Below are 114,485 nucleotides of genomic sequence, written 5' to 3'. Positions count from 1 at the left end.
GCGCAATCAAAGAGGCCAGGGTGCTGCCCCCCAGGTGCTCGCTCAGACGCGCACCACGCACAATGTCGCCCCGCAGAATGTCGAACGTTGCGATCTTGCCCACGGCTTTTTCGCTGGCATCGAAGGCATCATCCGGGATCGTATCCATGGGCATGCGTACGGTCGTGACCTGCTGGGCCTCGACCATCTGCCCGAATGGAATCTCTACCGTGGCGACCACCACGTTTCGAAGGTGGTCATCCGGGCTGGCATTGAGCCGTGCGCTCAGCCAGGAGTCAGCCATCCATGCAGCCCCAAGGCCCATGACCAGAGACACACCTATCAGGGTAAGCGTACGAGAGCTCATGTCAGTATCTCCGTATCAAAGAAAGTCGAGCTGGACGAAGTAGTTGTGCCAGGCCCATTCCAACTCTTTCGGTGACAGTGGTCCGGAACCGCCCATATAACGCTGGCGATCGAGTGCCATGTTCAGGAGATCGCGGGGATGGCAAGGCACCAGGGGCATGCCTTCACTTGCATAAAGCCTTTGCAGCACATAACGCACCAGCAGCGGGTCGTAATAAATGCCCAGACGCTCGCTTTCCTGACGCCAGATTTTTTCGTACTCCTCGGGCTTCAGGTAACCGAAGTGCAGCTTGTAGCCAATCCGGCGAAGGAAGGCCTCATCAGCCAGTTCCAGGGGATTGAGGTTGGTGGAAAACACCAGAATCAGATCGAACGGCAACTCGCAATGCCGACCGCCGCCCAGGTTGAGGAAATCGCGTTTCTCTTCCATCGGGACGATCCAGCGATTAAACAGCTCGGCGGGTGCCATGCGCTGGCGCCCCATGTCATCAATGATGAACAGGCCATTGCTGGCCTTGAGCTGCAAGGCGGCCTGGTATTGACGGGTGAACGGGTCATAGCGAACGTCCAGCTGTTCCATGCTCAACTCACCGCCCGTGATGACGATTGGGCGTTTGCAGCACAGCAGTCGACGATCGATCCCTTCGTTGAGCATCAGATTGTTCTGCTGAGCGTTGTCATCGAGCCGCTGATGCACCTGCGGGTCATAGATCTCGATCACCGCCTCGTTGATGACAATGGCATGAGGAACCCAGATGGCCTCGGCGAACAGACGGATCAGCCGACTGCTGACATAGGTCTTGCCGGTACCCGCGGGGCCATAAATCATGATCGCGCGCCCGGAGTTCAGCGCCACACCCAGCTGATCGAGCATCCCCTCCGTGAGCACTACGCCAGCGAGGGCGTTGCGCATATCGTCGGCGTTGATGCGACCATGGTGAATGGTCTGCAGTTTGATCAGGGACCGGTAGGTACTCACCGGAAACGGTGCTGCGCCTATATAACCGCTACGCGACAGGGCATCTCGGGCGGCACTGCGTCCGCGTTCGGTCAGGCCATAACGCAGCGACTGCCCGCCCATTTGACTCACCTGGCCGAGCACTTCGACACGGCCATCCTTGCGCAGAAACGCCAGGACCTCTTCAAGTACAGCGCCGGTCAGCGCCAAGCGTTCCACCAGCCGCGACATGTCCAGCACACCGGCGTCATGCAAATGCTTGCACACCAACTCGCCGAGAAAACTGTCGCTCAGACCCGTTTCGCGGATGGTGCATGGCTGGGGTGCCAGCCGTTGCACCGCTTCCCGAGCGCTGGGGTAGGCATGACTATCGACGATGACGTGCATGTCTAACCTCCGAATCCACCGGCAACGAGTTGCCAGTAGACGCTGTTCAAAGTGCCAATCAATATTGCAATCGAATAAGGAAAAGGCTTGCCGGCTACTTCATCCGAAGTTGGTACCAGATAAGTCCGTGCCCTTAAAATCAGCCAATAGCGCCCCAGGGTCTGAAACAATTGACCGCGAAACAGCACGATCAACAAGCCGCACACGCCGCCGGCAATCAGGCTGAACATTGCAGCCCACAAAGCGAAATGAAACAGAAGAAAACTGCCGACCATGGCCATCAACTTGACGTCGCCAGCGGCCATGCCACCCACGGCATACATGGGCAGAAACAGCGCAAAACAGATCAGGATGCCCAGCAAGCTATCACCCAATCCGCTGACACCGCCTGAATAAGTCTGACCGGCCAAGCCCAGGGCAAGGCCCAATAGAACCAGCATGTTGGGAATACGGTGGCGAAGCAGATCGCTCACCACCGCGACGCCCAGCAGTCCTAGCAGTACAACTGTCGACACCAGCAATTCCATGGACATGGCGCGTCTCCCCTGGCGGGAATCATCGTTATTAGCAAGCTGTACCGCCATTAGCGGTAACGGCATTGCACAGCGCCTTGATTTGGAGATTCACATTTGATCCAAGGGTAGTGAACGCCACGACAACACCTACCGTAATCAGCCCACCCGCCACCGCGTACTCCACAATGGTCAGGCCATCCTCATCTTTGATGAACTTCAGTACCGAAGCCTGGATTGTTTGCATGATCATTTTGCTCACCTCTCTAGCGGCCATACTGCTCAAAATGTTCATCGGCAGAGACGATGCGAAGCCCATTTAGAAGAATGTCCGGCAGCCCTAACAGCAAAATAGAGGCACGAACTACTCGATGGACATCGCCCCGTCCCCTGGCGGGAGTCATCGTTATTAGCAAGCTGTACCGCCATTAGCTTTAACGGCATTGCACAGCCCCTTGATTTGGAGATTCACATTTGATCCAAGGGTAGTGAACGCCACGACAACACCTACCGTAATCAACCCACCCGCCACCGCGTATTCCACAATGGTCAGACCATCTTCGTCTTTGATGAACTTCAGTACCGAAGCCTTGATTGTTTGCATGATCATTTTGCCCACCTCACTCGAATGTTGTTTTTCCGGAGGCAGTACTTTCTGCGCTGCCTGATGCAACCCTAGTCAGGGTGCAGGCATAGGCGTTAGGAGGATTTTGCACATCGTTAGGATTTTTTTGCGGGACGGCCAAAGACGGGGCGCGGGCCTTTGCAGAGGTAACGGGAGGAGGTAAACAAGGCATTGAAACGCAAAGGCAATTGTCATTGATTCACAAGCGACAAGCGGTAAAACCCGGGTTCGTCGACAACACACCAACAAACACTCGCCCAGCGCAGCCTTCCAGGCAACACATAGAACTAATAGAACGAATAGAACGAATAATAGTTTTTCTTATCGCGATTAAATCTGCAAAGTAATGGCACATTGGTAATACTGCGTAGCGAAGAGAGGCATTAAGAACTCTAGAGTAAAAACATGACGTCCAATTTCAACAGAAGGCCATCGCTCCTATGGTTCGATCTGACTCATGATCGGTCCACCAAGGAACTCATCGCGCAGTTTGAGGATACCTGCGACTGCAAATTGGCGAAAAACACCGTGTTGCCCATCAGGGAACAGGCAGACATGATCTGCATCCATTTTGATCGCCCTGACACTTCGGGTTTAAGGCTACTGCTGGAGATCAAACGCACCACCCCCACCATCCCGATCACCATGTTCACCGTGCAGCACTCAGAGGAACTGGCTGTATGGGCCATGCGCTCCAGCGTCTGGGAATACATGGTGCTTGCGCTCTCGGCCGCTGAGAGGAAGCGTTACTTGACGGCGGTGATGCAGCTCTGCGAACTGCGCCGAAATGCCAACGGCCAGGGCAAGTCATCGCAGATCGACCACTCCCCGACCCTGCCGGACAGCATCCGGTTGACCTCAGGACACCAAAAACACCAGGCGCTGAACAGCATCATGCTGTACATCGAACAGCACTTTCGAGACAGCATCGATCAGAGGGTTTTGGCGCAGCGCTGCGGCATGACGGCATTTCGCTTCAGCCGCCTGTTCAAGGAAGCCAATGGACTTGGCTTCACGGATTACATCTTGAACAAGCGCATGAACTTCGCCAAAGAACTGCTCGACAACAGCCAGATGCCTATTACCAGTATCGGCTATGAGGCCGGCTTCAAGGATCCGTCCTACTTCGCTCGTGCCTTCAAGCAGTTTGCAAACTGCACGCCCAGCGAATACCGCTTGGCACGCCAACTCAGAGCGGCTGCAACTGCGCAACTGGTGCTGGACGAGAAAACCACTGACGCGCTTGAAAGCCTGGTACAAAGCCTCGGCGCTTGATTTGGTTTTATACGCGCAAACAAAAACGCCGCTCATTGCCGAGCGGCGTTTTCGTTAAATATGGAACGGAAAACGAGACTCCAATCCAAGCTTTAATTCTTTTAAATTATTAGACTTTTATCGAACACTACACTTTCAACGGGTAGAAACATGGACTTCACCTGCGAGTGAGTGCGCCCTGCCGGGCGCACAAAAAAGGTGTGTGGCAACCGCCACACACCTCAAATTGCTTTGAGCTCAACTTGGTCGAGAAGGCCTCCTTATCCCACCATATTAAAGTCCGTCTGATCAACGGTCGCACTGCTGACACCCACAAGGTGGATGGTGTCCGCCCCGATCGCAACCACCGTGTCCGCCCCGTCAGCCGTTATGGTCACGTTGGCAGTGAACGTCGCGCTGCTGATACCCATCCCCGTGATATCGATCAAGTCCTGCGCGCCGCCCGGATTGGCTCCGAAGTTCAGGATCGTATCGTTGCCGAAACCTGCGGCAGCAAACACGAAAGTATCGTTGCCGGCGAAGCCGCCAATCATCAGGTCGTTACCGCCACCGCCGATGAGAACGTCATTACCCGCACCGCCCACGATCGTGTTGTTGAGCTCGTTGCCGCTGCCCGCAAAGTTGCCGCTGCCGCCGAAAAACAGATTTTCGACGTTGGCACCCAAGGTGTAGCTCGCGAGCGAGGTCCAGACCGTATCCGTGTCTGCGCCGGCGAGCTCGTTCACCACGTCCCCAAGGTCGGTAACTTCATAGGTATCGTTGCCGACGCCACCGACCATCGTGTCGGCACCTGCGCCACCGAGGATGACGTCGTTACCTGCGCCGCCGAGGAGGAAGTCGTTACCCGCACCGCCCACGATCGTGTTGTCGAGCTCGTTGCCGGTGCCCGCAAAGTTGCCGCTGCCACCGAAAAACAGATTTTCGACGTTGGCACCCAGCGTGTAGTTCGCGAGCGAGGTCCAGACAGTGTCAGTGCCGGCACCGGCGAGTTCGCTCACCACGTCTCCAAGGTCGGTGACTTCATAGACATCGCTGCCGACACCGCCGACCATCGTGTCGACACCTGCGCCACCGAGGATGACGTCGTTACCTGCGCCGCCGACCAGGAAGTCGTTACCCGCACCGCCCACGATCGTGTTGTCGAGCTCGTTGCCGCTGCCCGCAAAGTTGCCGCTGCCGCCGAAAAACAGATTTTCGACGTTGGCACCCAAGGTGTAGCTCGCGAGCGAGGTCCAGACCGTGTCAGTGCCAGCACCGGCGAGCTCGTTCACCCCGTCCCCAAGGTCGGTGACTTCATAGACATCGTTGCCGACACCGCCGGCCATCGTGTCGGCACCTGCGCCACCGATGAGGACGTCGTTACCCGCACCGCCTACGAGCGTGTTGTCGAGCTCGTTGCCGATGCCCACAAAGTTGCCGCTGCCGCCGAAAAACAGATTCTCGACGTTGGCACTCAGGGTGTAGCTCCCGAGCGAGGTCCAGACCGTGTCGTTGCCTGCTCCGGCGAGCTCGGTCACCACGTCCCCAAGGTCGGTGACTTCGTAGACATCGTCGCCAACACCGCCGGCCATGGTATCGGCACCCGTACCCCCGAGGAGAATGTCATTGCCCGCGTCACCATTGAGGATGTCGTTGCCGCCCAAGCCGCTCAGGATGTCGTTGCCATCACCTCCGCTGGCCGAGTCGTCGCCTGGCGTGCCGGTCCATATGTCGACACCGGCGGTACCGACAAACAGTTCACCGACCACTGTCGTTGCGGCAGAAGTGACTCGCTCAAGTGTGCCGAGGTCATCGACGTAACTCGCGACGACACGCAGTTGCTGACTGGTCTGCGTCGGGTCGGGCGTGAAGGTCGTGCCCGTCGCGCCGGCGATGTCGGCAAAGATAGCACCGCTCCCCACCTGCCACTGATGGGTAATCACCGAGGTCGTGGTCCCGTTGGCGTCGGTGAACGCATCCGTGGCGGTCAAGGCCGAGCCTGGCGTCGGGGTTGTATCGCTGATCAGCACCGTTCCAACCGGCAGGACATTGACGGTGCCGGTACCGGCCGCCGTGATCGGTGCGGTCGGCGCCGAGAACACCTCCTCCAGCACGCCATTGGCGTCCTTGTAGACCGCCCTGACGCGCAGAGCCAGCCCGGCTGCCACGACGAGTTGCGGGATAGCCGGCACGGCGCCAATGAGGGTCGCCGGTGGTGGGACCCTGAGTTCCGAGCCCACCGTGACGGTCGTGCCCTCCGCGCGCGCGACCTCTCCGGCGGCAAAGAAGGTGATGTCTTCGAAGACGCCCGAGCCCGGGCGCGCTTCGAACTGCCAGAAGATACTGATGGGCCCGGTGATCGCGCCGCCGGTCGCGGTATTGTCGGCATCGGTGATGTCTGCCGCCGATACCGTCAGCGTCTGGCCGACGGCGGGCGTAGGATCGTCGATCCTCAGCGAACCGACTGGCGCCGAGTTCAAACCGCCAAGCACGATCGCCTGATCGGAGAACTGCAACCGCTCGATATTGCTGAGGGTGTCGATCCCGTCCCTGCCAGCGACACTGTCGGTGACCGTAACGGTGCCATTGACGTTTTCGACCACGGTGTAATCCGCAAAATTGCCGGAGTACAGCGCCGTATCGAAGTCGGGACCGGCCGCCGTCAGGATCTCGCGGACGACCTGGAGCTGGCCGGGGTTATAGGTACCGTTCAACATCAGCGGGACCAGCGGTGTCATGCTGTCGAAGCTGGCGATTTCCGGCCCGGTGCCATCGATGTTCTGCCGCACGCTGATGCGCACGTTGAGCCACTTGTCGCCATCGATGAGGTCATCGCCGGCACGGCCTTCGATGACGTCGCTGCCGGCACCACCCAGGATAATGTTGCCCCCGTCGAACTTATCGTCTGCGGTACCCACGATGCCGTCGGCGCCAGCAGCAGCGGCACCAACGAACGCCCGCAGACCACTGATGAGGTCAAGGTTGGTGAGCACACTACCCGTGGCGCCAGCGATAGCGAGCGTTACCGCGGTGGAATCATCGCCGCTGAGGAAATCGGCATGTGCCGATCCCGACAGCCCTTCCACCAGGTCCAGGCGGGCAAGGATCGATGCGGTGGAACCGGGCACCGCCGGCTGATCGAAGAAGCGCTGACTGGAGTTGAGGCCAATGGTCACGCCGACCGGATCGTCCTTGTAGGTCGCCCAGTCGTAACCGGAGAACCCGATGAAACGGTCCGCCTCGCTGGGGCTGCCGACCATGATGTCATCGCCGCCCTCCCCGTCGAAGTTATCCGGTCCGCCATCACCCATGAAGACATCGTTGCCAATGATCGGATCGTTGCCGAATGGGTCGAAGTTGTCGCCGGCAACGCCATCGGCGGATCCGCCCTGGATCCAGTCGTCGCCTTCACCGCCGCGCGCGAACTCGTTCGCCTTGCTGCCGAGGATGAAGTCGTTGCCCAGGCCGCCACTGCTATCGGCCGCGTCCTCGCCGGTGATGATGAAGTCCTGACCGGCCTGCCCGAGGATCAGGTTGAGGCCGTTGCCGCCCTGGATGACGTCGTTGCCGTCCTCGCCGTGGATGACGTCGTCGCCGCCGATGTCGGTGATGATGTCGTCACCGGTACCGCCAAAGAGTTGGTCGTTGCCGTAGCCGCCATCGATCCGGTCGTTGCCGGCGTCGCCATAGACCGTGTCATCGTCCGAGTCGCCGGCAATGAGGATATCGTTGCCGGGCGTGCCGCCGAGCACGACCGTATCAGCGCCGGTGTAGTGCAGGTAGTTGGTATCCAGACCCGGCGTGGCGGGGTTGTCGCGGATCACCAGCGGCGTGAGGAAGTCAGTGCGCGGTGAGCCAATCGGGTGGACCGACGGACCAAACGGATCGGCATTGGCCGGCAGATCGTCGAGGGTGCCGACAATACCGTCGGGACCGGCAATCACACTCGGGTTGTACTGGCGCGTCTGGTCAGTCTCCAGGATGTAGGCCGGCGTCAGGAAAACCCTGCCCGAGAGGTGTGTTGCGTCGGTATTGGCCATGACCAGCGCGGAGAACGTGTTGTTCTCAAGCTCGGCGCCAAAGTCCATCGAGGCGGTGCGTTCCAGATAGTAGAAGCGGTCTCCGTCCTGGAGTTTCTCCATCTGGTTCTCGAAGACGAAGTTGAAGGTCGAGCCGAGCATGCCACCAAAGGGCATTTTCTCCTCGGCCAGCCCGCCAACCCAGAAATCGACATTGTCCAGGCCGGTGATGGTCACGTCGTCTGCGGTGTTCAGAATACCGTCCGCACCGGCGTTGCTGGCCCAGGCACCTGTGCTGTTCAGGAAGTCGACACGATCGGCCGGTGCGGTCGCGCCGCCTAACACCAGGTCCGCAGCCGCGGCGCGCTTGTCCGCCAGCGTGATGGCGCTGGTGATGGTCGCGTGCGTGCCGTAGGCGGCGATGAAGTTGATCAGCGATTCCGGATGCTTCATGTGCTGCACGAAATCGGCCCAACTGGTGTAGGGCTTGAGCTCTGCGTCGCCAGTAGGCAGATAGAACTCCCGCCGCGCCGCGTTCAGCGACGGAATGCCGGTATCGCGGCCGCGCGCCAGGTTGATGGCGGGCAGATCGAGCGGCAGTCCGAGCAGGTTGTTGCGCAGGGCTTCAGTGACGAACTCGTCGATCTCGTTGCCCACCTGGCGGGTCACGCCGCGCACGATGGCACCGGCCGCCTGTTCCGGAGTGGGGCCGCTGCCCGCGAACTCGAGCGGGTTGAGGAAGGCCTGAATCAGCCCGATATCGCTCGAGGCGAAGTTCGGATCCAGCCGGTCGACCTGCTCCAGCAGCATCGAGTGCCCGAAGCGATAGACGGTGTGCGCGAACTCGGCAACGATGCTCGGATCGATCGCGGTGTCGTACACCTGGCCCGGGGCGAAGAAGGGATCGACCATCGGCTGGATCGTACGCGCGAACTCCTCGAACACCAGGTGCTGGTACTGCATCTCGGTGCCGAACTTCGCCGTCTGGAACAGGCGCTCGCCGTTCCAGTCAAGGGTCGAGGTATCGGCGGGAACAGCAGTGACGGGCGTCAGCAGCCACTCGTTCAGGAACGACACATCGCCACTTGCCGCTGTCGCCAGGACCACCGCCATGGTGTGATCGACCAAGCGGTTGTGCTCATGGTGGAAGATCGAATGGACGGTGGTCAGACCGATGTTCTCGTTGACCCGGCCGTCGCCGGCAATGTAGTGCGCGTCCAACAGTTCGTTGTCGTAGAAGCCCGGCGCAGGCGTACCGCCAACAACAGTGTCCACATCGGGCAGGAGTGCTGCGCCGGTCACGTCGTCGATCGGAACGGCGGTGTGCGCGATGTCGTTGAGGAAGGCATGACCGGTGCGTACGGCATCGACCAGGCTGATGGGCGCCGCCGGATTACCTTCAACGAGCACATCGTCGGCCGTGCCGGCAATGCCGTCCGGGCCCACCATCACCACCTGAGGAAAACCGTTCGGACCCTTGATGAAATTGCCGTAGGCGTCGGTCGCAAGCAGTGGCACGTTGTTGAAATCGGCATCGGTGAGATTGATGCCGAGCAGATCATGGGCTTGCGCCTTGACCACCTTCCAGGTGGCCATGCCACCGATCCCGACGTCGTCGGCCGTACCGAACACGCCATCGGCGCCCAGATCACGATTTTCGATCAACTTGCCGGTGGCCACCGGGTCGCCCGCTGCGTTGAGCTCATAGGCACGCAGGAACACCTGGTGCGAAGGATGCGAGCTGTAGGTCTGGTTCTGGTCGACAAACGGCGAGGTGGTGTTGGTGTTCTCGTGGATGTCGTCGGCCGTGCCGAGGATGCCGTCCGGGCCGGGCAGGTTGGTGGCGCGCGTCAGCACCATGAAGTTGGTCGGGCTACCGGGCACGAACAACGGATCATCCGGCTGCAGCGGAATGAACACGGTGCCCGAGCCGCCCTTGGTGACGAGGTCAAGGCCATGGTCGAAAAACTGGCCGAAGAAGGTCATCCATTGGTTGAAGGGCGCGGTCAGGCCCGCGTCGGGGCTCACGTTCGAGTTGAAGAAGGTCTGGAACGTCGTGCCGTCGGTGCGGGTTCCGGTAATCACCTGTGAGCCGACTTTCAAGACATCGTCAGCCGTGCCAAGGATGCCATCCAGACCCGGATCGAAGGTAGCCGCGACCGCTGCCGGGTTGCTGGCGGTCTGGTCGACGATCAGGTTGCTGATGGTGCGCGGCTGCGAGTCGTTCACCAGGCCGCTGGTCTGGGTGTAGCTCGTGCCGGCGTCGGCCGTGCGGAAGTCCGGCGTGGTCAGGCGCGGGAATACATTATCGGCGGCACCGAACTCGGGATGGAGCAGGTTGTTTTCCGTCCCTTCGACCGTGCGCAATCCGAACGGCATCCGTATGTTCGGCAGCAGAGAAACCAGGTTCTCACCCGCCGCGTTGTGTTCCGCTATCTTGATCTGGTCAAGGATGAACGCCAGGTCCGATTGCGTGTAACGCACACCATTGCTGGGGGCAGTGGTCTGCGGATCGATCAGCGAAGGCGTCGGCGCGGGCGCCGGCGCGCCGGCCACTACTGTCGTGGTCGGCGCGGAGAACACCTGCTCGGTCACGCCATTATCGTCCGCATAGATGCCTTTGACGCGCACTGCCAGGCCGGCAAGATCCGCCGTCACCGTGAGAGTGGGCGCGTCCGCTCTTGTAAATCCGAGACCGATGCGGCCTGGCCCGAGGATGATGTCCTCGAAGACGCCTGAGCCCGGTGCCAATTCAACCTGCCATATGTAACTGATGGAATTGTTGATCCCCCCACCCGCGTTGTCGCCATCGGTGATGCCTGCCGCCGACACGGTCAGCGTCTGGCCTACGGTCGGTGCGGTGTTATCGACCGTCAGTGCGCCCACAGGCTCGGCGTTGACCCCCTGCACGAGGACCACTGCCTGATCGGAGAACTGCAGCCGCTCGATGTGGGTGAGACGGTCGGTTTCTTCCTTGCCGACATTGTCGGTCACGGTGACGATGTCGGTGCCGACGATATCGAGGGCAACGGTGGGATCGACGACGATGCCGTTGACGGCGATCGTGTAGTTCGCCAGAGGGCCCAGGAAGTTGACGGTGTCGAACGCAGCCCCGCCTGCGGATGTACCGGGCAGGATTTCGCGCACGGCGACGAGCTGGCCGGGATTGAAGGTGCCGTTCAGCATGAGCGGGATCATCGGCGTCATACTGTCGAAGCTGGCGATCTCCGGCCCGGTGCCATCCACGTTCTGACGCACGCTGATGCGCACGTTGAGCCAACTGTCGCCGTCGATGAGGTCGCTGCCGCCACGGCCTTCGATGATGTCGCTGCCATCGCCGCCGAGGATGATGTTGCCCGCGCCGAACTGATCGTCGGCCGTCCCGCCAATACCGTCGGCACCGAAACCGGCGCTACCGACGAAGGCCCGCAGGCCGCTGACGAGATCGAAGTTGGTGAGGATGCTGCCCCTGGCCGTGATGTTGGCGATGATGGCTGCGTTTTGTTCATCGCCGCGCAGGAAGTCGGCGAAGGCCGACCCCGACAGGCCCTCCACTTCCGCGAACCGGTCATAGACCGCATCGGGCGATTGCCCCACCGCGCCCACGATATTGCCCGCGGCATCGGGCACCGGGTGATAGGGACTGAAGAACGGGGTGACCATGTCGACGGTCACGCCGTACTTGTCATTCTTGTAGGTGGTCCAGTCGAACCCGGACATGCCGTCCATCTTGTCCTGAGCGTCGCTGGCGACGAAGGTGTCGTCGCCGCCCTCGCCGATCATTTCATCGAATCCGCCGGTGCCGATGAAGATGTCGTTGCCGGGCACATCGTCGGACAATGTTGGGCTCGCGTTGTCGCCGGGTGCACCGTCCTGGGTGCCGCCCTCGATCCAGTCGTCGCCTTCGTTGCCGGTCGGCGCGAGGTTGACCTTGGCGCCGAGGATGAAATCGTCGCCCGCGCCGGCGAAGGTCATCGTGATGTCTTCGGTGGTGATGATGAAGTCTTTGCCAGCGCCGCCGAAGACCAGGTTGTTGAGGCCGAGGGTCGAGTTGCCGGCCTGGATGACGTCGTTGCCGTCCTCGCCGCGCAGGGTGTCGCTGCCGCCGATGTCGGTGATGATGTCGTCGCCGGCACCGCCAAAGACGTTGTCGTTGCCGTAGCCGCCGTCGAGGCGGTCGTTGCCGGCGTCGCCATAGACGGTGTCGTCGTCCGAGTCGCCGGCAATGAGGATGTCGTCGCCGGCCGTACCACCCAGCACGACCGTATCGCCGCCGGTGTAATGCAGGTAGTTGGTATCCGGGCCCGCTGTGGCGGGGTTGTCGCGGATCACCAGCGGCGTGAAATGGTCAATACGTGGTGAGCCGATCGGGTGCACCGACGGGCCAAAGGGGTCGGCGTTGGCTGGCAGGTTGTCGGCGGCCTCATTGACTGGTGTCAATGGATTGTCGACCAGTATGCCATCCGGCCCGGCCACCACGCTTGCGTTGAACTGGCGCGTCGGGTCGGTCTCCAGGGTGAAGGCCGGCGTCAGGAATATGTTAGCCGACAGGTGTGTTGCGTCGCTGTTGAGCATCACCAGATTGGCGAACGAATTGTTCTCAAGCTCAGTGCCGAAGTTGAGTCCCGCGGTGCGTGCCAGGTAGTAGAAGCGGTCACCATTTTGCAGGTTTTCCAACTGGGTTTCGAAGACGAAGTTGAAGCTCGAACCCAGCAGGCCGCCAAAGGGCATTTTCTCCTCGGCCAGGCCACCGATCCAGTAGTCGACGTTGTCCAGGCCGGTGATGGTCACGTCGTCTGCGGTGTTCAGAATTCCGTCCGCACCGGCGTTGCTGGCCCAGGCACCGGTACTGTGCAGGAAGTCCAGGCGATCAGCCGGCGCCGTGGCGCTGCCGAGCACGAGATCCGCAGCCGCGGCGCGCTTTTCCGCCATCGTCGTAGCGCCAGTGATGGTCGAGTGCGTGCCGTAGGCGGCGATAAAATTGATCAGCGATTCCGGGTGTTTCATGTGCTGCACGAAATCGGCCCAGCTCGTGTAGGGGGTCAACTGGCTGTCGCCGGTCATGTGGTAGAACTCGCGCCGCGCCGCATTCAGCGACGGGATGCCGGTGTCGCGGCCGCGCGCCAGGTTGAGGGCGGCCAGGTCCAGCGGCAGACCGACCAGGTTGTTGCGCACCGCGTCGGTCACGAACTCGTCGATCTCGTTGCCGACCTGGCGGGTCAGGCCGCGTACGATGGCGCCTGCCGCCTGCTCAGGGGTAGGGCCGCTCCCAGCGAATGACAACGGGTTGAGGAAGGCCGCGATCAGGCCGGTTTGTTGATTGCCCGGCTCAGTCGGATTGCCGTCGCCGACGACGTTGAAGTTGGGGTCGAAGCGATCGACCGTCTCCACCAGCATCGAGTGGCCGAAGCGAAAGACCGTGTGCGCGAACTCGGCGACGATCGACGGATCGATGGTGGTGTCGTTACCCATAGGCGCCAGGAAGACGTCCACTTGCGGCTGGATGGTGCGCGCGAACTCCTCGAACACCAGGTGCTGGTACTGCATCTCGGTGCCGAATTTGGCCGCCTGGAACAACCGCTCGCCGTTCCAGTGCAAGGCCGCGATGTCGGTCGGCGTCACTGGAAGCGCTGTCAGTTGGGCATCGGGCATCAACCACTTGTTCAGGAAATCGAGGTCGGCGGAGGCCAGCACCGTCGCCTTGGTATCGTCAACCAGCCGGTTGTGCTCGCTGTGGAAGATGGAATGCACCGTGGTCAGGCCGATGTTCTCGTTGACCCGGCCATCGCCGGCGATGTAGTGCGCATCCAACAACTCGTTGTCGTAAGTGCCGGGCGCACCCAGGCCGCCAATGACGGTGTCCGCGTCAGGCGTCAGGCCTCCGGTCGGATCGGCGCTGTGTGCAATGTCGATGAGGAACTGGTGGCCGGTGCGCACGGCGTTCGTCAGGCTGATGGGTGCAGCCAGATTACCCTCGACGAGCACGTCATCGGCCGTGCCGGCAATGCCATCCGCGCCCATCATCACGACTTGGGGGAGGCCATTAGGCCCTTTGATGAAGTTGCCGTAATCATCGGTCGCCAGCAATGGCACGTTGTCGAAATCGGCATCAGTGAGATTGATGCCGAGCAGATCATGGGCTTGTGCCTTGACCACTTTCCAGGTGGCCATGCCGCCGATTTCGACGTCATCAGCGGTACCGAAATGCCCATCGGCGCCCAGGTCACGATTGGTGATCAACTTGCCGGTGGCGACAGGATCGCCAGCGGCGTTGAGCTCATAGGCGCGCAGGAACACCTGATGCGAGGGATGCGAGCTGTAGGTCTGGTTCTGGTCGACAAACGGCGAGGTGGTGTTTTGCTGTTCGTGGATGTCGTCGGCCGTGCCGAGAATGCCGTCGGCGCCGGGCAGATTGGTGGCCCGCGTCAACACCATGAAGTTGGTCGGGCTACCAGGCACGAACAGTGGATCGTCGGGCTGCAGCGGAATGAACACCGTGCCCGAGCCGCCCTTGGTGACCAGGTCGAGGCCGTGGTCGAAGAACTGGCCGAAGAAGGTCATCCAGGCGTTGAAGGGCGCGGTCAGGCCCGCGTCCGGCGTGATATTAGGGATCTGGAAGACGGAAACGTCGTCGGCGGTGCCGAACAGGCCATCCAGACCGGGGCTGGTGACGACTTGTGAATCTGGATTGGCCGCTGCAGCCGCGACTGCCGCCGGATTGTTGGCGGTCTGGTCCACGATCAGGTTGCTGATGGTGCGCGGCTGAGAGTCGAAGACGGCACCGCTGGTCTGGAGGTAGGAGGTCGGCGTGGTTCCGCCAGGATCGGCGGGGCCGAAGAAGCCGGCCGGCTGGACCTGCGCGGTATTGAACACCGGCGTCGTCATGCGCGGAAAGAAATTGTCGGCGGCACCGAACTGGGGATTGGCCAGGTTGTTGTCGAAGCCGGAGACGGTGCGCAGGCCGAAGGGTACTTCTACGTTCGGCAGCATGTCAGCCAGACTCGCGCCTGCCGCATGCCGTTCGGCGATGAAAATTTGTTCGAGAATGAACTCAAGATCGGACTTGATGAAGCTGGCCATGGCTGTTTCCTCGATGCTTAGCTAGTCAGGAAACCACATGCATAAAGCACGGCTCTAAACGCGTGGTTTAGTGCTGAAACCCATCAATAAAAATTGCAAATTGAACGACGGGACCTGGTACCACGGCCGCACCGAGCCCCTGCTGAATTGCGTGCAATCAGCAGTGCTCAACTGAGGATCAATTCCCCATGACAACCGTACTTACAGGCTGGTATTGCCCCTCAAGGAGGCGACGGCCCATGAACGCAGATTGAATAGAAGGTGCAACTTACTAAAGGCCCCGTCACGTATCGGGGCTCTATGCATTTGTCCATAACGCTCTCTCAGGCATAGGGGGCTTGTCACAGATGCCAGACATCCAGCGATCAGAGTCATTGGCCGGAATAGGCTCGCGAAGATCGCCATAGTCCGGGACTTCCTGAGGGGTGATGGCACGGTTCTGCGTCCATGCGGCTTCGTCAACAAGCCTTTTATCCATGAGCAACTGGGCATCGACTACGAATTGACTAGTATGTATTGGAGAGTGGTTCCACACGTTTGGTGGCGGAGTCAGGAAATCATTAGAACCATAGGTTTGGTTGTGATTGAGTGGTACACCCGCACTGTTGTACTGAAAATGGTGCTGGAACGTTTTCTCAACAGAGATTTCAAGTGAACTGAGTTCGACTTGAATGCCCAGCGTGCAGACATCCTGGCCTGTATGGCAGTAAGGTGACAGTTCAGGGCGCGAATGGCCGACCACATTATTGGCAATAACCCCCGGCCGTTGTTGCCGGAAATAGCGATGATCCAGATTGATCGAGAATCTTTTTAAACTATTCATCGCGCCTCCCGCCTTCGACCTCAAACGCTAGCTCTACACTCCATTAAAAATGAGTATTGAAGGGCTACCCGGATGTGTACAGAGACGAAAGCCCAATCAAATTCTGAGACCTTGGTCAATGATTCGGATCAGACCTTGGTCGAATCAGATACTGGCCAAACGTCCAGTGGTGGAATGCCCGGGAGCCAGGGCACCCGTGCGAAATTGCGCCATTTAAGCCGCTCAACCCAGTTCGTGATCTGCGCCACAATAATTCTGGGTTTGACCATGACGTTCGTTGGAAACCTCGTAAGCCAGAGTATCGAAGAAGCAACGGTTCAAACGGCGGCAGAGACGGGGGCGCGTTATATGCAGAACTTCCTCGAACCTTTCGTCCAAGGATTAACCACTGCCAAAGAACTCCCCGATGGCACTATTCAGACCATTGATCACCTGCTGTCCAGCACCTCGTTCAGTACACATGTTGTCTCGGTGAAGATCTGGCTTCCAGACGGCACGATTGTCTACAGCACCGACAAATCCGCGGTTAAAAAACATTTTCCGACAGAGGAGATCTCAAAGGCGCTGACAGGCAAGATCTATACAGAGCTGGACAATGATCTTGAAGATGATACTGCGGATGCTACTGAGGATGCTACTGAGGATGCTTTTGAGCGAAGCCTGAATATTCCGCTCTATGAAATTTTTGCTCCACTGCGCGAAGCGGGTACTGGAAAGATTGTTGCGGTGGGTGAGTTCTACGAAACCGCGGAAGCGTTACAGCGCGAAATCAATAACGTTCGCAAGAAAGTATGGGTGATTGTTGGTACAGCAACGATAGCCATGCTTTTATTGTTATTTTTTATCGTTCGGCGTGACGACAAGATAATAAAGAAGCAAGAAACAGCACTTAAATGGCGAATGCATGAGCAAGCCAAGTTGCACTCAAATAATGCCGCCCTTCAGCGCAAAGTCACTACAGCTAATCGCGAATTCTCCAGAATCAATGAACTCACTCTTCGTCGGATCGGGGCAGATCTTCATGATGGTCCTGCTCAGCTGTTGTCTCTTATTCTCCTTCGCCTTGAAGAGCTCGAAGATTCGCAAGGCGCCTCAGATGGGGAAGTCCTCGAAATGATCAGGCGTGCCGGCAAGGATGCTTTAAACGAAGTGCGGGAAATATCACTCGGCCTGGCACTTCCGGAAGTCAATGATCTGACCCTGCACGATGCGCTGGTATTGCTTGCTCAGCGGCACGAAGAGCGAACCGAGACGCGAGTCGATCTGGAGCTTGATACGCTTCCAGACGATGTACCGATAGCGCATAAAATTTGTATTTACCGCTTCGCCCAGGAAGCATTGAACAATGCCTATCTACACGCCGGAGGAAAAGGCCAAAAGCTCAGCGCCTCTCACTGCGAAGGGCTACTGGAAGTGCAAGTCGAGGATGCGGGAGTGGGTATTTCAACCGAGAAACCGAGTGTGCCAGCTCGAGGTAGAACTCATCTGGGCCTCGTCGGCATGCGCTATCGCGTCGAATCCCTCGGCGGAATATTCATCATTGAATCGGCGCCCCATGCCGGTACCAAAGCCAGGGCGCAGTTCAAAATCTGATCACCTGTGCCAAAACGATCGTTGCCCCCAAGTAACCGCAAGCGCTTATCGCCCGTTACTTGTCTTACCGTTGTCATTCAAGTCGCGGCGTTGAAGAACACCACATAAGCCAGGGATATGGTCACTCTCCCAATGCCGTCTCACAGCTGCGACTGCCTGCGTGCGGTTACGAACCCGTAGCTTGTACATGACATTCGTCATGTAGTGCTTGATGGTCTTCTCGCAGAGCTCAAGCTTGATAGCGACCTCGCGGTTAGTCAGGCCCTTCGATACCTCCCGGATAACTTGTTCTTCGCGATGGGTCAGCTCGACCTTTTGCTTATCACCCGCGTGCTTTCTGAAATTGCCTAACAGCTTGCTGGCAAGCTTGGGTGTAATGAAGGTTTCACCACCGGCAATATTTCTGATGGCTTGTACAAGCTCACGACCGCTTATGCCTTTCAACGCATATCCCTGCGCGCCCGCTTCGAGGGCAGAATAGGCGTCCTCGATGGACTCGGATACCGTCAGCATCAAAATTTTAACTGCCGGCGAAGAAGCTGAGATCGCTCGCACGGCGGCAAAGCTATCGCCCGGCATGTTTACATCCATCAGCAAAACATCCGGAGCAAAACGAGCGGCAATTTCCAGGGCATCATCAGCAGACCCGCCCTGCCCGACCACCTGAAAGTCAGCTATTTTCTTCAGCGCCATTGTGACCCCATCCCTTAACAGTGGGTGATCATCAACGATGCCAATCTTGATCATGGAACTCATAAGAAGCTCCTCATGTGTCATTTTTCACCCCTCGCATCATGCCGAATCTGGCAAACCCCGCCGTCTCCATGATGTCCGGGACGACAGCTGTTGCGGGTGCCAGGGGGTGGTGCAACTAATGAGCCATTTCAATAGGGCGAAGAAAAAGTTCAAATTAATTAACAAGCTGTTTCTGAGTGTTTCAAGCGACAGAAAGGGTGAGAGGGGGGAATATTCCTCAAATCAGGTGGTAAACGCCCGGTTGGGTGGGTGAAATGCCCCACTTATGGAGATACCGACCGCTTTTGGTAGGGGCTGCTTGCCCTGAGGCGACGTGGATTGAACGGGTCGAGAAGGGTCGCTTCTGGCAAACAGCCACTCGGACCAGTCGCGCAATGACAGCGCTCGGCTAGCAGTGGATCCCCCTAGGGGCGTAGACACTGGCTGGAGGTGGCTTCCAGTGGATCTCACTGGATGAAAAAATGGGCTAAAAGCCCATTTTTTCAATTTGGTTTTGTACACGCAAACAAAAACGCCGCTCATTGCTGAGCGGCGTTTTCGTTAAATATGGAGCGGGAAACGAGACTCGAACTCGCGACCCCGACCTTGGCAAGGTCGTGCTCTACCAACTGAGCTATTCCCGCAAATGGCGTCCCCTAGGGGACTCGAACCCCTGTTACCGCCGTGAAAGGGCGGTGTCCTAGGCCACTAGACGAAGGGGACACGCTAACTGAAACACATGGTGTGTATTTCAGTGCCCAAATCCGCATCCGAAGATGTCGGTTCTGGTTTCACTCAACGCCGCCCGAAAGCAACGCTGCTTAAAAATGGAGCGGGAAACGAGACTCGAACTCGCGACCCCGACCTTGGCAAGGTCGTGCTCTACCAACTGAGCTATTCCCGCATTGGCGTCCCCTAGGGGACTCGAACCCCTGTTACCGCCGTGAAAGGGCGGTGTCCTAGGCCACTAGACGAAGGGGACACACGTACAACATTCACTCCCTACCGCGTTTCGCTGTGTGCTTTCCGCTGTAAGTGGCGCGCATTCTATGGATGGATTGAGGGGTCGTCAACCCCCAGTTATAAATTTATTTAAATCAATGACTTCGCCCTGCTTTCAGACACGTTTCAGGCTTTTCCGCAGCCAGACCTTTGACGCCTATTTTCCGACATCCATCAAGGCGCTATAGTCCATGAGGTCAAGATGATGGCAACCCGAAACCTATTCGCCACCATTTATCTAAGCAGAACAACGGCCGATACATAGATGGGCCATAGCTGATTCAAGTGATCGAACGGCCTATGCGCCCCAATGCCATGCCAATACTCTCGATCGCGAACCCTATAAGAGGTCTTACCGGTGACACCACTCATGATCACCCTGCTCGTCGTAGCCGGCATCGCACTATTGATCGCCATTGGCTACATGAACCATGTGGTGGAAAACAACAAGCTGGAAAAGGCCCGCACCAAGGTTGAGCTCAACGACCGCCTGCGCCGCTGCGGCGAAATCACCGAGACCTTTCCCGGTCAGTTGATGACACCGGCACTCAAGCTGTTGTTGACCCGCCTGGAACTCAACGTCTGCCTGCGCCTGCTTAACCTGGAAAAAACCAGCGCCAACCTTAAGACGCGGATTACCGAACTGGAGGCCCTTGCTGCTCAGGGCGAATCGATCCCGGTCAACAACCCGCCGGCACCGATCCAGACCGAAGCCAAGGCCAAGGATGTACGCTTCCTGCTCGAAGCCTTGCATGGCCAAATCACCCGCGCCGCCCAGGACGGTTTCCTGCCGACCAACGAAGCCAAGCGCTGGATCCGCGAAGTCCGCCATATCCTGGTGCTGCTGCACATCGAATTCTTCAACAACCTCGGCCAACATTGCTTGCAACAGAACCAGCCAGGTCAGGCGCGTCTGGCGTTCGAACGCGGCGTGCAGTACCTGCGCAAACAACAGGAGCCACAAGTCTACGCCGAGCAGCTGGAGTACCTGGAGAAACTCCTGGCTCGCGCCAACGCGATGGTGATGGACAACGTCGCTGCGGTTGAGGGTGAGGCAAACCAGTTGAACGTAGGCCTCAAAGACGTCGAAGCCGATGCCGACTGGAAAAAGAAAGTGATTTACGACTGATCAGCGCAAACAGAAAAGCCACCGCAACGGTTAATGCCAGTGAGTTGAGAAGTTTTAGGCTCAATACATTTCTGGTAGCAGCTGGCGAAGCCTGCGTTCGGCCGCGCAGCGGTCGCAAATCCTGTAACCACGGTAAATCTGTGACACCACAGCGCCTGAATTTACGACCGCTGCGCGGCCGAACGCAGGCTTCGCCAGCTGCTACGGACCGCGTGACGGCATAACTGACTGGCATTAGGATTTTCAGAGCCGGAAGTGCCCCACCATCCCTTTGAGTTCGAGCCCTAGCTGAGCCAGCTCAATGCTGGACGCCGCGTTGCCCTGCATCGCCAGCGATGACTGATCCGCACTTGCACGAATACTGGTAACGCTGCGATTAATCTCCTCAGCCACCGAACTCTGTTCCTCGGCTGCTGCGGCAATCTGCTGGTTCATCTGCTGAATCAACGACACCGCCGCCGCAATACTCCCCAACGCACTCTCGGTCTGCAACGCATCACTGACCGCCAGCTTCACCAGTTCGCCACTGTTCTGAATCTGCTTTACCGACGACTGAGCAGCCGAGCGCAAGGCGCTGACCAGGCGTTCGATCTCCTCGGTCGATTGCTGGGTACGCTTGGCCAGCGCCCGAACCTCATCGGCCACCACGGCAAAGCCCCTGCCCTGCTCGCCCGCCCGCGCGGCCTCGATCGCTGCGTTAAGCGCCAACAGGTTGGTCTGCTCGGCAACACTTTTGATCACGCTGAGCACCGTGCCGATGTTCTGGATCTCTGCGCTCAGACTTTCGATGCTGGAACTGGCCGACGTCGCCGAATCCGCCAGCTGCTCGATGCGCGCCATGCTCTGGCGCACCACTTGCTGACCACTTTCAACCTTGCCATCCGCCGTCTGCGCAGCCTGGGCGGCCTCCTCGGCGTTACGCGCCACGTCGTGCACCGTCGCGGTCATCTGGTTCATCGCCGTGGCGACCTGCTCGGTTTCTTCTTTCTGGCTGCTGACTTCCAGGTTGGTCTGCTCGGTCACTGCCGACAGCGAATGCGCAGAATTCGCCAATTGCTCGATACCGGCCTGCAAGCCACTGACGATACGGCTGAGCCCGGCGCCCATCTGTTGCATCGCCAGCATCAATTGGCCGATCTCGTCACGGCGAGTCACTTCAACCGTCGCACTCAAATCACCCGCCGCGATCTGCTGCGCCACACGGATCACACTGCGCAGCGGCGCCACGATCAACCGGGTAATCACCCACGCCGCCACCAACCCGACCAGCAACGCCAAGACCGAGGAACCGAGGATCAGCAACGAATTCTTTTTCAGCTCGGCCTGCATCGACCGGTCTTCGGCGACATAGGCCTGATCCACCCGCTCTACCACTTGCGCGGCGCGCTGGTGCAGTTGTTCGTAGACGATTTTCTCCTGGGCCAACAGCCCGGTGTACTCCGTGAGTTTTTCGCTGAAACTGCCGATGTGGCCAGTGACTTCATTGAGGACCGTCTGATAGCCCTCGTCCTTGACCGTGGTTTTCAGCTGTTCGGCCTGAGTCAGCGCCTGATCCGCCTGCTCGATCTTGCCTTGGCCCGCGCTGTCGTCGCCCTTGCGACTCTGGTCCAGACGCACGCGCGCTTCGTTCATGGCCTGCAACATCAACCGCGAGACCTGGCTGACCTGGCTGGCCTGCTCGAGAAACTGCCCACCGTCCTTGCCCTCGGATTGCTTAAAGGTATAGGCGCCGTCATCGGCCAGCCCGGCTTGCAGTACATCAAGGTTATTGGCCACGCTGGACACCGACCAACTGGCCATTTCGAGCGCCAGGTCCTTGGCCTGACTCAGCGAGACGAACTCATCGAACGCCTTGCGATAGGCGCCCAGCGACTGCTCGACGTCATTCATCACTGGCACGTTAGCCATCGATGCCGCCTTGAGTCGCGTCGCCAGAGCAATCAGGCCGTCAACGCCCTCGTGCAGGGCATCGGCGGTTTTCGGGTTGCCGTGCAAGGCGTACTCCTGTTCAAGCAGTCGCACCTTGAGCAAACCGCTATTGAGCGATGACATCTGCTTGAGCCCATCAAAGCGCTGACTGATGGTTTGCAGGGACCATACGCCGATAGCGGCGACCAGCGCTGTCAACAGCAGCACCAGGACGAACCCGACGCCCATTTTTTTTGCCATACCGAGGTTGGCAAAACGTCCTTGCACGGCCGAAATCATTGCACTTAGTCCCCTGACATAGTCTGTTGATGCAGATTCGCAACGGGCCTGAGCCAGCACAAGTCTCTGGCGCCACAATAATGGCAAAAAGCTACGCCCGCGTCGTTTTCAGAACGCTTGAGGTCGATTCAGAGCGGTGGCCTGAAAAAATACCCGTGCCCGAGGATCACAGGCATACGCCACATTGATGCGCTGCCAGTCCGTGGCCTCACCGCCGGGGCTGAATGCTGTAACAGAAGACAACAGCACCCCGAAGCGTCGGGCCTGCGTGCACACCTGAGCAAAGTCGCAACTGCGTGATCGCGCCCAGATGAACAGCCCCCCCACCGGCTTGCCGAAAACCTCCCAGTCGGCGTCTTCGAGCACTTGCAGAGCGGCTTCTCTGTCAGTGTTCAAGCGCTGGCGCTGACGCTGAACCAGTTTGCGATACGCGCCGCTGGCCAACAGACAAGCCAGCACTGCCTCGCAGAACCTTGAGGCGCCCATGCTGCTGGTCATCTTGACCTCGGCCAGTCGCGAAACTATCGCGTCACTGGCCACGACAAAGCCGACGCGCAATGAACTGCTGAGGGTCTTGGAGTAACTGCCGACATAAATCACATTGTCGTCGATCCCCATTGCCGCGAGGCGAGTGCCGGGGCCGCTGTGCAAATCGGCATAGACGTCATCTTCAATTACCAGCACGCCATGGGCTTTGGTCAGTTGCAGCACCTGCTGCGCTATCACGGGTGTCAGGCTGCTGCCCGTCGGGTTGTGGTAGAAGCTATTGATGAACAGCGCACGGGGCCGGTACTTCACCAGCAGCGCTTCAAGCGTCTGCGTGTCAGGCCCACACGGGGTGCGCGGCACTTCGATCATCGTCACGCCATTTAGCCTGAGCAGATCGAACAACATCGAATACCCCGGACTTTCCACCACCACACAATCTCCCGGTTTGAGCAACGTGCGCACGATCAGATCGAGCCCGTGAGTAGCCCCGGAAGTGGTCACAATCCGTCGCTCGTCAACTTCGATGTCGAGTTGCAGGAGACGCTTGAGGATTTGCTCGCGCAAGGCAGGTAAACCCAGTGGCGTGCTGTAGTTGAACAACCCGGCCATGTCGGTGCGGCTCACCTGACGGATCGCGTAGGTCAAATCGTCAGTTTCACGCCAGCTTTCGGGTAGGCCGCCACAACCCAGTTTGAGTTCGCCCGAGGCGCCGCCGAGCGTCATTTCAGCCCCTTCGAACCAAGGGCCATCCTGTCGCCCATCAGCGACCAGCACCGGCACGGCAACCATGAAACCCGCACCCTGACGCGGCGCCAGCACGCCTTGCGCTACCAGACGTTCACAGGCTTCGACGACGCTGGATTGACTGAGCAAATTGGCCCGTGCGATTTGCCGCGCAGAAGGCAAACGCGTCCCCGGCAGTACCCCGTCCTGACGGAGCCAGCCGGCCAATGCGTCGACGATTTGCTGCACGACCGGCACCAATGCCTGTCGATCGATTCTCAATTCCATGAGCAAGCACACTCCTGTCCGTTTTGCGGGAAACAGTTAATCACAGGAGCGCTGGATCGGATGTGCGACAACGCCGCTAAATCCCTCGAATCTAACCCTTTGAAACACATTGCCCAGTCCCGTCACGGAACCGTAAAAAAACCCGCAGAAATGCGGGTTTTTTCCTACGTTGCAGCACCTGATTTCAAAACGCCGTAACGCCACCATCCACCGCCAGCGAATGGCCAGTGGTGAACGCTGCGCCGTCGCTGCACAGGTACAGCACGGCGCTGGCAATTTCCTCGACCTTGCCTATGCGACCCACCGGGTGCATGGCGTTGGCAAACTCGCCCTTCTTCGGATCCGCTTCATAGGCACGGCGGAACATGTCGGTGTCGATCACTGCCGGGCATACCGCATTCACGCGAATTTTCTTCTTGGCGTATTCGATCGCTGCCGACTTGGTCAGCCCGATCACCGCATGTTTGGACGCGGCATAAATACTCATCTTTGGTGCGGCCCCCAGGCCGGCTACCGAAGCGGTGTTGACGATCGCACCGCCGCCCTGGGCCAACAACAAGGGCAATTGATACTTCATGCACAGCCAGACGCCTTTGACGTTGACGCCCATGATCGCGTCGAACTCATCCAGCGTGCCTTCGGCGAGTTTGCCTTTCTCGATCTCGATGCCAGCGTTGTTGAAGGCATAATCCAGACGGCCGTAGGTATTCACCACTTCGTCCATCAGATTTTTTACATCGCTTTCCAGCGTGACGTTGCAACGCACGAAGGTCGCTTCGCCACCCGCCGTACGAATCAGCGCCACGGTGCCTTCGCCGCCGGCGGTGTCCAGATCGGCGACCACCACCTTCAACCCTTCGGCAGCGAATGCCTGGGCGGTCGCGCGGCCAATACCGTTGGCAGCGCCAGTCACCACGGCGACTTGGCCGGAAAACGTCATGCTCATTGTTATGTCCTCGAAGAGAAGAATACGGGGGGATTGACTGGTTTCAGTCTAGGCATGGAGGGCTTCAGCACGGCAGCACTATCAGAAGGCCGGTTGGGCGGCCATGAGTGGCAGTGATAGAACGCCGACCCCGATTATCACTGCACTGGATCGCAGTGCATTCGCCGCATCAGCCAAACTTGCGGCATTGATCATGAAGGGCTATCAACAAGGCTTCATTCATCTTGAGTGCCTGTCATGACTACCCAGACCAATCGCCAGTTCCTGCTCGCCAAACGTCCGGTGGGCGCGGCGACCCGCGAGACCTTTACCTATCAAGAAGTACCGGTCGGCGAGCCGGCGGCGGGTCAGATTCTGGTCAAAAACGAATACCTGTCCCTGGACCCGGCCATGCGCGGCTGGATGAACGAGGGCAAGTCCTACATTCCGCCGGTCGGTCTGGGTGAAGTGATGCGCGCATTGGGCGTAGGCAAAGTCGTCGCCTCGAATAATCCAGGATTTGCCGTCGGGGACTACGTCAACGGTGCCCTCGGCGTGCAGGATTACTTCCTCGGCGAACCACGAGGTTTCTACAAGGTTGATCCGACACTGGCGCCACTGCCGCGCTACTTGTCCGCCCTTGGCATGACCGGGATGACCGCCTACTTCGCCCTGCTCGATGTCGGTGCGCCGAAAGCCGGGGACACCGTGGTGCTGTCGGGCGCTGCCGGCGCGGTGGGCAGCATTGCCGGGCAGATCGCCAAAATCAAAGGTTGCCGCGTGGTCGGGATTGCCGGCGGCGCAGACAAGTGTCAATTCCTGATCGACGAATTGGGTTTTGACGGCGCCATCGACTACAAAAACGAAGACGTCATCGCCGGTCTTAAACGCGAATGCCCGAAAGGGGTCGACGTGTATTTCGATAACGTCGGCGGCGACATCCTCGACGCAGTGCTGAGCCGACTGAACATGAAGGCGCGCGTGGTGATTTGCGGCGCAATCAGCCAGTACAACAACAAGGAAGCGGTCAAGGGCCCGGCCAATTACCTGTCGCTACTGGTCAACCGCGCGCGGATGGAAGGTTTTGTCGTGATGGACTACGCAGCCCAATTCGCTGCCGCCGGGCAGGAAATGGCCGGCTGGATGGCCAAGGGGCAGCTCAAAAGCAAGGAAGACATTGTTGACGGACTGGAGACGTTCCCGGAAACGCTGATGAAATTGTTCAGCGGCGAGAATTTCGGGAAGTTGGTGTTGAAGGTTTAACCAGTCCTTCGAGCCACAACAAAACAACTGTAGGAGTGACGGTGCGACGATTCGACCTGCTCGCGATAGCGGTATGTCAGCCAGCATTATTGTCGACTGACACGCCCTCATCGCGAGCAGGCTCGCTCCTACATTTTGATCTTCGGTGTCTGGTTAGGCGAGTTCGGCCACTACGGCGGCGAGTGCCTTGGCCGGATCCGCCGCCTGGCTGATCGGACGACCAATCACCAAGTAATCGGAACCGGCGTCCAGTGCCTGGCGCGGGGTCAGGATGCGGCGTTGATCGTCTTGCGCACTGCCCGCCGGACGAATGCCAGGGGTCACCAGTTGCAGCGACGGGTGCGCCGACTTCAAGGCCTGGGCCTCCAGCGCCGAACACACCAGACCGTCCATCCCGGCTTTTTCCGCCAGCGCGGCCAGGCGCAGCACCTGCTCCTGCGGCTCGATGTCCAGACCGATACCCGCCAGGTCTTCACGTTCCATGCTGGTCAGCACGGTCACACCGATCAGCAGCGGTTTAGGCCCGGTACGCTGGTCCAGCACTTCACGGCAGGCCGCCATCATGCGCAGGCCGCCGGAGCAATGGACGTTGACCATCCACACGCCCATTTCCGCTGCGGCTTTGACGGCCATGGCGGTGGTGTTCGGGATGTCGTGGAATTTCAGGTCCAGGAACACTTCGAAGCCCTTGTCACGCAAGGTGCCGACGATTTCCGAAGCGCAGCTGGTGAACAGTTCCTTGCCGACTTTTACCCGGCACAGTTTTGGGTCCAACTGATCGGCCAGCTTCAGTGCGGCGTCACGGGTGGGGAAATCCAGGGCGACGATGATAGGAGTCTGGCAGACGGACATGTGCGGGCTCTCAGGCAGGACGAAATCGGCGCGCATTGTAGCGGAACCAGCGGCGCTGCGGGACCCGATGATCGGTAATTCGTCATCGGTGCTCAAGCAAGACTAGTCTTTTGGAACCGCAACAAACACTTTAAGGCCGATGATCTTCCACCCGCGCCTGACTCTTGCTCCAGTCAGTCAGCAAGCTGTAAGCCACGGCCAACAATGTCGGGCCGATAAACAACCCGATAAAGCCAAACGCAATCAACCCGCCAAACACCCCCAGCAGCACAATCACCAACGGCAGATTCCCGCCCCGACTGATCAGGTACGGCTTCAGCACGTTGTCGACGCCGCTGATGATGAACGTGCCCCAGATTCCCAGAAATATCGCCATTCCGTACTCCCCCTTCCAGGCCAACCAGGCCGTGGCCGGGATCCACACCAGCGGCGGCCCCATCGGAATCAGACTGAGCAAGAAGGTCACGATGCCCAGCACCAATGCACCAGGCACCCCGGCAATCAGGAACCCGATCAACGCCAGCACCGCTTGCGCCGCTGCCGTCCCGATTACGCCGTTCACCACCCGCTGTACCGTGCCCGCCACCAAATCGATGTAATACTCGGCGCGCTGACCGATCAGGCGCTCCAGTAACCCATGAACAAACACTGCCAACCGTGGGCCGTCGCGATAGAAAAAGAACACAAACACGATACTCAGTGTCAGTTCGAGAATACCGCCGCCAATCTGCGCACTGCGCGCCAGCAGCCAGTTACCGACCTGTCCCAGATAAGGTTTGAGCGACACCATCATTGCGGCGCCTTGCTGATCGATGCTGTTCCAGATCACCACCAGCCGTGCGCCAACCAAAGGAATGCTGTCCAGCCAGGCCGGCGCTTCTGGCAGGCCATCGACCTGTACATCCTTGATAAACACCGTTGCGTCACGCACATGGTCAGCCAGGTTGAAACCCAGCCACACCAGCGGCACCGCCACCAGCACCATCCAGCCAAGGGTCAGCAATGCTGCCGCCAGGGATTCACGGCCATTGAGCCAACGGGTCAACAAGCGCATCAACGGCCAACTGGCAAACGCCAGCACCGCGCCCCAGAACAGCGCAGACCAGAAGGGTGCCATCACCCAGAAGCTCGCGCCAAACAGCACCAGGAGCAGAATCTGCACCAACAGGCGATCGTTATTGGGCATGTAAAGTCTCAAAAAAGTCAGTCAAAAAAAGGGTAGACGAACGCGCGATCCGCGTTCGCCTGTACAGCTTATCGCAACAGCTCGATGTGCAGGCCAGAGCCTTCGACGTTACCGGCTTCCATTCTCGCCGCACGCACGCCCTGGGTGATCAGTGCCTCGCGCCAGGCTTCAGCCTTGGCTCCGGAAACACTGACTCGCAAGGTGGTGTCCAGGTTCAGCCCACGAGAAATCAGACGCAGCCACGTGTCGTCGGGATCAGCGACCAGTTTGGGAAAATCGAGTTCACCGGTGCTTTTGAGCTGGCGCAGCAAGGTGGCGGAAGTCGGCAACAGGTCGCCCAACGGTGCCGACGCATCGAATTGCTCGACGTGCAGATAGGCTTTGCGATTACCGCGAGTGATGCTGTAAAGCGCCACCAGCGAATTGTCCTGCGGCGCCGCCAGTCGCATGAGCAAATACGCCTGTTGATCGTCGGCACCGTAGAGCTTGGCATTGCCGAAGACTCCGTTGGCCCACAGGCTGCTTTCGCCGCAATCGCGGGCCTGGCACCAGAACAGCAACTCGGCGCCCTGCTTTTGCAAGGCTTCGCGCGCGGCCGTAAAGGCTTCGGTGGAGGAGTGTTCCGGTGGCAACTCGTAGGTGACCGACGTGGTTTGCCCACGAGCCGTGACCTGACCGTCAAAGCGCAATTGGCCGCTGATCTTGCGGATGGACCCCAGCGGGTAGATCCGTTCAAGTTCGACGGCCGGACGATAATCGACGATCTGCGCATCTTCCATACGCGGCAGGATCGGCAGGTCCTGACTGCCGGGGACATCGGCAGCAAACGATAAAGGACTGAAACAACACAGCGCCAGCAGACTGAGTGAACGCATGGATAGGCTCATCGGATCAGCATGGCCTGGGCACCCTTGATGACACTGGCTTCATCGGAGCGCTGGGGCACCTGCAAACCACGCTGCACCGCCGGACGCGCCTCCATGGTCGCCATCCAGCGCTGCAACGCCATCAGGCCGTCCACGGAAACACCCGACCACTCGTAGCCACGCACCCACGGGAAGGTCGCGATATCAGCAATGCTGTACTCGCCGGCCAGAAATTCTTCGGTTTGCAGACGGGTATCGAGCACTTCATAGAGGCGCCGGGTTTCATGTTGATAGCGGTCGATGGCGCCCTGGAGTTTTTCCGGGAAGTAGCGGAAAAACACGTTGGCCTGCCCTTGCATCGGACCGATGCCTCCCATCTGGAACATCAGCCATTGCAACACCACTGAGCGCCCTTTCGGGTCCAGGGGCATCAGCTTGCCGGTCATTTCAGCGAGGTAAATCAGGATAGCGCCGGATTCAAACACGGCGAAATCGCCATTGGCGCGGTCGACAATCGCCGGAATCCGCCCATTGGGATTGATCTTGAGGAAGTCCTCGGACTTCTGTTCCTTTTTGTCGAAACTCAGGGTATGCACCGTGTAGGGCAGGCCGAGTTCCTCGAGCACGATAGAGACCTTGTGGCCATTCGGGGTCGCAGCGGTGTAGAGATCTATCATGGTTGTCTCCCATTTCAACCCGCCCAGCCTCGACAGTTGCCCGGCGCAAGTCAAGGAACGGCGAAGAACCGATTGAAACAGTCTGCGACAAGGTCGGCGCCGGATTCGTCATTCAGATGTAAATGATGACCGCCTGGCAGCTGTTCACGGCTAAAGGGTAGACGCTCCAGCAACTCGGGATGTTTGGCGAGCATGCCGTCCGCCGCGACCACCAGTTTGGCAGGACAACTGACCCGCTGGACGAACGCCATGGCCTGTTCGGTGGTCAGGCGCAACGGCGAAGGCAGCGTCAGCCGGCTGTCGGTACGCCAGGTGTACCCCCCCGGCACCGGCATCAAGCCCCGCTGGGCCAGCAGCTCGGCCGCTTCGCGACTGACGGCCACCAACCCTTTCATGCGCGCTTCAATAGCGCGATCAAGGGTGTTGTAGACCGGTTTTTGTTTCTCCCGCAAATCCAGTTGCGCTTGCAGGGCCATGCCCATGCGCTCGGCAGCATTTTCGCCTTTGTCTGTAGGAGGAATGATGCCGTCGATCAGGGCCAGGTGGGTGACGCGCTCCGGCATCGACCCGGCAATGATCAGAGAAGCGATCGCCCCCATGGAGTGCCCCATCAGCGCAAATTTCTTCAGACCAAGCTGTTCGGCAACTTGCAGCACGTCATGAGCGTAATCCCACATCGCGTATCCGGCACCGGGCGGGCGATGCCCGGAATGACCGTGACCGGCCATGTCCAGGGCGATGATGCGCAGGCCCTTGAGCTTGGGCGCCAACCGGGCAAAGCTGTTGGCATTGTCCAGCCAGCCATGCAGCGCAATCACCGGCAGGCCGTCTTCAGGACCGAACAAATGCGCCGCCAACTCGATGTGCGGCAGGCTCAGGCGAACTTCTTCGACGGCATTGCTCATGCGCAATCCTGTTGGCTGCGACCGTCCCAACGGCTGAACAGGTTTTTCAGCAGCGCGGCCGTGTCGTGTGGACGTTCAAGAGGAAACATGTGGCCACCCGGCACGGTCAGGGATTCGCCCAGCGGCATGCGCCCGACGGAGCTTGCATGATGACGCATCACCACGCGGCTCTTGTGCCCGCGCACCACCGCCAGCGGCACTTTCAGCTGACGCGTGCGACCGGGGCTGGTGTGGGGCACGCCACGGTAGATGCTGATTTCCGTGGCGGGATTGAAACGCAGGCGCAGTTTGTCCCCGACCCTTTGCAAACCATGTTGCAGGTAGGCATCAAAGCATTCCGGATCAAAACTGCGGAACAGGGTTTTGCCCGCGAAATAGCGGCGGGCGCTTTCGATGTCGGCGAACTCTTCCCGGCGTCCCAGGGTGCGACCGGCCGGGGTTAAACGATCGATAAAGCCGAAACGCTTGGCGGCGCGGATGACCCATCGATCGGTCAGGGTCAAGACCGGAGAGTCGAGCATCACCACGCCGCGATACAACTCGGGGCAACGCAGCGCCGCGTGCAAATGCAGCAAGCCGCCAAAGGAATGGCCGACGCCCCACACCGGTTCCGCTTGTTGCTTGAGGTGATGGATCAGCTCATCCACCAGGTTGTACCAATTGTCGTCCGCCGGAAAACGCGGATCATGAGCGTGCTGCTCCAGATGCGTCACCTGATATTCAGGCGCCAGCGCCGCAAACAATTTGCCGTAGGTCCCTGAAGGAAAACCATTGGCGTGGGCGAAAAATATCTGTTGCGACATACCGGCAAATCCATGAGCGAGAACAGGCGTTGATTGTCCGTAAGACGACGGCTGACAGCAATGACTGTAAGTGACAGGAATGATGACAGTCCGGTCAGGGCAATGTCCGAAACGGTGATGCAGAGCCCTGTAGCAGCTGTCGAGCAGCGCGAGGCTGCGTCCGGCTCTGTAGCAGCTGTCGAGCAACGCGAGGCTGCGTCTGGCCGCAACGCAGTCGTCAATCCGATCAACTCGGTTTACCGGGACCATCGCGTTGACTGATTTTACGACTGCTGCGCAGCCGGACGCAGCCTCGCGTTGCTCGACAGCTGCTACAGAGCCAGACGCAGCCTCGCGTTGCTCGACAGCTGCTACACGAGCCGATGCAGGTTTGGACAGCTGGGTTTACCGGGTTGGCGGGTTCTCGCCCAACGGCACAACCGCCATGGTCAACCGCGACACACAACTGGCCTTTCCTTCATCGCTGGTCAAACGGATATCCCAGACGTGCGTCGTGCGACCAATGTGGATCGGCGTGGCCACAGCGGACACTCGCCCACTGCGCAGGCCGCGCAAATGGTTGGCGTTGATTTCCAGGCCCACGCAGTAAAACTTGCTGGTGTCGATGCACAGGTAACTGGCCATTGAACCGACCGTCTCGGCCAGCACCACCGAGGCACCGCCATGCAGCAGGCCGTAAGGCTGGTGAGTGCGGTGATCAACGACCATGCTTGCGGTCAGGGACCCTTCGTCGAATGCTTCGAAGCGAACATCCAGCACTTCGCCGATGGTGTTTTTCTGGATTGCGTTCAACTGCTCGATGTTGGGAGTGGTACGCCACAGACTCATCGCTGCTTTCCTTTGTAGGTGTTGTTCGTCGCTCAATCCTGCCACAGCACCGCCTCGCTGCGCTCGCTCCATTCTTCGAAGCAGGCTCCGTAAGCCGCTTCGATCACGTTGCGCTTGATTTTCAGGGTCGGCGTCAGGAAACCGTTTTCCACGGCCCAGCTGTCCTTGACCACCACCAGACGCCGCAAACGCTCATGTTTGTCGAGGACGCCATTGACCTCATCCAGCAGTTTTTCGAGGCTTGAATGCAGCCCCGCCCTCGCCGTTCCGCTGGCGTCTTGTTGCCCGACCGCCGACAACACACACAGCCCCAGCGGCGCGCTCAAACCATCACCGACCACGCACACTTGCTCGATTCGCGAATGCACCGCCAGACGATTTTCGATCGGTGCCGGCGCCACGTATTTGCCCTTGCTGGTCTTGAAGATTTCCTTCAACCGTCCGGTCAGGCGCAGGTTGCCTTCAGCGTCTTGCTCGCCCTTGTCGCCGGTGCGCAAGAAGCCGTCGTCAGTGATGGTTTCAGCGGTTTTCTGCGGTTCCTTGTAATAGCCGAGCATGGTCGCGCCACTGCGCACCATGACCTCTCCCGACTCGGCGATCCGCACTTCAACCTCCGGGCAAGGCTTGCCGATCCAGCCGGGTTTGTTTTCGCCGGGTCGGCAAATGTGGGAGTAGCCGCAGCTCTCGGTCATGCCGTAAACCTCAAGCACATCCAGCCCCAGCTTGCGGTACCACAGCAGCAAGGTGTGTGGCACGGGCGCCGCGCCGGACAAGGCAATGCGCAACGCGTCCAGCCCCAGCCCGGCGAGAACTTTATGCCCGACCCGCTTGCCAACGAAGGGCAAGCCAAGCAGAAAGTCGAGGCGTTTTGCCGGGATCTTGCCGTACACGCCCATCTGGAATTTGGTCCAGATCCGTGGCACCCCGAACAAGGCGGTGGGCCGCGCACGCTGCAAGTCAGTCAGGAAGGTGTCGAGGCTCTCGGCAAAGAACACGGTTTGCCCGGTGTAAATCGAGGCCAGCTCGACGAACATCCGCTCAGCCACGTGGCACAGCGGCAAATAGGACAGCAGTCGGTCCGACTCGTTGAGGCCAAACAACTGCGTACCCCGCGTGCTGGCGAAACCCAGATTGCCGAAGCTGTGCATCACGCCTTTGGGCAGGCCGGTGGTGCCGGAGGTATAAATGATGGTCGCCAACTGATCGGCGGCGGGTTTGGGGTCATCCTGGATGGGCGAGCTGCGCTGCAAATCGGCCCAATTGAAATCGAAGCGGCCCGGCGGATGCAGCGGCAGACTGATCGTCGGCAAATCGGGGCTGACTCCACGGGACATGTTCGGCCAGTCATCGAGTTTGCCGATAAACGCCAGCGCCGCTTCAGAGTGGTCGAGCACCTGAGCCACCGACTCAGCGGTCAGGTTGGGGTACAACGGTACAGAGACATGCCCGGCCATCCAGATCGCCAGGTCGGCGATGATCCAGTGGGCACAGTTCTTCGAAACAAGAGCGATATGGCTGCCTTGTGGCAGATCGCGAGCCCTCAGCCAATGCGCGGCGCAGCGAGCCTGATGGCCGACGTCGGCCCAGGTCAGAGTCTCGACCTGCCCGCCGCCCGTGGGCTGGACCAGAAAACGCTGACGTGGATGACGGGCCTCGCGTTCGTAGAAGACATCCAGCGGCAAACGAAAAGCAGCAGACATGCGACTCGCTCCTGATTTTTTGTTCTGGAGCAAGCGTAGTCAACCAAGCAAGTGCTTGGTTGACTATTTCGTACAAAATTTTTCCCTGTGGGAGCGTGGCTTGCCCGCGATGATGGCACCTCGGTGTTCCTGAAAGACCGAGGTGTCTGCATCGCAGGCAAGCCAGCTCCCACAAAAGCCAAAGCAAAGCGGTTACGGGTGTTTGATGCCCTTGAGCTTCATCGAGCCGATCAGCAACTCATCACCTTTGAGCTCGGCCAACCCGGCAGTGGAGACTTTTTCCGGCGGATGCCCGGCGCCATGTTGCAGGTAGCTCAGCAGGTTTCCCACCAGCGGGTTGTGACTGACCAACAGGACATTACTCACTGATACGAGTTGTTCGGCCACCTTGTCCGGATCGGTTCCCGGGGTCAGCCACTCGACCGTGCGGATCTCCGGCTCGAAACCGAGGGCTTCACGCACCAACTGCGCGGTTTGCTGCGCACGCAGGTAAGGGCTGGCGTAAATCGCGGTAATCGGCTGACCGATCAAATGCGCGGCGCTGTTCAACACTTCCTTGCGACCGTGATCGGTCAGTGCCCGTTCCGAATCGGGACGCGAGCCATACGGTTCAGCTTCACCATGACGCAATACCCAGAGTTTCATAGCTTGGGTTCCTCATCTCGGGCCGGATGCGGTGCGGGCGCCACGACGTGCGGAGCTTCACCTTCCGGTGTACGCGGCGTCGGCCAATCGGCGAACGGCCAAGGCTTTTGGTCGCTGTGGAACGTGCCGAACCGGCCGATCTGGGCCAAAAACTGGCTCAGGCTGTCGCCGAAGTTCATCAGGCTGGCGCTCGGGGCGCCATAAAACAAACGATAGATCAGTTGAACCAGCACCACCGCCCCAAGGATGAACTGCGCCACTTGCCAGACCAACAGGAAGACGATCATCCACAGCACCCGCAGCAGGATGGATTCGTACTTGGTTTCTAATTTCGGATCGTTCATGTCGCGCTCCCCTGATTTTTTGCAAAGCGTGCTTAGTTGAAACCGCTGGTTGAGATAAAGTCGACGTCGGTTTTCGGTTCACCGCGCATCAACAATTCAATCACTTGATTAAGCGTGCGCCCCTCAAACAGGATTGCGTGCAACCCGGCGACCAGCGGCATATAGACGCCAACCTCCTGAGCCTTGGCCTTGAGCACTTTCAGCGTGTTCACGCCTTCAGCCACTTCACCCAGACGCGTGACCGCGTCCTCCAGACTCAAGCCCTGACCCAGGGCAAACCCGACCTGGTAGTTACGGCTTTTCGGTGACGAGCAGGTGACGATCAAATCGCCCACACCGGCAAGACCGAGAAAGGTCATCGGGTTGGCGCCCTGATTCACCGCAAAACGGGTCATTTCCGCCAGCGCCCGGGTGATCAGCATGCTCTTGGTGTTTTCGCCCATGCCCAGCGCCACGGCCATGCCGGCAATGATTGCGTAAACGTTTTTCAGCGCCCCGCCCAACTCGACGCCAAACCGGTCGGCACTGGCGTACACGCGAAAGGTCCGGCCATGCAGCGCTTCCTGAACCCGTTGGCACAGTTCTTCGTCTTCGCTGGCGACCACGGTGGCGGTCAGCGCGTGCTCGGCGATTTCACGGGCCAGGTTCGGTCCGGACAGCACGCCGATGCGCGCTTTCGGGGCGATCTCCTCGAGGATCTCGCTCATCAACTTGAACGTGTGGGCTTCGATGCCTTTGGTCAGGCTGACCAGCAGTTTGCCGCTCAACAGTTCGGTGTGCGGGACCAATACCGAGCGCAATGCACTGGAGGGCAGCGCGACGAAACACAGGTCGCAGGCTGCCAGCGTGGCTTGCAGGTCGGTCACCGGTTCTACTGCCGGAAGAATCTTGATGCCTTTGAGGTAACGCGGGTTCTCGCGATTGACCCGAATGGCCTCGGCCTGTTCGGGGTCACGCATCCACTGCCGGACCTGATGCCCGTTCTCGGCCAGCAAATTAGCCACGGCGGTACCAAAACTTCCGCCTCCCAGGACCGCAATTGGGCGCTGTTCAGTCATATGCAATCCGTTAATCCATACCAGTGGCGATGTCCGCATTATACGGAGCGGCCCCGTGGCGGCCAGCCCCCGCTTCATTTACCAACACTTATAGGAAGAAGACCAATGAATCCTGGGAAAATGCCGGCATCGTGAATGGAAAAGTCAACGGGCTCGGTTAACATGCGCGCCAACTCATCACGATCAAGGGTATGACGTGTCGTTTGGTTCTCCTTCACCCCGCTCGCCGCTGGTGATGGCGCTGATCTTCAGCCCGTCCTTGCTGGCCGACGACATGTTTCTCGACAATGAATCGCGCGCCACATCAGCAACCTGTGTGGCGACATCGATCAGAGGCCCCTGGAATCGTGCTATGACATGGAAGTGCAAGACACCCTCAGCCTGTCCGACAGTCTGCGACTGGTCAGCGGCATGAACTATCGTTACGACCGGGCAGCTTCCGAGACCTGTTTCAACGGCACGCTCGACGACACCCCCTGTACTCGGAGGCGATCCGTTCGCCAGACATGTTCGAGAACAACGTCAACTGGAGTTACCGGGTGACCCATTTGCAGCCCACGGCTTACGGCCAGACCAGTGCCTGTTACCTCGTCAAGACCCGGGGTCCAGGCGATCTCGACAACGAACGCATGTGCTCGCGAGAGCTTGGCTACATGGGCAAGGCCAATCTGGAATTGGCCGGCATCCTTCAACAACGCCTGGATAACCAACCCACCACGTTCGTCGACAACAACTACGACGAGCGTCGGGTGCTTTACTTCAGCGCGGAGCTGATGTTTTAAATGGGGCATCGCCTGTCATGGAAATCTCCGCCACTGGGCCGCCTGCTGGCCAAGTTGTGCCTGGTGGCTGGCTGTTTGCTCGGCGTCCTGCCGACACAGGCCGCCGACATCCTGTTGACCGGCGCCGAAGACAATCCCGGCGTGCAATCCTTCGTCCGCGCGCTGAGCGACATGCGCCCTGCCGACAGTGTGCGTTTCCAGCCACTGGCGAGCCTTCCATCACCTGGTAAACTGCCCGCCGCCGCCCGCCTGATCCTGCTTGATCTGCCGAGCCTCGACTGGCGCCAGCAAGAGGTTCAGGGCCCGGCGACGTTGGTGCTGCGCATCAGCCGCCTGCAAGCCCAGCAACGTTTCGGCGTTGACGTTCCACTCCACCTCAGTCTGCTCTGGAGCGATGCGCCGCTGGATCGGCAATTGCGCCTGACCCGACTCATCTTGCCGCAGGCGCAGCGCATCGGTGTGCTGTACGACAATCACAGCGAATTCCTGTTGAAAGAATTGCGCCTGGCCGCACTTGGACTGGAGCTTGAAGTGGTCGCCGAGCGCTGGAATAACATCCATGACAGCCGCCCCTTGCAGACCTTGCTGAATAACTGTGACGTGCTGCTGGGCCTCGACGATCCCGACCTCTACAACCCGAAAACCGCAAAAAACCTGCTGTTGAGCAGCTATTCCCGGCAATTGGCATTGATCGGCCCCAACGCCGCTTTCGTCAAGGCGGGCAGCCTGGCCAGCACTTACAGCGATCAGAGCGACTGGCTGCAGATGCTCGACGAATTGCTCGATCTACCTGCGGCGAGTTGGCCGCGGTCGCTATATCCGCAACACTTCAAAGTATCAAGTAATCCGCAAGTGGCTCGTTCATTAGGTATCGAACCGATCAATGAAGCAGCTATTGCCACCCAATTGGCTGAAGGAAAAAGCCTGCCATGACCCTCCGACGCCCCTGGGACATCAGCACTCGCACCCAGATGATCAGCCTTGGCCCTGCCCTGCTGCTGACGTTGTTGCTGATCAGCTTCTTCACCTTCGTGCGGATCCAGGACCTGCGTCAGGAGCTCAACCACACCGGGCAATTGATCGCCAACCAATTGGCACCCGCCGCCGAATACGGGGTGATTTCGGGTAACAACGAGGTGCTTGAAAGTTTGCTCAAGGCGACACTCGCCACGCCGAACGTGCGCTTTCTGGAGGTCCAGGACAACGCCAACCGGATTTTGGTGTACGTCGAGCACCCGTCGGAAACCTACAGGCGCTCACAACAGGTCGAAGTGTTCCAGGCACCGGTGCGGCTGCAACGGATAGCGCTCAACAATGATTTCTTCCAGGGCCCCAAAGCCGCCAGCATTGGCCCCACCGAGGACTATCTGGGGCGGGTAATCGTCGGTCTTTCAAATGATGCGTTCAGCCAGCGTCAGCAGGAAATCCTGTTCAAAGCCGCCATCCTTGCGCTGTTCGCCCTGCTGTTTACCTTTTTGGTGGCCCGGCGTCTGGCGGGCAGCCTGTCGCAACCGATCCGCGATATTGGCAACGCAGTGAAGGCGATCCAGCACGGCGATTACAAAACACCCTTGCCGATTGTCGACGACACCGAGCTGGGTGCGCTGTCGCAGCACATCAACAACCTCGCCGCCGGCCTCGAACAAGCCAGTCGCGAACAGCATCAGGCGATGGCGCAATTGATCCAGACGCGCGAGGAGGCGGAAAAGGCCAACAATGCCAAGTCTGACTTCCTGGCGATGATGAGCCATGAACTGCGTACACCGATGAATGGCGTGCTCGGTATGCTGCAATTGTTGGAAACCACCGACATGACCGAGGAGCAGATTGAATACGCGGCGCTGGCCTCGGAGTCCACCGAACACCTGCTCAAGGTCATCAACGATATTCTCGACTTCTCGCGTATCGAGCGTTCGGAGCTGGAACTGGAACACATCCCGTTCAACCTGGCGGACCTGATCAGCAGTTGCGCCCAATCGTTCCAGCACAGCGCGTTACAGCGCGAGCTTGATCTGCAGTTGTTGATCCCCGAGGACATGCGTGCCCTTCAGGTTCAGGGCGATCCGACACGGATCCGGCAGATTCTGGTCAACCTGGTCGGCAATGCATTGAAGTTCACCGAGCAGGGCCGCGTCAGCATTGAACCGCAGTGGCAATCGCTGGATCACGAACTGCTGTGGTTTACCTGCACCGTGCGCGACAGCGGCATCGGCATTTCGGCTGAAAGCCTGGAGTTGATGTTCAATGCCTTCCAGCAGGCCGACAGCTCCATTTCACGGCGCTACGGTGGCACCGGTCTGGGCCTGCCGATTGCCCGCACGCTGGCGGAACGCATGGGCGGCACCTTACGTGCGCAGAGCGAGGAAGGCCAAGGTTCGGTGTTTACCCTGGAAATCCCACTGGCGCTCTATAAGCAGTCGCTGCCGGTACTGACACCCCGGGCACAGACCGGCAACGATGATGGCGCAGGTCGCAATGTGCTGCTGGTCGAGGACAACCCGGTCAATCAGACCGTCATCGAAGCAATGTTACGCAGCCTGGGTTTTACTGTCAGCGTCGCGACCGATGGCGCGCAAGCCGTGCGCAGTGCCGAGAGCCTGATTTTTGAAGCGATTCTGATGGACTGCCGGCTGCCGATCGTCGACGGCTACGAGGCGACCCGACAGATTCGCCAGTTGCCCGGCTGCGCGAACTTGCCGATCATCGCTTTGACCGCCAATGCGTTACAGGGCGACCGCGAAGCCTGTTTGTCGGTGGGCATGAACGATTATCTGGCCAAGCCCTTCAAACGTACTGATTTGCAGCAAATTCTGCAGCGCTGGGTGCAGTAGTACAGGCCTTTCGAGCATCTGCGACTGGCGTGAAAGGCGAAAGTGCGGCAGTCTTAGGCACCCGAACAGGCCCGAAAAGGGGCTTGAATAATAATTTCAGTGCACAAGTGTACATTCATGTCCTTGGTGCTGTGACTTTCACCACAACGCAATAGTCTATGAGTAGGCTGCTGACTCGAGGCATGAACGCTTCGATCGGCCGGGATATTTGCCCCACCCTGCCGCATGGGACTATTGAGGAGCTCGCATGACCCAACAAAACGCCTTTACTCGGGAAGACCTGCTGCGCTGCAGTCGCGGTGAGCTGTTCGGCCCAGGTAACGCACAACTGCCCGCCCCGAACATGCTGATGGTGGATCGCATCACCCATATCAGTGCCGAGGGTGGCAAGTACGGCAAAGGTGAATTGGTCGCCGAGCTGGATATCACTCCGGACCTGTGGTTTTTCGCCTGCCACTTCGAAGGTGATCCGGTGATGCCAGGCTGCCTGGGCCTTGACGCCATGTGGCAACTGGTCGGTTTCTTCCTTGGCTGGCAAGGTCTGCCGGGCCGTGGCCGTGCGCTGGGTTCGGGCGAAGTGAAATTCTTCGGCCAGGTACTGCCAACCGCCCAGAAAGTCACCTATAACATTCAGATCAAGCGTGTGTTGAAAGGCAAACTGAACCTGGCCATTGCCGACGGTTCGGTCAGCGTCGACGGCCGCGAGATCTACACCGCCGAAGGCCTTCGGGTCGGCGTTTTCACCTCCACTGACAACTTCTAAGGGTTATCCGCATGCGCCGCGTCGTTATCACTGGTCTGGGCATCGTTTCGTGCCTGGGCAATGACAAAGAGACCGTCTCCGCTAACCTGCGTGCAAGCCGCCCTGGCATCCGGTTCAACCCGGAATATGCCGAAATGGGTCTGCGTAGCCAGGTTTCCGGCTCCATTGACCTTCCCCTCGAAGAGCTGATCGATCGCAAGATCTTTCGCTTCGTCGGCCACGCGGCGGCTTACGCCTACCTGGCCATGAAAGACGCCATCGCTGACTCCGGCCTGAGCGATGAGCAAGTCTCCAACCCGCGTACCGGTCTGATTGCCGGTTCCGGTGGCGCCTCCACGCTGAACCAGATGGAAGCGCTGGACATCCTGCGCGAGAAAGGCGTGAAGCGCGTTGGCCCATACCGTGTCACGCGGACCATGAGCAGCACCGTTTCCGCTTGCCTGGCCACCCCGTTCAAGATCAAGGGCCTGAACTACTCCATCGCTTCTGCCTGCGCTACCAGTGCTCACTGCATCGGTACTGCCATGGAACAGATCCAGATGGGCAAGCAGGACATCGTATTTGCCGGCGGCGGTGAAGAAGAGCATTGGAGCCAGTCGTTCCTGTTCGACGCCATGGGTGCACTGTCCAGCCAGTACAACGAAACCCCGGAAAAAGCTTCCCGTGCCTACGATGCCAAGCGTGACGGTTTCGTCATTGCCGGCGGTGGCGGCATGGTCGTGGTCGAAGAGCTGGAACACGCTTTGGCGCGCGGCGCGAAGATCTACGCGGAAATCGTTGGCTACGGCGCGACCTCCGACGGCTACGACATGGTCGCCCCAAGCGGCGAAGGCGCTATCCGCTGCATGCAGATGGCAATGTCCACCGTTGACGCTCCGATCGACTACCTGAACACCCACGGCACCTCGACTCCGGTCGGCGACGTCATGGAAATGAAAGGTGTGCGCGAATTGTTCGGCGACAAGGCTCCGGCCATCAGCTCCACCAAGAGCCTGTCGGGTCACTCCCTGGGCGCCGCCGGCGTTCACGAAGCGATCTACTGCATGCTGATGATGGAAGGCAACTTCATGGCGGGTTCCGCCAACATCGACGAACTGGACCCGGAAGTGGCAGACATGCCGATCCTGACCAAGACTCGCGAAAACGCCACCATCGACACCGTGATGAGCAACAGCTTCGGTTTCGGTGGCACCAACGCCACGCTGGTACTGAAGCGCTGGGCGGGTAAGTAATACCTCGCCGTTTCGCTGCACAAAAAAAACGCCCCGACTGGTTTGGGGCGTTTTTTTTTGTGCGATCGAAAAACTGCGGGCAAACACAAATCCTGTGGGAGCTGGCTTGCCTGCGATGACGTCGGCACTCCAAACATTCATGTTGCCTGACACTCCACTATCGCTGGCAAGCCAGCTCCTACAGGTTGTGCAGTGCTCCATCCATCGGACTCGAATCGCGTGACTTTCTTCAATGGAAACATGAAGCTTTTGTCATAAAACCCAACACCCTGCGACCGAATGTCGCGCGTTTCGCGGGCTGCAGGACTTTTGCAGAATTGGCAATTATTCGTTACCGATCCCAGGCATTTACTTAGCAAGCTACCAAAACATATAACAGAGGCCTGCACATGCCTTGGTGCAGGTAACTGAGATTGGAGCAAGCAGATGACTGTCAAAGTAACTGAACGCGACGATTCACATAAATCCCATGAGGGTGTAGCGGCCGGTATCCGCATTTGGGATGTCCATCAACAAGACCTGTTGGTGGGGATGTTCCACTCCGAAACCGACGCCCACAACTACAAAGCCGAACTGGAAACCCTGGAGCAGAAAAGAGCGTCGCTCTGCGCCTGAGCAACTACAGCATTGAAAACGACAAACCCCGCCGTGAGCGGGGTTTGTCGTTGTTGAAGCCTTTAACGGCTTACCACATCAGATCATCCGGAATCTGATAGGCCGCGTACGGATCGTCCTCGGCGGCCACTTCTTCAGTCTTCACGTTCATCTGCACGATACGCTGTGGATCGCGCTCCTGGATCTTCAGCGCCGCTTCACGGGGGATCACTTCGTAGCCGCCGGCGTGGTGCACGATGGCCAGCGAACCGTTGCTGAGCTTGTTGCGCATCAGCGTGTTGACGCAGAGGCGCTTGACCTTCTTGTCGTCAACGAAGTTGTAGTAATCCTCGGTGGTCAGCTTCGGCAGACGCGAGACTTCGATCAATTGCTTGACCTGAGCGGCGCGGGCCTTGGCCTCGACCTTTTCCTGCTGCTGACGGTTCAGCTCCTGGTCGCGCTTGACCTTCTCGGCCATGGCTTCCTGGGCTGCACGCTGCTGCGAGTCATCCAGTTCGATCTGACCCTTATGGGCCAGGCGCTGCTGTTTCTGCTTCTCTTTGCCGACCTGTTTGGCCTGCTTCTGGTTGACCAGCCCTGCTTTGAGCAACTGGTCGCGAAGGGAAATGCTCATGGTGCTTGTTTCTCACTTAGGCAACTGCTCAACCGCAGCTGGTCAAATTCTTTTCCTGACGTTTGGCTTCGCCCCACAAGGCGTCCAACTCTTCGAGGGTGCAATCTTCTATGGGACGGTGGGTGTCGCGCAATGCCTGTTCGATAAAACGGAAGCGTCTTTCGAACTTGCTATTGGCGCCACGCAGCGCGGTTTCCGGATCAACCTTGAGATGACGCGCCAGATTGACCACCGAAAACAGCAGGTCACCCACCTCATCGGCAATCGCTGCCGAGTCATTGTCGGCCATGGCTTCGAGCACTTCATCGAGCTCTTCGCGGACCTTGTCCAGCACCGGCAAGGCGTCCGGCCAGTCGAAACCGACCTGCCCGGCGCGCTTTTGCAGTTTCGCCGAACGGGACAAGGCAGGCAGCGCAGCCGGTACATCGTCGAGCAACGACAACTGCAACGGTGCCGCTGACTTCTCGGCGCGCTCCTCGGCCTTGATCTCTTCCCAGCGCTGCTTGACCTGTTCTTCACTCAGGCGCGGGATGTCCACGGGCGCATACAGATCACCGGTAGGAAACACGTGAGGATGCCGACGGATCAACTTGCGGGTGATGCTGTCGACCACACCGTCGAATTCGAAGCGCCCTTCTTCCCGCGCCAGTTGGCTGTAATAAACCACCTGAAACAGCAAATCGCCCAACTCACCCTGCAAGTGATCGAAGTCACCGCGCTCGATGGCGTCAGCGACTTCGTAGGCTTCCTCAAGGGTGTGCGGGACGATGGTGGCATACGTTTGCTTGATGTCCCATGGGCAACCGAACTGCGGGTCGCGCAGCCGGTTCATCAAGTGCAGCAGGTCTTCAAGTGAATACATCTATCAATCTCTACACGATCCTTGTAGGAGCTGGCTTGCCAGCGAAGATGTCACCTCGGTGTTCCTGAAAGACCGAGGTGTCTGCATCGCTGGCAAGCCAGGCTCCCACAAAAGCACAGCCTGCAATAAGGTGACCCGTCAAGGCGTCCGGTTACGACGGGTTTCGATGATGTTCGGCAACTGGGAAATCCGCCCCAGCAACCGCCCCAGTGCATCCAGCCCCGGAATCTCGATGGTCAGGGACATCAACGCCGTGTTGTCCTCTTTGTTCGAGCGGGTGTTGACCGCCAGCACATTAATCCGCTCATTGAGCAGCACCTGCGACACGTCACGCAGCAAACCGGAGCGGTCGTAGGCGCGGATGATGATGTCCACCGGGTAGGTGAGCACCGGCACCGGGCCCCAGCTGACCTGAATGATCCGCTCTGGCTCGCGACCGCCCAGTTGCAGCACCGAGGCGCAGTCCTGGCGGTGAATGCTTACGCCACGGCCCTGGGTGATGTAACCAACGATTGCATCGCCCGGCAATGGCTGGCAGCAGCCAGCCATTTGCGTCATCAGGTTGCCGACGCCCTGGATCTGGATGTCGCCGCGCTTGCCCGGTTTGTAGCCGGTGGCCTTGCGTGGGATCAGCTCCAGCTGTTCGTTGCCGCGTTCCGGTTCGACCAGTTGCTGAGCCAGGTTCACCAGTTGTGCCAGGCGCAAATCTCCGGCACCCAACGCCGCGAACATGTCCTCGGACGTCTTCATGTTGGCCTTGTCAGCCAGCTTGTCGAAGTCCACTGCTGGCAGGCCGAGGCGACTGAGTTCGCGCTCAAGCAGGGTCTTACCGGCCGCGACGTTCTGATCGCGCGCCTGCAATTTGAACCAGTGGACAATCTTTGCCCGCGCCCGGGAGGTGGTGATGTAACCCAGGTTCGGGTTCAGCCAGTCGCGGCTCGGGGTGCCGTGCTTGCTGGTGATGATCTCGACCTGTTCACCGGTTTGCAGGCTGTAGTTGAGCGGCACAATACGCCCGTTGATCTTCGCGCCACGGCAGTTGTGACCGATTTCGGTATGCACGCGGTAAGCAAAGTCCAGCGGCGTCGCGCCTTTGGGCAAGTCGATGGCGTGACCGTCCGGGGTAAAGATGTAGACCCGGTCCGGCTCGATATCGACCCGCAGCTGTTCCGCCAGGCCGCCAATATCGCCCAACTCTTCGTGCCACTCGAGGACCTGACGCAGCCAGGAGATTTTCTCTTCGTAGTGATTGGAGCCGGATTTGACGTCGGTGCCTTTGTAGCGCCAGTGCGCGCACACGCCCAGCTCGGCTTCCTCGTGCATGGCGTGGGTGCGGATCTGCACTTCCAGCACCTTGCCTTCAGGACCAATCACCGCCGTGTGCAACGAGCGGTAGCCGTTCTCTTTCGGGTTGGCGATGTAGTCGTCGAATTCTTTCGGGATGTGCCGCCACAAGGTGTGGACGATGCCGAGCGCGGTGTAGCAATCGCGCATCTCCGGCACCAGCACGCGAACGGCGCGCACGTCATAGATCTGGCTGAACTCCAGACCCTTGCGCTGCATTTTGCGCCAGATCGAATAGATGTGTTTGGCCCGGCCACTGATGTCGGCATCGACGCCGGTGGCGTGCAATTCGTTCTTCAGCTGGCTCATCACGTCGGCGATGAAACGCTCGCGATCCAGACGCCGTTCATGCAGCAACTTGGCGATCTGCTTGTACTGGTCAGGCTCAAGGTAACGGAAGGACAAGTCCTCCAATTCCCACTTGATGTGACCGATACCGAGACGGTGCGCGAGTGGCGCATAGATGTCGAAGACTTCACGGGCGACGCGATTGCGTTTCTCGTCGTCGGCGGTTTTCACCGCTCGAATCGCGCAGGTGCGTTCAGCCAGTTTGATCAGCGCGACGCGAACGTCGTCGACCATGGCGACCAGCATTTTGCGCAGGTTTTCGACCTGGCCCTGAGTGCCCAGCACCAAGGATTTACGCGGGCTCAGACTGTCGCTGATCGCCGCCATGCGCTGCACGCCGTCGATGAGCTTGGCCACCAACGGACCGAAGCGCTGGCTGACGGCAGGCAACAGGATCTGGCCTTCGCGCACACCACGGTACAAGATCGCGGCAACCAGTGAATCCTGATCGAGTTTGAGGTCGGCCAGAATCTCGGCGATCTCAAGGCCCGTGCGGAAACTCGAGGTCCCTTCGGACCAGAGATTCTTCGCCGCATTGGCCTGTTGTTCAGACGTACGAGCGAACTCGCACGCTTCCTTCAAGGCTTCGCGATCCAGTGCCGGATCGACACTGACCGCATGATCGAGCCAAGCCTCGAGATTGATACTGCCGTCTGTATTGATCGGCTGGTGTGCTCTCACCTGTACCATCTTGCTTACCTTCCCTATGACGCAGATTCAATGCGTCAAATCGCTGACCTTCGTTGCCCGATTGCCCTCACGGGACTCATGCGAGAGCTGCACGGGCGGGCCAGTCGGACCAGACGAGCAGTCCTAGCTCGCTTCAAATAACGCCATGGCCTCGACATGTGCCGTTTGAGGAAACATATCGAGAATCCCGGCACGTTTTAACCGGTAGCCCTGCTTGATCAACTCAACTGTATCGCGCGCCAACGTTGCCGGGTTGCACGACACATACACCAACCGTTTGGCGCCCAGGGACGCCAGCTTGCGCACCACCTCGAAAGCACCGTCACGCGGTGGGTCCAAGAGTACCGCACAAAAGCCTTCGCGCGCCCATTCGGCATTAGTCAAAGGCTGGGATAAATCGGCCTGAAAAAATTGCGCGTTATGCAGATTATTGCTAGCCGCGTTGACAGCGGCGCGCTCGACCATGGCCTGCACACCTTCCACCGCCACCACTTCACGAACGGCCTTGGCCAGCGGCAGGGCGAAATTACCCAGACCACAAAACAAATCCAGAACCCGCTCATCCGCCTGAGGTTTGAGCCAGTCCAGCGCCTGGGCGACCATGGCTTCGTTGACCCCTGCATTGACCTGAATAAAATCCCCGGGCCGGTAGGCCAGGTCCAGGTCCCAACGCTCCAGGCGATAACCCAGCGACTGGCCGGCTTCGACCGGTTGCGGGTCACCCTCTCCGTGCAGCCACAATTGGGCTTCATGGAAAGCGCAGAATTCCTTGAGGATCGTCAGGTCGGCGTCAGACAACGGTGCCATGTGCCGCAGCAACACGGCCAACGACGAACCGCTGAACAATTCCACATGCCCCAGCGCCTGAGGTTTGCTCAAGCGACGCAGCATCTCCGGCAAGCGGGTCATGATCGGTTGCAAGGGCTGTACCAGCACCGTGCATTCATTGATCGCGACGATGTCCTGACTGCCCGCGGCACGGAATCCGACTTCGAGTTTTTTCGCCTTCATGTCCCAGCGCACCGCCACCCGGGCGCGACGGCGGTAACCGAATTCCGGACCGCTCAACGGCGCGGCCCACTCTTGTGGTTCGACACCGGCGACCTTCGATAATTGTTCGGCGAGCATGCGCTGTTTCAGGGCAAGTTGTTCGGTATGGGGCAGATGCTGCACGCTGCAGCCGCCACAGCGACCGGCATGCGGACACGGTGCCGGACGACGCAATTCACTGGCCTGGAACACGCGTTCGGTGCGTGCCTCGACCACTTTGCCATGGGCGCCCAACACCCGCGCTTCGACTTCTTCACCGGCCAAGGCGCCGATGACGAACCAGGTGCGACCTTCGAAAAAGGCGATACCGCGACCGTCATTGGCCAGGCGCTCGATGCTCAAGCGCTGCTTTTTGCCGGTCGGGATTTGTGGGGCCTTGCTGCCGCCCGTGGGTTGGAAGCGCAGGCCTCTCTCGTGCTTGGCCATCAGTTAGGCGCGTCGAAAATGCCGGTCGACAAGTAACGGTCGCCACGGTCACAGATGATCGCGACGATCACCGCGTTTTCAACTTCCTTCGACAGGCGCAGCATCGCTGCCACCGCACCGCCCGAGGACACGCCACAGAAGATGCCTTCTTCGCGGGCCAGACGACGGGTCACGTCTTCGGCTTCGCTTTGCGCCATGTCGACGATGCGGTCTACGCGATCCGCCTGATAAATCTTCGGCAGATATTCCTGCGGCCAGCGACGGATGCCCGGAATTGCCGAGCCTTCCATCGGTTGCAGGCCGATGATTTGCACACCTTCGTTCTGCTCTTTCAAGTAGCGCGAGACGCCCATGATGGTGCCGGTGGTGCCCATCGAACTGACGAAATGGGTGATGGTGCCTTCGGTCTGACGCCAGATTTCCGGGCCGGTGGTGGTGTAGTGCGCTTGCGGGTTATCACCGTTGGCGAACTGGTCCAGCACCGTGCCACGGCCTTCGGCTTCCATTCGCTGAGCGAGGTCGCGGGCGCCTTCCATGCCTTCTTCCTGGGAGACCAGGATCAACTCGGCGCCATACGCCGTCATGGCGGCTTTACGCTCGGCGCTGGAGTTGTCCGGCATGATCAGGATCATCTTGTAACCCTTGATCGCGGCCGCCATCGCCAAAGCAATCCCGGTGTTACCGGACGTTGCTTCGATCAGCGTATCGCCGGCGTGGATCTGCCCGCGCAACTCGGCGCGAGTGATCATCGACAGCGCCGGCCGGTCCTTGACCGAACCCGCCGGGTTATTCCCTTCGAGCTTGAGCAAAAGGGTATTGCTGGTGGCGCCGGGCAGGCGCTGCAAACGAACCAGCGGAGTGTTGCCGACGCAATCGGCGATGGTTGGGTACTGCAAGGTCATGGCGTATTCGCAATCCAGACTGCGGGGGCGACTATCATACCGACAAACGTTCGCAGGCCATATCACGCAAAGTGTGGTGCTTATGGCTTATGGGAATAAGCGACTGGATCAGGACTCTCTGCCTGCGCAATATTCAAGGCGTAGAACTCGTGAAGCTTGGCCTGCAACAACTGCTTGTCCGGAAGTTGGACTTGATATTCAGCTATCAACGCCGGCGACAGGCTGCGGTTGAGGGAGTATTCGACCACTTCGTCATCCTTGCTGGCACAAAGCAATACACCGATGGCCGGGTTTTCGTGGGACTTGCATTCATTGCGATCCAGCGCTTCCAAATAGAAGTTCAGCTTGCCCAAATACTCCGGCTTAAAACGACCGACCTTTAGCTCAATGGCTACAAGGCAATTAAGGCCACGGTGGAAGAACAGCAGATCCAGGGCAAAATCACACCCCCCCACTTGCAGCGGATACTCGGAACCGACAAAGCAGAAGTCACGACCCAGCTCGATCAGAAATTCCTTGAGGCGCGCCAGCAACCCTTTATGCAGATCGCTTTCGGCATGGCCACCGGGCAGGTCGAGGAACTCGAGCATGTAGGCATCACGGAATATCTCAAGCGCGGTCGGGTGAGATTGTCTCAGTACCGGTGATATTTTTGCTGGCTGGGTCACGCTTCGCTCGAACAGTGCAGCCTTGAATTGACGTTCTAACTCACGCGTCGACCATTTTTCCTGGATGGCCAGGCGCAAATAGAACTCACGTTCTTGCGGGAGTTTGCTCTGACTTAGAATGAGTAGGTTCTGGGTCCAGGGTAATTGTGTCAGCAGTGCTGACACTTTTTCATCTCCCCGGTAAGCCTCGTAGAACTGGCGCATACGGAACAGATTACGCCGGGTAAAACCGCGCAACCCTGGTTGAGTCTTGGCCAGATGCTCGGCCAGTTGACTGACCACAGAATCGCCCCATTCGGCTTTTTCCAGCTTGCGACTGATGTAAGCACCCACCTGCCAATACAGCTCAATTAGCTGGGTATTAACCGCCTGCATGGCCTGCTGTTTGGCACTTTGAATCAGCGCAAGCACTTCATTGAAGCGGTCGTCGGTTGCATTGTCGGGGAAGCTGGATGCATTCATGCCGGACTCCTGAGGACGAGGAAAAACGCGAGTCTATTCCGTCGAGTCAGGTTGAAGGTGTCGGTAATACCCTTTAGGAAACGTCGTACAAATAAACGGGAACGCTCCGGCAAAACCAACTTCTTGGTGGCTGGGAAGGCCTCATCGCGAGCAGGCTCACTCCTACAGGGGGATCGGGGTGATCACACCATTTGTGGGCGACTCATCTCCTCTGTGGGAGCGAGCCTGCTCGCGAAGGCCTCATCGCTGACACCATCAATATCAGCCAGCAACCGCATATTAAGCCGCAACCCCGTCCCAGTGTTCTGAGCCCAAAGCTGTCCACCCTGCCGCCGCACCGCATTCCTCGCAATGCTCAACCCCAACCCAAACCCGCCATCCCCCGGACGCGAGCCGTCGAGTCGAATGAACGGACAGAAGATCCGCTCAAGATCGGCCTCAGCCACCCCGCTGCCCTCATCCTCCAGCCACAAATGCCAGAAGTCGCCATCGCGCCGCCCACCGAGACTCACCACACCGCCCTTCGGCGAATGACGAACGGCGTTGCGCAGAATGTTTTCCAACGCCTGCGCCAGGGTGTTGAGATTGCCGCGAACCCAACACGATGAATCCACCGTGCAGTGCAATTGACTGCCCGGCCAGCCACTTTCATAGCAAGCATTTTCCGTGAGCATTTCCCACAGTGCCTGAATCTGGATCGCTTCATCGGGCAACGGTGAACGCTCGGTGTCGAGCCAGGCCAGTTGCAGCGTGTCTTCCACCAGACGCTGCATGCCATCGACCTCCCGACCGATACGCTCGCGCAACGCCGACAGCTCCTGCTCGCTTTCGCTGGCCACCCGCAAGCGGCTCAGCGGTGTCCGCAGTTCGTGTGACAGGTCGCGCAGTAATTGTTGCTGCAAGGCCACGGTGCTTTGCAGGCGCTCGGACATGTGATCGAAGGCCCTGCCCAACTCACCCAATTCATCCGAACGATTGGTGGTGCTGCTCGACAAGCGCACGTTCAACTGGTCAGCGCGCCAGGCGTTGGCCTGTTCGCGCAGACTGTTCAACGGCACGACCAGCAGTCGATACAGACCGACGCATAACAACAGCGTGAACAATCCCGGAATGATGCCGTTGGTGATCACCCGCCAGAAAAGCCGGTATTGCCCCGGAACAAAGCGCTGGGGTAGCTCGATCACCAGGCTGCCGGCCGCCGGGTCGTTTGGAAAGGGGATTCTCAACCATGGCAAGCCTCTGGTGTGGCGACTCGTTGGCCAATCAAGTCCGCGCAAAAAGGTCAGGCGCTGAACTTCTTTTTCCGTCAGCGGATAGCTGCTCAACGACTGCAAGTCAGCGCCGATGACACCGACCCACGATGTCTCGCGCTTGCCGATACCCTGCAGCCAGACATCGACGCCTGCACTCTGGCGTTGATTCCAGGCTTGCTCGGCTTCGGCGGCGTAGCGGGTGAGCGTGATCCGGGCCTCTTCGGACAAGAACAGGTTTTTCTGTTCCATGTACCGGCCCCAGGACCAACTCAGCCAGATCATCAGCAGACAAAACGCTACCAGCAAACAGGCGAGTTTCCAGAACAGCGAGTGCCGGCCTGGCAGGTCAGACCATTTCATCGGCCGCACTCAATACGTAACCCTTGCCCCAGACCGTGCGCACTTCCCGCTCGGTATAGCCGATGCCTTTGAGTTTGCGGCGGATCTGACTGATGTGCATATCGAGACTGCGGTCATGGGCGGCGTAACCGCGTTGCAGCACGTGCTGATAAAGGAAGGCTTTGCTCAACACCTCATCGTCATTGCGATTGAGTGTTTCCAGCAATCGATATTCGCTGCGGGTCAGGCCGGCGGCGTGTGCGCCATAGAAAACCTCACACAGTTCATCGTCGAAATGCAGACTGTCCGCCTCACTGGCCAGCGGTGCCGGCTCTGGCCTCCGGTCGAGCGCCACCCGACGCAGGATCGCTTCGATGCGTACGCGCAATTCGGCCATGCTGAACGGTTTTGGCAAGTAATCATCGGCCCCCAGGCGAAAGCCGCTGATGCGATCCTCTTCGGCGCCCAGAGCGGACATCAACACCACAGGGGTGGAATGGCTCTGGCGCAACTGAGTCAACACATTGAGGCCGTCCAGACCCGGTAACAGAATATCCATCAACACTACATCGAAGGCTTGCTGACGCGCGATGGCCAGGCCTTCCTGACCGTTCTGACACCAGGTCACCTGAAAACCACAACGTCCCAAATGTTCGTGCACATACGCACCAAGCACGAGGTCGTCTTCGATGGAAAGGATTCGGGGATGGCCAATAGAGATGGGAGTCATGAGTATCTGCAAATAATTCTCAGTTGACTGATTATTCAAGATTGCCTGCCGATGGGCAACCCAAGGTTTGCCCAAGACGCAAAAGCAGCACGGCATCCGACGAATGACGACATCAATTTTACGAAGATTGCCTGCCTGCAACTCGCTACACTGCCCGGGTGGCGCGTACCGGACGTACACGCCGGTCAATCAATCGCTGGATGCAGGAGAGATGCGTGCTCAAGAAACTGGGAATTGAAGGCCGCGTGCTGTTGCTGACCTTGTTGCCGACGACTCTGATGGCATTGGTCCTGGGCGGCTATTTCACTTGGATGCAGCAATCCGACCTGCAATCCCAGCTGTTGCAGCGCGGCGAGATGATTGCCGAACAGCTTGCGCCCTTGGTGGCCCCGGCCATGGGTCGCAAGGACAATGACCTGCTGGAGCGTATCGCCACCCAGTCGCTGGAAGCAGCGGACGTGCGCGCAGTGACCTTCCTCGCCCCCGACCGCACGCTGCTGGCCCACGCCGGCCCGACCATGCTCAATCAGGCACCGGTGGGCAACGGTTCGCAGATGCTGCGCCGCAGCGGCAACGATGCGACGCGTTATCTGCTGCCGGTGTTTGGCAAACACCGCAACCTGGCCGGCGACTTGATTCCCGATGAAGCCAACCGCCTGCTTGGCTGGGTCGAAATCGAACTGTCCCACAGCGGCATGTTGCTGCGCGGTTACCGCAGCCTGTTTGCCAGCCTGCTGATGATCGCCACAGGTCTGGCCGGCGCGGCGCTGCTGGCACTGCGGATGGGGCGGACCATCAACCGACCGATCAGCCAGATCAAACTGGCGGTAGCGCAACTCAAGGACGGTCATCTGGAAACCCGCTTGCCGCCCCTCGGCAGTCAGGAACTGGATGACCTGGCGTCCGGCATCAACCGCATGGCCGGCACCCTGCAAAATGCGCGGGAAGAATTGCAGCACAGCGTTGACCAAGCCACTGAAGACGTGCGGCAGAATCTGGAAACCATCGAGATTCAGAACATCGAGCTGGACCTGGCGCGCAAGGAAGCCCTGGAAGCGAGCCGGATCAAATCCGAGTTCCTGGCTAACATGAGCCATGAAATCCGCACGCCGCTCAACGGCATTCTCGGCTTCACACACCTGCTGCAAAAAAGCGAACTGACGCCGCGCCAGCTCGACTACCTGGGCACCATCGAGAAATCCGCCGACAGCCTGTTGGGGATCATCAACGAAATTCTCGACTTCTCGAAAATCGAGGCCGGCAAACTGGTACTCGACAATATTCCGTTCAACTTGCGCGACCTGCTGCAGGACACGCTGACCATCCTCGCCCCGGCGGCCCACGCCAAACAGCTGGAACTGGTGAGTCTGGTGTATCGCGACACGCCCTTATCGCTGGTGGGCGACCCGTTGCGGCTCAAGCAGATCCTCACCAACCTTGTCAGCAACGCGATCAAGTTCACCCGCGAAGGCACCATCGTTGCCCGCGCCATGCTTGAAGAGGAGCATGAAGACAGCGTGCAACTGCGCATCAGCATTCAGGACACCGGCATCGGCCTGTCGAACCAGGACGTGCGCGCGCTGTTCCAGGCCTTCAGCCAGGCCGATAACTCGTTGTCCCGGCAACCCGGCGGCACGGGGCTGGGGTTGGTGATTTCCAAACGACTGATTGAGCAGATGGGCGGCGAAATTGGCGTCGACAGTACACCGGGCGAAGGTTCGGAGTTCTGGATCAGCCTGAGTCTGCCCAAGACCCGCGATGACGCCGAAGACCTGCCAGGCCCTCCCCTGCTCGGGCGTCGCGTGGCGGTGCTGGAAAACCATGAACTGGCGCGGCAGGCGTTGCAGCATCAACTGGAAGACTGCGGCCTGAGCGTAACGCCGTTCAATACCCTGGAAAGCCTGACCAATGGCGTGACCGGCGCGCATCAGACCGATCAGGCCATCGATCTGGCGGTGCTGGGCATCACCAGCAACGACATGCCGCCGGAGCGTCTCAACCAGCACATCTGGGACCTCGAACACCTGGGTTGCAAAGTCCTTGTGCTGTGTCCAACCACCGAGCAAACACTGTTCCATCTCTCGGTGCCTAACCCGCACAGTCAGCTTCAGGCCAAACCGGCCTGCACCCGCAAACTGCGTCGGGCCTTGTCCGATCTGGTCAACCCGCGTCAGCAGCGCAGCGAACCGGGCGAACCGCTGTCCAGTCGTGCGCCGAAGGTGCTTTGCGTCGACGACAACCCGGCCAACCTGTTGCTGGTACAAACCCTGCTCGAAGACATGGGCGCCAAGGTGCTGGCCGTTGAAAGTGGTTACGCGGCGGTCAAGGCAGTGCACAACGAAACCTTCGATCTGGTGTTGATGGACGTGCAAATGCCCGGCATGGATGGGCGTCAAAGTACCGAAGCGATTCGACAGTGGGAAAGTGAACGGCATTGCACACCGCTGCCGATCGTGGCCCTCACCGCCCACGCCATGGCCAATGAAAAACGTGCGCTGCTGCAAAGCGGCATGGACGATTACCTGACCAAACCCATCAGTGAGCGGCAATTGGCGCAGGTGGTGTTGAAGTGGACAGGCCTGGCCCTGCGCAATCATGGACCGGAACGTTCCAGCGACAGCCACGGCGGCGGGCATGACTTGCAGGTGCTCGACCCCGAAGAAGGTTTGCGTCTGGCCGCTGGCAAAGCGGATCTGGCTGCGGACATGCTGGCGATGTTGCTGGCCTCGCTTGAGGCCGACCGCGAGGCCATTCGCACGGCCCGGGAAAGCAATGACCGCAATGCATTGATCGAGCGCGTCCATCGCTTGCACGGGGCAACCCGTTATTGCGGCGTCCCGCAACTGCGCGCCGCCTGCCAACGCAGTGAAACGCTGCTCAAGCAACAGGATCCGAAAGCGCCCGGCGCACTGGAAGAGCTCGAACGGGCGATCAATCGCCTGGCCGCTCATGCCCGTATCAACGCTTGATGCAGCGCAACCGCGCCGATCACCATAAGCGCTAAGCTGGCCTTTGTAGCAGCTGCCGAAGGCTGCGTCCGGCGGCGAAGCCGTCGTAAACCCGGCAAACGCGGTTTACCTGAAAAGACCGCAGCGTCTGATTTTACGACGGCTTCGCCGCCGGACGCAGGCTTCGCCAGCTGCTACATGAAGCGGGACCGAGTTAAATGGAGGATTCATGCGCACGATTCTTTTCAGCAGCCAGACCTACGACCGCGACAGTTTTCTGAGCGCAGTCCTGTCCGCCGGTATCGAACTGCACTTTCAGTCCGCGCGGCTGAGCCTCGATACCGTGGCGCTGGCGCAATCTCACGAGGTGGTCTGCGCCTTTATCAATGACGACCTCAGCGCCCCGGTGCTGGAACGTCTGGCAGCTGGGGGCACACGCCTGATCGCCCTGCGCTCGGCCGGTTACAACCACGTTGATCTGGCGGCGGCGAAATTGCTGGGATTGTCGATCGTGCGCGTCCCGGCCTACTCGCCACACGCCGTGGCCGAACATGCGGTGGCGCTGATCCTGGCACTCAACCGCCGCTTGCACCGTGCCTATAACCGCACCCGTGAAGGCGACTTCAGCCTGCACGGGCTGACCGGCTTCGACTTGGTGGGCAAGACCGTCGGCGTGGTCGGCACCGGGCAGATCGGCGCAACGTTCGCCAAGATCATGAACGGTTTCGGCTGTCAGTTGCTGGCGTATGACCCCTACCCTAATCCGCAAGTCGAAGCCCTTGGCGCTCGCTACTTGAGCCTGCCGGAACTGCTCGCCGAGTCGCAGATCATCAGCCTGCATTGCCCGCTCAACGAGCAGAGCAAACACCTGATCAACCGCGATTCACTGGCGCACATGCAACCCGGCGCGATGCTGATCAACACCGGGCGCGGCGGTCTGGTGGACACGCCGGCGCTGATCGACGCATTAAAGGACGGCCAATTGGGCTATCTGGGGCTCGATGTGTACGAAGAAGAGGCGCAGCTGTTTTTCGAAGACCGCTCCGACCTGCCGCTGCAAGACGATGTGCTGGCGCGGCTGCTGACCTTTCCGAATGTGATCATCACCGCGCACCAGGCCTTCCTGACCCGCGAAGCGCTGGGCGCGATTGCCGCGACGACCTTGCAAAACATCGTGGCCTGGGCCGCCGGTACGCCGCAGAATCAGGTCGAGGGCTGATTGACTCAGACTTTGGAAGATCGTTTGAACCTGATCGAAGGTCATCCACCCGCGCCATGCTGCACGCAGGCCCGTGATAGCATACCGCGCATATTTGGAGGACCCATGGTCGAACACGATTTCCGCTACACCCTGATGAACCCGCAACACACCCTTACCGAATGCCGCGCCCTTGTGCCGGGGCGTTATCAAGTCACCGGTAACGGTGGCTCGATCCGGATTGGCGACGTGCTGGTAGTGACCCTTAAAGGCAGCAAGGACTTGTCCATGCGCCTGACCGTCGAAACGGTTCGCCACTTGATCAACCCGCCAGGTCAATGGGTCGCAGTGAGCAGTGGCCCGGTGTTCGGCGAACTGGCGATCCACACCTGGGAAGTCAATTGCGACAGCTGTGCCAAAGCGCTGAGCTTTGAGTTCGCGGTCGACGCCAAGCTTGGCAACAAGGCTGAAAAGCCCGCTGCCACGGCGCGGATTACCGAGTTGGGCTGGACCTCGGTTGGCGAGAAACACCTGTGCCCGAAATGCCAGGAGCCTGCGTGATGAAACGCCTCGCTCTGGCCGCCATGGTCGGTGCCAGCCTGCTGGGCTGCGCCGCCGAGCCGGTGCAACTCGAAAAAAATCGTAGCTACATTCTGGAATGGATCGGCGAAAATCCATTGATGGACTACAGCCACTTGACCATCACCCTCGGTGAAGACGGTCGGGCCTATGGCAATGGCGGCTGCAACCATTGGTTCGCGCCGTACACCCTGGAAGGCGACAAATTGAGCTTCGGCAAGATCGGCAGCACCCGCAAGCTCTGTGCGCCAGCAATCATGGAGCAGGAAATGCGCTTCTTGCAGGCGCTGGAAGGCGTACAGCGCTGGGACGTTTCACCGATCGAGCAGATGCGCTTCTGGCCAACGGCAGGCAAGCCATTGCGATGGTGGCTTGAAGAGGGTTGATCACCTCTGTGGCGAGGGGGCTTGCCCCCGTTCGGCTGCGCAGCAGTCGCAAGTCCGGTATGCATGGTGTGCCTGATGAAACGAGGTGGCTGTTTTCAGGGCTGCTTCGCAGCCCAACGGGGCGGTGCGGCGGTCCGACAAGCCCCCTCGCCACAACAGCTCCCTCGCCACAAAGTCACGTCAGCCACAGGCCCGCGTCCGATCAGTTGACTGCCTGCAACGCCTCAAGCTTCGCCATCACCCCCGCCGCCGTCTGCTCGCCCATCAGCTGTTCGCGAACCTTGCCGTTGTTATCGATGATGTACGTCACCGGCAGGGCCTCATTGCGCGGCAGTTCAAAAAGATCGGCCGGGTCTGAAGCCAGTACCGTGAACTTGATCCCCAGTTTTTCACTGGCGCTTTTCAGCTCTTCACCCTGCACATTGTCGTAGTTGACCCCGAACACGCCAATCTTCTTGTCCTTCAATTGATCAGCCAACGCATTCAACTGCGGGATCTCGGTCCGGCATGGGCCACACCATTCGGCCCAGTAATTGAGCACCACCCATTGTTTGTCCAGCCGTTCGGACGCAACTTTCTGGCCGTTCTGGTCGACGCCATAGTCATTGCCGCAGCCCCCCAGCATCAACGTCCCGAAAATCGCCAATGCCGCTGCCAGTCGCCTTGTCATGTCGTGTTCCTTGTTCAAAATTGAATGCGCCTGCGACCCATCGCCTCGCAAGGTTCAGGATTACGCGCTGCACAGTTAGAATAGCTGCCACTTTACGCAAGAAGCGACCCGCCCATGACCGATCTGACGCTTTATCACAACCCGCGCTGCTCGAAATCCCGCGGTGCGCTCGAACTGCTCGAAGCCCGCGGCCTGACTCCGACTGTCGTCCGCTACCTCGAAACCCCGCTGGACGCCGTGCAAATCCAGAGCTTGCTGACCAAGCTTGGCCTCAGCGCCCGGCAACTGCTGCGCACTGGCGAGGACGAATACAAAACCCTCAACCTGGCCGACAGCAGCCTGAGCGAAGCGCAATTGATCGCGGCCATCGCTGCTCACCCGAAACTCATGGAGCGACCGATTCTCGAAGTCGGCGACAAAGCCGTCATCGGCCGTCCGCCAGAGAGCGTGCTGGAGTTGCTGCCGTGAGCGCACCCTACATTCTGGTTCTGTATTACAGCCGCAGTGGCTCGACCAATGAAATGGCCCGACAGATTGCCCGTGGCGTCGAGCAGTCCGGGATGGAAGCGCGCCTGCGCACCGTGCCGGCGATCTCCACCGAATGCGAAGCCGTTGCGCCTGACATTCCGGACGCTGGCGCGCTGTACGCCAGCCTCGATGACCTGAAGAACTGCGCGGGCCTGGCCTTGGGCAGCCCGACCCGATTCGGCAACATGGCGGCGCCGCTCAAATACTTTCTGGACGGCACCAGCAACCTCTGGCTGACCGGCGCGCTGGTGGGCAAGCCGGCCGGCGTGTTCACCTCCACCGCGAGCCTGCACGGCGGTCAGGAAACCACGCTGCTGTCGATGATGCTGCCGCTGCTGCACCACGGCATGCTGATCACCGGTCTGCCTTACAGCGAATCCGCCCTGCTGGAAACCCGTGGTGGCGGCACGCCGTATGGCGCCAGCCATCACGCCGGGGCCGATGGCAAAAGCGGCTTGAATGAACATGAAGTGGCGCTGTGCCGGGCCCTGGGCCTGCGGTTGGCGAAGACTGCGCAAAAGCTGGGGAACTGACGTGGCCAAGAAGCCGAAGATTCTGCCCTCCATTGAATGGCTCGAACCACGGGTGCGGGCGATGCGCGTCGTCAGCCTGCTGTGCTTTTTCGGTCTGGTTGGGCTGTTGTGCGCCAACTACCTGGTGTTTGCCGACCTGCATGGCGCGCGGCCGTGGGTGATTTTGCTGATCGAACTGGTGCCGCTGCTGTTGCTCGCACCGGGGATGATTATCGGCAGCGCCCGTGGGCATTCGTGGATGTGTTTTGTGGTGAACCTGTATTTCATCAAGGGCGCACTGGCGGCGTATGACCCGAACCGGCAGCTGTTTGGGTTGCTGGAGATGGGCGCGAGCCTGGCGGTATTCTGCTCGGCGCTGTTGTATGTGCGGTGGCGGTTTCAGCTCAATCGCAAGTTGGCTGGCGAGGGCGAGATCTCCGCTGCCTGATAGACCGCTATCGCTGGCAAGCCAGCTCCTACAAGGGATGTGTGAACGACACAAATCCCCTGTAGGAGCTGGCTTGCCAGCGATTCGGGCGACTCGGTCTTAATGATTCACTGTGTAAGCCAGCATCATCGAAATCTGGCTCATCGGCCGCCCGCCACTCTGTTCATGCCACTGGTTGAACACATCCTGCACCAAGGCAAGATCCCGCAAACTGCTCGGCACCTTGTCGACGATCTTCTGTGCATTCAACGCCGCGACCACGTCGTAGCTCGGCACAAAGGTGTCCTTGCCGACCATGCGCAAGAAACGCGGCGCCGACAACCCGCCCAATTGATGGCCGCGCTTTTTCAGGTATGTCCACAGCCCGACGATATCCGTTACCGGCCAATCGGCGATCAACGCGCCAAAGCTGCCGTGCTCATGCGCCACGTCCAGAATGAACTGTGCATTACGCGGCACGCTCTTGAGCTTGCCCAGGTGACGGATGATTCGCGCGTCCTGCATCAGGCGCTCGAGGTGTTCGGCGCTCATCAGCACGACTTTTTCAGGGTCGAATTTGAAGAACACTTCTTCAAAGGCCGGCCACTTGGCGTCCACCAGGCTGTGCTTGAGCCCGGCACGGAACACGCGCAGCGCCATGGTCGAGAGGTAGCGGTCGTCGCTGATCTTGCGCAATTGCGCCGGGGTTTTCGGAACGGGCAGATGGGCTTCCAGTTCAGCTGCTGAACCAAAGCGGTTCAGACAGTATTCGTGCAGCCACTTGTAATCGCGCATGCCCTCTCCTGAGGATTGAAAATGATCTGTGGGAGCGAGCCTGTGGCGAGGGGGCTTGTCGGACCGCCGCACCGCCCCGTTGGGCTGCGAAGCGGCCCCAAAATCTCTGATGTACCAAAGAATCTTGTGAGTGCTATGCACTCAAACGGGGGCAAGCCCCCTCACCACAGGCTCGCGCCCACACAATTTGTGTCAGAGGTTGACCACGTTGACGAAGCGCGAAGCCGCCGTTTCGTCGATTTTCAGGCTGGTGAAGTCAAACAGGTTGCGATCTGCCAGTTGCGACGGGATCACGTTCTGCAAGCTGCGGAAAATGCTTTCGGTACGGCCCGGGGTCTTGCGCTCCCAGTCTTGCAGCATGTCCTTGACCACCTGACGTTGCAGGTTTTCCTGAGAACCGCAGAGGTTGCACGGGATGATCGGGAATTGCTTGAAGTCCGAGTAAGCCTGAATGTCTTTTTCGTTGCAGTAGGCCAGCGGACGGATGACGACGTTGCGGCCATCGTCGGCGCGCAATTTTGGCGGCATAGCCTTGAGCGAGCCGTTGAAGAACATGTTCAGGAAGAACGTCTCGACGATGTCGTCACGGTGATGACCCAGGGCCATTTTGGTCGCACCGATTTCATCGGCAAAGGTGTACAGCGTGCCGCGACGCAGACGCGAGCATAGCGAGCAGGTGGTCTTTCCCTCAGGAATAAGTTCTTTGACCACCGAGTAGGTGTCTTTCTCGACGATGTGGTACTCGATGCCCAGCTCTTTGAGATAGGCCGGTAGCACATGCTCCGGGAAACCTGGCTGCTTCTGGTCCATGTTCACGGCCACGATCTCGAACTTGATCGGTGCGACCTTCTGCAAGTGCATCAGCACGTCGAGCATGGTGTAACTGTCCTTGCCACCGGACAGGCAGACCATGACCTTGTCGCCGTCTTCAATCATGTTGAAATCGGCAACCGCCTCACCGGCCTGACGGCGAAGGCGCTTTTGCAGTTTGTTCTGGTTGACCGTAAGAGTGCCCATGTCGCGAAATCCGTGAGGTGTGACGAAAGGCCGGCATTTTACGCAAAAAACCTCCCAGGGGCGAAGTGCCCCCAGCGGGATTGTGGGTGACAGACCCTGCGGCGATTAACAGGTGTGTTTTCAGCGCGATATGCTCTAAGCCCCTATTACCTGTGCGGTTAAGACCTTTCTATACTGCGACATAAGGTCGCATATAAATCCAGACCTTTACTTACTTGGCCACTTTGGCCCGTAGGCGCTCCGCTGGGGGGCGATGGGAAAACAAGAGGAGTGACTGGCATGATCCATCACGTAGTGGGGCTTTTCACCCACCCCGACCAGGAATGGAAAGAAATCCGTGGCGACCACGAGGAAAGCATTAGCCACATGTACCTGACCCACACGCTGATTCTGGCGGCGATCCCCGCCGTGTCAGCGTTTATCGGCACCACAAAGGTCGGCTGGGTGATTGGCAGCCGTGCACCGGTGATGCTGACGCAGGAAAGCGCGCTATGGATGACGATCATGTCGTACGTGGCGATGCTCGGCGGTGTTGCAGTGATGGCCGCTTTCATCCACTGGATGGCTCGCACCTATGACGCCACCCCGAGCCTGGCCCGTTGCGTTGCGTTTGCGACCTATACCGCCACCCCGTTGTTTATCGGCGGACTGGCGGCGCTGTACCCACACCTGTGGCTGGGAATGATCGTCGGGACGGCGGCCATCTGCTACACGGTGTACCTGCTGTATGTGGGGCTACCCACTTTCATGAACATTCCATCAGACGAGGGGTTCCTGTTTTCAAGTTCGGTGCTTGCAGTAGGCCTGGTGGTGCTGGTGGCCATCATGGCGTTCACAGTCATTGTCTGGGGACTCGGCGTGGGGCCGGTCTATACTAATTAGTGGTTCTTTCCACCCAAAAACAAGATCTGCCAACACAGGCCGCCGCAAGGCGGCCTTCTAATGTTCAAGAATCGAAAGCGCGGTCGACCATTCGGCACCTCGGCGATTCGCAAGATCCCAGGGTTGCGGCATACTCGACGTCTCTGGAGATCCATCAAGCATGCCCGAGCCACTCAATAACCGCGTCGAAGACTGCTACCAACTCGCTGAATCCTTTTTCAAACGCACTTTCAAACGCCCCGTGGTGAGCCTCAAGCTGCGTGGTCAAAAAGCCGGTGTCGCGCATTTGCACGAGAACCTGCTGCGTTTCAACCCGCAGCTGTACCGGGAAAACACCGAAGACTTTCTCAAGCAAACCGTGGCCCACGAGGTCGCCCACTTGATCGCTCATCAACTGTTTGGTGACCGCATCCAGCCTCATGGCGAAGAGTGGCAACTGATCATGCGCGGCGTGTACGAACTACCGCCCAATCGTTGCCACACCTACGACGTCAAACGCCGCAGCGTGACGCGCTACATCTACAAATGCCCGTGCGTGGACAGCGATTTCCCGTTTTCGGCGCAGCGCCATAACCTGGTGCGGCAGGGTCGGCGGTACTTGTGCCGACGGTGCCGGAGTACGTTGGTGTTTAGCGGGGAGATGCGGGTCGAGTAGTCGGATTTGTGGTGTTTCAGCTGGCCTCTTCGCGGGCCAGTAAAGCCGCTAGAGAATCACCTTGGCACGCCGCAACTCTTCGATCCGCTGCGCACTAAACCCCAACTCCCCCAACACCTGATCCGTGTGCTGCCCCAGCGCCGCGCCAATATGCCGTGGTTCAGGCAACCCATCTGAAAACTTTAACGGACAGGCCATTTGCGCCTGTGTAGACCCATCCCCTCGCGGCACCTCAGTCACCAGCTCCCGCGCCTTCAGCTGTGGATGCTCAATCGCTTCGCTCAAACTCAACACCGGCTCGACACACGCATCGAGTTCGGCAAACAAGGCGCATAAATCGGTAAAGTCGTGTTTCTCGAATTCAGTCATCAGCGCGTCCTTGAGCTTTTTCTGGTTCGCAGGCTGTGGCGATAAGCCCAGGGACGCCAACTCCTCCAGACCCAACGCCGTACACAGTTGCCTCATAAACGCCGGCTCCAGACTGCCCACCGACAACCAGCGACCATCGCGAGTACGGTAATAGTCATAGAAGCTACCGCCATTGAGCATCTGGTCTTCCCTGCCCGGCTCCGCGCCGCAGGCCAGATACCCGGCGCCCGCCATGGCGTTCAGGCTGAACACGCAATCGGTCATGCTCACGTCCAGGTGCTGGCCCTGCCCGGTTTGCTGCCGGGCGATGACCGCCGCCAGCAGTCCGATGACCCCGTGAAGCGAGCCTCCGGCGACATCCGCCACCTGCATGCCCAACGGCAGCGGCCCGCTGTCGGCGCGGCCGGTGTAGCTGGCCAATCCCGCCAGCGCCAGGTAATTAATATCGTGGCCAGCGCGATCCTTGTAGGGGCCGGTCTGACCGTAACCAGTGATCGACACGTAGATCAGCTTCGGATTGATTGCCTTCAAGACTTCATACCCCAGCCCCAGGCGCTCCATCACACCGGGGCGAAATTGCTCCAGCACAATGTCGTAGTCGGCCAGCAGCTGCTTGATCACCTCCAGCGACTCGGGTTGTTTGAGGTCCAACGCCAGGCTGCGCTTGTTGCGATTGAGGTAGGCATGGCTGGCGGAGATGCCCTGATCGTGAGGCGGCAAAACCCGCAGCAGGTCCATGCGCGTTGGCGATTCGATGCGCAGCACCTCCGCACCCATGTCTGCCAGCAACAACGAGGCAAACGGCCCCGGCAGCAGTGTCGAGAAATCCAGAACCTTGAGTGATGCCAGTGGACCGAGCATGGGCGTTCTCCGTAAACGATGCCTCCAGACTAGGCAGCCAACGCCCTTGCAGCAATCACCTTATGCGTCAGATGCGCTGACCGTTACGCTCAAATCGCAAATATAAAAAAACCCGCCGAAGCGGGTTTTTTCAGTGCAGCCGTCTTATTTGACGTTGGTTGGGGTTGCCCCTTCGACGTGGCCCAGAACATCGTCTTTAGGCTCGTCGGAGATACCGCGACCGCCAGAAGCCAGTTCCGCGTGCATCACGTCCGTGTCCAGCTCCTTGACCCACTTGGCCACAACCAGGGTAGCAACAGCGTTACCCACCAGGTTGGTCAGGGCACGGGCTTCGGACATGAAGCGGTCGATACCGAGAATCAGCGCCAGGCCGGCAACCGGCAGGTGGCCGACAGCGGACAAGGTGGCAGCCAACACGATGAAACCACTGCCGGTCACGCCAGCAGCGCCTTTGGAGGACAGCAGCAACACCACCAGCAGGGTGATCTGGTGCGTGATGTCCATGTGGGTGTCGGTCGCCTGAGCAATGAACACCGCCGCCATGGTCAGGTAGATCGCGGTACCGTCGAGGTTGAACGAGTAACCGGTCGGGATCACCAGACCCACAACGGATTTCTGCGCGCCCAGACGTTCCATCTTGATCAGCATGCGTGGCAGTACCGATTCCGAAGAAGAAGTACCCAGCACGATCAGCAGCTCTTCACGGATGTAGCGAATGACTTTCAGCACGCTGAAACCGTGAGCGCGAGCGATACCACCCAGCACGACCAGAATGAACAGCAGGCAAGTAATGTAGAAGCAGGCCATCAACTGACCCAGTTGCACCAGAGAACCGACACCGTAGGCGCCGATGGTGAACGCCATGGCACCGAAAGCACCGAGTGGCGCGAGCTTCATGATCATGTTGATGATGTTGAACATCACGTGGGCGAAACGATCGATGAAGTCCAGGATCGGCCGGCCGTAGGCACCCAGGCGATGCAGGGCGAAACCGAAGATCACCGAGAACATCAGGACTTGCAGGATATCGCCGGTGGCGAAGGCACCGATGATGGTGTTCGGGATCACGTTCAGCAGGAAGCCGACCACGCTTTGATCCGCACCAGCGGCGACATACTGAGCCACTTTGGAGGCATCCAGAGTGGTCACGTCGATGTGCATGCCGTTGCCCGGCTGGACGATGTTGACCACCAACAGACCGACCAGCAGGGCGATGGTCGACACGATTTCAAAGTACAGCAGCGCGTAACCGCCGGTCTTGCCGACCGATTTCATGTCCTGCATGCCCGCGATACCGCTGACTACAGTGCAGAAGATGATCGGGGCGATGATCATTTTGATCAGCTTGATGAACCCGTCACCCAGCGGCTTGAGGGCCACACCGGCCTGCGGATAAAAGTGACCGATCAAAATGCCGATGATGATGGCAACGATCACCTGGAAATACAGGGATTTGTACAGTGGCTGACGAGTCGTCATTGCAAAGTTCCTCAAGAGTGCCCGGTGACAACATCCATCTGTTGCCCAAAACACTTCAATTGCGAACCCTCCTGCTTCTGGAGGGATTTGTTTTGTCGAGCTGCGCGACGGCAGGCATCTGCTGGTTGTATCGCAAGGCCCGTGCCACCTTCCGAAAACTGCCTGCAAGCCTTTTGACGCCAAGGGTTACAGGATGGTTCTTGTCATCCATCGTCTACAACAATGTGGCGGATTTCCGCCCACCGACCAGACCTCGTCCTACAATTTGGCGGATATCCGCCTTGTCCATCGCAAGGCTGCACGGCTACCATCCGTCCGTTCAATGGACGGAATTGCCTGCTAATGCGCGAACGCACCATCGCCAGTCATTTCGCCCGTGCCGCCCTCGGTGGCGCGCGCCGGCTGGGTGTCGACACTTCAGACCTGTTGCAACAACTGGGCATCAGCCCCGAGTTGCTGGACGAGCCGCGTGCGCGAATCGCACCTGAACAGTTCACGCGATTGATCCAGGGTCTGTGGCTGGCACTGGACGACGAATACCTGGGATTCGGGCCGGTGCCGAGCAAAACCGGGACCTTCGCGATGATGTGCCATGCGGTGATCCACTGCCGCAATCTGGAAAAAGCACTGCATCGCGGCTTATTGTTTTATAGCTTATTCCCCGAAAGTCCGCGCCTGACCTTGACCCACGAAGGCGAAATGGTCCGCCTGAGCCTCGATGATTCGAAATTTCAGGACCCGGACCATTTCCTCACCGAAAGTCAGCTGATGGTGTGGCACCGCTTGGGCAGTTGGCTGATCGGTCAGCGCATTCGGCTGGAGCTGGCGACGTTCAGTTACCCAAGACCTGAACACGGCGCCGAATACGAATTGATGTTCCCCTTCCCGATGCAGTTTGGCGCGGCACAAAGCAGCCTGCTGTTTCACAGTCGTTACCTGAACATGCCGCTGTTGCAGGACGAACGCACCCTCAAACATTTCCTCGAACACTCCCCTGCCGACCTGCTGTCACGCCCGGATGACGGCGACAGTTTGAGCAGTCAGCTGCGCAGGTTGCTCAGCCGTGACAGTTCACGTTGGCCAGACCTGGAAGCCGTGGCCGCGCAGATGCACATCAGCCCGCAGACGTTGCGTCGGCATTTGCGCGAGGAAGGAACGAGTTTTCAGGAATTGAAGGATCAGCTGCGGCGGGACATTGCGATTTATCACCTGGGGCGTGCGGATTTGTCGTTGCAGCAGATCGCCGAACAGCTGGGGTTTTCCGAGCCTTCGGCGTTTCATCGGGCGTTCAAGAAGTGGACGGGGCTGACGCCTGGGGCCTATCGCGCGCAGGAGAACTGATTTTTGGGTTGAATCGACTGGCCCTTTCGCGGGCAAGTCGAATCGTCGCACCGCCGCTCCTACAGGTTTCGGTTTTGAACACAAAATTTGTGAACGACACAAATCCCCTGTAGGAGCTGGCTTGCCAGCGAAGAACGATGACGCGGGCTACCTGCCTGAACGACTACGGCGGATCAAGCCTGTCCAGCATCCGATTCACCGCCAGTTCCCCCAGCATCACAACCTGCTGAATCCCCAGCACGGTGTTGCGCTGTGTCCCCTCCACCACCCCCGCAAATTCACTGAGCATCACACTTGCCGACGCCATGGTTTCACAGGCGCTGACCAGCAGGGTTTCGTCATCAGTGTCAGCACCGACGAAGTAGATCGTACTGGGTTTGCGTGGGGTGTCTTTGGGGATGACCGGTTTGAGGTAGTAATCGAGGGCGCGGTCGGCGGCGGTGTTGAGTTTTTTGGAGTCGGCGGTTTCGTAAGGGGAAACGTCGTCGGTTTCGGGCGGGTTGGGGGTGATCTTGAACATATGGAGCTCCTTATACCTGATGGAGCCACCAGAACCTGTCGCTAAACAAGTAAGGGTGGCGGCTGTACGCAGGTTAGCGAACCGAGAGGTATAAGACCCGGCAGACCCGAGGGTCTCCCGCGCACAGCCACCATATCGAAACTGCAGACATGGAATGCCTGCAATAAAGACGGAGCGTTGTTGCGCTTATACCTGATCAGGTCGCTAAACCCGATCGCTGATTGGCAGCGATGCGGAAACGATAGAGCTCAGGGTCAAAGCACACAAGCCGGCGGATTCTGGCGTAGTCGTAGGCAGCGGCGCAAGGATGTGTAGCCTGAGAGAGTGTCTGGAGATGTCTTTTAAACAACTCTGTTTATTGCTGGGTTCTTGTGGGATTTGTGCTGGATGGGCGGGCCACTAAACCACCGGAAAATGAATCCGAAACGCCGCCCCTCCCATCGGCGAATCCCCCAACGTCAGCTTGGCGCTGTAGCTCTCGATGATGTCCTTGACCACCGCCAACCCGATCCCCTGCCCCGGATGCTGACGGTCCAGCCGCTCGCCGCGTTCGAGAATCCGCGCACGCTGGTCCATTGGCACACCGGGCCCGTCATCTTCAACGCACAACTCAACCCCGCTCAACGTTTCACGCACGCTGATGCGCACTTCGCTCAGGCACAGCCGATAGGCGTTTTCCAGCAAGTTGCCCATCATTTCCAGCAAGGCGCCCTGTTCGATCGGTACGTAACACTGCGGCGGCAGATCGATGGCGACGCGCACGTGTTTATCGCGGTAGACCTTGTCGAGCGTGTCGCACAGGCTTTGCAGCACCGGTTGCAGGCGCACCTGATGGCGTACCAGACCGCTTTTGCGCAGGCTGGCGCGTTGCAGTTGGTAGCTGATTTGTTGGCTCATGCGTTCGATCTGGGTTTGCAGCACCCAGGCCTGATCACGGTCTTGCGGGCGCTGGGCCATGTCTTCGCTGACGCCTTGCAGCACGGTCAGCGGGGTTTTCAGGCTGTGGGCCAAGTCGTCGAGGGAGTCGCGATAGCGGCTGCGTTGTTCGCGCTCGCTGTGCAGCAAGCGGTTGAGGGAGCCGGTCAGGCGCAGCAGTTCGCGCGGGTGTTGTTCGCTGAGGCTTTCCCGGGCGCCGCTTTCGATTTCGTCGAGTTCCTGACTGAGCCGGCGCAAGGCCTGCAAGCCCCAGGTCAGGCCAATCCACAGTAACGCGAGCAGCACCAACAGCGCCGCACCGAAACCCAGGTAAAGGTTTTCGCGCAGGCCTTCGAGGGTGGCTTCGTATTCGCGCACCGGTTGCAGGGCGACGATGCTGAACGCCGCGCTTTTGCCGCCGAGCAGTTTGACTTCGACGTCGTAGACGAAGAACTCCTGGCCGTTGGCCTCGCGAATGCGCGCGAACTCATTACCACGCCCGTCGTATCGCGGCCTGTAGTTGATCATCTCTTCCCCGGCGGCCTTCGAACGCCAGACCAGGCGACCTTCGCGGTCAAAGATGTAGCCGAGCAAACGACTGTCCGTCAGGTTGAAACGTTCATCCGGCAACTGCGCCGGCATTAGCAGCGTGTTGTTTTCCACGCGCGCGGCGGAGATCAGCGTGGTGACGTCCGAGGCCAGGCGTTGCTCGATCGAATCCTGCAACGCCAGGCTGAACGCGCCTTGCATCGCCGGCAATAACGCCAACATGAACAACACCGCCAGCAACGTGGCGGCGAGCATCAAGCGGACACGAAGGGAACGAATCAAGTGCAGCGCTCATTGAACAGGTAGCCGAGGCCACGCACGGTGTCGATCGGTTTGAAACCGGCCGGGCCTTCGAGTTTGCGGCGCAGACGGCCGACCAGTACTTCGATGACGTTCGGATCACGCTCGTCGTCATCGGGGTAGAGCTGTTCCATCAGGCGGTCCTTGGCCACCACTTGCTGGTGATGACGCATGAGGTATTCAAGGATCCGGTACTCATACGCGGTCAGCGCCAGCGGTTCGTCATTGAGCGTGGCCTGCTTGCGGTTGAGGTCGAGCAGCAGTGGCCCGGCGACGATGGTCGACTGGGTGAAACCGCTGGAACGGCGCAGCAAGGCATTCAGCCGGGCGTCGAGCTCTTCGAACTGGAACGGTTTGACCACGTAATCATCGGCGCCAGCGGCGAGGCCTTCGACCTTGTCCTGCCAGTTACCGCGCGCGGTGAGGATCAGGATCGGGAAGGTCTTGCCCCGCGTGCGCAACTGACGGATCAGGTCGAGCCCGCCCATGCCTGGCAGGCCGAGGTCGATCACCGCCAGGTCATGGTTGAACTGCTCGGTCTGGTACAGCGCCTCTTCGGCGTTGGCCACGGATTCGACCACATGACCACTCTCCGTCAGGCGTGTTTGCAGGTGATGGCGCAACAGCGCTTCATCTTCGACGACCAGCAGTTTCATAACGCTCTCCCGGGCAAAGCAACATCTCCAATGGCACAACGGCGCATCCAACGGTCAGGACAAATCATAGCGGCCCTTGAGGTCTTCCTGGCGGAGTTTAAAACCATTGTGCGTCATCGACACGTTGGCGTAACCGGCGGAGTAATCGGTCGGGTTGTTCAGCTGGCCCAAATGCGCGCCCCAGGCACTCTCATTTCCCACTGGGCTGACCATGCTGAAGCTGTTCAGGGTCAGGGACTTTTTGACCTTCTCGTTAGTCTTTCCAAGAGCAAGGTTGGCGATGATGTCATCGGACGCTAACGCCGCGGTGCTCGCGCTCAGAACGGTAAAAGCCAGAATCAGGTTTTTAAAGCCAGTCATTAGGGAATTTCCTCATGCGCAGGTGCTTCAGGTACGAGCCACCTTACTCACCCGCCCCTGAACTGCCCCTGAACACAGACTGAACCCAAGCTGAACAAGATCGACTAGGCTGTCTTGATGACTTTCTTGCAGGAGATCCGACCATGCGCACCTTCCTCGCCCTCTGCTTGCTGGTGATGAGCGGGCTGACTCAAGCCGCCATCAAGACCCAGGAAATCCCCTATCAAAGTGTCGATGGCACAAAAATGATCGGCTATTACGCCTACGACGACGCCATCAAAGGCCAGCGACCCGGTGTCCTGGTAGTGCATGAATGGTGGGGGCTGAACGACTACGCCAAGCGCCGTGCCCGTGATCTGGCCGGTTTGGGCTACAGCGCGCTGGCCATCGACATGTACGGCAACGGCAAGAACACCGAACATCCGAAGGACGCCATGGCGTTCATGCAGGACGTGCTGAAAGACAGCTCGGCGGCTGCTGCGCGCTTTCAGGCCGGGCTTGAACTGTTGGAGCAACAACCGCAAACCGACCCGAATAAAATCGCGGCGATTGGCTACTGCTTCGGCGGCGCGGTGGTGCTGAACGCGGCCCGTCAGGGTTTGCCACTGGCTGGCGTGGTGAGTTTCCATGGCTCGCTGGCAACCAAGACCCCGGCGGCACCGGGCACTGTGAAGGCGAAAATTCTCGTGGAGCATGGGGCGATGGACAGTATGGTCACGCCGGAAAACGTGGCGGCGTTCAAGGCTGAAATGGACAAGGCCGGCGCCGACTATAAATTCGTCAGCCTTGAGGGCGCCAAGCATGGGTTTAGCAATCCGGATGCGGATCGGTTGAGCCATGGCGAGCATGGCGGGCCGGATATTGGCTACAACAAAGCGGCGGATGAACACTCCTGGGCGGATATGCAGGCGTTTCTCAAAAAGATTTTTAGTTGATCAGTATCCCCTGTGGCGAGGGGGCTTGCCCCCCGTCCGGCTGCGCAGCAGTCGTAAACCCAGCGAACGCGGTGTTCCTGACGAAACGCGAGTGCAGGTCTTGGGGCGGCTTCGCCGCCCAACGGGGGCAAGCCCCCTCGCCACAAAAGCCCGGTTGCCACTACCCAGTCATTGAGCAACCCGGCAAAATGCCCGGCATGAATCCCGCCCCGCCCTACCCACCTGCTGCACACCACTCGACGCCCATTGGCCGCTGCCGCTTGTGCTGCCCGATACGGTGCTGCTGAGTACCCACTTCAATAGCGCGCATCTGGCCAGCGATGATTTCCAGCGCAGTGCCATCGAGCCGCCTGCGAGCATTCAGCGTTCAGTCGCCAAACGTCAGGCCGAATTTCTCGCTGGCCGGGTGTGCGCTAGGGCCGCGTTGCAACAATTGGAAGGGCTGAGTTTTATCCCGGCCATTGGCGAAGACCGGGCGCCGGTATGGCCCGCGCACATCGCCGGTTCCATCACCCACAGCACCGGCCGGGCGGCGGCGATTGTCGCGAGGAAAACCGCTTGGCGCGGTTTGGGCATGGACCTGGAAAACCTGCTCAACCCTGAACGGGCCCAGCGCCTTGCGGGAGAAATTCTCACGCCACCGGAGTTGCAGCGCATGGCGGCTGGACGTCGCGATGATCTGGCGCTGCTGGTGACGTTGACGTTTTCGGTGAAGGAAAGTCTGTTCAAGGCGCTGTACCCGATTGTTCAGCAGCGCTTCTATTTTGAACATGCCGAGGTGCTGGAGTGGACCGAGGCCGGTGAGGTGCGGTTGCGCTTGCTGACGGATTTGTCTGGCGAGTGGCGCAATGGCACCGAGCTGGAGGCACAGTTTGGGGTGATGGAGGGGCAGTTGTTGAGTCTGGTCAGCATCAAGGCCTGAAGGTTTTCAGCGTTTGTACTGGCCTCATCGCGAGCAAGCTCGGCTCCCACATTGGATCTCTGACACACCGAAGACCACCTGTGGGAGCCGAGCTTGCTCGCGATGGCGGCCTGATTTTCAGCACACCTCTCAGCGCTTCTCCTGATTGCGCGGCCAACTCAAGCTAAAGCAAGCCCCGCCCAGACTCTTACTCTTGCTGATCAACGCCCGCCCGTCATGCCAATGAATGATCCGCCGTACGATGGACAACCCTAACCCATGCCCGCCCGAAGCGCGGGTACGGCTGTCATCCAGGCGCAGGAACGGCGTGAAAATTCGTTCCCAGGCCAACTCCGGCACACCCGGCCCGTCATCCTCGACGTCCACCCGGCAGCGCTGCTGCCCCACCTGATAACTGACGGTCACCCGCGACGAGGCGTGGCGCATGGCGTTGCTGACCAGGTTCTGAAGGGCCCGATGCAAGTAACGCGGTTCGGCCTCGACCCAGGCGTCATCGCAATCAGCGGCCGACAAACACAAGCCGCGCTGCACCGTGACCTCGGCGCGCAATGGCGCCAGTTCTTCGATGACTTGATTGACCAGCGCATCCAGATCGATCCGTTGGAAATTCAGCGCCGGCGAGCCCTGCTCCAGACGCGCATAGGTCAGCATCTCGTCGACCAGTTTGTCGAGGTCCTCGATGTCGTGGTCCATGCCCTCGCGGTATTTCTCCAGCTGCTGCGGCGTGGTGGCCGAGCCGATCATCTCCAGGCCGAAACGCAGGCGCGCCACCGGCGTGCGCAACTCGTGAGACACGGCGCGCACCAGTTCACGCTGGATCGCCAGCAATTGTTGCAAGTGCTCGGCCATGCCGTTGAACGCCGCGGCCAGTCGCCCCACCGAGTCGGCGCCGCGCGCCGGTACGCGGGTTTCCAGGCTGCCCTGGGCAATCCGCGTGGCGGCTGCTTCCAGACCGCGCAATCGGCGCTCCAACTGCCGCACCAAGAGGTAGACGATCAGACCGATCAGGCTCAAACCGAGGGCGGCGATCAACACCAGCCATTCGGGCGGATATGGATTCATCTGGTACAGCGGGCCGATCTCCAGCACCCACGGCGTACCGACCATACCGGCAAACACCCGGATCGAGTCGCCGCCCTTGCCCAGCGCCATCACCGTATCGCCCTCGGACACCCGACGGCTCTGGTCTTCGTCCATGTCCGCCTGCTCGACCTTGACCAGGCGCAAGTCGAAACCAAAGCTTTTCTCTTCTTTCAACAGCGCCAACCGCTGGGGCTGCTCGGCCACCGGGTAGCGCACCAGTTCATCGGCCAGCAGATAAATAGTGGCGCGGGCCAGTTGCTCGCTGATCTGCTGCACCTCACCCGTCAGCACAAGCTGTTCCTTGTCGCTGACCAGCCGATAGACTTTCGCCGCGTGCGGGCCGGTCTGTTCCACCAGCGCCTGACCGCGCAGGACGCGGGTGCGCTGGGTGAGGTCGAGGTCGGTCTGGGCAAACGTGGTCAGCGCCAATGGAATCCCGAGCAAGCGCTCCCAGACCAGCAAGGCGCGATGGCGCTCGGTTTCGTTCATCGGATTGAGGTTGTCGGCCATCAACGAAAACGTACCGTGCGCAAGGCGCTCGCGGTATTGCTCGCCGCGCACCTCGTTGAGCAAGTGCAACGCCAGCACGCCCAGCACCGCGACCAAAATCAGCGCCGCACACATGCCGCCATAAATGCGCAGGAAGATCGAATTCACAGCGATGGGTCTACGCAAGCTTCAGGAACAAACAGATAACCTTTGCTGCGGATGGTTTTGATCAGTCGCGGGTGCTCCGGGTCATCGCCGATTTTCGGGCGGATGCGCGAAATGCGCACATCAATGGACCGGTCCTGACCGTCATAACCGATGCCGCGCAATGCGGTGAAAATCTCTTCACGGGACAGGATGCGCCCGGCGTTGGCCACCAGCAGCCAGAGCAGGTCGAACTCGGCGCTGGTCAGCTCAATGCCGTGGTCATGCAGCCAGGCTTCACGCAACGCGTTGTCCACCACCAATGGACCAAACTGCAAGCGCCGCTGTTTTCCCGGGAGGGCCTCCGGTGCTTCGCTGCGGCGCAACAGGGCCTGGATGCGCGCCAGCAACAGGCGTGGGCGCACCGGTTTGCAAACGTAGTCATCGGCACCGAGGTCCAGGCCGAGGATCTGGTCGGTGTCGTCGGTGCGGGCGGTGAGCATCAGGATCGGGCCGTCATACTTGTCGCGAACCTTGCGGCAAATGCTCAAGCCGTCTTCGCCGGGCAGCATCAGGTCGAGGATCACCAGGTCCGGTTTCTCCTTGATGATGCGAGCTGCCGCCAGCGCCCCATTTCCCTCGATCGAGACGCGCAGGCCATTGGCTTCCAGATAGTCGCGGGTCAGTTCGGCCAGACGCTGGTCGTCCTCCACAATCAATACCTGCCAGGCTTCTTGCTCCACGGTGACCTCTGCTTGCCAACAACACTAATAAGGAAAGATCCGCCCGTCTTTTTGTAATGATTGGGAGGATAAGAATGCGTAACCATGGGGCGATTGTATAAACGCCGCCCGTCGAGAACACAAGCCGGCAAATGCGTTCGGACATGTCGGTTTTTTGTGGTAGGGTTCGCGCCCTTAAAAATCCGGACGGCAGTTTTCAATCCTTGAAAATCGATGAAAAATGCCTCGGTCCCGCTAGGTCGCGGCCTACACGCCGGTTCCACCTTTCACACACAATTTACACACAGGTTTATCCACAGGCAGTACGTTGCAACACCTCCAAAAACGCACTATCTTGTACCCCAGCGCCAAAAAAACCCTACATGTAGGGTTTTAGCTTAAAAGCCCAACCACATTTCAGACCAGAAACTCAAGCGCTTTATTGCCTGTTTATGGTTGAACACAGCGTGATTTTACAAGACCAAACCGCACTGGCGGATGGCACCGTTTTTTCAGGCCCGAACAGCCAAAACGGTACGGGTGTTGCAGTCAGTACTGGCACCCCGAAAGGAATCCGGTTTCGAGCCCAGGCTCGCAACCAAAAAACTTCGGCAAGGACGCGGCCTCATTAGCCTTTTTCCTACTGTCCCGAAGTTGTTATGCCCGACGCCCGTCGGTTGTAGTGCTTTTGGACAGAACGGTGGGCACCGTGACGGTGCCCAAACAAACATAGAGAATGTGGAGACAACCCCCCATGCAAACCGACACAACTCGCGAGAACCCGCAGGGCACCTTGCCGCAGGCCGCTGATTCGACTTCGGATCTGTCCGCCACCGCGCCTGGTCAGCTGCGCGTGATCAAGCGTAACGGCACTGTCGTTCCTTACACCGACGATAAAATCACCGTCGCGATCACCAAAGCGTTTCTCGCAGTTGAGGGCGGCACCGCTGCCGCCTCGTCGCGAATCCATGACACCGTTGCCCGCCTGACCGAACAAGTCACCGCGACCTTCAAGCGTCGCATGCCATCGGGCGGCACTATCCACATCGAAGAAATCCAGGACCAGGTCGAACTGGCCCTGATGCGTGCCGGCGAGCAGAAAGTAGCCCGCGACTACGTGATCTACCGTGACGGCCGTTCGAAACAACGCGCCGCCCACGCACCGGCCGAAGAAGCTGTCAACGCTCACCCATCGATCCGCATCACCCGCGCCGATGGCAGCTTTGCACCTCTGGACATGGGCCGCCTGAACACCATCGTCACCGAAGCGTGCGAAGGCCTGGAAGAAGTCGACGGCGACCTGATCCAGCGCGAGACCCTGAAAAACCTGTACGACGGCGTGGCCCTGACCGACGTCAACACCGCCCTGGTGATGACCGCCCGTACGCTGGTCGAGCGTGAGCCAAACTACTCGTTCGTAACCGCCCGCCTGCTGATGGACACCCTGCGTGCCGAAGGCCTGAACTTTCTGGGCGTCGCCGAGAGCGCGACCCACCACGAAATGGTCGACCTGTATGCCAAGGCGCTGCCTGCGTACATCGCCAAAGGTATCGAGTTCGAATTGCTGAACCCGGTTCTGGCCACTTTCGACCTGGAAAAACTCGGCAAGGCGATCAACCACGAGCGCGATCAACAGTTCACGTACCTGGGCCTGCAAACCCTTTACGACCGTTACTTCATCCACAAGGACGGTATCCGCTTCGAACTGCCGCAGATTTTCTTCATGCGCGTGGCCATGGGCCTGGCAATCGAAGAGAAGAACAAAGAAGACCGTGCGATCGAGTTCTACAACCTGTTGTCGTCCTTCGACTACATGTCCTCGACTCCGACCCTGTTCAACGCCGGCACCCTGCGTCCACAGCTGTCGAGCTGCTACCTGACCACCGTGCCGGATGACCTGTCGGGCATCTACCACGCGATCCACGACAACGCCATGTTGTCCAAATTCGCAGGCGGCCTGGGCAACGACTGGACGCCGGTTCGTGCGCTGGGTTCGTACATCAAGGGCACCAACGGCAAATCCCAGGGCGTTGTACCGTTCCTGAAAGTGGTGAACGACACCGCCGTCGCCGTTAACCAGGGTGGCAAGCGCAAAGGCGCTGTCTGTGCCTACCTGGAAACCTGGCACATGGACATCGAGGAGTTCATCGAACTCCGTAAGAACACCGGTGATGACCGTCGTCGTACCCACGACATGAACACCGCCAACTGGATCCCTGACCTGTTCATGAAGCGCGTCTTCGATGACGGCCCGTGGACCCTGTTCTCGCCATCCGAAGTTCCGGATCTGCACGACCTGACCGGCAAGGCCTTCGAAGAGCGTTACGAGTACTACGAAGCCCTGTCCCAGTACCCAGGCAAGATCAAGCTGTTCAAGACCATTCAGGCCAAAGACCTGTGGCGCAAAATGCTGTCCATGCTGTTTGAAACCGGCCACCCATGGCTGACCTTCAAAGACCCGTGCAACCTGCGCAGCCCGCAGCAGCACGTGGGCGTGGTTCACAGCTCGAACCTGTGCACCGAGATCACCTTGAACACCAACAAGGACGAGATCGCCGTTTGCAACCTGGGCTCGATCAACCTGCCGAACCACATCACCAACGGCAAGCTGGACACCGCCAAGCTGGAACGCACCGTGAACACCGCCGTTCGCATGCTCGATAACGTTATCGACATCAACTACTACTCGGTGCCACAAGCGAAGAACTCCAACTTCAAGCACCGTCCGGTCGGTCTGGGCATCATGGGCTTCCAGGACGCTTTGTACCTGCAGCACATTCCTTACGGTTCCGACGCTGCCGTCGAGTTCGCCGACAAGTCGATGGAAGCGGTCAGCTACTACGCGATCCAGGCCTCCTGCGACCTGGCCGACGAGCGCGGCGCTTACGAGACGTTCCAGGGTTCGCTGTGGTCCAAAGGCATCCTGCCGCTGGATTCGCAACAGATCCTGATCGAGCAACGTGGCCAGAAGTACATCGACGTTGACCTGAACGAATCCCTGGACTGGGCACCGGTTCGCGCCCGTGTACAGAAAGGCATTCGTAACTCCAACATCATGGCCATCGCACCGACCGCGACCATCGCCAACATCACTGGCGTATCGCAGTCGATCGAACCGACCTACCAGAACCTCTACGTGAAATCGAACCTGTCGGGCGAATTCACCGTGATCAACCCGTACCTGGTTCGCGACCTGAAGGCTCGCGGTCTGTGGGACGCGGTCATGATCAACGACCTGAAGTACTACGACGGTTCGGTGCAGCAAATCGAGCGCATCCCGCAAGAACTCAAAGAGCTCTACGCGACTGCGTTCGAAGTGGACACCAAGTGGATCGTTGACGCGGCAAGCCGTCGCCAGAAGTGGATCGACCAGGCTCAGTCGCTGAACCTGTACATCGCTGGCGCATCGGGCAAGAAGCTGGACGTGACCTACCGCATGGCCTGGTACCGTGGTCTGAAAACCACTTACTACCTCCGTGCCCTGGCCGCGACCAGCACCGAGAAGTCGACCATCAACACCGGCAAGCTGAACGCTGTTTCCAGCGGCGGCAACCACGGTGAAGATTCGGTCCTGGCAGCACCTGCCGGCCCTGCTCCAGTGCCAAAGGCGTGCGCCATCGACGAGCCGGATTGCGAAGCTTGCCAATAAGCCGAGCTGGTAGGCGCTGAAAGGCGCTTACTCAAAAACCCCCGATCAGTCCTCTGGATTGATCGGGGGTTTTCTTTTGCCTGATCTGTAGGAGCAAAGCTTGCTCGCGATGAGCGGTGACGCGGTATTCCTGAAAATCGTGCCATCCCTATCGCGAGCAAGCTTTGCTCCTACAGGATCTATGTTGTTTTTGGCAATTGTGGATCAGTAGCTGTTGATGCCCATCCGGCACGCAATCTCGAACGCCTGGCGAATCGCCCCGATATTCGCCTTGCCCTGCCCCGCGATATCAAACGCGGTGCCGTGCGCCGGGGTGGTAATCGGAATCGGCAAGCCGCCCTGCACCGTCACCCCACAGGAAAACCCCATAAAGCGCTGTTGCAGGATCAACTGGATATCGTGTTGGGGCGGATTCCGGCCGGTGCGCGGGCCGAAGAGTTGCTGTTTGACAGCCTCGGTGAAGAAGCCTTGTGCGTGATCGCCGGCGCGAAAAATCCACTGACCCAGGAAAAACAGCTGAGCTGGGCGGAACTGCAACACATGACCTGGGTGCTTCAAAAGCATCCAAGCCCGACGCGCGCAATCATCAATCAGGTGTTTCACAACGCGCGGGTCGACATCCCCAACAGCATCGTCGAAACCACGTCGATCATGACTTTGCTTTCGTTGGTGCAGCAGACTGACATGCTCGGCGTTACCCCGGTGTCGGCGGTGGAAGATTATCCCGGTCGGGATTTGCTGGCCATTTTGCAGATCAAGTTCGAAGCCCGGCTGCCGCCTTATGGGCTGATCACCCGGCGTCATAGCATTCAATCGTCGGCGATGCAGGCGTTCATGAACTCGGTGCGGGCCGAGCATGCGCTGGCCAAATAAACAGGCCCGGAGCATTGAGTGCTCCGGGCCTTTTACGGTTTACGCGTTTTTACGGAACACGAAGACCAGACCGACGATAATCAGCAGCATGCCCAGCAGGCTCAACGCCGCTAGCTTGTTGCCGAAAATCAGATAGTCCATCACCGCTGTCACCGCCGGCACCAGGTAAAACAGACTGGTGACATTCACCAGATTGCCCCGGGCGATCAAGCGGTACAACAGCAACGTCGCCAGCACCGACACTACCAATCCCATCCACAACACCGGCACGATAAACCCGGTGCTGTGTTCGAAATGGAAGGGTTGAAACGGCACGAAGATCCCGCACAGCAACAGTCCCGCCAGGTACTGCACCGGCAGTGTGCCGAGGGGATTGTCGGTGATGCGTTTCTGCATGATCGAGCCGAAGGTCATGCTCGCCAGCGCCAGCAAACCGAAGAGCATCCCGACCATCGACATGCCAGCCAGGCCGATGCCCTGATACACCACCATGATCAATCCGGCCAAACCCAGCGCCAGACCGAACATCCGGCTGAGGGAACGCTGACGCTCCATCAGCACCACAGTGAGAATCGGCTGCACGCCCATGATCGTCGCCATCACTCCCGGGGTGACTTTCAGGTCCAGGGCCAGCAGATAGAAAATCTGATAAGCGCCCAGTAACACCACCCCCGTGGCCATCGCAAACAGCATCGGCTTACCGCCCTTGGGCAACTTCAGCTTGAGCAACGGCACCAACAGCACCAGACCGCACAAGGCGATGGCGAAGCGCACCAGCAGAAAAGCAAAGGGCGACGCGTGCGCCAGGCCCCATTTGGAGAAGATCGCCCCGCTGCTCCACAGCAGGACGAACAGGCTCGTGGACGCCGCCGCGAGCGCGGATTGTTTCGAAAGGACAAACATGAATACCACCTGTAGTCAGGCAAAAAGCCAACTCAGCCGAAGCTGAAATCCAGTAGTTTTTCAAACGGGCAAAGGGGAACAGCAAAGAGAAGCTGATCAGCCCGAAATACCAACGCCCGGCGGTGATACGACTGCGTACACCGGCGTGCTACGGACAGGTGGGGGGTAATGACTGATCTGCGCAGGCTGCTGATTCCCGCACGGCATGACGCCAGCGTTGACCGCTGAATCGACTACCGCGTTGATGAGGGATGCAGGCATGGGCTGATCTTTTTGGGTGAGGTGGACGGCGGTTGGACATCGCCGTGCGCCGACTATAACCAGCGACTGACATGGATTGCAATGACTTGGACAAAGGGCCAGTAACGACAGTAATAGAAGTACTGCTTACTCTGAGCGAAAGGGGATCGCCCGAGTTGGGGGACATGGAATGCAAGAGATCACATGCCAAGGGAGCGGACGTGTCTGCGGTATCAGCTGTACAGATCAAGGGCTCGAAAGTTGGCCAGTTTCAAGACCGCTCAACTGCAACATGAGCTTGAACTGGTTGGCCAAACAGATCTCGATTTATCGAAAGTGCGCTTTGAAGCGATTAACGTGCAAGCATTGAAAGCTTGGGAGCTTTGGCAGGATCCACACTTTGCATGGAATGAAGTGGTTGGATGGAAAGCGAGTGAGCCTTTGGCTCTGGACCTGGCCATTTGGTTTGATGAAGAACTGTGCGGACTGTGTTTCGCAAACCCCAACAATAGTCGGCAACGAATCCGCATCGTGAGATTAGAGGGGCGACCAGGAGAAGACCATCCGCTGAAAAAACGTATTGCATCATTGGCCATATTGGTCGTTGAACAGTACGCCAAAATTATTGGCAGCAGGTTTCATCGAAGTTCAGGAGCCGTTGAAAGGTGCAATTTTCATCTACCAACAATTCGGCTTTTACTTCGATGCAGAACGTCGACTTGTCAAAGCCGTAGAGAGCCTAGTATCTTGAAAACTGTTCAATATATGACCAATGACGGAGGGAAGATGGGAAAACCAATCAAGAAGTCTCCCACAAGAAAACGCTCATCCACACCAGAAAGAAAACAGGTTGCTGTAGAGCTGACAGCCAGTGAGCGACGCATTCTACAATTAATTGCGACGGGCATCGAAGGCGAAGAACCTAGCCTGCTCGCCGGACGCCCGTATATTGGGCAGTAAAAAAACCGCTCCGAAGAGCGGTTTTTCATTTCTTGACTTGGACTCACCCAAACAACCAATACCCCAACAACGCCAGCACCACCGCCGCCGCCACCGGCCGCAGCACACGGTAGGCTTTGGGATGACGACGCTTCCACTGTTTAACCACCCCACTGAACTTGTCACTGGAGTTCTTGCTCCAGGCGTACGCCCGGTTTATCCCACCGACGCGTTCATCTTCAAGGTTTTGAGGAGCTGTGGCGCGCCCGAGAAAACCGCTGATCCCGCGGTTGATACAGGTCATGACGCGGCTGCTCAATGGGCGTTCGATGTCACAAAACAGAATCACCCGGGTCTTCTCGGTTTCGTTTTTGACCCAGTGCACATAGGTTTCATCAAACATCACGTCTTCGCCATCGCGCCAGGCGTACACCTGGCCGTCAACGAAAATGCGGCAATCATCAGAGTTAGGGGTCGACAGCCCCAAGTGATAACGAAGAGAACCGGCGAACGGATCACGATGCGGATTGAGGTGGCTGCCACCCGGCAGCAACGCGAACATCGCCCCTTTGACGTTGGGAATGCTGCTTACCAGCGCCACGGTCTTCGGGCACAGGGCTTCTGCCGAAGGCAGCGGCTTGTCGTACCACTTGAGGTAAAAGCGCTTCCAGCCCTTTTTGAAAAACGAACCGAAACCGGCGTCGTTGTTCCTCTCGGCAGCGCGGATATACCCCTCGTCGAACAAGTGCATGGCTTCGTCGCGAATGACTTCCCAGTTGTCCTTGAGCACGTCCAGTTCCGGAAACTTGCTGCGGTCCAGATAGGGTTTGGACGGCACGCCGGAGAACAGGTACATCAAGGCGTTGTAGGGAGCGAACAACGCCGAGTGATTGACGAATTGCCGTAAAACCGGCAATCGTGCCTGGCCACGCAAATGGACATAGAGCGTACTGCCTAGAAACAGCAGCAACACCGACGCTTTCGCGACAATGGAAAAGCTCATCTACGACTCCTTGAAAATAGACTTATCGCTCAACGCCCTTTACCCGGCGTGGCGCCCGGCCATCATAAACATTCCCTGATTCCGGGAAAAACCGCCTGAAGCAACATTCAGTAATAATTGCGCAACAAGCAATTCTTAGCATTAGGAAGCTGAACGAGGACTGACCTTAATCAATCCCGCCAACTCATCAATGGACGCTTAGCCCCCAAAGTGCGCTTATTGCTGATTCTCCTGTTCGGTAAACAGATCGCTGAACAGCATGCTCGACAGGTAGCGTTCGCCAGAATCCGGCAGAATTACCACGATGGTCTTGCCTTGCATTTCCGGGGTTTCCGCCAGGCGAACAGCAACAGCCATGGCCGCGCCACACGAAATACCGCTCAAAATCCCTTCTTCCTGCATCAAGCGCAAGGCCATGGCCTTGGACTCCTCGTCGGTGACCAACTCAACCCGATCAACCATCGACAGGTCCAGATTCTTAGGCACAAAACCGGCACCGATGCCCTGAATCTTGTGCGGGCTCGGCTTGATCTCTTCGCCGGCGATGGCCTGGGTAATCACCGGAGAAGCCGCAGGCTCAACGGCCACCGAGATAATCGGTTTGTTCTGAGTATTCTTGATGTATCGCGAAACACCGGTAATGGTTCCACCCGTTCCGACCCCTGCCACCAACACATCGACCGCACCGTCGGTATCGTTCCAGATTTCCGGACCGGTGGTTTTTTCGTGGATAGCGGGGTTGGCCGGGTTGTCGAACTGCGCAGGCATGAAATATTTGGCCGGATCGCTGGCAACGATGTCGCCGGCTTTCTCAATCGCGCCCTTCATGCCCTTGGCCGGCTCAGTCAGCACCAGTTCCGCGCCCAGCGCCTTGAGTACTTTGCGTCGTTCGATACTCATGGATGCCGGCATGGTCAGCATCAACTTGTAGCCACGGGCAGCGGCGACAAACGCCAGGCCGATGCCGGTATTGCCCGAGGTCGGTTCGACGATGGTCATGCCAGGCTTGAGTTTGCCGCTGCTTTCGGCGTCCCAGATCATGTTCGCGCCGATCCGGCACTTGACTGAATAACCGGGGTTGCGCCCTTCGATCTTGGCCAGGATGGTCACGCCGCGCGGGGCAATGCGGTTGATCTGTACCAAGGGCGTATTGCCGATGGAGTGGGCGTTGTCAGCGAAGATACGGCTCATGTCCGGGTCCTTAACTACAGCATGGAATTAGCGCATCAAGGTAAGCCTCTTGCCCCTAGGCGTCCAGTCAGGTCGAACGTCCGGTGGTCAGCGCAGTCAATCGCTTTACATCGCCAGAGATTTACCACCATGAAACGTCGATACAGTTGGCCCCTGTGGACGCTCGCTGGCCTCGTTGTGCTGCTGATTACCCTGCACATCGCCCTGCCCTATATGGTGCGCGACTACCTGAACGACAAACTGGCGGACATGGGTGACTACCGTGGCCAGATCACCGACGTAGACCTGGCCCTGTGGCGCGGGGCTTACAAAATCAACGGACTGAAAATCGTCAAGGTCGACGGCAAGGTCCCGGTGCCCTTCGTCAACGCACCGCTCATCGACCTCTCCGTCAGTTGGCATTCGCTCTGGCATGACCATGCAGTGGTCGCCCAAGTGCAGTTCTTCAACCCCGAGGTGAACTTCGTCGACGGTGGCGCCAATAAACAGAACTCACAAACCGGTCAGGGCACCGACTGGCGCGCGCAACTGGGCAAACTGTTACCCGTCACCCTGGACGAAGTGCGGATCCACGACGGCAAACTCAGTTTTCGCAACTTCGATTCCAAGCCTCCTGTGAATATGAACGCCACGCAGGTCAATGCCAGCATTTACAACCTGACCAATGTGGTCGACAAACAAGGCAAGCGAGACGCTCGCTTCGAAGGCAAGGCCCTGCTGCTCGGACACGCACCTCTGGAAACCAACGCGACGTTCGATCCACTTAGCAATTTCGAAGACTTTGAGTTTCGTCTGCGCGCCAAAGGCATCGAACTCAAACGCATGAACGACTTCGCCTCGGCCTACGGCAAGTTCGACTTCAACGCGGGTCACGGCGACGTGGTCATTGAAGCACAAGCCAAAAAAGCCCAATTGACCGGTTACATCAAACCGCTGCTCATTGACGTCGACGTGTTCAACTGGCAGCAAGACGTGCAAAACAAGGACAAAGGGATTTTCCGATCGATCTGGGAGGCCATCGTCGGGGGCTCTGAAACCGTGTTGAAAAACCAGGGCAAAAACCAGTTCGCGACCCGAGTGGAACTGAAAGGCAACGTGCATCGCCAGGATATCAGCGCATTCCAGGCGTTTTTGCAGATTTTGCGCAATGGTTTCATCCAGGCGTTCAACGCCCAGTATGAGCGGCCGAAGCCGGAGGCTGGTTAGGGTTTGCGTGTCACGGTATAGCGACCGGTTTCTTCAGCTGCCCGTGCAGACGTCGATTGCTGTTGCAAGAAATCCCAGCCCAAACAAGCTAATGCCAATGATCGCGGCACCACTTCACGACCACTGCTGTAGCGCGTGATACTGCGGGCGCTAACCCCTAGCGCCTCAGCCGCCTGATTGAGTGACAAGCCGGTGCGAGCGCGCCACTCAATGAATGTACGAGTGTTTTCGTCAGATGCGTTTTGTGCGAGTGCATCCAGATACAGGGTGTCTGCCCCGATTTGAATGTCCAGCTCAGGCCATTCGACGCTCCAGCCATCGTCACCCAGAGACGCACCGTTGAACGCGCCAATCGCCAGCAATGGCTGCAATCCTGGATAGGCGTGCAGGTCACGGCTCAAATCGAGCGTTAACTGCTGACCATCGATAAAAGTCAGCGCCAGACGGTTATCCGGCAACGCCTGAACGGCCGACAGCCGTGGTCGTTTCATGGGTAACATCGCTTCCAATCCTCCAGCAATTGCACTTGGTGGGCTCTGACCCAATCCAGCGCTTCCTTGATAATAAGCGGCGGCGCCTTGCCGACCATCACTTCGACGGTTTCCAGGCTGAGCATCACGTTGAGCCCGCCACCGGTCAGGTGAACATGGGGCGGCGGATGATCCTTCTCGCGCAACTGAATGCGGTACGTATCACGAAATCGATATTTAGTAGACATGCCCCGCAAGCTATCGCCAATATGGCGATATCTCAATACTGGCCAGCAGCCAAGACTGAGTCAAGATGTGACGCCCCATTCAGAGACTGAATAAGCCGTCTGCGTTCACAGTCGACCGGGCAGCGCGGTATAGTCGGGCATCACCATTATTGCGCCCCGCCCTGCCTCATTCAGGTCGGCGTTACCGTTCGAGGATTAGCAGATGAAGTTCGAAGGCACCCAGGCCTACGTCGCCACCGATGACCTGAAGCTGGCGGTCAACGCCGCCATTACCCTGGAGCGTCCACTGCTGGTCAAGGGCGAGCCGGGCACGGGCAAAACCATGCTGGCCGAGCAACTGGCCGAGTCCTTCGGCGCCAAGTTGATCACCTGGCACATCAAATCCACCACCAAGGCGCATCAGGGTCTGTACGAGTACGATGCGGTCAGCCGCCTGCGCGACTCACAACTGGGCACGGAAAAGGTCCACGACGTTCGTAACTACCTGAAAAAGGGCAAGCTCTGGGAAGCCTTTGAATCCGAAGAGCGGGTGATTTTGCTGATCGACGAGATCGACAAGGCAGACATCGAGTTCCCGAACGACTTGCTGCAAGAACTCGACAAGATGGAGTTCTACGTTTACGAGATCGACGAGACCATCAAGGCCAAGAAGCGCCCGATCATCATCATTACCTCCAACAACGAGAAAGAACTGCCGGACGCCTTCCTGCGCCGCTGCTTCTTCCACTACATCGCCTTCCCGGATCGCACCACGATGCAGAGGATCGTCGATGTGCACTACCCAAACATTAAGAAGGATCTGGTCAGCGAAGCGCTGGACGTGTTCTTCGACGTGCGCAAAGTGCCGGGCCTGAAGAAGAAGCCATCGACCTCCGAACTGGTGGACTGGCTGAAGCTGCTGATGGCCGACAACATTGGCGAAGCGGTGTTGCGCGAACGCGATCCGACCAAAGCGATACCGCCGCTGGCCGGTGCTTTGGTGAAGAACGAACAGGACGTGCAGCTGCTTGAGCGCCTGGCATTCATGAGCCGTCGCGGCACTCGCTAAGCACTACTAAACAGGGTCAACCCATGTTGCTCAACCTCTTCAATGAAATGCGCGCCGCCAAGGTGCCGGTCTCGGTGCGTGAGCTGCTGGACCTGATCAACGCGCTGAAACAGCGCGTGACCTTTGCCGATATGGACGAGTTCTATTATTTGTCCCGGGCGATCCTGGTGAAGGACGAAAAGCATTTCGACAAGTTTGACCGGGCGTTCGGGGCTTACTTCAATGGCCTGGAAAAACTCGACGACCACCTTCAGGCACTGATTCCCGAAGACTGGCTGCGCAAGGAGTTCGAACGCTCCCTGACTGACGAAGAACGGGCGGCGATTCAGTCTCTTGGCGGCCTGGACAAACTGATCGAAGAGTTCAAGAAGCGCCTCGAAGAACAGAAAGAACGCCATGCCGGTGGCAACAAGTGGATCGGCACTGGCGGCACCAGTCCGTTCGGCTCCGGCGGCTTCAACCCGGAAGGCATTCGGGTCGGCGATGCCGGCAAGCGTCAGGGTAAAGCGGTCAAGGTCTGGGATCAGCGCGAGTACAAAAACCTCGACGACTCCGTGGAACTGGGCACGCGCAACATCAAGGTCGCCCTGCGCCGCTTGCGCAAATTTGCCCGTCAGGGTGCCGCGGAAGAGCTGGACATCGACGGCACCATCGACCACACCGCCAAAGATGCCGGGCTGCTGAACATCCAGATGCGGCCGGAGCGGCGCAACACCGTCAAGTTGTTGCTGCTGTTCGACATCGGCGGCTCGATGGACGCGCACGTGAAGATTTGCGAGGAGCTGTTTTCGGCCTGCAAAACCGAGTTCAAGCACCTGGAGTACTTCTACTTCCACAACTTCATCTATGAATCGGTGTGGAAGAACAATATGCGTCGCACCTCCGAACGCACATCAACCCAGGACCTGCTGCACAAGTACGGCGCCGACTACAAAGTGATCTTCATCGGTGACGCCGCCATGGCGCCTTATGAAATCACCCAGGCGGGCGGCAGCGTCGAGCACTGGAACGAAGAAGCCGGTTATGTGTGGATGCAGCGGTTCAGGGAGAAGTACAAGAAGCTCATCTGGATTAACCCGTATCCGAAAGATACGTGGGGCTATACATCGTCGACCAATATTGTGCGGGACTTGATTGATGATCAGATGTATCCGCTGACCCTTCGGGGGTTGGAGGAAGGGATGCGGTTTCTTTCCAAGTAATCTTGGAAGCCCTTCAGGCCGCCATCGCTGGCAAGCCAGGCTCCTACAGGGATTGAGGTGGTTCACAAAGTATGTGGACCACCTCAATCCCTGTAGGAGCCTGGCTTGCCAGCGAAGCTTTTAGTTTTTCAGGAATCGATGTAGATATTCGATTTGCTCTCGATGCGCCACATCCTGCACCACCGGCCGCAACCGCACCTTCGTCCCCGGCAAGCACTGCGCCAGCCGCGCCAGGGCCAGCGGCGTCAACGCCCCCAGTCGCGGATAACCGCCAATGGTCTGCCGATCATTTAGCAACACGATCGGCTGCCCGTCCGGCGGCACCTGCACCGCGCCGAGCGGGATGCCTTCGGAGATCATCGGCTTTCCCTGGTATTGCAACGCCGTGCCCAACAGGCGAATGCCCATCCGGTCGGCGCGGCTGTCGAGGGTCCACACACTGTTGAACGCGTCGAACAGACTCTGCCCGCCGAACTCGCCAATCTGTGCGCCCAACACCAGATCCAGCGGCGAATTGTCGGTGAAGTCCGGTCGATGCTCCGCCGGCAACTCCCGCAGCAGAAGCAACGCACTCCCGGCATAACTCAGCTGCACACCGTTGACCAACGCACGACCCCGGCCATCCAGGCCGCCCAGTTCCTCACGGACCACGGTCGAACGGCTGCCCAAGACGCTTGGCGCCTCAAACCCACCCGGCGCTGCGAGATAAGCCCGAGCGCCAAGCAGCGGCTGGGTGAATTGCAATCGCTGACCTTTATGCAGCCTGAAACTGCGCCACGGCGCCAACGCCTCGCCATCCACCTGCGCCCCCAGATCCGCCCCGGCCAACGCCAGCACGCAATCCTCTTCGGCAACGACAGTAAACCCGCCGAGGGTGATTTCAATCACCGGTGCATCCAGGCCATTGCCCAGCAACCAGTTGGCCCACGACATCGATCGCCAATCCGCCGCCCCACCCTGGGTCACGCCCAGATGCCGCACGCCAAAACGGCCAGCATCCTGCAACAAACACAGCGGTGTACTCGCTTCTATTGATAGACGGCTCATGCCTGCGCCTCCAACGGCGTGTCGTCACCGCCCAGATTGATGAACTCGGCATGGCCGATGGCTTCAAAGCGCACTGTGTCGCCGGGTTGCATGAGGCTGTAGCCGTCACGTTCACGGTCAAACAGTTTGGCCGGGGTGCGGCCAATCAGGTTCCAGCCGCCGGGAGAGACGACCGGATAGGCGGCGGTCTGGCGCTCGGCGATGCCGACACTGCCGGCCGCGACTTTTTTGCGTGGGGTGTTCAGGCGTGGCGCGGCGAGCACTTCTTCCACCAACCCCATGAAGGCGAAACCCGGCGCGAAACCCAAGGCAAACACCTGATACTCGCGCCCGCTGTGACGGCGGATCACCTCCTCCATCGCCAGCCCGCTGCGTTGTGACAACAGGCTCAGCTCCGGGCCGACACTCAAGTCATACCAGACCGGCAGCACATGACACTTACCGCCGGTGCGGGTGTTGGGCGACAGGTCGATCAGCGCTTCGGCGATCAATTCCCGAGCCTGAGCCGGGCTTAGCGCAGTCAAATCGTAATGCACCATCAACGTCGTATAGGACGGCACCAGATCAATGAGATGCCCGCCGAACGCAGCCCGCAGGTTTTCGCTGGCCGCCAGCATCCACGGCATGTTGGCCTCGCTGATCTCATCGAACAGACGCACCATCAGACAATCCAGCGCCACCACCTCTACCCGCAGCTTCATGGTGCACTCTGCTGATCAAGGGCTTCGCGAATCCGTCGCACAGCAGCGACCGAACTGGCGTTGTCGCCGTGCACGCAAAGGGTGTTGGCCTGCAAGTGCAATGCGCTGCTGTCGCTGGCAGTGAGGGGGTCGCCACGGGCGATGGTCAGCGCCTGCTCGATGACCTTCTCGGGATCATGATGCACCGCGCCCGGCAGTTGTCGCGAAACCAGCATGCCCGCGCTGTCGTAAGCGCGGTCGGCGAAGGCTTCGAACCACAAGGTCACGCCATATTCATCACCCAGTAGCTGCGCGGCGCTGTTGTCGCGGGTCGCCATCAACATCAGCGGCAACGTTCGGTCATAAGCCGCCACGGCCTGAAGCACCGCACGCAACTGTGCCGGGTTGGCCATCATGTCGTTGTACATCGCGCCGTGGGGTTTGACGTAGCTGACACGCCCACCCTGAGCCCGACAAATGCCGTCGAGGGCGCCAATCTGGTAATGCAGAATGTCCTGGAGTTCCTGAGCGGTATACGCCATCGAGCGCCGGCCGAAACCGACCAGATCCTGATAGGCCGGGTGCGCGCCGATCTGCACGCCGTTGCTCAGCGCCAGGCTGACGGTCTTGCGCATGATGCTCGGGTCGCCGGCATGGAAGCCGCAGGCGATGTTGGCGCAATCAATGAAGGGCATGACTTCGGCATCCAGACCCATGGTCCAGCTGCCGAAACTCTCGCCGATGTCGCAGTTCAATAGCAGGCGGCTCAAGGAGAACACTCCTGTAGGTTCTATTCTTTTTAGAGGTAGGCAGATTACTGCGCATCCAGTTGTTTGCCACGGGTTTCCGGCAGGCTCAACGCCGCGAGGATCACCACCCCGTAGGACACCGCCGCAAATGCCCCGATGCCGACGCTCAGTGGCACCTTCTGGCTAAGCAAACCGATCAACAGCGGAAACAATGCCGCCAGCGCCCGACCGATGTTGTAGCAAAACCCCTGGCCCGAACCGCGAATCCGTGTCGGAAACAACTCAGTCAAAAACGCGCCCATGCCGCTGAAGATCCCCGAGGCGAAGAAGCCCAGCGGGAAACCCAGCCACAGCATCACGCCGTTGCTGACCGACAATTGGGTGTAGAGCAACACGATGGTGAACGAGCCGACCGCGAACAGGATGAAGTTCTTCTTGCGCCCGAGAATGTCAGTCAAATACGCACTGATGACATATCCAACGTAGGAACCGACGATCACCATCGCCAGATAACCGCCCGTGCCGAGTACGCTCAAACCCCGCTCGTTCTTCAGAAACGTCGGCAACCATGAGGTGATCGCGTAGTAACCGCCCAGGGCGCCGGTGGTCAGCACCGAAGCGCGAATCGTGGTGAAGAGGATGCCGGGGGCAAAAATCTCGTAGAACTTCGCCGGGTTGCTCGGTTCCTGTTTGGCCTTGGCTTCGCGGTAGATTTCCGGATCCTTGACCAGACGACGAACGAAGATCACAAAAATCGCCGGTACGATGCCGAGGAGGAACAGCGCACGCCAGGCATCCTCCGGCGGCAACAACGAAAACAGCAGCGCATACAGAATCGCCGTCAGCCCCCATCCCAGCGCCCAGCCCGATTGCACCATGCCCACCGCTTTACCACGGTCCTTGGCGCGAATCACTTCGCCCATCAGCACCGCACCGGCCGTCCATTCACCGCCGAAACCGAAGCCCATCAGGGTGCGGCTGATCAGCAGCTGCTCGTAGTTTTGCGCGAAGCCGCAGAGGAAGGTGAAGAAGGCGAACCACAGCACCGTCAATTGCAAGGTGCGCACGCGACCGATGCGGTCGGAGAGAATCCCCGCCACCCAACCACCGATGGCCGAAGCAATCAGAGTACTGGTGTGAATCAGCCCGGCTTCGCCGGTGGTAATGCCCCACATCGCAATCAGGGTCGGCACCACGAAGCTGAGCATCTGGGTGTCCATGCCGTCCAGGCCATAGCCGATCTTGCAGCTCCAGAAGGTGCGGCGTTCCTGCTGATTGATGTTGCGGTACCAGTCGAAAGGTCCCGGGCGAGTCGTGGTTTTGGGGATGTCGAGCGTGTCGGGCGCACTCATGGCAAATCTCCGCGCTAGTTTTTATTGGTATTGTTCTGAGCCCCGACGACGCCTATCGTGGGAACCGGATGTGCCGATTTTTGGGCGCCCGGCCCTGCTGCGTCCAACTAATAAAAACCGGGCTTAGGCATAAGAAAAAGTTGATCCCATGAATTTGAAGTTTCTCGAAACCTTTGTCTGGGTCGCCCGACTCAAGAGCTTTCGCCTGACCGCCGACAAGCTCTTCACCACCCAGGCCTCGATTTCCAGCCGCATCGCCGTGCTCGAAAGTGAGCTGGGGGTGAAACTGTTTTTGCGCGATTCACGCGGCGTCAGCCTGACGCCCGAAGGCCTGAAAGTGCTCGACTATGCCGAGCAGATGATGGACACCATGCAGGCGCTCAAACAGTCGATCGAGACCCGTTCGAGCAAGGTCGGACGGGTGCGGATCGGCGTCATGGACACGGTGATCCATACCTGGCTCAGCCCGCTGGTCGCGCAAATGACGGATCTCTATCCGTTGGTGGAAATCGAACTGGTGGCCGATACCTCGCTCAACCTCTGCGATCAACTGCAAAAAGGCTTTCTCGATCTGATCCTGCAAACCGACCTGATGCGCCAGGAAAGCGTGCGCAGCCTTGAACTGGCCAGTCATCCCATGGGCTGGATCGCGGCGAGTAATTCCCTCTACAACCGCGAGTATTCGGGCATCGCCGATCTGGCGCGCGAGCGAATCATTACCTATTCGAAAAACTCCCATCCGCATCAAGAGGTGCTCGCCCTGATGCAGGCCCATGGCGTGATGATGCCACGCCTGAACTGCGTGAACTCGGTGTCGGCGATTACCCGATTGTTGCGCGATGGTTTCGGCATTGGTGCGCTGCCACCGGTGCTGGTGGCCGAGGAACTGGCGCGCGGGGAACTGACTCTGCTGGCCATCGATCAACGGCCGCCCAACCTGCAAGTGGTGGTGTCATGGCGGGTCGGCGTGGAGTGGGTCGAAGAAATCGTAGCGTTGTGTCAAAACGTCGTGGAGCGCTATGCGCAGAAAGTGGGCGAGCACTACATCGTTTTGAGTAAACCCTTGGCCAGGATCTGAAGGATATTTCCCATACTGTAAATATGAACCACTATCATTTGCATTAATTTTTCAAAACGGTATTCTCTGCGCGCTTTCAGCAAATCAACTGTCCAGAAGGAGTCGGACTAGATGCGCGCCTACACGCAAAAACAGCAGCAATTGCTCGCTCACTGGAGCGAAGCCCTTGGCACTCAGGCTTTCCAGTCCCACCGCATCACCCTCGACCATTTGAGCAATGCGCTGGAGCCCGCCGCCCAGCGCTGCTTCCAACGCCTGATCCAGGCGCTGTTTCGTGAAGATCTGATCAACCCCGACGCTTGCGAATACGACGACAATAACCGTTGCTGGCTACCGCTCGGCGATGGCACGCACCTGTGCTTCGAGCACTTGTCTGGCACCAGGATGAACAGCTGGGACGTGCGCGGCAGCATCGTCCTGCACACCCCCGACAGACTGCCCCACAAAATCCAGCTGCCCAGCGAATTGCTCACTCACCTCAGCACTCAGCTCAATCCGCCAGCCTCCCCGCAGGTACTGGAACGTCTGGCCCGGGAACTGGATGACAGCTTCAGCAACGACACCCTGTGCCTGGCGTTTCATCATGGATGGACCGAGCGCCTGAGAGAGCAGATCGACACCGAGTACGACGACAACCTGCTCGCCTGGCTCAAAGCCGACCCCAGTCATCAGAACCCTACGTCACTGCTCGAACAGTGGGGCACTCTCGGCCATCCATGGCACCCGAACTACAAGACCAAACTGGGTTTGAGCGCCGCTCAGGTCATCGCTTTCTCGCCGGAATTCGAAGCGAGTTTTCCGATTGTGCTGTGCGCCCTGCACCGCCAGTACGCACACGTCGAAGCGCTGGCGGGGACCGCCGATTATTGGGATTGGTGGCAAGGTCACTTCCCACAGGCCGCCGAACAATTGCAGCGCCATTTGCAGCAACTGGGCCTGGAGGTAAAGGACTACCTCCCGCTCCCGTCGCACCCATGGCAAGCCCATGAAGAGCTGCCGGATTCGTTCGCCAATGAGATCGCCGACAACCTGCTGATCGTCACTGACATCGTCGCTTTTACTGGCCACCCGACCATGTCCTTCCGCACGGTCCTGCCGGACGCCAGCCGCGTTGCGCCGATGGTCAAACTGCCGGTGGCTTTGCGCCTGACCAGTGTGCAGCGCACCGTGTCGCCGCGCTCGGCCCGAATGGGGCCGCGCATCAGCCAACTGATACTGAAGATCCTCGATCAGGAGCCGCAGATTCAGCGTCTGCTGAACATCGTTCCGGAGCGCATCGGCGTGCACTACGCGCCGCAACCGGCCGATGACGAACGCTCCCGGCATGCCGCCGTGCTGTATCGCGACAACCCGCTGACCCTGCTGCAAGAAGGCGAGTTGGCGGTACCGGTCGGCAGCCTGTTCGCCGTCAACGAATTCGAACAACCGTTGCTGCGTGATTGGGTAAGACTGGCTCAGGGCCGTGATGACAGCGAGGCCATGTTGGCGTTCTTCGATGATTACCTGTCGATTGCGGTACCGAGTCTGTTGGGCATTTACCTGATGTATGGCGTGGCGTTCGAAGCGCACCAGCAAAACAGTTTCATGGTGATGGGCGCTGACGGGCAGTTGAATCGGCTGTTATTGCGTGACTTCGGCGACGTGCGTATCGATCGTAAAACCCTGCACGCCAAGGGCCTGGATATCCAGTTGCACGATCCGAAAATGACCCTGTATGACGACTCCGGTTTTGTCCGCGACAAACTCCTGCACACCACGTTCATGTGCCACCTTGGTGAGCTGACGTTGCTCTGTGCCCGCCACTGGAATGTGCCGGAAAATATCCTTTGGGAGCGATTGGCAGCGCACGTTGCGCAGTGTTTCGAGACCTTGCGCGAGCGCGTTGAACCGGCACGTTGGGAAAGCGAGCGCCAAGCCTTGCTGGAACAGGATTGGCCCGCCAAATCGTTCATGCGCATGCGCTTGCTCGACAGTCATGCCGACATCGTCGGACGCCTGAGTAACCCGCTACGACCCATCACCCATGCTCGCTGACGGTCGCGCCTTGCGACTGCTGATCGTTATCCAGTTTGTCTCCATGGGTGCCATGGAAATGAGCGGCCCGTTCTGGCCCCTGCAGATCCAGCATCTGCTCGGGCCGCAGGGCGCCGGCTACACCGCGCTGTTATCGGCGATGGTCTATGCCGGTCCAATGCTGGCCGCCATGCTCCTGACGCCCCTGTGGGGCCGGTTGGGTGATCGTACCGGACACAAACCGATGATTGTTCGGGCGTTGCTGGCACTCGCGCTGTGCCAAGGGTTGGCGGCCATCACCCTCGACCCGTGGCTGCTGGTGGGTATTCGCGTGATGCAAGGCGCGTTGGCCGGGTTTCTCGCCGCCGCGCAAGCCTATGCCTTGGCCTGTTGCGACAGTTCCAGACGGGGGCACACCCTGGCCCGCCTGCAATCGGCGACTGCCGTCGGCTCGTTGATCGGCCCGATACTGGGCGGCTGGCTCATGGACGTCTCGGGATTTGCCCTGCTTTGTTATGGCGCGACGTCGATTTGCCTGCTGTGCGCCTTGGGGAGTTTTTTCCTGCCGGCCGACAAGGCTCGCGCCTCGAAGAAAAAACCTGTTGAACCCGTGGCACTGCCCAAAGGCTGGCTCGGTGGAATCCTGTTCGTGATCGTGCTGATTCAGGCCGCGAAGATGATGCCGCAACCGTTCTACGCACTGTACGTCGCGGACATTCTGCACGCCCCAAGCTGGCTGATCGGCGCCACCTACGCGGCGAGCGCCGCGACCCTGGCCATTTCCGCACCGCTGTGGGGACGCCTGTTCGACCGCTGGCAGCCGGCCTACACCTTACGCGTCATCGAAGGCGTGGCCTGGCTGTGTGCCCTGACGCTGGCGGCCACGGCATTGGCCAACGAATGGCTGGGATTTCTCGTCAGTCGACTCGTCTGGGGCATCTGGCAAGGCGCTCTGCTGCCGGTGGCTTATGCACTGATCGCCAACACCGTATCCGCCAACCAACAGGGCTTTGCGCTCGGCCTCGGCAACAGCGCGGCCAAGGCTGGCGCTCTGCTCGGTGCCGTTCTCGGCGGCGTCGGCATGGGGCTGGTTGGATTGGCCAATAGTTTCTGGCTGGTGGCGCTGACCTACGCCGTAGCCGCCATCGGGATCCGCTGCGTGCGGTCATTCAACGCCACACCTGACCGCTCAACCTTGTCTGCCCACACTTATCACAACTCAAAAAAGTCCTCATCATGACCCGAATCAAACTCCCCCTGCTGATCCCGTTGCTCGGGACCTTCAGCGCCCAGTCCTGGGCCGAAGATACCGAGCAGCCCGGCACTTTGAACATGCAAGCCACTGTCGTCTCCGCGACTCGCAGCGAAGCGACCATCGCCTCTATTCCAGGTTCGGTCCTGGTGATCGACGAACAGCAGATCCGTGAGCAGAGCGGCGCAGGTCGCCGGATCTCCGACATTCTCGGGCAATTGGTCCCCGGTCTTGCGCCGTCCAGCGGCGGGATGAGCAACTTCGGCCAGACCCTGCGCGGGCGCAACATGTTGGTATTGATCGACGGCGTATCGCAGAACGCCACACGCGACAACTTCCGCCAGCTCAACAGCGTCACCCCGGCAAGCGTCGAACGCATCGAAGTGGTCTCCGGCGCCAGCAGCATCTATGGCGCCGGTGCTTCAGGCGGCATCATCAATATCATCACCAAGCGCAATCAGGGTCAGGACATTGCCTACAGCAGCAAACTGGGCCTGACCAGCGGCAACAACCTCAATAGCAAAGGCTTCGCCTATGAAGCTTTTCAGAGCGCGACCGGGCGCAAGGATGCCCTGGACTGGTACGTCTCCGCCGACCTGATCCAGCGTAACGATATGTACGACGGCAACGGCAACCGCATCCCTCAGGACACCTCTCAGGGCAGCAGCATGGACACCGAAACCTATGACTTGCAAAGTCGTTTCGGTTACGAACTGGATGCCGACAAAAAACTCAGCCTGTCGCTGCAGGACTACAAGGATCAGCAGGACACGGGTTACACCAAAGACCCAAAAAACCTGCAGCAAGCCGTGGCAGTCAAGGGATTGAAACTGGACGAGCAACCCTACACCCATAACCAGGCGGTCAACCTCAACTACACCGACGCGGACTTCTACGGTCAAGGCCTGCAATTGGAAAGTTACTGGCGCCGCGCCGATGCACTGTTTTTCCCGGACCTGTCGCGGGGCAAGGCGGGGATCTCTGATAACAACAGCGTGCAGGATGTCTACGGCCTGCGCGCAGCCATCGACACGCCGCTGCCGGCCATCGGGAGTGCCACGGGCAACCTGGTTTGGGGCACCGACTATGATAATGAGCGCTCCCGCCAACGAGGTGATCAATACACGCTCAATGGTCTGACCTACACCAAGACCGGCACCACCTACGAGCTGGGCCCGGACATCGAAACCACCACCAAATCGCTGTTCGGGCAGATGTCATGGGACATCGGTGACTGGACCGTGCGTGGCGGTGTACGCCGTGAATGGATCGAAAGCGACGTTTCCGACAGCATCGCTTATGGTGAGATCGTCCAGACCGGCGTACGCGCAACGCTACCCGGCGACACCCTCAAATACGATGACACACTGTACAACCTGGGCGCGGTCTACCACCTGAGTGATAGTCAGGACGTATTCGCCAATTTCAGCCAGGGGTTTTCGCTGCCGGATATCCAGCGCTTCATGCGTGACGTCAGCAGCACCTTCGACATCCAGAGCCTCAACGCCCAGGCCATCAAGGTCAACAGTTACGAGGTGGGCTGGCGTGGTGACTGGGACCAGTGGCAGGCCGACGTCACCGTGTATGAAAACACCTCGGACGTGACCCAGTTCTACGATGCCAATGATCGCGTATTACGCCTGATCAACCAGAAAGAGCGCGTTCGCGGCATTGAAAACAACCTGAACTACCGCGTGACCGATCAATGGTCGGTGGGTGGCACTTACGCCTGGGCCAAAGGCGAGACCGAGCAGAACGGCAAGTGGATCGATCTGCCGGCCACGCGCATCTCACCGGCCAAGACCACGCTATTCGTCGGCTATATCGAAGAGGATTACAACCTGCGCCTGCAAGGCATGCATTTGTCCAGTTATGACGCCGCAGCCAAGGACAACAACGGACGCGACATCGACGGTTATACGCTGGTGGACCTGCTCGGCTCCGTGCAACTGCCGGTCGGTCGTCTTGAAGGCGGGGTGTTTAATCTGACGAATCGTACGTACGTAAACCTGTTCACCCAGGCCAACGCCAGAATGCCGTTCGCCAACGCCGAAGGCCGCACGCTGAGCATGAGCTACTCGGTCGACTGGTAAAAGCAGAAGCCGGCTTGCCAGCGATGCGATCTGCCAGACATACGTGTCGCGGCAATCGCCGGCAAACCGGCTACAGGGTTACAGGCCGCGCACATCCCGGTCTTCAATCGGCCGGCTCTGGCGCAGGCGTTTGCCCCCCAGCACCACCCAGTCGATCAAGCGGAACAGGCATTCGATGCCGAACGACAGCAGCATCGCGCCGCTCATGCCCCAGATCATCGCTTGCGGCGTCAGCAGGATCTGGTAGCTGTAGCCATTCCAGGTTTCCTTGCGGATGTCCGGGTCGGCGGCCAGCACCACTTGCAGGAAGCGGATGTACCACGGACCTTGCATGGCCTGGAATTGCTTGTCCAACGCCAGTTGACGGGTCAGCAAGTTACTCAGGCTGTCGGCATCGCTGCGAAAGATCGGGTCGTCGCTGGCGCGGTAATGGGCGACCAGCGCCTGCATGTCGCCCTTGAAAAACTGATTGGCTGTGCCCTGGAAACCGCTCAAACCGGTCTGCGCCTCGATCAGATGCGCCTCGACCCGCTTGGCGTAATCACTGATAAACCCCGGCACCTGGACACCGATCAACAGGCCCGCCGAAAATAACACCAGCCGTAGATAACTGAGCAACATCGAGGGGGAGATCCTTATTCGGTCTTGCCTTGACTGACGCATTCGCCGCGTCGCCAGAGGCTCCATTGGCCCGGTTCGTAGCGGGTCCAGGTTTCGTTTTCAGTCAGGGGTTCGGTGGCAATCACCGTCACTACGTCGTTGGGCGTGGTTTCGGCCTGGAAGTCGACGATCACATCGACATCCTTCAAGCGCGCAGGACCGAAAGGTGCCCGACGGGTGATCTGGGCCAATTTGGTCGAGCAATAGCAGAACAGCCAGTCACCGTCGCTGAGCAGGCAGTTGAATACGCCTTTGCTTCGGTATTCGGCGCAGGCCGCCACCAGGTCTGGCAGAAGCTTTTCAACCTCGACCGGTTCCGGAAACGCCGCACGCACGCGGTTGAGCAAATCGCAGAACGCTGCCTCGCTGTCAGTATCACCGACGGGACGGTAGAAACTGGCGGTCGGATGAAAGTCCGCGAGCTGGCCGTTGTGGGCGAAACACCAGTTGCGCCCCCACAGTTCGCGCACGAACGGGTGCGTATTGGACAGGCAGACCTTGCCGACATTGGCCTGGCGGATGTGCCCGATCACCACTTCACTTTTGATTGGATAGCGCTGCACCAGGTTCGCAACTTCAGACTCGCTGCTGGCGGCCGGGTCCTGAAACAATCGAAGACCGCGACCTTCATAGAACGCGATCCCCCAGCCATCACGGTGCGGGCCGGTACGACCGCCGCGCTGCATCAGCCCGGTGAAGCTGAACACGATGTCGGTCGGCACATTGGCGCTCATGCCCAATAACTCACACATGTTCGGACTCTCGATGAAAAGGCAGGGGCAAGGTTACAAGCGCGGCTCGACCCGCAATCGCTGAGGATTGCTCGGAACTGGCGGGCGGCCGTAACGATCATCGCCGGCACCGCCGAAGGGATGATCGTCTTCAGGGTGTTCGGCTTTGGCCGCAGCCTTGGCGGCGGCCGCTTGTTCCTTGCGAGCATTGGAGGCGCGCTCGATGGGGATGCGGATCGCCACCATGACCAGATAAAGACCAAAGGCGATCATGCCGTACATGAGCAGATCGGAAATCGCCCGCCACGCGTTGTTGCCGACCTTGAACAACAGGTCGAGCGCCGTGATGGCGATGGCCGGTGCGACTTTATCCTTGACCGGATCGATGATCGTCGGGCTGAACAGCAACACGGCCACCAGCAGCCGCAGCGGCTCGCGCAGCCAGCGCCACATCCAGCGGGTCAAGCGCATCCATACCAACAGGCAGCCTAAAGCGGCAAAGGCGTAGAGGCCCCAAGCGATCAGATAGTCGTTCTCGGTCATGGTGTCCATGGCAAGGCAGGCAAAGAGGCGCTTATAGTAACGACTTTTCGCACATCAGGCTTGCCCTTGTGGGAGTGAGCCTGCTCGCGATACCGGTAGATCAGCCAACATTGATGTTGAATGTAATGACCTCTTCGCGAGCAGGCTCGCTCCCACAGGTGCGCCCCCCAAATTCGTACAACGTTCGAGAGTCTTTCATGCCCTTATCCGCCAACGTTTCCGACGCGCCCATTGCCCACAAGGCCGAAGGCGATGACCCGTATGCCTGGCTGCAGGAGCGCGACACCGACGCGGTGCTCGACTACCTCAAGACTGAAAACAGCTATCAAGAGGCGCAAACCGCCGATCAGGCAGGCCTGCGCGAGACCCTGTACGAAGAGATCAAGGGCCGGATTCTCGAAACGGACTTGTCGCTGCCCTCCCCTTGGGGTCCGTACCTGTATTACACGCGGATCACCGCCGGTGACGAATACGCCCGGCACTACCGCTGCCCGCGCCCGGCCGATGACAGCCTGCAACTCGACGAAAGCCAGGAACAGCTGCTGCTGGACCCTAATGAATTGGCCAACGGCGGCTTCTTTTCCCTGGGGGCGTTCAGCATCAGCCCCGATCACCAGCGCCTGGCCTACAGCATCGACGCCAGCGGCGACGAGGTATACACGCTGTTCGTGAAGGAATTGTCCGACGGTCGCGTCAGCGAACTGGAGTTCCAGGACTGCGACGGCAGCATGACCTGGGCCAATGACAGCCTGACGCTGTTTTTCGGCGAGCTGGACGACACCCATCGCCCGCACAAACTATTCCGTTACCGACTGGACGGCACGGCCGCCGAAGAAGTGTTCCATGAGCCGGACGGACGTTTCTTCCTGCATTGCTACCGCTCAAGCTCCGAACTGCAACTGCTGCTATCCCTTGGCAGCAAGACCACCAGTGAAGTCTGGGTGCTTGACGCCTCCCAGCCGCACCAGGCCTTCACTTGCCTGGCGCCACGGGTTGAGGACCATGAGTACGACGTCGACCACGGCACCCTCGATGGCCAATGGACCTGGTTCATTCGCACCAACCGCGACGGCATCAACTTTGCGCTGTACCACGCCGTCGACACCGGCGTGGCGCCCACCGAAGCCGACTGGCAAAACCTGATCCCTCACAGCGACACCGTGATGATTGAGGGCATGAGCCTGAACACCGGAGCCATGACCCTGAGCCTGCGCGAAGGTGGCTTGCCGATCATCGAAGTCCACCCACAAGGCCTGACGCCTTTTCGGGTGCAATTGCCGGATGCGGCCTACAGCCTACATGTCCAGAACAGCCTGGAGTTCATCAGCGACAGAATCCGCCTGCGCTACGAAGCCCTGAACCGTCCGGCGCAAATCCGCCAGCTGGAACTGAGCAACGGCGAGCAGAAAGTACTCAAGGAAACCCCGGTGCTCGGCCCGTTCGACGCCGATGCCTACGTCAGCCAGCGCCTGTGGGCTACCGCACCGGACGGTATACAGGTGCCGATCAGCCTGGTAGTCAAGCGCGAGCATCTGGGCCAACCCGTGCCGTTGTATCTCTACGGCTACGGCGCTTATGGCGAAAGCCTCGACCCGTGGTTCTCCCACGCCCGCCTGAGCCTGCTGGATCGCGGCATGGCCTTCGCCATCGCGCACGTGCGCGGCGGCGGTGAATTGGGCGAAGCCTGGTATCGCGCCGGCAAGCAGGAACACAAGCACAACACGTTCAGTGACTTCATTGCCTGTGCTGAACATTTGATTGCCAATGGCTTCACCACCGCACCACAACTGGCGATCAGCGGCGGCAGTGCCGGTGGTTTGCTGATTGGCGCGGTGCTCAATCAGCGGCCGGAGTTGTTCGGCGCGGCGATTGCCGAAGTGCCGTTCGTCGACGTGCTCAACACTATGCTCGACCCTGACCTGCCACTGACCGTCACGGAATACGACGAATGGGGCAATCCGCAAGAGCCGGACGTTTATGATCGGATCAAGGCCTACGCCCCGTACGAAAACGTCATAGCGCAAGCCTATCCGGCGACGCTGGTGATCGCCGGCTACAACGACAGCCGCGTGCAGTACTGGGAAGCGGCAAAGTGGGTAGCGAAATTGCGCGCGACCAAAACCGACAGCCATCTTCTGCTGCTCAAGACTGAATTGGGCGCCGGGCATGGCGGGATGAGCGGTCGTTATCAAGGATTGCGTGACGTAGCACTCGAATACGCATTTTTGTTCACGGTTTTGGGGATTGCCTGAGGAACTTGGCGCGGGGTGCCGGTCTTAAGACCGGCACAACACCTGTAGGAGCCGGGCTTTTGTGGCGAGGGGGCTTGCCCCCCGTTCGGCTGCGAAGCAGTCGTAAAACCATCGCATGCGGTATGCCTGATGAACTGCGGTCGCAGGATTTAGGGCCGCTTCGCGACCCAACGGGGGCAAGCCCCCTCACCACAAAGCCAGGCTCCTACAGGGGATTGGGGACATCCCGAAAACCGGAATCAGAAACAAAAAAAGACCGTGACGACATGTCAGAACCGACCTTGCTGAACAACGAAATTCGCGACTGGCTGATGGACTGCGGCCTGTTCGATCAATTGCTGCCCGCCGATTTTGCGGCGGCCTCGGGCTATTTCAGTATCAGCACCGTGGCGCAGGGCGAACAGATTTTCCATGAGGGTGATGCCGGCAGCTTCATGTGCATCATTCACACCGGACAGGTAGCTGTGCAAAAAACCAATGGTGACGGGCAACTCGTGACCATGGCCACGTTGCGCAGCGGTCGCTCGTTCGGCGAGATGGCGGTGCTGGACGGTGAACGGCGTTCAGCCAGTTGCGTGGCCGCCAGCAACTGCCAGTTGCTGAACCTGGGCAAGGACTCGCTGGAAAAGATGATCAACGACGCGCCAAAAGTCGCCGCCAAGATCATCCGCGCCCTTGCTGTCTCTCTCTCCAAACGCTTGCGCATGGCCGACGGACAACTGCTTTCGCAGCAGGTTTAACCGCCCGGCGATTTGACTTTCGTCGGGTTTTGCTCGATCCCCGGTACAGGCTGGTCCTTGGTCGGCGGGCTCGGCATTTCAATCGGTACCAACGGCGGACCGCTACTGCCGGGGCCGGTTTTTGGCAAGGAGGGCGCGGTGATTTGCGGGTACGGCGTCGGCGTCGCGGTGCCTGGCGAACCGGGCATGGGGGCGGGGCTGACGGGGATCGTTTGCAGCGTTTGCGCCTGCACTGCAGTAATCGAGAGCGCGGCCAGAGCAATGACCGTTAGAATAGTGCGCTTCATCAATGGCTCCGTTGGCCTTGTTGTCCCTTTCAGGCTACTCCCAACTGCGTCCGTTTGCCCTCCCAGTTTATGCAAGACTTTCTCAAGAGAGCCCCATGAAACGTTTCGTCCTGCTCGACACCACGCCCATTCCTGAAAACGGCGGTGCCCTGTGCCTGTTCGAATACGGTGAGGATTTCGTCATCAAGATCCAGGGTGGCGACGGCGGACAACTGATGAACACCCGCATGCACGGCTCCGAAGACGCACTGGCCGAGATCCCCTGTCGCAAAGTGGCCGGGCGCCCGAATTCGCGAGTTTTGATCGGCGGCCTGGGCATGGGCTTCACCCTCGCCTCGGCGCTCAAGCATTTGGGCAAGACTGCCGAAGTGGTGGTCGCCGAGCTGGTGCCGGGCGTGGTGGAATGGAACCGTGGGCCGCTGGGCGAGAAAGCCGGCAACCCGCTGCTCGACCCGCGCACCGTGATCCGCATGGAAGACGTGGCCAAAGTGTTGCAAGCCGAGCCGCAAGGGTTCGACGCGATCATGCTCGACGTCGACAACGGCCCCGAAGGCCTGACCCAGAAAGCCAACAGCTGGCTCTACTCCGCCGGTGGCCTGAGTGCCTGCGCCAAGGCCCTGCGCCCCAAGGGCGTGTTGGCGGTGTGGTCGGCCAGCGCCGACAAGCAGTTTTCCGACAAATTGAAAAAGGCCGGTTTCAAGGCCGAGGAAGTGCAAGTCTTCGCCCATGGCAACAAGGGCACACGCCACACCATCTGGATTGCCGAGAAGCTCAAGGGCTGAGCTAAACTTCGCTTAATACCGTCATTAGTCTTTTTACAAAGGTGAACCCATGAGTTCGTCCACCCCGACCAATACTTCGAAGCTGGACCGCATCCTCGCCGACAACCAGCGCGACAAGGAAATGGGCTACCGCGACAAGGCCCTGAAGATGTACCCGCACGTGTGCGGTCGCTGCGCCCGTGAATTCTCCGGCAAGCGCCTGAGCGAACTGACCGTGCACCATCGCGACCACAACCACGACAACAACCCGCAGGATGGCTCCAACTGGGAACTGTTGTGCCTGTACTGCCACGACAATGAACACTCGCGGTATACCGATCAGCAGTATTTCGACGAAGGCTCGCTGAGCACGCCGAAAATCGCCAAAGCGACGCACAACCCGTTTGCGGCATTGGCTGGGTTGATGAAGAAGGACGACTGAAGATCTTCAGTGTTAATTCCCGCCCCTTCGCGAGCAGGCTCGCTCCCACATTGATCTTGTGAAACACACAGATCCAAAGTGGGAGCGAGCCTGCTCGCGAAGGCGATCGCCCAGACACCACCAATCTCAAACTGAACACCCCTCCCCCATTCTCCGTATAATCGCCGTTTTTTCCCCGAAGGCACCCCGCTCGTGGCAGACAAACGGTACAGCTGCATTGGTTTGTATAACCCCAAATCACCGGAAAACGTCGGTTCGGTCATGCGCGCCGCCGGCTGCTATGGCGTGGCGTCCGTGTTTTATACCGGCAAGCGTTATGAACGCGCCGCCGACTTCGTCACCGACACCAAGCGCGTCCACTACGACATCCCGCTGATCGGTATCGACGACCTGAAAAAAATCCTGCCACTGGGCTGCGTGCCGGTTGCCGTGGAACTGGTCGAAGGCGCCCGCTCCCTGCCCGAATACACTCACCCGGATCGTGCGCTCTACATCTTCGGCCCGGAAGACGGCTCGCTGGATAAAGAGATTCGCGACTGGTGCGAAGACGTGGTCTATATCCCGACCACCGGTTGCATGAATTTGGCAGCTACCGTCAACGTCGTGCTTTACGACCGCATGTCCAAAGGGCTCAACACCCGTTCCGGGGCGAAATTTCGCTGATTCAACGTACATTCGATGGAACAAGCCGCCGGCTTCGGCAGTCAGCTTAACTATCCACGACGACGCAGCCTTCCTGCCAGGAGAAAGATCATGAGCGAACTCAAACGCGTAGAGCGCATCGAATCCACCCCGTTTCAGTCCCCTTCCGAGCAGAACGTTCACGGTTGGGAACGCGCCGGTTCCGTGGCCGGTGGCATCGTGATGATGGGCAAGGGCCTGCGTCGCGGCGGTATTTTCGGATTGATTCAAGTGGCGATCGGCGGCGTGGCACTGGCTCGCGGGATTACCGGGCACAGCTCGGTCAAAAGCATGATCGAGAAAAGCCGCCAGGACATGGACAATGTACGGGCGAAGATTGAACGGGCCGGGGAAGAGTTGAGCAAGTTGAAGGCGAATGCCGAGGCGGCGACAAAGGCGGCTACTGTGACGGGGAATGATTCGTTGAAGTCGCCGAAGACCGGGGTTTGATCAGGAAGAAGTATTAAGGCTTAGGGCCTCATCGCGAGCAGGCTCACTCCTACAGTTGATTTGCGGTGTACACAAAATCCTGTAGGAGCGAGCCTGCTCGCGATGGCGGTATTACTGAAGCAACTCGGTATCAAGGACTTTGGAAGGCTCGCCGATGACGCTCTCGGCCAGTTGAACAAACTCCTTGGTATTCACACTCTCCAGATGCATCGCCCCGCGCAACACATCATCCAGCGAACGCTTGTTGCGTGTCTTCAGGCGTATCTCGCGGTCCAGCTCCTGTAACAACACCACCGCTTTCGACACCTGCGCCGGGTTGATCTGTTCGCCACGCAGGGTCGTGACCTTCTGGCTGTCCTTGATCAGCTTGCCGTGCAGGCTTTCATACCGCTCATCGCTCATGCCGCCGGCACGGCGCACCAGTTCGATGGCGTAATACTCGGCAAAACCTTCAGTGATCCAATCGCTGCGCTGTTTATCGTTGATCCGCCCGAACACCTGCGCCAACTCACGCACCAGCGCACTGCTGCCGCTTTCGCTGACCAGCGGCAGACGCGTGTTCAGGTAGATCGATTCATGCGCGGCAAGGCTACCGCGCCACATTGGGTCGTTGGCGCCGACAATCAGCAATTTGCTTGGATGACGCGGGAACACGGCCTGGACTTGCGGCCAGACAAAGGTCAACAGAGTCAGCACGTCCATGCGCCGCATGCCCTGACCCTGTGGCGAAGCGACGGTGACTTCGGTTTCCCCCAGCCGCGTGCGGCGACTGCCGAGGTGGCCCGCGAGCATCCAGCCGGTGGGCCGGTCGAACAGTCGGGACACATTATCGATGCGGAATTTGTTCTTGCCGATCCGCGGCCAAGCGGTTTCGACGCTGTTCCAACCGCTGGGCAACTCGAACTCAAGGCGCGAAACCAGCTCGATACCATCCTGTTGATCGAGTTTGGCTGGCGGCACCAGATCGTCACCGCGCATCAGCGCCCAACCGGGCGTCATGCGCGTGTCGAAACTGCCGCTCTTGCGCCCATGGCTGATGCGTACGCGGTAGGTCAGGCTGGCCTTGTCGGCGGCGGGATGCCAGACCCCACGCGCCACTTTGCCCGGTGTGAGTTGCCATTGGCCGTCGGCCTTGAAGTCGCTGTAGCGGCTACCGTCGCCCAGGTCAAAATCCAGGCTACGCACCGCCGAACCCTGCGCCAGCGTCAGGCGCACCTCAGCTTGATCACTTTGTGGCAACAAGCGCACGTGGTAATCCAGATCGACCTTCTTCAACGCCCACGCCGACGAACTCAGGGCCAGTAGCCCAATGACCAACGCCAGCCGCCATCCCACAGCCATACACACTCCTTGTGGCGAGCTTGCTCGCGCAGGGCTGCGTAGCAGCCCCAAATTCTTGTCATCCCCATCACAGGGGTAACAAGCTACGAGAATTAACCCGCGCGGAATATCAGGTGATCTTCCCAATCATCTTCAGGCACGCTGCCTTCGGCGAGCATGCGCCCGGATTGCGAAATACGCTCGTGGTGCACCGCATCGCGATCGCCACACACCAAATGGTGCCAGAGCGGCAGGTCCTTGCCTTCACTGACCAGGCGATAGCCGCAGGTCGGTGGCAGCCATTTAAACTCGTCGGCCTTGCCCGGCGTGAGCTGGATGCAGTCCGGGACGAAGTCACGCCGGTTGGGGTAATCGGTGCACTGGCAGGTTTTCAGGTCGAGCAATTTGCAGGCAATTCGCGTGTAATAGACGCTGTTGTCGTCTTCATCTTCGAGCTTTTGCAGGCAGCACAGGCCACAGCCGTCGCACAACGACTCCCATTCCTCTTGATCCAATTGATCGAGGGTTTTGCGTATCCAGAACGGTTCGACTTTGGCGGCCATGGCTCAAGCATCAACATCAGGTGGTGAAAAGGCCGCCAGTCTAGTGCCAAGGCCCTTGTGGGCCAAGCATTGGCGACTGCCGGTATAAACAGGCTTGTCAGTTTTTGCGCCGCCCAGTAGGGTTTCGCGTCGCTCCCTCACTTTCAAACGTAGCAAGGAATCTCTTGATGAGTGCTAATCCACGCGTTGCCGACTACGCCATCCACCCGCAGTTCACCGATCGCTGGTCACCCCGCGCGTTCACCGGCGAGACCATCCCGGAAGAAACTCTGCTGAGCTTCTTCGAAGCCGCCCGCTGGGCACCGTCGGCCTACAACTCGCAGCCTTGGCGGTTTCTCTATGCGCGTCGCGACACGCCAAACTGGGAGCGTTACCTGGGCCTGCTGAACGAATTCAACCGCGGCTGGGCACAACACGCCTCGGCGCTGGTGATCGTGATCTCGAAAACCACCTTCGCCGTGCCGGGCGCGACCGAAGAAACCCCGGCCCTGTGGCACACCTTTGACACCGGCTCGGCGTGGGGTCACCTGGCGTTGCAAGCGAGCATCAGCGGCTGGCACACCCATGGCATGGCCGGTTTCGATCAGGAACTGACCCGCAAGGAGCTGAACATTCCTGAAGGTTATGCGCTGCACGCGGCCATTGCGGTGGGTAAACTGGGCGACAAGGCATCGCTGGCGGATTACCTGCAAGCGCGTGAAGAGCCAAGCCCGCGTCGCCCGCTGAGCGAGTTGGCCGCCGAGGGCGACTTCACCCTCTAAGCCCCACTGAAGATCTACTGTAGGAGCCGCCCGGACCAAGCTCGGCGCCTACAGGTTTTTGCATAAAATTCGAGCGAGCGGTGGGTTTAATAACCGCGTTCGAAATCCACTTCCCCGCGCAACGCTTCACCCGCCTGATACGCCCGCAAATTCTCGACAAACAGGTTCACCATCATCGATGGCGACGTCGGAGCCGAGCTGTGGCCGGTCAGCAGCAAGCCCCAGGCGGTCCAGAACGGATGACGTTGCGGCAGCGGCTCCTGACGGCAGACATCAATCACCGCGCCCGCCAGATGCCCTTCTTTCAAGGCTTCCACCAGATCCGCATCGACCACCGCGACACCGCGACCGACGTTGATGAACAACCCGGTCGGCTTGAACTGCTTGAACAGCGCCGCGTCGTACAGGTCGTGGGTATTGGGGGTGTTGGGCAGCAGATTGACCACGTAATCGACTTCCCCGACCAAACGCGGCAAATCCGCCAGCGCACCGACTTCAACAAACGGTGCCTGTTCGCGAGCTTCGCTGGCGATGCCGTACAACTCGACGCCAAACGGCACCAGGAACTGCGCCACCGTCCGCCCGATGTCACCCGTGCCGACGATCAATACCTTGCGCCCCGCCAGGCTCTGGCCATGGCGGCTGTCCCATTTGCGCTCGACCTGACTGACCAGCCGCGCCAATACTTCGCGCTCGTGGCCAAGCATGTAGGTCAGCACGTATTCGGCCATGACCTGACCGAAAATGCCAACCGCGCGGGTCAGACGATAGTGACGTGGCAAGCCGTCGGCCAGCAGTGGCGTGATGCCCGCCCAGGTCGATTGCAGCCATTGCGGCTCGTGGCCCTGACGCAACAGAGTGGCCAGCAGATCCGGTTGACCCAGCCAGACCGGGCAATCAGCTGCCAGACGAGCCAGTTCAGCGGAGTCTCCACTGGTGAGCACTTCAAGCTCAGGCGCCGCCTGACGCAACAATTGTGCATACACCGGGTGGTCGTGTTCGGCAATCAGAACGCGCATGTTTCAAACCTTTCAAAAACCGTGCAGACGGCCGCGCACGGAGCATCGCTCTCTCGTCACGGCCATCGCCAAAAATCATTCCAGTGTTTCACACAGACTCTGAACAGAGCCTGTCTGCGGGTCACATCGGATCGTTGCGGCGCAACAATTCTTCAGGCAAGTGTTCGATGTACTCGTCTTCGGCCGGTGGCATTTGCAGGTGGTAGCCCTGCTTTTCAAGGTTTTCCAGGACCACGGTGATGTCTTCGCGTGACAGCTTGCGCTCGGGGGTCAACACCAGATCGAACGCGTGGTGCGGTTTGCCGAAGGCTGCCATCAATGACTCCGGGACACGCTCCAGTGCATCGCTTTTGAGCACATAGAGGTACATCTCGTTTTTCTTCAGGCTTCGGTAGATCGAGCAAATACGTTTCAAGGCTGTTCTCCGGCGGTGGCCAGGCTGTCGAGCAGCGCCTGGCCCATCAATTCGCGGCGCCAGCCACGCAACGAATCAGGCAATTGGTAAGGACCATTGGGGAAGCCGCTCTTGAGCAGCGCTTCCAGGGTTTTCTTGCGCAGCATCAGTTCCGGCGCGATGTTCAAGCGCTCGGCTTCGGCCTGGCCGATGGCGCGAAGCTGTTTGACCAGCACGGCGGCATCCACCGGCAACGGCTCCGGCACGGCGGGCGGCCATTGATCGGGCGATACACTGCCAGAGCGTTTGATCAGATCAAGCAGAAATTCGCCATCCTGACGCACGGTACGCGGGTGCATGTCTTCAATTTTCGCCAGCGCGCCAAGGTTGTCCGGCTGAGTCCGCGCGAGCGGCCACAGGGAATGCTCACGAACGATGCGGTTGCGCGGCAGATCACGGGCACGGGCTTCGCGCTCACGCCAGGCGCACAGCTCCCGCAACACGGCGAGTTGGGCGCGGGAGAGCTTCCAGGCCAGTTTGGCTTCGCGGTAGACCTCGTACGGGTCGACCTCGCGGCGCAGGTTGGCCACCAGCTCGGCGCCGTCTTCCAGAACCCAGGCGTACTTGTCGTCAGAAAGCTTCGGGCGAAGCTGTACGAAAACTTCCGCCAGGTGCAAAGCATCTTCAGCGGCGTAACTGATCTGTGTGTCAGAAAGCGGACGTTGCAGCCAGTCGGAACGGGTTTCGCCTTTGGGCAAGTCGATGCCGAGCACCTCTTGCACCAATCGCGAGTAGCCCATGGAGAAACCCAGGTTCAGGTAAGCGGCCGCCAGTTGCGTGTCGAACAGCGGCTCCGGCAGGCTGCCGGTCAGGCGCAACAGGACCTCAAGGTCTTCGCTGCAGGCATGGACGACTTTGACCACGGCCGGATTTTCCAGCAACGCGGCCAAGGGTTGCCAGTTGTCGATGGTCAGTGGGTCTATCAGGTAAGCGCGTACGCCATCGCCGATCTGCAGCAGGCCGGCGATCGGGTAAAAGGTGTCGACCCGCATGAATTCGGTGTCGAGGGCAACGAATGGCAGCTGCTGCCACTCGGCGCAAAACTGACCGAGGCTATCGTTGTCGCGAATCCAGTGAATATCGATGGCCACACGGCTCTCCCTTGAAGAATGGCGCGCAGTATATATCGCCGCCAGCGATTTCCGCGCATCCACTGAACAAGAGCTTTAGCGAAAAGACCTGCCCGACATCAAGAAATGTCTGACAAGCGGAGACTAACTGGTCTTACTCAGCACATAGACCCGCATCCACGCGCAGCCCGGCAGGAAACCCTGATGGCTCAGCACTTGGAAACCTGCCTGCCTGAACTCAGCTTCAACCTCGACCTTGCTGACCGGCTGTGGGGCCTGAGAGGCCTCCGTCTCTAGTCGGCGCGGCTTGAAATAGCCGTCGACCCGCACCGCCACAATCACGGTGTCGCGACTGACCCGGTGGAACTCCTGAAGCATGGCCAATCGATGCTCGGGGCAGCTGATGTGCTGAAACAGTCGCATGCAAAAAATGCAGTCCACGGCATTGGCGGACAAGCCAAGGTTGAAGGCGGAGCTCTGAAAGGTCTTGATTCGCTTGAGCAGGCTCTGTGGATGGTGAGTCTGCGCATGGTTAAGCATGTCCTGGGACGGGTCCGACGCGAGGATCACGCGGTTGGCGTGCTCGGCCAGCACCGGCCAGAAGCGCCCGACGCCGCACGCCACGTCAAGGATCAACCCCGGCTCGCCGGCCACCTTGAGCGCATTGCGCACCAGGTTTTGCTCGCGCCAGAACGCCAGACGCCCGGTCAGGTTACGCGGTTGCGGCTGACGGCAGACGCGGGCGTGTTCCTGATCGTAGCGCCGGGCGAACTCAAGCTCGATGGCGGATGTGGGTTGCGCAGACATGTGCAATGACTCTTGGTGGTGACTCTACCGGCCGCTGGCTAGCGGCCTGCGCGTAAAAGGGTTGAAACCTTCAATCTTTGGCCAACACGCCGTCGATAGCCGCACCGCGACAACCGGCGAACATGTCCAGGTCCTGGTTGTAGACCTTGCTGCTGACTTCCAGCAGACCCAGCATCGAATGGAACAGGTTGTCCTGGCTCAATGGCTTTTCGCGAGTCAGTTGCAGGCATTGGGTGTCCACCGAGAACGACTTCTGATAGCTGTCGGAGAACCACGCCAACATCGCCACGTGCTTCTGTTGTTCGGGCGCCAACATGTAAGGCGTGCCATGCAGAAACAGGTTGTATTCACCCAGCGACTCGCCGTGGTCGGACAGGTACAGCATCGCGGTGTCGACTTTTTCCTGGTTCTTGCGCAACAGATCGATCAGGCTCGACAGCACATGGTCGGTATACACCAGCGTATTGTCGTAACCATTAACGATACTTTCGCGACTGCAGTTATTTAGTGCGTTACTTTCACAAACTGGCGTGAACCGTTCGAATTCTTTCGGGTAGCGCTTGAAGTATTCAGGGCCATGGCTACCCATTTGATGCAAGACCAACACGGTGTCTTTATCGAGCGTGTCGATAAAGTGTTGTAAACCTTTTAGCAGGATTTCATCGCGGCATTCGCTGTTGGCGCAGAGTATCGGGTCTTTCAAGTTGCTCACGTCGTCAAGGGTGACGCGGTCGCACGTGCCTTTGCAGCCCGACTGATTGTCACGCCAGATCACGTCCAGACCGGCACGTTTAAGCACATCCAGCAGGCCTTCTTCATTCTTTGCCTTGCTGGCGTTGTAGTTCTTGCGGCCCATGTTAGAGAACATGCACGGCACGGACACGGCGGTTTCCGTGCCGCATGAATGCACATCGGTGAACGCGATCAGGCCGGCTTCTTTACTCAGCTTCGGGGTGGTGTCGCGGTCGTACCCCAGGATGCCGAAGTTCTCGGCCCGGGCGCTCTCGCCAACTACCAATACCGTCAGGGATTTGCGGCCATGAGCTTGCCAGACCGGATTCTTCTGCGCGTCTTCGCCGATTTTGACAAAGGGTTGACGGGCGGAAACCACTTGCTCACGCAAATAGCCGGCCGAGGCGCCGATGTAGTTGCTCGGCACAACCATCAGGCGCAACTCGTGGTGATTGCGAAACAATGAGGACAAGCCCTGATAGTTAATCAGGGCAACACCGCCGATGACGGCAGCCGAGGCAACACTCACTAGCACCTTACTTAATAACTCATGGTGCCAGCGGCGATAATTAACCGGTGTTTTCCATAACAACCACGACGGCAATACGCCCAAAAACAGGATATAAGCCAACAACTTTAACGAGAGTAAGTCGCGTACTTCTGTCGCATTGGTTTGCGCAAAGTTACGTAACATGCCGGTGTCAATCAGCGCACCGTATTGGTTCATGAAGTAGGCCACGCTGGCGCTGATCACGAAGAGCAGCGTCAGGACCGGCTTCAACACACGCTTGAAGGCCACAAAGGTCAGAAAAATGTTGAAAGCCGCCAGAATCATCGCCCCGAATGCCACGCGCATGACGATGCCTTTACCGTCGGACGCGGTGATTTCAAACAGGTGCTGCCACAGCACAAAATTGAAGGCTGTTAACAAAAAGGCGCTGGCAATCAGTGTCACCCATTCCGGGCGCACGGCTTTAATCTTCAACATGGTGATCGGTTGTTCCTGAAAAGAAGTGCCTACGGCAAATGTAAAAATTTCATTGACCGAGACAACACCAATGTTAGGCACCCAACCATCAATTTTTTGTGAAAAAGAAGCCAACGATTAGTTGGCTTCTTAAACCTGCGACCAACGTCTTGACCCTTTGAGACTGGTTCAGACCTTGTTCAGGCCTGATGCAGATACCAGCGCCAATCCTGCTCACCGACCTCGCCCATGAACTGTCGGTATTCGGCGCGTTTCACCGCCAGGTAAACGCCAAGGAAAGGTTGCCCGAACGCTTCACGCGCCCAGGTCGAACCTTCCAGTGCGCGCAACGTGGTCAGCCAATCGGTCGGTAGCAATTCCGTGGCCTGGGCGTACCCATTGCCTTCCACCGGCGCACCCGGGTCGAGCTGTTCGCGGATACCACGATGGATACCGGCCAGGATCGCCGCGGCGGCCAGGTACGGGTTGGCGTCGGCGCCACAAATACGGTGTTCGATGTGCCGGGAGAACGCAGGCCCGCCTGGCACACGCAAGCTCACAGTGCGGTTATCCACACCCCAGGTCGCCGCCAGGGGAGCGTAGCTGTTGGTCTGGAATCGACGGTAGGAGTTGGCATTCGGGCAGAACAACAGCAATGAATCGAGCAAGGTGCTGAGCATCCCACCGACGGCTTGCCTGAGCAGCGGTGTACCGTCCGGCGCTTCGCTTGCGAACAGGTTGTTGCCCTCCTTGTCCGCCAGGCTGACGTGCATGTGCATCCCGGTGCCCGCCAGGTCGTCGAAGGGTTTGGCCATGAAGCAGGCGGTCATCCCGTGCTTGTGGGCCACGCCCTTGACCAGCCGTTTGTAGCGCACTGCTTCGTCCATCGCCTGTAGGGCATCGGTGCGGTGTTCGAGGGTAATTTCCACTTGGCCCGGCGCATATTCGGAAATCGCCGTACGCGCCGGAATCCCCTGCAACTTGCAGGCACTGTAGAGATCGGCCAGAAACGGCTCGATCTGCTCCAGCTCACGTAAACCGTAGACTTGCGTTGTGCGCGGCCGCCCGCCATCGACATCCCGCGCCGGTTGCGGTCGCCCCTGGCTGTCGCGCTGCTGATCCAGCAGATAAAACTCAAGCTCTGCAGCCATGACCGGGTAATAACCGTCGGCCTGCAAGCCTTCGATCACTTTCGCCAACAAGTGCCGAGGGTCGGCGATCGTCGCCGGCATGCCTTCTTTCGGATGCATGCTGACTTGCACCGCTGCCGTGGGAATCAACCGCCACGGCATGCGCGTCAGACTACCGCTGACCGGATAGGCGCGGCAGTCAATATCGCCGACATCCCAGACCAGTCCGGAGTTTTCCACGTCATCGCCATTAATGGTCAGGCCAAGAATGGTGCTCGGCAGTGGCCGACCGCTGTCGTACACCGCCAGCAATTCATCGCGATGCAACAACTTGCCCCGGGGCACTCCGTTGTTGTCGAGGATGAACAGTTCGAACATTTCAATATCCGGGTTCTGTTCGAGAAAGGTCAGGGCTTCTTCTTTCGTGGCGAAGGATGTCGTGGCACAGTTCATGGGAATTCTCGTCTATCCGCGTCAGGCAAACGCACAGGCGTCGCCGAATTGA

Annotated in this window: 101 protein-coding genes, 4 tRNA genes and 4 pseudogenes (1 of these 109 only partly in view); 40 read left to right on the top strand and 69 right to left on the bottom strand. The window is 59.2% G+C overall.

Annotated features, from left to right (window positions below; all coding sequences use genetic code 11):
- From cpaB to ACWGZX_RS21830, 5 genes are all read right to left on the bottom strand, one after another.
- On the bottom strand, window positions 1-346 hold the 5' portion of the coding sequence (gene cpaB / locus ACWGZX_RS21850) for a Flp pilus assembly protein CpaB (RefSeq protein ID WP_223516852.1). Its footprint begins 470 nt before the window's first position; only the first 346 of its 816 coding nucleotides appear in the window; the start codon lies at window positions 344-346; its stop codon lies beyond the left edge, outside the window.
- 15 nt (window positions 347-361) lie between these two features.
- On the bottom strand, window positions 362-1,690 hold the full coding sequence (locus tag ACWGZX_RS21845; RefSeq protein ID WP_223516850.1) for an AAA family ATPase: 1,329 nt from the start codon (window positions 1,688-1,690) through the stop codon (window positions 362-364).
- Between the two features lie 2 nt (window positions 1,691-1,692).
- A complete protein-coding gene (locus ACWGZX_RS21840) occupies window positions 1,693-2,223 on the bottom strand; it encodes an A24 family peptidase (protein ID WP_223516848.1) in 531 nt (176 codons plus the stop codon).
- Window positions 2,224-2,254: 31 nt separating this feature from the next.
- Complete coding sequence (locus ACWGZX_RS21835; RefSeq protein ID WP_223516846.1) at window positions 2,255-2,455, bottom strand: Flp family type IVb pilin; 201 nt, start codon at window positions 2,453-2,455, stop codon at window positions 2,255-2,257.
- A gap of 156 nt (window positions 2,456-2,611) precedes the next feature.
- A complete protein-coding gene (locus ACWGZX_RS21830) occupies window positions 2,612-2,812 on the bottom strand; it encodes a Flp family type IVb pilin (protein ID WP_223516844.1) in 201 nt (66 codons plus the stop codon).
- A gap of 420 nt (window positions 2,813-3,232) precedes the next feature.
- On the opposite strand from ACWGZX_RS21830, the gene ACWGZX_RS21825 reads away from it, so the two are divergent.
- Window positions 3,233-4,102 carry a response regulator transcription factor gene (locus tag ACWGZX_RS21825; protein ID WP_452625389.1) on the top strand — a complete coding sequence of 290 codons (870 nt, stop codon included), beginning with the start codon at window positions 3,233-3,235 and terminating at the stop codon, window positions 4,100-4,102.
- A 260-nt stretch (window positions 4,103-4,362) separates the two neighbouring features.
- Here the strand turns inward: ACWGZX_RS21825 and ACWGZX_RS21820 are convergent, their stop codons facing one another.
- Both ACWGZX_RS21820 and ACWGZX_RS21815 read right to left on the bottom strand, forming a co-directional pair.
- Window positions 4,363-15,180 (bottom strand): peroxidase family protein, encoded by a 10,818-nt coding sequence (locus ACWGZX_RS21820; protein WP_452625388.1) that lies wholly within the window; start codon window positions 15,178-15,180, stop codon window positions 4,363-4,365.
- Between the two features lie 298 nt (window positions 15,181-15,478).
- Complete coding sequence (locus ACWGZX_RS21815) at window positions 15,479-16,003, bottom strand: hypothetical protein (protein ID WP_452625387.1); 525 nt, start codon at window positions 16,001-16,003, stop codon at window positions 15,479-15,481.
- A gap of 72 nt (window positions 16,004-16,075) precedes the next feature.
- On the opposite strand from ACWGZX_RS21815, the gene ACWGZX_RS21810 reads away from it, so the two are divergent.
- Complete coding sequence (locus ACWGZX_RS21810; protein ID WP_452625386.1) at window positions 16,076-17,596, top strand: sensor histidine kinase; 1,521 nt, start codon at window positions 16,076-16,078, stop codon at window positions 17,594-17,596.
- Window positions 17,597-17,641: 45 nt separating this feature from the next.
- On the opposite strand, the gene ACWGZX_RS21805 is transcribed toward ACWGZX_RS21810, so the two are convergent.
- From ACWGZX_RS21805 to ACWGZX_RS21785, 5 genes are all read right to left on the bottom strand, one after another.
- Window positions 17,642-18,352 (bottom strand): response regulator, encoded by a 711-nt coding sequence (locus ACWGZX_RS21805; RefSeq protein ID WP_452625385.1) that lies wholly within the window; start codon window positions 18,350-18,352, stop codon window positions 17,642-17,644.
- 547 nt (window positions 18,353-18,899) lie between these two features.
- A tRNA-Gly gene (locus ACWGZX_RS21800) sits at window positions 18,900-18,975 on the bottom strand.
- Window positions 18,976-18,978: 3 nt separating this feature from the next.
- Window positions 18,979-19,054, bottom strand: a tRNA-Glu gene (locus ACWGZX_RS21795).
- 105 nt (window positions 19,055-19,159) lie between these two features.
- Window positions 19,160-19,235: transfer RNA gene (locus ACWGZX_RS21790), tRNA-Gly, on the bottom strand.
- A gap of 2 nt (window positions 19,236-19,237) precedes the next feature.
- Window positions 19,238-19,313 (bottom strand) — tRNA-Glu (locus ACWGZX_RS21785).
- Between the two features lie 378 nt (window positions 19,314-19,691).
- Here ACWGZX_RS21785 and ACWGZX_RS21780 point away from each other — a divergent pair.
- Window positions 19,692-20,462, top strand: a complete 771-nt coding sequence (locus ACWGZX_RS21780; protein WP_411741850.1) for a hypothetical protein — start codon at window positions 19,692-19,694, stop codon at window positions 20,460-20,462.
- A 243-nt stretch (window positions 20,463-20,705) separates the two neighbouring features.
- Here the strand turns inward: ACWGZX_RS21780 and ACWGZX_RS21775 are convergent, their stop codons facing one another.
- The 4 genes and pseudogenes from ACWGZX_RS21775 to ACWGZX_RS21760 all read right to left on the bottom strand — a co-directional run bounded on the left by ACWGZX_RS21775 (window position 20,706) and on the right by ACWGZX_RS21760 (window position 25,116).
- A complete protein-coding gene (locus tag ACWGZX_RS21775) occupies window positions 20,706-21,410 on the bottom strand; it encodes a methyl-accepting chemotaxis protein (RefSeq protein WP_452629047.1) in 705 nt (234 codons plus the stop codon).
- A gap of 204 nt (window positions 21,411-21,614) precedes the next feature.
- Window positions 21,615-21,791 (bottom strand): annotated as a pseudogene (locus ACWGZX_RS21770) (HAMP domain-containing protein); the annotation flags it as partial.
- Window positions 21,792-22,778: 987 nt separating this feature from the next.
- Window positions 22,779-24,170, bottom strand: a complete 1,392-nt coding sequence (locus tag ACWGZX_RS21765; protein ID WP_452625384.1) for an aminotransferase-like domain-containing protein — start codon at window positions 24,168-24,170, stop codon at window positions 22,779-22,781.
- 184 nt (window positions 24,171-24,354) lie between these two features.
- Entirely contained in the window at window positions 24,355-25,116 is a 762-nt protein-coding gene (locus ACWGZX_RS21760) for an SDR family oxidoreductase (protein ID WP_452625383.1), read from the bottom strand.
- A gap of 103 nt (window positions 25,117-25,219) precedes the next feature.
- Here ACWGZX_RS21760 and ACWGZX_RS21755 point away from each other — a divergent pair, with 103 nt between their 5' ends.
- Both ACWGZX_RS21755 and ACWGZX_RS21750 read left to right on the top strand, forming a co-directional pair.
- Window positions 25,220-25,357, top strand: a complete 138-nt coding sequence (locus ACWGZX_RS21755; protein WP_452625382.1) for a hypothetical protein — start codon at window positions 25,220-25,222, stop codon at window positions 25,355-25,357.
- On the top strand, window positions 25,354-26,358 hold the full coding sequence (locus ACWGZX_RS21750; protein WP_452625381.1) for an NADP-dependent oxidoreductase: 1,005 nt from the start codon (window positions 25,354-25,356) through the stop codon (window positions 26,356-26,358). The genes ACWGZX_RS21755 and ACWGZX_RS21750 overlap by 4 nt, the downstream gene beginning before the upstream one ends.
- A gap of 153 nt (window positions 26,359-26,511) precedes the next feature.
- Here the strand turns inward: ACWGZX_RS21750 and pyrF are convergent, their stop codons facing one another.
- From pyrF to ACWGZX_RS21695, 11 genes are all read right to left on the bottom strand, one after another.
- Window positions 26,512-27,210 (bottom strand): orotidine-5'-phosphate decarboxylase, encoded by a 699-nt coding sequence (pyrF, locus tag ACWGZX_RS21745; protein WP_027924005.1) that lies wholly within the window; start codon window positions 27,208-27,210, stop codon window positions 26,512-26,514.
- A gap of 130 nt (window positions 27,211-27,340) precedes the next feature.
- The gene (locus tag ACWGZX_RS21740; protein WP_452625380.1) at window positions 27,341-28,396 is read right to left on the bottom strand and encodes an AI-2E family transporter; all 1,056 of its coding nucleotides are present in this window, start codon (window positions 28,394-28,396) and stop codon (window positions 27,341-27,343) included.
- Between the two features lie 68 nt (window positions 28,397-28,464).
- Window positions 28,465-29,271 (bottom strand): DUF4892 domain-containing protein, encoded by an 807-nt coding sequence (locus tag ACWGZX_RS21735; RefSeq protein ID WP_452625379.1) that lies wholly within the window; start codon window positions 29,269-29,271, stop codon window positions 28,465-28,467.
- An 8-nt stretch (window positions 29,272-29,279) separates the two neighbouring features.
- A complete protein-coding gene (locus ACWGZX_RS21730) occupies window positions 29,280-29,939 on the bottom strand; it encodes a glutathione S-transferase family protein (RefSeq protein ID WP_452625377.1) in 660 nt (219 codons plus the stop codon).
- Between the two features lie 50 nt (window positions 29,940-29,989).
- Window positions 29,990-30,844: an alpha/beta hydrolase gene (locus ACWGZX_RS21725; protein WP_452625376.1), complete on the bottom strand. Its 855-nt coding sequence runs from the start codon at window positions 30,842-30,844 to the stop codon at window positions 29,990-29,992.
- The gene (locus tag ACWGZX_RS21720; RefSeq protein WP_452625375.1) at window positions 30,841-31,647 is read right to left on the bottom strand and encodes an alpha/beta fold hydrolase; all 807 of its coding nucleotides are present in this window, start codon (window positions 31,645-31,647) and stop codon (window positions 30,841-30,843) included. Before ACWGZX_RS21720 ends, ACWGZX_RS21725 begins: the two co-directional genes overlap by 4 nt.
- 384 nt (window positions 31,648-32,031) lie before the next feature.
- Complete coding sequence (locus ACWGZX_RS21715) at window positions 32,032-32,475, bottom strand: hotdog fold thioesterase (RefSeq protein ID WP_452625374.1); 444 nt, start codon at window positions 32,473-32,475, stop codon at window positions 32,032-32,034.
- A gap of 32 nt (window positions 32,476-32,507) precedes the next feature.
- Entirely contained in the window at window positions 32,508-34,175 is a 1,668-nt protein-coding gene (locus ACWGZX_RS21710; RefSeq protein ID WP_452625373.1) for an AMP-binding protein, read from the bottom strand.
- 192 nt (window positions 34,176-34,367) lie between these two features.
- The gene (sixA, locus tag ACWGZX_RS21705) at window positions 34,368-34,820 is read right to left on the bottom strand and encodes a phosphohistidine phosphatase SixA (RefSeq protein WP_223519699.1); all 453 of its coding nucleotides are present in this window, start codon (window positions 34,818-34,820) and stop codon (window positions 34,368-34,370) included.
- A complete protein-coding gene (locus tag ACWGZX_RS21700; RefSeq protein WP_452625372.1) occupies window positions 34,817-35,164 on the bottom strand; it encodes a DUF4389 domain-containing protein in 348 nt (115 codons plus the stop codon). Before ACWGZX_RS21700 ends, sixA begins: the two co-directional genes overlap by 4 nt.
- 32 nt (window positions 35,165-35,196) lie before the next feature.
- Complete coding sequence (locus ACWGZX_RS21695) at window positions 35,197-36,222, bottom strand: NAD(P)H-dependent glycerol-3-phosphate dehydrogenase (protein ID WP_223519702.1); 1,026 nt, start codon at window positions 36,220-36,222, stop codon at window positions 35,197-35,199.
- Between the two features lie 312 nt (window positions 36,223-36,534).
- On the opposite strand from ACWGZX_RS21695, the pseudogene ACWGZX_RS21690 reads away from it, so the two are divergent.
- The 6 genes and pseudogenes from ACWGZX_RS21690 to ACWGZX_RS21665 all read left to right on the top strand — a co-directional run.
- A pseudogene (locus ACWGZX_RS21690) lies at window positions 36,535-37,004 on the top strand (hypothetical protein); the annotation flags it as partial.
- Window positions 37,005-37,937, top strand: a complete 933-nt coding sequence (locus ACWGZX_RS21685; protein ID WP_452625371.1) for an ABC transporter substrate-binding protein — start codon at window positions 37,005-37,007, stop codon at window positions 37,935-37,937.
- On the top strand, window positions 37,934-39,835 hold the full coding sequence (locus tag ACWGZX_RS21680) for an ATP-binding protein (protein ID WP_452625370.1): 1,902 nt from the start codon (window positions 37,934-37,936) through the stop codon (window positions 39,833-39,835). Before ACWGZX_RS21685 ends, ACWGZX_RS21680 begins: the two co-directional genes overlap by 4 nt.
- A 247-nt stretch (window positions 39,836-40,082) precedes the next feature.
- Window positions 40,083-40,598, top strand: a complete 516-nt coding sequence (fabA, locus tag ACWGZX_RS21675; protein ID WP_223519708.1) for a 3-hydroxyacyl-[acyl-carrier-protein] dehydratase FabA — start codon at window positions 40,083-40,085, stop codon at window positions 40,596-40,598.
- Window positions 40,599-40,609: 11 nt separating this feature from the next.
- A complete protein-coding gene (gene fabB / locus ACWGZX_RS21670; protein WP_223519709.1) occupies window positions 40,610-41,830 on the top strand; it encodes a beta-ketoacyl-ACP synthase I in 1,221 nt (406 codons plus the stop codon).
- Between the two features lie 426 nt (window positions 41,831-42,256).
- On the top strand, window positions 42,257-42,445 hold the full coding sequence (locus ACWGZX_RS21665) for a hypothetical protein (RefSeq protein ID WP_223519711.1): 189 nt from the start codon (window positions 42,257-42,259) through the stop codon (window positions 42,443-42,445).
- A gap of 70 nt (window positions 42,446-42,515) precedes the next feature.
- On the opposite strand, the gene ACWGZX_RS21660 is transcribed toward ACWGZX_RS21665, so the two are convergent.
- The 8 genes from ACWGZX_RS21660 to ACWGZX_RS21625 form a co-directional block, all read right to left on the bottom strand.
- Window positions 42,516-43,058, bottom strand: a complete 543-nt coding sequence (locus ACWGZX_RS21660; RefSeq protein WP_452625369.1) for a DUF2058 domain-containing protein — start codon at window positions 43,056-43,058, stop codon at window positions 42,516-42,518.
- Window positions 43,059-43,086: 28 nt separating this feature from the next.
- Window positions 43,087-43,920: a nucleoside triphosphate pyrophosphohydrolase gene (gene mazG / locus ACWGZX_RS21655; RefSeq protein WP_007949508.1), complete on the bottom strand. Its 834-nt coding sequence runs from the start codon at window positions 43,918-43,920 to the stop codon at window positions 43,087-43,089.
- A 138-nt stretch (window positions 43,921-44,058) separates the two neighbouring features.
- Complete coding sequence (gene relA / locus ACWGZX_RS21650) at window positions 44,059-46,302, bottom strand: GTP diphosphokinase (RefSeq protein WP_452625368.1); 2,244 nt, start codon at window positions 46,300-46,302, stop codon at window positions 44,059-44,061.
- A gap of 123 nt (window positions 46,303-46,425) precedes the next feature.
- Complete coding sequence (rlmD, locus tag ACWGZX_RS21645; RefSeq protein WP_452625367.1) at window positions 46,426-47,778, bottom strand: 23S rRNA (uracil(1939)-C(5))-methyltransferase RlmD; 1,353 nt, start codon at window positions 47,776-47,778, stop codon at window positions 46,426-46,428.
- Window positions 47,778-48,680, bottom strand: coding sequence for a cysteine synthase CysM (gene cysM, locus ACWGZX_RS21640; RefSeq protein ID WP_452625366.1), 903 nt, complete (start codon window positions 48,678-48,680; stop codon window positions 47,778-47,780). Before cysM ends, rlmD begins: the two co-directional genes overlap by 1 nt.
- An 80-nt stretch (window positions 48,681-48,760) precedes the next feature.
- Window positions 48,761-49,810 (bottom strand): PDDEXK nuclease domain-containing protein, encoded by a 1,050-nt coding sequence (locus ACWGZX_RS21635; RefSeq protein ID WP_452625365.1) that lies wholly within the window; start codon window positions 49,808-49,810, stop codon window positions 48,761-48,763.
- Window positions 49,811-49,992: 182 nt separating this feature from the next.
- Window positions 49,993-51,423, bottom strand: coding sequence for a histidine kinase sensor domain-containing protein (locus tag ACWGZX_RS21630; protein ID WP_452625364.1), 1,431 nt, complete (start codon window positions 51,421-51,423; stop codon window positions 49,993-49,995).
- Window positions 51,410-52,132, bottom strand: coding sequence for a response regulator transcription factor (locus ACWGZX_RS21625; protein WP_452625363.1), 723 nt, complete (start codon window positions 52,130-52,132; stop codon window positions 51,410-51,412). The genes ACWGZX_RS21630 and ACWGZX_RS21625 overlap by 14 nt, the downstream gene beginning before the upstream one ends.
- A 215-nt stretch (window positions 52,133-52,347) precedes the next feature.
- Here ACWGZX_RS21625 and ACWGZX_RS21620 point away from each other — a divergent pair, with 215 nt between their 5' ends.
- The 4 genes from ACWGZX_RS21620 (at window position 52,348) to ACWGZX_RS21605 (ending at window position 57,243) form a co-directional block, all read left to right on the top strand.
- On the top strand, window positions 52,348-55,101 hold the full coding sequence (locus tag ACWGZX_RS21620) for a response regulator (protein ID WP_452625362.1): 2,754 nt from the start codon (window positions 52,348-52,350) through the stop codon (window positions 55,099-55,101).
- 208 nt (window positions 55,102-55,309) lie between these two features.
- On the top strand, window positions 55,310-56,299 hold the full coding sequence (locus ACWGZX_RS21615) for a 2-hydroxyacid dehydrogenase (protein ID WP_452625361.1): 990 nt from the start codon (window positions 55,310-55,312) through the stop codon (window positions 56,297-56,299).
- A gap of 105 nt (window positions 56,300-56,404) precedes the next feature.
- Window positions 56,405-56,839, top strand: a complete 435-nt coding sequence (locus ACWGZX_RS21610; RefSeq protein WP_223519730.1) for a hypothetical protein — start codon at window positions 56,405-56,407, stop codon at window positions 56,837-56,839.
- Window positions 56,839-57,243: an META domain-containing protein gene (locus ACWGZX_RS21605; RefSeq protein ID WP_452625360.1), complete on the top strand. Its 405-nt coding sequence runs from the start codon at window positions 56,839-56,841 to the stop codon at window positions 57,241-57,243. The genes ACWGZX_RS21610 and ACWGZX_RS21605 overlap by 1 nt, the downstream gene beginning before the upstream one ends.
- Window positions 57,244-57,445: 202 nt before the next feature.
- On the opposite strand, the gene ACWGZX_RS21600 is transcribed toward ACWGZX_RS21605, so the two are convergent.
- Window positions 57,446-57,913: a TlpA disulfide reductase family protein gene (locus tag ACWGZX_RS21600; RefSeq protein ID WP_452625359.1), complete on the bottom strand. Its 468-nt coding sequence runs from the start codon at window positions 57,911-57,913 to the stop codon at window positions 57,446-57,448.
- 114 nt (window positions 57,914-58,027) lie between these two features.
- Here ACWGZX_RS21600 and arsC point away from each other — a divergent pair, with 114 nt between their 5' ends.
- The 3 genes from arsC to ACWGZX_RS21585 are packed head-to-tail and all read left to right on the top strand — an operon-like array spanning window position 58,028 to window position 59,401.
- On the top strand, window positions 58,028-58,381 hold the full coding sequence (gene arsC / locus ACWGZX_RS21595; RefSeq protein ID WP_223519736.1) for an arsenate reductase (glutaredoxin): 354 nt from the start codon (window positions 58,028-58,030) through the stop codon (window positions 58,379-58,381).
- Window positions 58,378-58,974 carry an NAD(P)H:quinone oxidoreductase gene (gene wrbA / locus ACWGZX_RS21590; RefSeq protein WP_223519738.1) on the top strand — a complete coding sequence of 199 codons (597 nt, stop codon included), beginning with the start codon at window positions 58,378-58,380 and terminating at the stop codon, window positions 58,972-58,974. Before arsC ends, wrbA begins: the two co-directional genes overlap by 4 nt.
- Window position 58,975: 1 nt before the next feature.
- On the top strand, window positions 58,976-59,401 hold the full coding sequence (locus tag ACWGZX_RS21585; RefSeq protein WP_452625358.1) for a DUF2069 domain-containing protein: 426 nt from the start codon (window positions 58,976-58,978) through the stop codon (window positions 59,399-59,401).
- A 99-nt stretch (window positions 59,402-59,500) separates the two neighbouring features.
- Here the strand turns inward: ACWGZX_RS21585 and ACWGZX_RS21580 are convergent, their stop codons facing one another.
- Window positions 59,501-60,175, bottom strand: coding sequence for a DNA-3-methyladenine glycosylase I (locus ACWGZX_RS21580; RefSeq protein ID WP_452625357.1), 675 nt, complete (start codon window positions 60,173-60,175; stop codon window positions 59,501-59,503).
- A 192-nt stretch (window positions 60,176-60,367) separates the two neighbouring features.
- The gene (gene ttcA / locus ACWGZX_RS21575) at window positions 60,368-61,192 is read right to left on the bottom strand and encodes a tRNA 2-thiocytidine(32) synthetase TtcA (protein ID WP_109785173.1); all 825 of its coding nucleotides are present in this window, start codon (window positions 61,190-61,192) and stop codon (window positions 60,368-60,370) included.
- 279 nt (window positions 61,193-61,471) lie between these two features.
- Here ttcA and ACWGZX_RS21570 point away from each other — a divergent pair, with 279 nt between their 5' ends.
- Both ACWGZX_RS21570 and ACWGZX_RS21565 read left to right on the top strand, forming a co-directional pair.
- Window positions 61,472-62,074: a Yip1 family protein gene (locus ACWGZX_RS21570; RefSeq protein WP_223521486.1), complete on the top strand. Its 603-nt coding sequence runs from the start codon at window positions 61,472-61,474 to the stop codon at window positions 62,072-62,074.
- Window positions 62,075-62,234: 160 nt separating this feature from the next.
- Entirely contained in the window at window positions 62,235-62,729 is a 495-nt protein-coding gene (locus tag ACWGZX_RS21565; RefSeq protein ID WP_452625356.1) for a SprT family zinc-dependent metalloprotease, read from the top strand.
- 48 nt (window positions 62,730-62,777) lie between these two features.
- Here ACWGZX_RS21565 and ACWGZX_RS21560 read toward each other — a convergent pair whose 3' ends face one another.
- Window positions 62,778-63,959, bottom strand: coding sequence for a CaiB/BaiF CoA transferase family protein (locus tag ACWGZX_RS21560; protein ID WP_452625355.1), 1,182 nt, complete (start codon window positions 63,957-63,959; stop codon window positions 62,778-62,780).
- Between the two features lie 144 nt (window positions 63,960-64,103).
- Entirely contained in the window at window positions 64,104-65,438 is a 1,335-nt protein-coding gene (locus ACWGZX_RS21555) for a dicarboxylate/amino acid:cation symporter (protein WP_452625354.1), read from the bottom strand.
- Between the two features lie 342 nt (window positions 65,439-65,780).
- Here ACWGZX_RS21555 and ACWGZX_RS21550 point away from each other — a divergent pair, with 342 nt between their 5' ends.
- Entirely contained in the window at window positions 65,781-66,779 is a 999-nt protein-coding gene (locus ACWGZX_RS21550) for an AraC family transcriptional regulator (protein ID WP_452625353.1), read from the top strand.
- Window positions 66,780-66,942: 163 nt separating this feature from the next.
- Here the strand turns inward: ACWGZX_RS21550 and ACWGZX_RS21545 are convergent, their stop codons facing one another.
- The 4 genes from ACWGZX_RS21545 to ACWGZX_RS21530 form a co-directional block, all read right to left on the bottom strand.
- A complete protein-coding gene (locus ACWGZX_RS21545) occupies window positions 66,943-67,299 on the bottom strand; it encodes a DUF6124 family protein (protein WP_452625352.1) in 357 nt (118 codons plus the stop codon).
- 399 nt (window positions 67,300-67,698) lie between these two features.
- Window positions 67,699-69,045, bottom strand: a complete 1,347-nt coding sequence (locus ACWGZX_RS21540) for an ATP-binding protein (RefSeq protein WP_452625351.1) — start codon at window positions 69,043-69,045, stop codon at window positions 67,699-67,701.
- Window positions 69,042-69,719, bottom strand: coding sequence for a response regulator (locus ACWGZX_RS21535; RefSeq protein ID WP_452625350.1), 678 nt, complete (start codon window positions 69,717-69,719; stop codon window positions 69,042-69,044). The genes ACWGZX_RS21540 and ACWGZX_RS21535 overlap by 4 nt, the downstream gene beginning before the upstream one ends.
- A 54-nt stretch (window positions 69,720-69,773) precedes the next feature.
- Window positions 69,774-70,079 (bottom strand): hypothetical protein, encoded by a 306-nt coding sequence (locus tag ACWGZX_RS21530; RefSeq protein WP_452625349.1) that lies wholly within the window; start codon window positions 70,077-70,079, stop codon window positions 69,774-69,776.
- Between the two features lie 143 nt (window positions 70,080-70,222).
- Between ACWGZX_RS21530 and ACWGZX_RS21525 the strand changes: the two genes are divergently transcribed.
- Both ACWGZX_RS21525 and ACWGZX_RS21520 read left to right on the top strand, forming a co-directional pair.
- Entirely contained in the window at window positions 70,223-71,014 is a 792-nt protein-coding gene (locus tag ACWGZX_RS21525; protein ID WP_452625348.1) for a dienelactone hydrolase family protein, read from the top strand.
- Between the two features lie 262 nt (window positions 71,015-71,276).
- The gene (locus tag ACWGZX_RS21520; RefSeq protein ID WP_452625347.1) at window positions 71,277-71,936 is read left to right on the top strand and encodes a 4'-phosphopantetheinyl transferase family protein; all 660 of its coding nucleotides are present in this window, start codon (window positions 71,277-71,279) and stop codon (window positions 71,934-71,936) included.
- Window positions 71,937-72,065: 129 nt separating this feature from the next.
- Here the strand turns inward: ACWGZX_RS21520 and ACWGZX_RS21515 are convergent, their stop codons facing one another.
- Together ACWGZX_RS21515 and ACWGZX_RS21510 are read right to left on the bottom strand one after the other, a co-directional pair.
- Window positions 72,066-73,676: an ATP-binding protein gene (locus ACWGZX_RS21515; protein ID WP_452625346.1), complete on the bottom strand. Its 1,611-nt coding sequence runs from the start codon at window positions 73,674-73,676 to the stop codon at window positions 72,066-72,068.
- A complete protein-coding gene (locus ACWGZX_RS21510) occupies window positions 73,673-74,395 on the bottom strand; it encodes a response regulator (protein ID WP_452625345.1) in 723 nt (240 codons plus the stop codon). Before ACWGZX_RS21510 ends, ACWGZX_RS21515 begins: the two co-directional genes overlap by 4 nt.
- A 733-nt stretch (window positions 74,396-75,128) precedes the next feature.
- Between ACWGZX_RS21510 and ACWGZX_RS21505 the strand changes: the two genes are divergently transcribed.
- Complete coding sequence (locus tag ACWGZX_RS21505; protein WP_452625344.1) at window positions 75,129-78,023, top strand: ribonucleoside-diphosphate reductase subunit alpha; 2,895 nt, start codon at window positions 75,129-75,131, stop codon at window positions 78,021-78,023.
- A 204-nt stretch (window positions 78,024-78,227) separates the two neighbouring features.
- Here the strand turns inward: ACWGZX_RS21505 and ACWGZX_RS21500 are convergent.
- Window positions 78,228-78,398: pseudogene (locus ACWGZX_RS21500) on the bottom strand (4-hydroxythreonine-4-phosphate dehydrogenase PdxA); the annotation flags it as partial.
- Between ACWGZX_RS21500 and ACWGZX_RS21495 the strand changes: the two are divergent.
- Window positions 78,393-78,896, top strand: a pseudogene (locus tag ACWGZX_RS21495) (LysR substrate-binding domain-containing protein); the annotation flags it as partial. The pseudogenes ACWGZX_RS21500 and ACWGZX_RS21495 sit on opposite strands and share 6 nt — an antisense overlap.
- A 39-nt stretch (window positions 78,897-78,935) precedes the next feature.
- Here ACWGZX_RS21495 and ACWGZX_RS21490 read toward each other — a convergent pair.
- On the bottom strand, window positions 78,936-79,799 hold the full coding sequence (locus ACWGZX_RS21490; protein ID WP_452625343.1) for a DMT family transporter: 864 nt from the start codon (window positions 79,797-79,799) through the stop codon (window positions 78,936-78,938).
- 96 nt (window positions 79,800-79,895) lie between these two features.
- Window positions 79,896-80,060, bottom strand: a complete 165-nt coding sequence (locus ACWGZX_RS21485) for a hypothetical protein (RefSeq protein ID WP_185045090.1) — start codon at window positions 80,058-80,060, stop codon at window positions 79,896-79,898.
- Window positions 80,061-80,300: 240 nt separating this feature from the next.
- Here ACWGZX_RS21485 and ACWGZX_RS21480 point away from each other — a divergent pair, with 240 nt between their 5' ends.
- Window positions 80,301-80,999, top strand: coding sequence for a hypothetical protein (locus tag ACWGZX_RS21480; protein ID WP_452625341.1), 699 nt, complete (start codon window positions 80,301-80,303; stop codon window positions 80,997-80,999).
- 43 nt (window positions 81,000-81,042) lie between these two features.
- Here the strand turns inward: ACWGZX_RS21480 and ACWGZX_RS21475 are convergent, their stop codons facing one another.
- Both ACWGZX_RS21475 and cysK read right to left on the bottom strand, forming a co-directional pair.
- The gene (locus ACWGZX_RS21475; protein ID WP_452625340.1) at window positions 81,043-81,981 is read right to left on the bottom strand and encodes an aspartyl/asparaginyl beta-hydroxylase domain-containing protein; all 939 of its coding nucleotides are present in this window, start codon (window positions 81,979-81,981) and stop codon (window positions 81,043-81,045) included.
- Window positions 81,982-82,197: 216 nt separating this feature from the next.
- The gene (gene cysK / locus ACWGZX_RS21470; RefSeq protein ID WP_452625339.1) at window positions 82,198-83,172 is read right to left on the bottom strand and encodes a cysteine synthase A; all 975 of its coding nucleotides are present in this window, start codon (window positions 83,170-83,172) and stop codon (window positions 82,198-82,200) included.
- Between the two features lie 129 nt (window positions 83,173-83,301).
- On the opposite strand from cysK, the gene ACWGZX_RS21465 reads away from it, so the two are divergent.
- Window positions 83,302-84,378: a DUF748 domain-containing protein gene (locus ACWGZX_RS21465; RefSeq protein WP_452625338.1), complete on the top strand. Its 1,077-nt coding sequence runs from the start codon at window positions 83,302-83,304 to the stop codon at window positions 84,376-84,378.
- On the opposite strand, the gene ACWGZX_RS21460 is transcribed toward ACWGZX_RS21465, so the two are convergent.
- The gene (locus ACWGZX_RS21460) at window positions 84,375-84,878 is read right to left on the bottom strand and encodes a DUF2442 domain-containing protein (protein WP_452625337.1); all 504 of its coding nucleotides are present in this window, start codon (window positions 84,876-84,878) and stop codon (window positions 84,375-84,377) included. The genes ACWGZX_RS21465 and ACWGZX_RS21460 overlap by 4 nt on opposite strands.
- Window positions 84,866-85,096 (bottom strand): DUF4160 domain-containing protein, encoded by a 231-nt coding sequence (locus tag ACWGZX_RS21455; protein ID WP_452625336.1) that lies wholly within the window; start codon window positions 85,094-85,096, stop codon window positions 84,866-84,868. Before ACWGZX_RS21455 ends, ACWGZX_RS21460 begins: the two co-directional genes overlap by 13 nt.
- Before the next feature lie 202 nt (window positions 85,097-85,298).
- Between ACWGZX_RS21455 and ACWGZX_RS21450 the strand changes: the two genes are divergently transcribed.
- Window positions 85,299-86,144, top strand: coding sequence for an AAA family ATPase (locus ACWGZX_RS21450; protein WP_008153159.1), 846 nt, complete (start codon window positions 85,299-85,301; stop codon window positions 86,142-86,144).
- Between the two features lie 23 nt (window positions 86,145-86,167).
- Window positions 86,168-87,346: a vWA domain-containing protein gene (locus tag ACWGZX_RS21445; RefSeq protein WP_007946791.1), complete on the top strand. Its 1,179-nt coding sequence runs from the start codon at window positions 86,168-86,170 to the stop codon at window positions 87,344-87,346.
- A 120-nt stretch (window positions 87,347-87,466) separates the two neighbouring features.
- Here ACWGZX_RS21445 and ACWGZX_RS21440 read toward each other — a convergent pair whose 3' ends face one another.
- Genes ACWGZX_RS21440 through ACWGZX_RS21425 form a run of 4 tightly spaced genes read right to left on the bottom strand, consistent with a single transcriptional unit; the run spans window position 87,467 to window position 91,174 of the window.
- The gene (locus ACWGZX_RS21440; protein WP_452625335.1) at window positions 87,467-88,393 is read right to left on the bottom strand and encodes a 5-oxoprolinase subunit C family protein; all 927 of its coding nucleotides are present in this window, start codon (window positions 88,391-88,393) and stop codon (window positions 87,467-87,469) included.
- Window positions 88,390-89,094, bottom strand: a complete 705-nt coding sequence (locus ACWGZX_RS21435; protein WP_223511427.1) for a 5-oxoprolinase subunit B family protein — start codon at window positions 89,092-89,094, stop codon at window positions 88,390-88,392. The genes ACWGZX_RS21440 and ACWGZX_RS21435 overlap by 4 nt, the downstream gene beginning before the upstream one ends.
- A complete protein-coding gene (locus tag ACWGZX_RS21430) occupies window positions 89,091-89,843 on the bottom strand; it encodes a 5-oxoprolinase subunit PxpA (RefSeq protein WP_452625334.1) in 753 nt (250 codons plus the stop codon). The genes ACWGZX_RS21435 and ACWGZX_RS21430 overlap by 4 nt, the downstream gene beginning before the upstream one ends.
- A 44-nt stretch (window positions 89,844-89,887) precedes the next feature.
- Complete coding sequence (locus ACWGZX_RS21425) at window positions 89,888-91,174, bottom strand: MFS transporter (protein WP_452625333.1); 1,287 nt, start codon at window positions 91,172-91,174, stop codon at window positions 89,888-89,890.
- Between the two features lie 148 nt (window positions 91,175-91,322).
- Here ACWGZX_RS21425 and ACWGZX_RS21420 point away from each other — a divergent pair, with 148 nt between their 5' ends.
- From ACWGZX_RS21420 to ACWGZX_RS21405, 4 genes are all read left to right on the top strand, one after another.
- Window positions 91,323-92,252, top strand: coding sequence for a LysR family transcriptional regulator (locus ACWGZX_RS21420; protein ID WP_452625332.1), 930 nt, complete (start codon window positions 91,323-91,325; stop codon window positions 92,250-92,252).
- A 111-nt stretch (window positions 92,253-92,363) separates the two neighbouring features.
- A complete protein-coding gene (locus ACWGZX_RS21415) occupies window positions 92,364-94,286 on the top strand; it encodes an IucA/IucC family protein (RefSeq protein WP_452625331.1) in 1,923 nt (640 codons plus the stop codon).
- Window positions 94,276-95,505 carry an MFS transporter gene (locus ACWGZX_RS21410; protein WP_452625330.1) on the top strand — a complete coding sequence of 410 codons (1,230 nt, stop codon included), beginning with the start codon at window positions 94,276-94,278 and terminating at the stop codon, window positions 95,503-95,505. Before ACWGZX_RS21415 ends, ACWGZX_RS21410 begins: the two co-directional genes overlap by 11 nt.
- Window positions 95,502-97,610: a TonB-dependent receptor gene (locus tag ACWGZX_RS21405; RefSeq protein ID WP_452625329.1), complete on the top strand. Its 2,109-nt coding sequence runs from the start codon at window positions 95,502-95,504 to the stop codon at window positions 97,608-97,610. Before ACWGZX_RS21410 ends, ACWGZX_RS21405 begins: the two co-directional genes overlap by 4 nt.
- A gap of 78 nt (window positions 97,611-97,688) precedes the next feature.
- Here the strand turns inward: ACWGZX_RS21405 and ACWGZX_RS21400 are convergent, their stop codons facing one another.
- From ACWGZX_RS21400 to ACWGZX_RS21390, 3 genes are read right to left on the bottom strand one after another with little or no spacing between them, the layout of a single operon-like run.
- Window positions 97,689-98,231: a DUF2937 family protein gene (locus ACWGZX_RS21400; protein WP_452625328.1), complete on the bottom strand. Its 543-nt coding sequence runs from the start codon at window positions 98,229-98,231 to the stop codon at window positions 97,689-97,691.
- 14 nt (window positions 98,232-98,245) lie between these two features.
- The gene (locus ACWGZX_RS21395) at window positions 98,246-99,022 is read right to left on the bottom strand and encodes a class II glutamine amidotransferase (RefSeq protein ID WP_223511418.1); all 777 of its coding nucleotides are present in this window, start codon (window positions 99,020-99,022) and stop codon (window positions 98,246-98,248) included.
- A gap of 33 nt (window positions 99,023-99,055) precedes the next feature.
- The gene (locus tag ACWGZX_RS21390; RefSeq protein ID WP_223511417.1) at window positions 99,056-99,553 is read right to left on the bottom strand and encodes an MFS transporter; all 498 of its coding nucleotides are present in this window, start codon (window positions 99,551-99,553) and stop codon (window positions 99,056-99,058) included.
- A 188-nt stretch (window positions 99,554-99,741) separates the two neighbouring features.
- Here ACWGZX_RS21390 and ACWGZX_RS21385 point away from each other — a divergent pair, with 188 nt between their 5' ends.
- Both ACWGZX_RS21385 and ACWGZX_RS21380 read left to right on the top strand, forming a co-directional pair.
- The gene (locus tag ACWGZX_RS21385) at window positions 99,742-101,796 is read left to right on the top strand and encodes a S9 family peptidase (protein ID WP_452625327.1); all 2,055 of its coding nucleotides are present in this window, start codon (window positions 99,742-99,744) and stop codon (window positions 101,794-101,796) included.
- A 266-nt stretch (window positions 101,797-102,062) separates the two neighbouring features.
- Window positions 102,063-102,536, top strand: a complete 474-nt coding sequence (locus ACWGZX_RS21380) for a cyclic nucleotide-binding domain-containing protein (protein WP_223511415.1) — start codon at window positions 102,063-102,065, stop codon at window positions 102,534-102,536.
- Here ACWGZX_RS21380 and ACWGZX_RS21375 read toward each other — a convergent pair.
- Window positions 102,533-102,823, bottom strand: coding sequence for a hypothetical protein (locus ACWGZX_RS21375; protein WP_452625326.1), 291 nt, complete (start codon window positions 102,821-102,823; stop codon window positions 102,533-102,535). The two genes, ACWGZX_RS21380 and ACWGZX_RS21375, sit on opposite strands and share 4 nt — an antisense overlap.
- Before the next feature lie 95 nt (window positions 102,824-102,918).
- Between ACWGZX_RS21375 and ACWGZX_RS21370 the strand changes: the two genes are divergently transcribed.
- From ACWGZX_RS21370 to ACWGZX_RS21355, 4 genes are all read left to right on the top strand, one after another.
- Window positions 102,919-103,605 (top strand): spermidine synthase, encoded by a 687-nt coding sequence (locus ACWGZX_RS21370; protein WP_448723267.1) that lies wholly within the window; start codon window positions 102,919-102,921, stop codon window positions 103,603-103,605.
- Between the two features lie 49 nt (window positions 103,606-103,654).
- The gene (locus ACWGZX_RS21365; RefSeq protein WP_017336997.1) at window positions 103,655-104,026 is read left to right on the top strand and encodes a YajD family HNH nuclease; all 372 of its coding nucleotides are present in this window, start codon (window positions 103,655-103,657) and stop codon (window positions 104,024-104,026) included.
- A 192-nt stretch (window positions 104,027-104,218) separates the two neighbouring features.
- Window positions 104,219-104,689, top strand: coding sequence for an RNA methyltransferase (locus ACWGZX_RS21360; protein WP_008153126.1), 471 nt, complete (start codon window positions 104,219-104,221; stop codon window positions 104,687-104,689).
- 90 nt (window positions 104,690-104,779) lie between these two features.
- Complete coding sequence (locus tag ACWGZX_RS21355; RefSeq protein ID WP_452625325.1) at window positions 104,780-105,157, top strand: YgaP family membrane protein; 378 nt, start codon at window positions 104,780-104,782, stop codon at window positions 105,155-105,157.
- Between the two features lie 111 nt (window positions 105,158-105,268).
- On the opposite strand, the gene ACWGZX_RS21350 is transcribed toward ACWGZX_RS21355, so the two are convergent.
- A complete protein-coding gene (locus ACWGZX_RS21350) occupies window positions 105,269-106,498 on the bottom strand; it encodes a hypothetical protein (protein ID WP_452625324.1) in 1,230 nt (409 codons plus the stop codon).
- 92 nt (window positions 106,499-106,590) lie between these two features.
- The gene (locus tag ACWGZX_RS21345; RefSeq protein WP_007944020.1) at window positions 106,591-107,040 is read right to left on the bottom strand and encodes a YcgN family cysteine cluster protein; all 450 of its coding nucleotides are present in this window, start codon (window positions 107,038-107,040) and stop codon (window positions 106,591-106,593) included.
- Between the two features lie 167 nt (window positions 107,041-107,207).
- Here ACWGZX_RS21345 and ACWGZX_RS21340 point away from each other — a divergent pair, with 167 nt between their 5' ends.
- Window positions 107,208-107,801 carry a nitroreductase family protein gene (locus ACWGZX_RS21340; RefSeq protein WP_223511412.1) on the top strand — a complete coding sequence of 198 codons (594 nt, stop codon included), beginning with the start codon at window positions 107,208-107,210 and terminating at the stop codon, window positions 107,799-107,801.
- A gap of 86 nt (window positions 107,802-107,887) precedes the next feature.
- Here the strand turns inward: ACWGZX_RS21340 and ACWGZX_RS21335 are convergent, their stop codons facing one another.
- The 6 genes from ACWGZX_RS21335 to ACWGZX_RS21310 form a co-directional block, all read right to left on the bottom strand.
- On the bottom strand, window positions 107,888-108,820 hold the full coding sequence (locus ACWGZX_RS21335; protein ID WP_452625323.1) for a D-2-hydroxyacid dehydrogenase: 933 nt from the start codon (window positions 108,818-108,820) through the stop codon (window positions 107,888-107,890).
- Window positions 108,821-108,941: 121 nt separating this feature from the next.
- Window positions 108,942-109,235 (bottom strand): YcgL domain-containing protein, encoded by a 294-nt coding sequence (locus ACWGZX_RS21330; RefSeq protein WP_007898694.1) that lies wholly within the window; start codon window positions 109,233-109,235, stop codon window positions 108,942-108,944.
- Window positions 109,232-110,365, bottom strand: coding sequence for a ribonuclease D (gene rnd / locus ACWGZX_RS21325; RefSeq protein WP_223511408.1), 1,134 nt, complete (start codon window positions 110,363-110,365; stop codon window positions 109,232-109,234). The genes ACWGZX_RS21330 and rnd overlap by 4 nt, the downstream gene beginning before the upstream one ends.
- Before the next feature lie 123 nt (window positions 110,366-110,488).
- Window positions 110,489-111,151 carry a class I SAM-dependent methyltransferase gene (locus tag ACWGZX_RS21320; RefSeq protein WP_223511406.1) on the bottom strand — a complete coding sequence of 221 codons (663 nt, stop codon included), beginning with the start codon at window positions 111,149-111,151 and terminating at the stop codon, window positions 110,489-110,491.
- A 70-nt stretch (window positions 111,152-111,221) separates the two neighbouring features.
- Entirely contained in the window at window positions 111,222-112,871 is a 1,650-nt protein-coding gene (locus ACWGZX_RS21315) for a phosphoethanolamine transferase (RefSeq protein WP_452625322.1), read from the bottom strand.
- A gap of 179 nt (window positions 112,872-113,050) precedes the next feature.
- Window positions 113,051-114,433 carry a glutamine synthetase family protein gene (locus tag ACWGZX_RS21310; RefSeq protein ID WP_452625321.1) on the bottom strand — a complete coding sequence of 461 codons (1,383 nt, stop codon included), beginning with the start codon at window positions 114,431-114,433 and terminating at the stop codon, window positions 113,051-113,053.
- Window positions 114,434-114,485: the final 52 nt, after the last annotated feature.

Source organism: Pseudomonas sp. CLCA07 (genome assembly GCF_053615335.1).
Note: the sequence above shows the minus strand (reverse complement) of the source record. Positions and strands in the feature narration are given on the sequence as shown.

Coding starts and splice junctions, on each gene's coding strand:
- ACWGZX_RS21845 (WP_223516850.1), bottom strand. CDS start 1,690: ATGCACGTCATCGTCGATAGTCATGCCTACCCCAGCGCTCGGGAAGCG.
- ACWGZX_RS21840 (WP_223516848.1), bottom strand. CDS start 2,223: ATGTCCATGGAATTGCTGGTGTCGACAGTTGTACTGCTAGGACTGCTG.
- ACWGZX_RS21835 (WP_223516846.1), bottom strand. CDS start 2,455: ATGATCATGCAAACAATCCAGGCTTCGGTACTGAAGTTCATCAAAGAT.
- ACWGZX_RS21830 (WP_223516844.1), bottom strand. CDS start 2,812: ATGATCATGCAAACAATCAAGGCTTCGGTACTGAAGTTCATCAAAGAC.
- ACWGZX_RS21825 (WP_452625389.1), top strand. CDS start 3,233: ATGACGTCCAATTTCAACAGAAGGCCATCGCTCCTATGGTTCGATCTG.
- ACWGZX_RS21820 (WP_452625388.1), bottom strand. CDS start 15,180: ATGGCCAGCTTCATCAAGTCCGATCTTGAGTTCATTCTCGAACAAATT.
- ACWGZX_RS21815 (WP_452625387.1), bottom strand. CDS start 16,003: ATGAATAGTTTAAAAAGATTCTCGATCAATCTGGATCATCGCTATTTC.
- ACWGZX_RS21810 (WP_452625386.1), top strand. CDS start 16,076: ATGTGTACAGAGACGAAAGCCCAATCAAATTCTGAGACCTTGGTCAAT.
- ACWGZX_RS21805 (WP_452625385.1), bottom strand. CDS start 18,352: ATGAGTTCCATGATCAAGATTGGCATCGTTGATGATCACCCACTGTTA.
- ACWGZX_RS21775 (WP_452629047.1), bottom strand. CDS start 21,410: ATGACCGCGACGGTGCACGACGTGGCGCGTAACGCCGAGGAGGCCGCC.
- ACWGZX_RS21765 (WP_452625384.1), bottom strand. CDS start 24,170: ATGGAATTGAGAATCGATCGACAGGCATTGGTGCCGGTCGTGCAGCAA.
- ACWGZX_RS21760 (WP_452625383.1), bottom strand. CDS start 25,116: ATGAGCATGACGTTTTCCGGCCAAGTCGCCGTGGTGACTGGCGCTGCC.
- ACWGZX_RS21755 (WP_452625382.1), top strand. CDS start 25,220: ATGAGTGGCAGTGATAGAACGCCGACCCCGATTATCACTGCACTGGAT.
- ACWGZX_RS21750 (WP_452625381.1), top strand. CDS start 25,354: ATGACTACCCAGACCAATCGCCAGTTCCTGCTCGCCAAACGTCCGGTG.
- pyrF (WP_027924005.1), bottom strand. CDS start 27,210: ATGTCCGTCTGCCAGACTCCTATCATCGTCGCCCTGGATTTCCCCACC.
- ACWGZX_RS21740 (WP_452625380.1), bottom strand. CDS start 28,396: ATGCCCAATAACGATCGCCTGTTGGTGCAGATTCTGCTCCTGGTGCTG.
- ACWGZX_RS21735 (WP_452625379.1), bottom strand. CDS start 29,271: ATGCGTTCACTCAGTCTGCTGGCGCTGTGTTGTTTCAGTCCTTTATCG.
- ACWGZX_RS21730 (WP_452625377.1), bottom strand. CDS start 29,939: ATGATAGATCTCTACACCGCTGCGACCCCGAATGGCCACAAGGTCTCT.
- ACWGZX_RS21725 (WP_452625376.1), bottom strand. CDS start 30,844: ATGAGCAATGCCGTCGAAGAAGTTCGCCTGAGCCTGCCGCACATCGAG.
- ACWGZX_RS21720 (WP_452625375.1), bottom strand. CDS start 31,647: ATGTCGCAACAGATATTTTTCGCCCACGCCAATGGTTTTCCTTCAGGG.
- ACWGZX_RS21715 (WP_452625374.1), bottom strand. CDS start 32,475: ATGAGTCTGTGGCGTACCACTCCCAACATCGAGCAGTTGAACGCAATC.
- ACWGZX_RS21710 (WP_452625373.1), bottom strand. CDS start 34,175: ATGTCTGCTGCTTTTCGTTTGCCGCTGGATGTCTTCTACGAACGCGAG.
- sixA (WP_223519699.1), bottom strand. CDS start 34,820: ATGAAACTCTGGGTATTGCGTCATGGTGAAGCTGAACCGTATGGCTCG.
- ACWGZX_RS21700 (WP_452625372.1), bottom strand. CDS start 35,164: ATGAACGATCCGAAATTAGAAACCAAGTACGAATCCATCCTGCTGCGG.
- ACWGZX_RS21695 (WP_223519702.1), bottom strand. CDS start 36,222: ATGACTGAACAGCGCCCAATTGCGGTCCTGGGAGGCGGAAGTTTTGGT.
- ACWGZX_RS21685 (WP_452625371.1), top strand. CDS start 37,005: ATGGGGCATCGCCTGTCATGGAAATCTCCGCCACTGGGCCGCCTGCTG.
- ACWGZX_RS21680 (WP_452625370.1), top strand. CDS start 37,934: ATGACCCTCCGACGCCCCTGGGACATCAGCACTCGCACCCAGATGATC.
- fabA (WP_223519708.1), top strand. CDS start 40,083: ATGACCCAACAAAACGCCTTTACTCGGGAAGACCTGCTGCGCTGCAGT.
- fabB (WP_223519709.1), top strand. CDS start 40,610: ATGCGCCGCGTCGTTATCACTGGTCTGGGCATCGTTTCGTGCCTGGGC.
- ACWGZX_RS21665 (WP_223519711.1), top strand. CDS start 42,257: ATGACTGTCAAAGTAACTGAACGCGACGATTCACATAAATCCCATGAG.
- ACWGZX_RS21660 (WP_452625369.1), bottom strand. CDS start 43,058: ATGAGCATTTCCCTTCGCGACCAGTTGCTCAAAGCAGGGCTGGTCAAC.
- mazG (WP_007949508.1), bottom strand. CDS start 43,920: ATGTATTCACTTGAAGACCTGCTGCACTTGATGAACCGGCTGCGCGAC.
- relA (WP_452625368.1), bottom strand. CDS start 46,302: ATGGTACAGGTGAGAGCACACCAGCCGATCAATACAGACGGCAGTATC.
- rlmD (WP_452625367.1), bottom strand. CDS start 47,778: ATGGCCAAGCACGAGAGAGGCCTGCGCTTCCAACCCACGGGCGGCAGC.
- cysM (WP_452625366.1), bottom strand. CDS start 48,680: ATGACCTTGCAGTACCCAACCATCGCCGATTGCGTCGGCAACACTCCG.
- ACWGZX_RS21635 (WP_452625365.1), bottom strand. CDS start 49,810: ATGAATGCATCCAGCTTCCCCGACAATGCAACCGACGACCGCTTCAAT.
- ACWGZX_RS21630 (WP_452625364.1), bottom strand. CDS start 51,423: ATGAAATGGTCTGACCTGCCAGGCCGGCACTCGCTGTTCTGGAAACTC.
- ACWGZX_RS21625 (WP_452625363.1), bottom strand. CDS start 52,132: ATGACTCCCATCTCTATTGGCCATCCCCGAATCCTTTCCATCGAAGAC.
- ACWGZX_RS21615 (WP_452625361.1), top strand. CDS start 55,310: ATGCGCACGATTCTTTTCAGCAGCCAGACCTACGACCGCGACAGTTTT.
- ACWGZX_RS21610 (WP_223519730.1), top strand. CDS start 56,405: ATGGTCGAACACGATTTCCGCTACACCCTGATGAACCCGCAACACACC.
- ACWGZX_RS21605 (WP_452625360.1), top strand. CDS start 56,839: ATGAAACGCCTCGCTCTGGCCGCCATGGTCGGTGCCAGCCTGCTGGGC.
- ACWGZX_RS21600 (WP_452625359.1), bottom strand. CDS start 57,913: ATGACAAGGCGACTGGCAGCGGCATTGGCGATTTTCGGGACGTTGATG.
- arsC (WP_223519736.1), top strand. CDS start 58,028: ATGACCGATCTGACGCTTTATCACAACCCGCGCTGCTCGAAATCCCGC.
- ACWGZX_RS21580 (WP_452625357.1), bottom strand. CDS start 60,175: ATGCGCGATTACAAGTGGCTGCACGAATACTGTCTGAACCGCTTTGGT.
- ttcA (WP_109785173.1), bottom strand. CDS start 61,192: ATGGGCACTCTTACGGTCAACCAGAACAAACTGCAAAAGCGCCTTCGC.
- ACWGZX_RS21570 (WP_223521486.1), top strand. CDS start 61,472: ATGATCCATCACGTAGTGGGGCTTTTCACCCACCCCGACCAGGAATGG.
- ACWGZX_RS21565 (WP_452625356.1), top strand. CDS start 62,235: ATGCCCGAGCCACTCAATAACCGCGTCGAAGACTGCTACCAACTCGCT.
- ACWGZX_RS21560 (WP_452625355.1), bottom strand. CDS start 63,959: ATGCTCGGTCCACTGGCATCACTCAAGGTTCTGGATTTCTCGACACTG.
- ACWGZX_RS21555 (WP_452625354.1), bottom strand. CDS start 65,438: ATGACGACTCGTCAGCCACTGTACAAATCCCTGTATTTCCAGGTGATC.
- ACWGZX_RS21550 (WP_452625353.1), top strand. CDS start 65,781: ATGCGCGAACGCACCATCGCCAGTCATTTCGCCCGTGCCGCCCTCGGT.
- ACWGZX_RS21545 (WP_452625352.1), bottom strand. CDS start 67,299: ATGTTCAAGATCACCCCCAACCCGCCCGAAACCGACGACGTTTCCCCT.
- ACWGZX_RS21535 (WP_452625350.1), bottom strand. CDS start 69,719: ATGAAACTGCTGGTCGTCGAAGATGAAGCGCTGTTGCGCCATCACCTG.
- ACWGZX_RS21530 (WP_452625349.1), bottom strand. CDS start 70,079: ATGACTGGCTTTAAAAACCTGATTCTGGCTTTTACCGTTCTGAGCGCG.
- ACWGZX_RS21525 (WP_452625348.1), top strand. CDS start 70,223: ATGCGCACCTTCCTCGCCCTCTGCTTGCTGGTGATGAGCGGGCTGACT.
- ACWGZX_RS21505 (WP_452625344.1), top strand. CDS start 75,129: ATGCAAACCGACACAACTCGCGAGAACCCGCAGGGCACCTTGCCGCAG.
- ACWGZX_RS21490 (WP_452625343.1), bottom strand. CDS start 79,799: ATGTTTGTCCTTTCGAAACAATCCGCGCTCGCGGCGGCGTCCACGAGC.
- ACWGZX_RS21485 (WP_185045090.1), bottom strand. CDS start 80,060: ATGCCTGCATCCCTCATCAACGCGGTAGTCGATTCAGCGGTCAACGCT.
- ACWGZX_RS21475 (WP_452625340.1), bottom strand. CDS start 81,981: ATGAGCTTTTCCATTGTCGCGAAAGCGTCGGTGTTGCTGCTGTTTCTA.
- cysK (WP_452625339.1), bottom strand. CDS start 83,172: ATGAGCCGTATCTTCGCTGACAACGCCCACTCCATCGGCAATACGCCC.
- ACWGZX_RS21465 (WP_452625338.1), top strand. CDS start 83,302: ATGAAACGTCGATACAGTTGGCCCCTGTGGACGCTCGCTGGCCTCGTT.
- ACWGZX_RS21460 (WP_452625337.1), bottom strand. CDS start 84,878: ATGTTACCCATGAAACGACCACGGCTGTCGGCCGTTCAGGCGTTGCCG.
- ACWGZX_RS21455 (WP_452625336.1), bottom strand. CDS start 85,096: ATGTCTACTAAATATCGATTTCGTGATACGTACCGCATTCAGTTGCGC.
- ACWGZX_RS21450 (WP_008153159.1), top strand. CDS start 85,299: ATGAAGTTCGAAGGCACCCAGGCCTACGTCGCCACCGATGACCTGAAG.
- ACWGZX_RS21445 (WP_007946791.1), top strand. CDS start 86,168: ATGTTGCTCAACCTCTTCAATGAAATGCGCGCCGCCAAGGTGCCGGTC.
- ACWGZX_RS21440 (WP_452625335.1), bottom strand. CDS start 88,393: ATGAGCCGTCTATCAATAGAAGCGAGTACACCGCTGTGTTTGTTGCAG.
- ACWGZX_RS21435 (WP_223511427.1), bottom strand. CDS start 89,094: ATGAAGCTGCGGGTAGAGGTGGTGGCGCTGGATTGTCTGATGGTGCGT.
- ACWGZX_RS21425 (WP_452625333.1), bottom strand. CDS start 91,174: ATGAGTGCGCCCGACACGCTCGACATCCCCAAAACCACGACTCGCCCG.
- ACWGZX_RS21420 (WP_452625332.1), top strand. CDS start 91,323: ATGAATTTGAAGTTTCTCGAAACCTTTGTCTGGGTCGCCCGACTCAAG.
- ACWGZX_RS21415 (WP_452625331.1), top strand. CDS start 92,364: ATGCGCGCCTACACGCAAAAACAGCAGCAATTGCTCGCTCACTGGAGC.
- ACWGZX_RS21410 (WP_452625330.1), top strand. CDS start 94,276: ATGCTCGCTGACGGTCGCGCCTTGCGACTGCTGATCGTTATCCAGTTT.
- ACWGZX_RS21405 (WP_452625329.1), top strand. CDS start 95,502: ATGACCCGAATCAAACTCCCCCTGCTGATCCCGTTGCTCGGGACCTTC.
- ACWGZX_RS21400 (WP_452625328.1), bottom strand. CDS start 98,231: ATGTTGCTCAGTTATCTACGGCTGGTGTTATTTTCGGCGGGCCTGTTG.
- ACWGZX_RS21395 (WP_223511418.1), bottom strand. CDS start 99,022: ATGTGTGAGTTATTGGGCATGAGCGCCAATGTGCCGACCGACATCGTG.
- ACWGZX_RS21390 (WP_223511417.1), bottom strand. CDS start 99,553: ATGGACACCATGACCGAGAACGACTATCTGATCGCTTGGGGCCTCTAC.
- ACWGZX_RS21385 (WP_452625327.1), top strand. CDS start 99,742: ATGCCCTTATCCGCCAACGTTTCCGACGCGCCCATTGCCCACAAGGCC.
- ACWGZX_RS21380 (WP_223511415.1), top strand. CDS start 102,063: ATGTCAGAACCGACCTTGCTGAACAACGAAATTCGCGACTGGCTGATG.
- ACWGZX_RS21375 (WP_452625326.1), bottom strand. CDS start 102,823: ATGAAGCGCACTATTCTAACGGTCATTGCTCTGGCCGCGCTCTCGATT.
- ACWGZX_RS21370 (WP_448723267.1), top strand. CDS start 102,919: ATGAAACGTTTCGTCCTGCTCGACACCACGCCCATTCCTGAAAACGGC.
- ACWGZX_RS21365 (WP_017336997.1), top strand. CDS start 103,655: ATGAGTTCGTCCACCCCGACCAATACTTCGAAGCTGGACCGCATCCTC.
- ACWGZX_RS21355 (WP_452625325.1), top strand. CDS start 104,780: ATGAGCGAACTCAAACGCGTAGAGCGCATCGAATCCACCCCGTTTCAG.
- ACWGZX_RS21350 (WP_452625324.1), bottom strand. CDS start 106,498: ATGGCTGTGGGATGGCGGCTGGCGTTGGTCATTGGGCTACTGGCCCTG.
- ACWGZX_RS21345 (WP_007944020.1), bottom strand. CDS start 107,040: ATGGCCGCCAAAGTCGAACCGTTCTGGATACGCAAAACCCTCGATCAA.
- ACWGZX_RS21340 (WP_223511412.1), top strand. CDS start 107,208: ATGAGTGCTAATCCACGCGTTGCCGACTACGCCATCCACCCGCAGTTC.
- ACWGZX_RS21335 (WP_452625323.1), bottom strand. CDS start 108,820: ATGCGCGTTCTGATTGCCGAACACGACCACCCGGTGTATGCACAATTG.
- ACWGZX_RS21320 (WP_223511406.1), bottom strand. CDS start 111,151: ATGTCTGCGCAACCCACATCCGCCATCGAGCTTGAGTTCGCCCGGCGC.
- ACWGZX_RS21315 (WP_452625322.1), bottom strand. CDS start 112,871: ATGTTGAAGATTAAAGCCGTGCGCCCGGAATGGGTGACACTGATTGCC.
- ACWGZX_RS21310 (WP_452625321.1), bottom strand. CDS start 114,433: ATGAACTGTGCCACGACATCCTTCGCCACGAAAGAAGAAGCCCTGACC.